This is a genomic window from uncultured Tateyamaria sp. (assembly GCF_947503705.1).
Classification (GTDB): Bacteria; Pseudomonadota; Alphaproteobacteria; order Rhodobacterales; family Rhodobacteraceae; genus Tateyamaria.
Map to the genome: position 1 here is coordinate 1 of NZ_CANNES010000007.1, position 114,384 is coordinate 114,384.

The window sequence follows — 114,384 nt, forward strand, 5'->3', positions numbered from 1 at the left end:
TGGCGCGGTTGACGGGGCTCGAACCCGCGACCCCCGGCGTGACAGGCCGGTACTCTAACCAACTGAGCTACAACCGCCCGCTGCGTTCTGGCGTAATATGGGCGGTCCGAAGGCGCGTCAAGCGGCGTTTTGCGCGAAAGCGCAGGAAATCCGGATTATGGTGTGGCACCATCACCCAAGACGGCCATGACGGGCCGCCAACATCGCGACGACAAGACCCCCTGAGCCAAAGGCCGGTCGAGCGGATGTGATATCCGCCACACCTCTCACTTGTCGGGCAGCGGTATGAATTCGGCGTCGTCCCCGGGTGGCAGCTGGAAGCGGCCGTGGGCCCAGTCTCCGGCCCGCCATGCCTCTTTTGCCGCCTCGATCCGCTCTTTGGACGAGGCCACGAAATTCCACCAGATGTGGCGCGAGCCCTCAAGTGTCGCGCCACCCAGCATCATCAGGCGCGCACCGGCATTGCCTGCGGTCAGCGACATGCGATCGCCCGGGCGGAACACCATCATGCGGCCCGCCTCATAGGTTTCGCCGGCCACGACGATACTACCCTGAACCACGTAGACGCCTCTATCTTCGTGGTTGTCCGGCAAGGGAATACTGGCCCCTGCTTCAAGAACGGCATCGGCATAAAACATCTCTGAGGCCGTGCGAACGGGCGCGCGCTCGCCCCAGGCGTCGCCAAGGATCAAGCGCACTTCCTTGCCCTCGCCTTCCAGGAACGGCAGCGTATCCTTGGGCGCATGCTCGAAGGCGGCCGGATCGTCTTCGGCATCCTTGGGCAAAGCCACCCAGGTTTGAATACCAAACAGATCATGTGGCTTTTGGCGGATCTCTCCATCCGTTCGTTCGGAGTGGGTGATCCCGTGGCCTGCAACCATCCAGTTGACCGCGCCCGGCTCGATCCACTGATCCGTACCCACACTGTCGCGGTGATGAATCTTGCCCTTGTAGAGGTAAGTGACCGTGGCCAGACCGATATGCGGATGGGGACGCACGTCAATGCCCTTGCCGGTCACGAACTCTGCCGGTCCCATCTGATCGAAAAATATGAACGGTCCAACCATCTGGCGCTTGGGCGCAGGCAAGGCGCGGCGCACTTCAAAACCGCCAAGATCACGGGCGCGGGGCACGATTACGGTTTCAATGGCATCTACCGCGTCGCCTTTTGGGCAATCGGGATCAAGGGCGGGATTCCAGCTCATCTCAGGCTCTCCAATATCAAGGTTGGTCCAAAGATAGCTGAATAGGATGCGCACGCAACCGGTAAGAATAGAGGGCTTTGGTGCAAATACGCGCAGAGAAGGCGGAGGGGCAGAGCATGCTCGAAAGTATCAATCAACACTTGCGATTGCGTTCTTTCAAACCGCAAGGCAGCCTTTTGAACTTTGAATGCCGATGCTTTGCGCGGGCCTACGCGAGACATCACTCTCTGTTCAGCCTGCTCAAATCAGCCGTTCAAAAGAAACGACATAGTCATCATAGCCCGCCGCCTTTAGACTTGCCCATACAAACCGGCCTGCGGTTGAAAGGCCGCGAACTTGTTTAAATAGACGTTCTTTTTCTGGCTCTTGATCCAAAAAAACGAATTGCCAACGACACATGATTAAAACGACCTGGTCAAAAGTCATGACGCGTATCGGCGTCATAACCTGCTGTTTTCGTGCGATTACAAACCGCCCTCGGCGTAAAAACGCCCGTTGAACGTGAATAAATGCAAGTGCGCATTCTTGTTATTGCGACGAGCCGTTATTTGCACTAGCCGAAGAATTGGAGACGCAACAAAGGACAAATCCATGACCGACATCAACTGGGATGAACTGTCGCTCGAAGACCTGAAGACCATTCAAAAGAAAGCAACCAAAGCGATCAGCACATTCCAAGCGCGCAAGCGTAAAGAAGCACTGGCCGCTGTCGAAGCCAAAGCCGCTGAAATGGGCTTTGCTCTGGGCGAACTTACTGGAGCCAGCAAAACAAAGGGCAGCAAAGCGCCACCCAAATATTGCCACCCCGACAACCCCGCCATGACGTGGACGGGCCGGGGCCGTCAACCGAATTGGGTGAAGGACGCCGTGGCAAATGGCAAATCAATGGACGACCTGCTGATCGTCAAATAACCCGACAGGCGCAATCGTTCCGACATACTACGTCAGAAACGACACGCGATACCCTTCGCGTTGATCAGCTGGGAATGGATCATCTGCACAGGGCGCAGGTAACATGCCATGTGACAAAGGGCGGCCTCGAACGGGCCGCCCTTTTGCGTATCAGCACGGCCTGCCCACTTTGCCAGATCAGACCGCACCCGAGGGCCCTGCGAAAAACTGTTGAAATAGATTTCAACTGCTGCCACGCTACCCATAGTTGAGCAGTGCCTTGGATTTTCAGGCCACGCTCGCTTGGGGATCACGTCGGGGGAACATCAAAAAGAGCATTTTTCGCTCTGATTTTATCAGACTGCCACATGTCACGACGATGGGCCGGTCGATCAGATTTAAACGATTGGCAAGTTTCATATCTTGCGGTTCCGGGACCATGTTTCACCGGCCCAATGACCGCGAAAGCTTGCAACTCTGGAAAGGACAGTTTGGTGAAAGACATTACACAGGCTTGGCAAGATGCGCGCGCCGCCAAAGATCAGCTTGATCTCTCTGCCTCCGAAACATTCATGGTCTTCGTTATCAATCTGACCATGTCGCGCGATCAGGTGAAAACGCGGCTTGCAGGCGACCTGCAGGCCGCCGTTTCCGTCGAATTGGCGACTATCCCGATTTACCTCTACACCTATTATTCGATCAACCGGACCCAAACAAACGGCCAGGACCTCAAGCCAAGTTCAAAATTTGCCAATAATGCCGGCGGTGCGATTATGTCCGTCGCGGTCGAAGAGATGCTGCACATGTCCTTGTCCAGCAACATCTATTTTGCGCTGACGGGCAAACCGCCGACGCTCTATATGAATGCACCCGGATATTACCCGACAATGCTGCCGCATCATAATCCAGTGGGCCCGCCCGGCCCCGGTGGTCCGACAGATGTGGATACCCACATTCCGCTGCGCGGTTTCAGCTTTGAACAGATGTGGCATTTCCTGCAAATCGAATATCCGATGAAACCGGTAGGCGTCGAGATTGCCGATGTAGACACACTGTTAGGGACATTTGACAAACGGATCAGCGACCTGAGCGAAGACACGATTGATGGTGACGACTATGGCGCATTCCTCAAGGAGTTTGGCTGGCCCTCGGACGAAAACTGGAATTCCATTGGCCAGTTTTATTCCTACATCCGCTGCCTTATCGCGTCCTCATTGATCACTGATGACGACTTTACCAACGGCGCACGTGCCTGCCAGATCCAGGCCTTTAACTATGCGCCGAACAATGTCGACACGATGTATCCGACCGAGAAATTCAGCCGGGCCAAACCCGCCCCCAAGCCGACCGATCCCAAGGACAAACCAGCGCCGGGCACCTTGCCCAATGCCGCCTATGTCGCTGGCTACATGAACGAACCCGACAGCCATTCAGGCGATCATTCGAAGGATTGGGAAGAGGACGAAGAGCTGATTTCCGTCTCGTCCAAACAGGACGCCTTCACCGCACTTGCGACCATCTGCGAACAGGGTGAGGGGTATGGCCTGCCAGAGGCCGCGACCACCGAACCCACGGGCAAAAGCACGGGAAGCCAGCATGACAAGGATGGCGAATGGCGCAACTACACCCCCGAAGACAGCCATTTCTGGAAATTCCTGCGCCTGCAATCGCGGTTCTCGGCCTTTGAGGACAGTGTCGAGCAGTTGCCGATGATGGCGGGGGCCCTGCCCTGGATGAAGGACGAGATCGACAAACTCAAGACACAGGCGGCCACCCAGGAGCAATATGATGCCAGCGGGTTGGTGTCGGGCGGCGTGGTCTATGACTATCCCAACAGCCCGGTCTCGGCGCAATATCCGCAGCCTTATTCCGAGATCAACGATTTCCTCTCGGGGCTGTTCCAATACATGCTGATCCTGTCGGAAACGATCTATCTGGTGCCCTCCAACGGGGCCGAAGAGACCGGCGGCGTTGATCCGCAACATCTGTTCTTCAATCAGGCGCTGCACCGGTCGATGATCTGGGTGATGGACAAATACATCCAGTACATGCGCGAATTGCCGCCCCTGCCCTCAGGCCCCCATGCGGGCAAAACATGCGCGCCCACGTTCGAAAACCTCAGCCTCGGCACCCGCGAACAGGCTTTTGATGCGCTCAAGGTGCTTGGCGACAAGGCCATCGCCGCCGCCCATGTGCTGGACCCTTCGTCAACGCGGGTCAAAGAGCTGGTGGACCGGTCAGTCGATCAGCTGAGCCCGGATGGCAAACACTCCATGAACTTGCCGAACACAGCCGATTACTGGGTGGGCAACCTGCCCCAAACCCACGCCTGAGACGAAAGAGAGACGCGTTATCATGAGCAACGATTGCCAAACCAAAACCGCCGCCAGCAACGCGTGTGGCACCCCAACCACCCGGCCCTTTGAACCCTCGGCCGATTTCAAGCGGGTGCCCGTGCCCGGCGAGGAACTGCACGCCTGCATGGGGCTCAACAACTGCGCAGGCCAAGACCGCTATGGCATGGACGGCGCGCCCGGATTTGCGCCCAACGATTGCGCCGGGCAAGGCTATTGCGCGACCACGCAAATGCACAGCTGTCACACCAACAACAACTGCGCCAATCAGGGTGGGTGCGGGCTTTATGGCTCCGAAAGCGAATTGAACCGCCCCGGTGCAAATGCCTGTCGGTCGATGGGATCCTGCGCGACCCCGATCAACGCTGAGCGGTTCATCACCACAGGCGCCTATCGTGGCACCAGCGTCTGGCACCGTGCGCGCGCCGTTTTCAAGGAAAGCTTTGATCCCAGCAAAGCAACCAAAGGACACACGCCGCAAAGCCCCAAAGACGCGCCGTCAGAGTTTCCCGATGGGCCAACATATGCGTGGATCACCACCATGCCCGAGGGCGAGCAATCGTCTTTTGCGGCCTGCGGGTCCAGCGGGATGTCGGGTGGCGGCAGCTGCGGATGACGCGGGCGAGCGATCTTGCGGCGCTGCCTGAACTGGGCCTGGGCCTTGGGCTGCGCAATGTCCATTTTGAGCATATCCTGAACCATTGGCCCGCAGTCGACTGGTTCGAGGCGATATCCGAAAACTTCATGGACAGTGGCGGCCGCCCCCGCGACGTGCTGCGCCGCGTGGCCAAACGTTACCCAGTGGTGCTGCACGGCGTGTCGCTGTCGATCGGGTCCACCGATCCGCTGGACATGGAATATCTTGCACGCCTCAAGGCCTTGACGGCAGAGGTGTCGCCCGCTTGGGTCAGTGACCATCTGTGCTGGACCGGGGTCATGGGGCTTAACAGCCATGACCTCTTGCCTGTTCCCCTGAACGCCGAAACGCTGGACCACATCGCGGCACGGGTGCACAAGGTGCAGGACTATCTGGGTCGCCCCCTGATCCTCGAAAATCCATCCACTTATGTGAGCTTTCACGCCACCACCATGGACGAGCCTGCATTCCTGCGCGCCTTGGCCGAGCGGACCGGCTGTGGCCTGCTGCTCGATGTCAACAATGTCTATGTGTCTTGCGTCAACGCGGGGACGGACCCCGCCACCTACCTACGCGCCTTTCCGATGGACCGCGTCGTACAGATGCATCTGGCGGGCCATACCGATCTGGGCACGCATATCATCGACAGCCATGACCAGCCGGTCCGGCCCGAGGTGTGGCAGCTTTATGCCCTGGCCTGCGCCATGACCGGCGGGGTGGCCACGCTGTTGGAATGGGACGGCAATATCCCCGACTTTGAGACTTGCCATGCCGAACTGCTGAAATCCAAGGCCTACCGCGACGGCGCCTTTCAGGATCTGGTGGCAGAGCGGAGCACGGCGATCTCGGCCAACGTCTCGAACCCGGTCCAGTTTCTGGTGCCCGGCATTGACGACGTCACGCATCTGGCGGACGGTGCATAGCGGCCCATGACCGAACTGAGCGAAGTCCAGCGCTGGATGCACAGTACGTTGTTGGCACCGGGCAGCGAAAGCCAGGCCCGGGCGGCTGATTTCCTGACGCCCATGGCGCATCTGGATGCGGCACAGGCCCTGTCGATCTACCAGCGCAGCTATGCCTTGCGGCTGGCGGCCTGCATGCGCGAACAGTTTCCAGCCACCTGCCATGCTTTGGGAGCGGCGCTCTTCAATGATTTTGTCGAAACCTACGTCGCCGCTCTGCCCCCAGAAAGCTATACGTTGCACGATCTGGGCCGCCGCTTTGCCGGGTTTCTGGCAGATCAACGCCCCGACAAGGATGCCGCTGAAAAAGAAACCTGGATCGACTTTCTGATCGACTTGGCCCGGTTCGAACGGCAAGTCTATGTCGCTCATGATTGCGACGGGGTGGAAAGCAGCGGCTTGGAAATGGCTGACCTCGCCACGCCTGACAGCGCCCTGGCCGTACAACCCAGCCTGACCGTGGCGGAATACGGCTTCGATGTTTCAAGTTATTTTCATGGCGTGCGCGCGGCCTCCGACCCTCCAATTCCGTCGGAACGCCCCTCATTCGTCGCCGTGCTGCGCGCAAATTACCAGACTACGACTGTGCCGTTATCTCATGCGCATTTCACCTTTTTGCAGGCTTTATGCGCAGGCGAAAACGTGGCCGCGGCGCTCAGCGCAGTTTCACATGCCCTTGGTCAAAGCGACGCGGATGTCAGGCGCGGGTGGGATGCGGGCAGCGCCACACGACAACGCTGGATCGATGCTGGGTTCTTTGTGAAACAGCCACCCGCAGCATAGGCCAAAGACGAGAAAGCCCTCAATGCGGGCTGCCACCCGCATCGAGGTCACACACTCTTCATCCTACTGGATGCTCACCACCGCAAGGATATCGCCAGGCAAACCAGGCAGGGCCGGGTCCGTCGGCGCACAGGGTGCGCCACTGGGGTTATTTGCCGGTTGGCCGCCTTTGCCCACATCCCCGGATTGCCCGTTGATGTATTGCGCCCCGTCAATCGAGGATTCGGACATGCCCGCAAACAAGACGCCAATCGAGGGGCCGCCATTGCCGCCTGCGCCAGCGCCACTCGATCCACTCCAACCGCCGGGACCACCAGCGCCGCCACCGTTGTCATTGCTGCCCGACCCCGGCGAACCGCCAGACCCACCGGGGGCGGCCGCACCCGCGTCACCGCCATCGCCTCCCTTGCCCCCAAGGCCACCGGTAATGATCACATTGGCAAATGTAGGCACGGATTGGTCAGAGACGTTCAGGCCAATCCAGGCGCCGCCCTGTTGGCCGCCACCCGCTTCGGTTGCGCCACAGCCACCGGCAGCCCCTCCGCCACCATGACCGCCATTATATTCGCTGAATGTGTGAGAACAGGCGCTGCCGCCACTGCCGCCACCGCCCGGCCCGCCGCTTTCCCCGGCTGTCCCCGGAGCGCTGACTGACGGCACCCAGGTTGTTCCGCTGACGCCGCCGCGTTTGGACGCGGTGGGCGTGCCGTTCACACCGCAGGTCCCATGCGTGCCACTGCCCCCCGTCGCGCCATATTTGCCCGACGGGCAGCTCAGCACTTTGCAGGCATTGGTGATATGGGTGAAGACGGCCCCGGCACCGCCCAGCGATCCCGACCCGTTGTTCCCCTCGCAATCCGAAGACGGATTGCCTTTGCACGAATAGTGGCATTTTCCATCGTAGTAATCGGTCGTCTCGCCATCACCGCCATCGCCGCCAGTCCACCCGTTACAGGTATTTGCGCCGTTCTGACCGCTGCCATTGCCGCCCGTTACCCCCGCCGTCGAGGCCACGCCATCCGCGCCCGGCGCACCTTGTCCACCCGAAATCGTCAGGTTCTCGAAATGCACAGCCGATTGCGCCGTCATGGATATCGCAACAAACGGTGTCCCGTCCGTACCGCCCGGTTGACTGCCGAGGATGTTGAGGTTCTGGACCGTCGCGCCGGTGGTCGCGTTAAAGAGCATCGCGCGCGCACCTGCCGTCGTGTTGATCTGCGAGCGGTCGCCATCCGACCCGCCGGAGGCCAGACAGCCCCCGATCAGCGAAATGTCGTTGCTCGGAAATGACAGCGTATCGGCGGGCGTGTAAGAGCCATAGGCCACCAGAACGCCGCAGGTTGTTCCATCACCGCTGCATTGATTGAGGCCCGTCTGAATGGTCTTGCAAGCCGTTCCAGCCGATGTGCCACAACTGCCACTATCCGTCCCGGTGCTGGCGACATAGACCGCCTGCCCAAGTGTGGAGGCATCGAGCGCGGGACAGGACCATTCCAGCGTGGTTGCGTCAGCGGCTGTCGCGATTTGGGTGCCGCATTGTGGATTGGGCGCAGCCCCTGCCGCCACCAGCCAGGGCGCGAGGCGGTGCGCCTCGCAGCTGAATTGCGCATCTGTCACGTCCAGTGCACAGCCGCCGTCAGAAACCGCCTCGCGGACAAAGCCCTGATCGAAGTGCGCCCCCCGCATATCCGCACCCGCCAGGTTGGCACAGGACAGGTCGGCAAACCGAAACGTCGCATCGGATACGATCACCCCCGACAGGTTCGCACCGCTCAGGTTCGCGTTGTCGAAGGAGGTCGGAACCCCCTCCAATGCGCCAAAGGACGAGGTGGACAAATCCGACCCGCTCAGGTCGGTGGAGCCAAAGCTGCTGCCTGACACCGAAAGGCCCGCAAGGGTCGCACCGCTGAAATCGGTACCGGTAAAGTTGGCGCCTTCCAGCGTGGTACCGCTGGGAATATCGGCCCCGGCCAACGCGCAATTGATGCAGGCGGCATCCACCGGCACACCTGCCTGAGGGTCTTCGGCTTGGGCCCAGGCGGATACCCCGCCAAGGATCACAGGGACACATGCCAGAAGGACGGCCCGGGTTACACGATCAATCAACATACCAATCTCCTTTTCTCACGTGTTTGTGGATGGGAACGGGGGCAACCACTGGCCGATTGCAGGCACGGTGCGTCCCCCGGGGCCGGTCCCGTCACCGCCGGGGCCGCTTGGCGCGCCGCTGGCATCCGTCACCATGGCGTAGTTCAGGCTGTACATCTGGTGCCACATATCGGCGAAAATACTGGCCGCTGACGCCCCTGTCGTAACGACAAGTGGATTGGTGGTCGGCGCCTTCAGGCCGTATTCGTAAATCGCCAGGCAGTAATCGCCAGGTTGGACGCCTTCGGCCGGGTCCGGTGGCGTCTGATAGAGCACGTAGATATAGGTTTGCTTGAGGTCACCCACTGCGCACATGTCGAGATAGGTGTAATCCCCCGCCCCTTCCAGCGACAGGAATGGCGACAACCCACCATTACTGTCGTGAAACCGCTTTACCGGGTCGCCCGCCACGTTAAAGGCCTGAATGCGCGCCAATGCACCATATGTCACAAAGGTGTCGCTGCCATGGGTGCTTTCCAGCACCAAAACGGTGCCGTCATAGGCGCAGGTCACCGCGACGGGCCGAAACAGCAGGCCCGCGCGCCCGTCCTGCAAGGCCTGACCGGCGAAATCCGTGGCCAGCGGCGCGTCTTCATCTGCGACGCCGGTGGGGGAAATCGGCACAATGCTCAGCTTGCAATTGGCGTCGTTGACGCCGATCGCATGGCCCGACGGGTGAATCGTCAGCGAGGTCGGGAAATAGGTAAACCGCCCATAGCTCGGTTGATCCGCACTGGTGTCGATGGTCACCGGCGAGGTCGACAGATCAATCCTGCGCAGATGATAGCCGCCGCCCTGAACCGTGGGGGTCGCCGCCGTGCGCGGATCAACGAAATAGTCCCCAAGGCCCGGATCATTCGGATCGGGCGTCGGCGTCGGCGGATCGGTATCCGTCATCTCCCAATTGCCATCGGCGTCCATGAGAAACTTGGGCGGATAGGGGTCATAGACCATGCGCGTAGGTCCTGTGAACCCACAGGACGGAAAGGCCGCATCGGTCATCTTGGTGCCCGGGATATTCACGTTCTGCATCGCGTAAAGCTGGCCACCGGTGCCGTTCACACAGTCGGTGATGCCCATCCCGGCGGCCTTCCACGCAAAGCCCAACATGCCATACCGCTGGCTGAGGGTGATGCCGTTCCAGACCGAAATCGCATTCCCGCTGGAGCCAGTATCCGCAACGGCCTCGGTCGCAGTCGGGTTCTGATCCACCGTCTCGTAGCCATAGGCGCCGTCCTGATAAATCAGCTGCGCGGTTTCGGCATAGATCGAGTTTTCGTCCAGCGGGATCGGGTTCTGCACCAAGGCGAGGGTGATCTGGGCCGCGTTGGCCTCGTTATTGTCGAACCAGCCGCTGCTGGCCTGCGCCGCGGTCCACCCGTTTACGTAATAGCTGACCTCGATCTTGATCTGCCCGCCCAAGGTGTTCTTGGGGAACGCCACGGCGAGCATATCGGTATTCAGCGCTGGCACCTCGGCACGGGCCGTCACGGCGGGGCGCTTGCCGCCCTTGTAGCTCATAGTGACAACAAGCTCTGCCGCCTCGGACGGATAGGGATAGGCCCCACCGGCGCGCGGATCGGGTTCCACGGATACGGTAGAGGTGATGGTCGACACGACGCCCACCGGAATGTGCCAGGGCGAGGTCACGACCTCGACGATGGTTTCGGCCAATTCCGCAATGCCCACCGACAGGTTCAGCGCAAAGAGGATCCAGCCGGCAAAAGGAACTTCCTCTGCCACTTCTTCTGCGGCCATCTCCGCTTCGATGAACAGCAACAACTCAAGCGACACCGGATCGAACAGCACCTTGGCGATTTCGATCAGATCCGCCCAGTCGACCTCCTTGTCGGCGATGGTACCGGTAAGCGCCTCATAGAAATAATAGCCCGCCTCGCCAATCGCCTTCCACCAGTCCTTGTTGAGCTGTTTGCGCACCTCGGCCTTGGTCGGGCCATTGGACAGGTCCGATGCCGCACCCGCCAGCATCACAGCAGGGACAACCATGTTCATGATCACCGTGACCGCAGCCCCGAAAATCACGGTCTTGGGATGATCCATGGACCCTGCAAGGCCCAGGCCCGAGCCAAAGAATTTGGCCCCCACCGCACCTTCGGGCATTGTAATGTCAAACGAGACACTCGCCTCGGCAGTGGGGATACCCAGCACCGTCACCACGCCGCTGGTATAACCGATCAACTGGGTGTCGGGATATTCAATCAGGTCGCCCAAACCGGCACGGATGACCTTGATCGTTGTGTCGGGATTGTCCGGCTGCCAAGGCGGATCGAGCTGCGTCAGATCAATGGTGTTCCCTTCAGCGTCATAGAATTGAACGTAGACACCCAGATAGCGCAGGTCGCGATCCGTGAAGGTCAGAGTATAGCTCTTGGCATCCGAATTGATGTCCGACACGGACATCTGCACCCCATCGGTACGCTGGCCATTGGTGACAGCGACGGTCCAGTCGTCACTGGCGGTATCGGCGGCACTGGTCACCGCGACGGTCGCGAGGGGCTGCAACTGCGCGGCAAGGGAGGGTGCCACCGGATCAGGGTGATCGGGGGCATCCGCAGGCACGGTGTTCGTGCCAAACTGGACGTCCCACTTGATGTTTTGCAGCGCCGGTGAGTTCATCGCCACCTGCATCAGTTGTGTCTGCACCGGCCCTGCCTGGGCCTGATAGGCATCGCCCGGGTTCAGGAAAAAGCTGTTGATGCCCGGATAGCTGACCACCGTGCCATCGGGTGCCGTCCCCGTCACCGACGGGTCGGCGGGACGCTCGAACTTCACCAGGGTTGCCCAACCGGCCCCCGGGGTGGTCGACGGACGGCCAAGGGTCCGGATCAGGGTGCCAAGCGCGTTGAAACCTTCGGCGATCACCGCGTTTTGCTGCATCATGTCGGTGATGGCCTTGGCCGCATCGGTGTTGCCGGTGATCAGATTGGGGTGATGAAAGGCCAGCGCCTCGGCGGTCGAGATATAGTCGATCGCAAAGCTGGCCGCCTCACCCGCCGCCGGCGTGACGATGATGGCGGTCAGAAAGGGGATATCGGGGCTGTCCACTTCGCCCGCCACCACGGTTTTGGTCAGTTTCACATGCACGCGCAGCACGTGACCGGCGGGCACGGAAACATCCGCCGCATAGTGGGTCAGACGGTCATCAGACACCTTGGCAAGGCGCGGCAAGGCCTTGCGAGCCTTGGCGCGGGACGCATCGTCGTGGCGGTGCAAAACGTGACGCTTGCCGCGCGCAACCAGCACCGGAACCTCGTGATCCAGCGCATCCGAAAGATCGATGTGAAAGCTTGCACTGGCCGATCCAATATCTTGGGGCATGGTAAAAATCCTTTGGTTTTAATTATTTGAACGCGGCTATCAATTGCCGGGACAAATCGGGTTGGTCAGCGGCACCCAATTGCCGCCTTGATCCAGTTGCGCGCAGCCGCTGCCGGTATAGGCGACGGAACTGGCATCCAATTGCAGGCTGGCACAGTCGAAACTCACGTCACAACTCAGGTACAACCCGGTCAGCGCGCCGGTCGGATTGGACCGGGATCGCGCAATACTTGTCGCCGGTCCGATGGTTGGCACTTCGGTCGAGGCAAGATTGAGAAAGCTCAACTTGCGCAAACCTGACAGTGACGTGGCCACGCTGTTCATGACTGATTTCAGGCTCGGATTGTCCGAAAGATCCGCGCTGAGAAGGTTGGTCTGAATGGCCAGATCAAAACTGTCCAAAGCGTTGCCCGACACATCAAGCACCTGAAGGAAGGTGTTTGCATTAAGCGACACGCTTTGGAGCATGTTGTTTTCCGCCTCCAGCCAGGTGATGCCCGGAATACGCTGCAAATCGAGGCTCGACAGTTTGTTGTCACCGATCTTCAACTCGGCCAACTGGTCAAACTCAAACGAGAACTCCGAGATCTCATTGTCTTCGAGGTTGAGGGATTGCAGGCCGACGAAATCCTCCAACCCGCCCAGATCGGTGATCCCCTTTCCTGCGCAATCCACCGACCGTTGCACAGCCGCCGAAGCAATCGAAATCGAGGTTTGACCATCGGGCAACCCGGACAGGATGCAATCCTCCAGCGCCGGATCGGCAAATTCCACAACCGGGCCCTGATCGCCACAGACAGGTGGTGTCCACATCACCCGCGATGTGTTGCCCGGCGCGCAGCTCTTGGTAGTCCAATTGGGAATTTCCCACTGGTCGCCCGAGCAGATGGCCGTATTGCCGTCCGGGCAAATCACGGGGGTCGTCAATTGCGGCTTGGTCACATTGCCATAGGTCAGGCCGGTTGCGGCCACCGTGCCGCACACCGTGCTGCCACCGCTGGTGCAACAGCCGTCAGGGCCGGGCATGACTGCATTGGCAAAGCTGGCCTGCTGGGTGTCAGCGTCGGCAAAGGTCGATCCACCCAGCTGCGCGCAGGAAAAGATGACCCCGCTGTTATCCGTCCCCTCCCCGGCCGACTTCAGGGTCGCGCCGCGAAAGATGGCGCTTTGCAAGATCGCCCCGCTAAAGGTGACATTTTCCAGAACGGTGTTGGTGAAATCCGCGTTGGGCATCGTGGCCCCGGTAAAGTTCGTACCTTGCAAGGTCACGCCCCCCGACTGCCCGGTCGCATCGCCAAATTTCGCGCCGATCAGGTTCGAAAACTGAAACAGAACACCGTTCAGACCCGCACTTGTGAAATCCACATCCTTGAAAATGGTGCCGGATATGGTGGTCGGATTGCCATCCGAGGCCAACATCGCATGCCGCAGAGACGCGCCCTCGAAATCGGTCGCGCTCAGGTTGCTTTGGGACAACACCGCATAGTCCATCGTGGCGTAGCGCAGCGTCGAGCTGGACAAGTTCACGCTGGTCAGGTCTGCGGCTTGCGTCGGCGCCGTGGTCGGAAGGGCGTCGGTACAATGCTGTGCGCTTGCACTGGTCGTGTCCCCGGCCTGATAGTAAAACCGCACACAATCCAGCGTCGCAAAATCGACCGATGCCCCCACCAGGACGATCCCGTTCGCCGCAGCACCCGTCAGGTCAGAACCTGACAAAACGGCATCGGTGAAATCAACCTCAGTCAGGTTGCTGCCCGTCATATCTATGTTCTGAAATACGGCCCCCGTGAGGATTGCTCCGGTGATATCCTTGCCTTGCAGATTGAAGGTATCAGGGCCCACATTCTGGAAATCCGTATAGGAAAAATCGGACTGGCCCCAGTTGTCCGTGTTGATCGCATTGACGTCGATTGTGGCTTGGGAAAAATCATTGCGGCAACTGTCATCCACCACAAAGCTTTGTGCTGGTCCAAATTCCGCCGCCAGCAGGTTGGTCGACGAAAAATCGGCACAATGGAACGTGGCATATTCGAAATTGGCCGCCTGTATGGCCGCACCGGCAAAAACGGTTTGCGCAAGGGTCGCGCTGTTGAACGAGGTGACGACCTGGCCGTTGCCCTGAACCCAGGGGCCAAGCGTCGCCCCCACGAAACTGGCTCCTGTCAGGTCCTGCCCGGCAAAATTCGCTCCGGTCAGATCAGCGTTGTCAAAAATCCCGTTCACAAGCGACCCCGGCGGATAGGCGCTAAAATTCTCGCCCTCAAGGGTCACATTGGAACAGTCCAGGATGCCGTTTGTCGTTGTGCAATTTTGCGTGGCAAGAACAATCTGCGCACTGGCCACCCATCCAAGAATTGCGAAACTCGAATGCGCAATCGTCAAAAAACCAAATTTCATGGCATACGCCTTGTAAAACAAAATAAATAAAAAGTTTACCCCACGTCAACTTGATCCGAAACACGCTGCGGTTGTCAATATAATTCTACGAAAGCCTAACAGAGGGGCCTGACCCTGGCCCCAAAACGATCCGCTCAGGACCAGAGAACGATCTTGCCGAAAAGGCACCGCCAAGCCGGGCAACCGCCCCGTCGGCCAACGAAATCTGAACGCCAGATTTCGCGCGCATCGCTGCGGGAATTCATTTCCATCTATTTGTTTTCAAATATTTTTCACACATTCCGCCAACCTTCACGGTTTCTAGAAACCGCAAGACACCAACGCACCAAGCGCTGCTGACTGGGCAACAAGGATGCGATAAAAGAAGCACAATGAACCGCTGAAACACCCGACCCAAGGCAACGCCAAGGCAGAGGGCGGCGCGCTTTCAAAATCAAACCATGGGACGAAATATGGTGGGTCGTGAGAGGCTCGAACTCCCGCACTCAGCGTAGCGCCAAAGGCGATGCGCGTAAGTCGGGCCCACCGCAGCGCGGAGCACAGCAAGAAGCGGAAAGGTTGGTGAATGGTGGGTCGTGAGAGGCTCGAACTCCCGACATCTTCGGTGTAAACGAAGCGCTCTACCAACTGAGCTAACGACCCGTTACGCGCTGTCTACTCAATGCTGCGAAGGGCTTCAAGCCCTTTCAAAAGGGGAGCGATGCACAAGGTCATCAGCACCCGGATCCTCATTCGCTCAGACAGGTTTGGACCCCGTCCTCCAGGTGATAAATCACGCCCTGCCCCCCCGGCAATTCGCCAAAGGCACCCGGCTCAAGGCCCAAGGCATGGCAGCGCAACATGCGCGAGGTGATCCCATGGGTAAAGATCACGCTTGGGGTGGTCCGCTCGGCCAAAAAGGCACCGGTGCGCGCGTAAAGGGTATCCAGACCCTCGCCGCCGGGCGCATGATCATACCAGATCAGGCTGTCGTCCAACTCGAACAGATGCGGGGCCTGGCGGGCAATCTCGGTGCGGGATACGCCTGACCATTGGCCCAGTGTGACCTCGGCCAGACGGGCATCAAGAGCCAGCGCGTCGAGGGAGGTCAGGGCAATCTCTGCGGTCTGACGGGCCCGTCCTTGCGGGCTCGACCACAGGTCCCAACCGGTGATGTCGAAGGTCTCCAGCAGACGGCCCTGTGCGGCGGCCTGTGCCGTCCCTAACGGGGTCAGAGGGCTGTCAGCCTCGCCCTGCATACGGCCCGCGCGGTTCCATTCGGTTTCGCCGTGGCGAAGGATCAAGAGAGGAGGATATGTCATGCGCGATCGCTACCGCGTTGTGCTGCGCCTCACAAGACCAGCTTTGCAAAGATCGCTCGGGCGCGATGTCACTCCGGTCGCCCGTCAGACGATTACGCGGTCGTGTCGCACACGGGTGCAGTTGGCTTGGGCGGGCCGCCCTTGATCTGCCAACCCCGGATCGCATCCGCGAGATTGTTGGCCCAGCTCGCATCGCCGCCCGCAGGATAGGCACCGTTCATCAGGTCGCGCAGGGTCACGCCCCGCAGCTGCACATGTGGTTTGGGGCAATTGATCGGCAACAGCCCACGATCCCGCGCAATGCTTTGGAACGCCTCCCAATCGCGCCGCGCCTGTGGGGTGCCAGCTCCACGCGCCCACCCGTCCACATCAAAGCGGGCAAAATCGGCCGCCAACCCAAATTGGTGGAACGACGCCCAGGGTGCCGCGTGGGTCACACGGCGACCGGGCAAACCGCGCCCTTGCGCAAAACGGGCCGCCTGCCGATGCGGGCTGCGAAAGGTCTCGAACATCCTGAAGGGTATAGCGCAGGCCACCAAATCCTGTTGCACGGCCACAACCTTGCGGCGGACCGCAGGATGCAACAGGGCCAGGTCAGAACTGTGCTGCAGATAAGCCGCCGAGGGCGGGCCGTCCGGCACCACAGACAGAATGGGTGAGGCGACCGGGGCCATCACAGACGCCATATCCGGCACGCCTGCCGGATCATCCACGGGGTGATTGCAAATCGCCGTATAGCGGCCGTCGCCGTCGAGAAATTTGGTAAAAGTGCCGCCAACCGCCGCACACAGCCCTTCGGTCGCCGGGATCATATCCGCGTGAACGTGGTGCATGATGGCTTTGGGCATCGCGTGGTCCTCGGGCCTTTCTGGTCTGCGCCATACCAAGACGGCTGCGTATGTTCAGGCCTATGTATGATTTAAAACACAGGCACCAGGCAGCATCCACATCTTGGCATGTAAACCGTGAAGACAATAAGAAACCAATGTGAAGGCAGCGTGAAAACCGACCGTCAGTCACAAATCCGGACAGGCAACTGCCCAATGATCCATAACAGGCGTCCGGCCGACCGCGTTACCAATCGGTGCGGATCAAGGTCGCGCCGAGGCGCTCCTGCCCCCCCGGGTCCTCCATCCCTGCTGTCGGCACAGGCACGGCACCGGGGATATGGGGCAAAAGCGGGGCATAATCACCGCTTTGCTGATCAGCACAATCCGGATTGTCCAGAAACAGCATCGACAAGGCGCGCGCCACTTGCGGGGCCGCCGCAGATGTCCCGCCCAGGGCGATCTGGATGCCCGTCCTTGTGCCCGCCGCCACCACGCCCCAATGCGCCCAGGACCGTTCCGACATGGCCGAGGCCGCGACCTGCGGGCCCGCCGACACAGGCGCGTGCGTGTTGCGCCGTACGCCACCCGCACAGCTATAGCGGGCCGCCTCTGCGCTGGCATGCACATGCCCGGCCACACGCAACGTCAAGGCCCCGGTGGCCATTCCGCTCAGCGTGCCAAAGCGACGGACAAAGGCGCCATCCTCCAAACTGTCGCGGGCGTTGAACGCGCCCGTATCATCCCAAAGGGCGTTGTTCGGATCAATGAAATAGCTTTGACGCGCACCCGTGCCCGCCCCTCCAAAATCCTCGTCCCGCTGAATCCAGAGCTGAAGACCGCCCGCCGTCTTTTGCCCATTGTGTTGGGTAAATTCCGGCAGAGCCCGCGGGCAGTGTGCCGTCAGACGCAACCGCCACACACCAGCCGGAGCGACGGCCACATCATCCTCTGCCTCTGTCGGGGCCAGTGACACCACATGACGCCAGCGGCCACAGCGATATTTCTCAGTAGACAACTGACCAATGGCAAACCCCGCCCGCCGGATCAGGCGATGCGCCCGCGACCGGGGTGCATCCGGCACGTCCGGCATCACAAAGGTGTCGCCTTCCAGGCCAGCAGCCTTTGGGGGCATCAGTTCGATCTTGTAATCAGACGGATCAACGCCCGCCGGATACCAGATCTCAAGATAAGTCGAGGTACGGTCCTGTGGCGGAATGAACCATTTCAACTCGACCGGCCCGTCGGCTGCATCGAACTGCGCCTGATCCACAACACCGTGAATGCTTTGCAAGAACATGTTGCCGCTGGGCATGACAAGGGCTGTGGGATGGATTTGGCGACGGGCCGCGATCATCTCGTCCATCGCCGCTTCCAGAACACCGGTCCCGTCATGGGCACCGCCCGAATGGCCATAGCTGAGGTTGATCACCAGGGGCACCTTGGCACCGGCGGGCGCATGGGCCCGCGCGATCTGGTCCGCTCGATCAAAGATGTAGTGAAGGGCGGACAGCAGAAACATGTCCTTTCCAAAACCCGAAGTTTCCGCGCTGGTCATGGCAGGCAGATCGACGGCGATGATATGCACGCGGTCCTGATCGCCCACATCCGTCCCGGGCGCATTGCCCGCCAGCAGGTCCAGAATATGGGCCCCGTGCGAATGCGCCTTGTCCAGCGGCAGGCGCATGTTCGGGTTGCCATCGCCCGCAAGGCCCGCCGCGCGGTAGACCGCCTCTTCGTCGCCGTCATATTCTGCATAAAGCGCGTCAATCCGGGCCTTGTCGAACTCCTGACCACAAAGCATCGGATAGCCGCCCTTGGTCGCGGACTGCGACCAGCAGTAATCAATACGGGTGCCGTTGCGGCCGGTGCAGGCAAAATTGCGATGGGCAAAGGGGATGCCATCGTCGATGATTGCCACGATCACGATGGGATCAGACGCATCGGCGCAGGGCGCAGGGCCCGGGGCGTCGTGCCAATCCATGTTCAATGTTGCATCGCGAAGGGTCAGATTGGCGCGGGCCTGCCCTGCCCCGAAATTGCGGGCAAAGGCGGTGTTCATACGCGCCACGCGGCCTGCCTCAACCGGCGTCGGATCGACAAAGGCGGCAGGCACGAACCGGGTCTTTGACCCGGCCCACAGCACAGGGCAGGCAAAACCACCCTCGCCCGCCGCCTGCGCCAAGGCAGGCAAATCCACAGGCTCCGAAAACTCAAACACGCAGGACAGGGCCGTGGCCCGACGGTCAAGGCCCGGATGAAGGTACGCCGCCCCGCTGTCATAGACCCAGGTGGCATAGGGGTCGGCATCGGTGCCCGCCTCGGGGGCCTCCGTCATGACCGGCCTGTTACATGCTGGATGTCCTCAAGGGCCTTGCCCCACAGCCAGGCAAATAGGTCGCTCTGTCCGCCCAGGTCCACGGCCTGAACGGCGCCCTTGCCGCCGCGGGCCGGGACCTCTTGCACACCGACCAGAGGTTTGGCGTCCGGGTTGTCAAAGAGCAGCTTGAGGTCGGCCAGTGCAAAGTCGGCGGCCTGCGAATTGGGCGCATTGGGATCGGCCTGAAGTACCGGAAGGGTGCGGGTCGTGCCAATGCCCATCGCCACGATAATTTCGCCCACGGCGCGGCCAATCACGGCCCCAGCCCAATTGTCCATCGGATAATGCACACCGGCCACGGTCCGGTTGACGGCAATGCGGTGGGATTGCGCCAGCACCAGCCTTTGCCGATTGCGCATGTCGGCAGTCTCCAGCCCGGCATGGGTCAGCAAGGTGTTGAGGACAGTGGCGATCGCGACGGCCTGGGTGCCATGCCCGCTGGGCAGACTGCCATGGGAGGGTGACGGGATCAGCGACATGATCCGGCTGTCCAACTCGTCAGGGCGGCGGCAGGCCAACATATGTTTGGCAGGCATCGAACACAGGCCCGACAAGAGCTGGGTCACCAGGATCAGCTCTATCAGATGGGCGGCGCGGCCCGCTGGAATGCCAAGTGCGGTCAAATAGAAATCCGTAAAATAGTCCAGTTGTGACAGCACCTCGCCGGTGCGGTCGCCACGCTGATCGGCATAGGCACGGACAATGGGCAGCTGTGCCGCCAGCGTGTCGGCACTGGCCGGATAGAGATAGCCAAATTCAGCCCCCTGCCAGGACAGCGTCACCTTGACGGGTTTCGAAGTCGGCTTGCCCTTCTTGGGTCGGGAGGCGGCATTGGTCGAGGTATTGAACCCTTGCAGAAACTCCATCTGCAACAGCATGGCGCGCACGTTGGGCGACCACCGCTCCATATGGGCCGTGGCGTTGGGGGCCAGAGGTGTGATCTGATCGGTGGTGACGTCATCGGTGCCCGCGTGGTGCACCAGCGCCATGGCCGCGGATTGCAGGGCACCGCCGACAGGATAAAAAGGCAATCCGCCTCCGTGTCCGCCGTGGCCACCATGCCCTCCATGTCCACCGTGCCCGCCGTGGCCACCATGTCCTCCATGTCCACCGTGGCCACCGTGGCCGCCGTGGCCGCCGTGCCCCCCATGACCGCCGTGACCACCGTGGCCGCCGTGAAATGGACCAAATAGTGACATTGAACTTCCCCTAACTGCGTGTGTGACCCGAGTGAAGGATCAGGAAAATCCCGCGGCGCGCAGGGCCGTCACCATGCGGCGACCCACATCAAAATCTGCGCCCGGGTGTGACCGGCGATATTCATCAAGGCTGAAACTGGGCAACTGGCGCTGCAATTGCTGCGCGGTCGCGTGCATCTCTTCGGTCTGGTCCAGATGGAAATGGGCACACAGTTTGGTGCGCAAGGTCGAGACATGGCGATCATTCAGCGCAAGGGACTTGTCGGCCAGTTCAACGGCGCGGGCATAGTCCTCATTCGACACATGAGCAAAGGAGGCCAGCGAGTTGTAGAGATAGCCAAGCGGATCAATCGGGGACAGGCGATGGGCTTTTTCCACCCGTTCCACAGCCACCGCGCCATTGTCGCGAAAGGCATGCATCACACCGCTGAAAAGCCAGGACATTGCGTCGTTGGGATTGATGTCCAATGCCTTTTCAAACTGCTTTTCCGCCGCAGGCTGCGCATTGTTGAGAGCGCTGTGAATGACACCGTCCACAGCCAGACACAGCGAATTGTCGGGCTCCATGTCCAAGGCGCGCTGGGTGCATTCCGCAGCCAGGCGGGCGTCTTGCTTGGGGTCCGTGCTCCACCCGTTCCAGATGGACATGACATACCAATCACCCAACCAAGCCAGCGGTTCGGCAGCATGGGGGGCGCGGCGAACCGTCTCTTCGATCAACTGGCGGGATTGGGCAAAGCTGGACAGGCGCAATTCATGCATCATACCCACACCCGCCAATAACAGGCGATGATCCTCAAGATCGGCCAGGTTGCGGCCCCGCACATGGCGGACGGTGTCCGAGGCGATCTTGCGCCCGATCCTATGGGTCAACTCTGCGATGGCCACACTCTCGGCAGACAGGAAATCCTTGACCGGCGCGGGAAATGTCTTGGTCCACAGGATGCGCCCGGTCGAGGTGTCGATGAAATCCGCATCCAGCACCGCCTCGGACCCGTTGACACGAAAGGACCCCGACAGGCAGTAATTCGTGCCCAGTTCGGTATGCACCGTCTGAATGTCCACATGGCTGTCCGCCAGGCGGCGGGTGGACATGTGCGAGATGACCGCCATCAGGTTGGAACGCGACAACGAGCGACAGATTTCTTCGGCCACGTAATCGCCCAATGGGACATCCGACGGGCTGCAATTGACCATCCGAAACGGAATGACGGCCACCGTGGGCAGGATGGAGGGCGGCGGCGGCTGGTGACTGGCGCTGTAAAGGCCGAAAAGCTGGCTGGGGTTCTGCCGGATGCTGCGCAACCAGTCATTGTACCCCTCTTCGCGGATGTCCAGACCTTCCAGAAAAGTGGCACTGCCGGGACGGCCCACAAAACGGACCTGCTGCAGGTCCAGCGTGATCTCGGAATGGGTGGTGGTCAGCAGACGGTCAAAATCCGGGCCCATCACGGCCTTGATGTCGGAAATTGCACGGCGCAGGCTTTGGCGGCCACTGTCGAAAGTTGAGGCGCCCCACAACGCATCTTGCAGGAAACTGCGGGTGCGGCGGCCAAACGGGGCAGTCGCCAGAATGGCAAAAAGGGCCTTGTGCTTGGTGCCGGTGATTTCATAACCATCGGCGCCGCTGCGGCGAACAAAGCAAGAGCCAAACAGATTAATCTCAAGTTTGGCCATGGCCGTGCGCATCCCTCACCCCCCAGTGTGTGCCCCACCACATTATGTTGTGAGACGCAAAGGACAAAGTGACTTCACGCTTTATTCACAAGCATTCGGGCACGCGAAACTTCATATTCAATACACCCATCGGCGTAATGCGCCGTCATGTGATCTCGGATCGGGAGTGTTTCAGGTATGAATGTCGGCGGTAATGGTAAACACAACACCCCGAGCCAGTTTGACCCCGGGCCCGTGCGCGACCTGATTGATTTTCATCTGCGTTGGCACGAATTCCGGCCCTTTGCCGTCCAGGCGGCGGCAGTTCAGGGGTTGTCCGACACCCAATCGGAAACGGTCGACTGGTTGATTAAAATGGCGGACCGCATTCGCAAAGAAGACCTGTCGCGCTGATCCCAGAACTCCACCACGCGACACATGGGCTTGCAGCACCCTGTCCCCAGCACGGGTGCCGCAGAATTGAGTGGCAGGCACGACGCGTCTCCCAGTTCGTGCTTGCCACTCAATAACCTCTCAACCGCCTCACGCGGGCGCGTCCACCTCATCCGCCTTGACCGCGAAAAAGATGGTGTAAAGCGTCGGCACGATGATCAGCGTCAGGATCGTCGCAAAGGTCAGCCCGCAGATGATCACAACCGCCAATGAGGCAAAGAACGGATCCCACAACAGCGGCACAACCCCAAGCACAGTGGTGAGCACGCCCAATGACACCGGCCTGACGCGGCTGACGGCGGCATCGACGACGGCCGCCATACGCGCCTTGCCATCCGCGATCTGACTGTCGGTTTCGTCGATCAGAACGATAGCATTCTTGATCAGCATGCCCGTCAAAGACAAAACTCCAAGGATCGCCATGAACTCCAGCGGCGTCGCCGTGCCGGCCAGCCCATAGATCACCCCGATCAGCGCCAAAGGCACCGCCAGCCAGATGATGATGGTCTGTCGCCAGGCGTTAAAGAGGAAGAGCACCACGATGAACATCGCGCCAAAGCCCAAGGGCATGGTCGCGGCCAGACCGGCGTTGGCCTCCTGGCTGCTGCCAAACTCGCCCTTCCACTCCATGCTGTAGCCGGGGGGCAATTCAATGGCCTCGATGGGGCCACGGACCGCGTCAAACAGGTCACCCGACAACACGCCCGGCGCGTTGTCCGCTTGCGCCATAATCGCCAGTTGCCTGTCGATACGACGCAGATTGCCCGCCTCGAACACCACATCAAAACGGTCCACCACCTGACTGATCGGCACATATTCCCCAAGGCCCTGGGCATAGACCTGAATATCGCGCAGGCCCCCAACATCATTTCGGGCCTCGGCAAAGGGCCGCATGATCACCTGACGCAACTCGTCCCCTTCACGGTAAAGGCCGAGGGTCGCGCCCGTCAGATGATTTTGCAGCGCACTAGAAATCTCGCCCTGGGTCAGTCCCAGACGGCGGGCATTTTCCACGTCAATAACAGGGCGGATCACCTGCACCTGCTCGCGCCAGTCATCCTTGACGGCCACTGCGCCCGCGCCATTCAGGATCGCCTTGGCCTGATCCGCCAGCCCCCGCAACACCGCCGGGTCCGAGCCAAAGAAGCGGGCCTCCACCTTGGACCCGCTGCCGGGGCCCAACACGAATTTCCACACCTTGGCGTTGGCATCCGGAAACGCCTCGTTGATATGGGCCTGCAGATCGGTACGCAAATCGTCGATGATGCGGAAATTCTCGACGTCCACCAGGATCTGACCATAGGCCGGGTTCTGGTTCTCGCTCTCATAGATCAGCATGAAACGCAGGTGTCCGGCCCCGACCACCGTGTTGGTGCCGGTCACGCCCTCAAGACCGCGGGCATATTCTGCAATCCGCTGCATGTCAGCCTCGGTGCGCGCAATGTCGGTGCCCTGCGGCAGGTTGTAATCAATCACGAACTGCGCGCGCGTCGAGGACGGGAAAAATCCGGGCGGCACCGCGCTGAAGATTGCGATGGCCGACACGAAAAGCGCCACAACCACGGCAACGGTGACCCAACGGATCCGAATGGCCAGCGCCAGGATCGTCCGATAAAGGGTCAGCACCGCGCCCTCTTTGCTGTCCGTGGTGACCTTGGTGTTCTTCAACAGCACCGAACAGTAATAGGGCGTGAGCCAGATTGCCACGAGCCAGGAAAAGAGCAGCGCAATACCGATTGTCCAGAACAGGCTGCCCGCATATTCACCCGTGTTGTCGGGGGAAAAGCCGATGGGCGAAAAGGCCAGAATGCCCACAAGCGTGCCCCCCAGCAGCGGCCATGTGGTTTGTTTGACCACCGCACGGGCGGCATCCCCCGCATCCTCACCGCGCTGCACGCGCACCAATGTGCCCTCGACGACAACGATGGCATTGTCGACCAGCATGCCCAGGGCAATGATCAGTGCGCCCAGCGAAATACGCTGCATATCAAGGCCGTAAAGGTACATCCCGATCAGCGTCCCCGCGACGGTCACCAACAGGATACCGCCCATCAGAATGCCCGAGCGCAACCCCATAAAAACCAGCAACGTGCCGACCACGATGGCCAGGGCCACACCGACATTGACGACAAAGGCATCCACCGACGCCTTGACCGTCGCCCCCTGATCCGAGATCGACAGGATTTCAATGCCAATCGGGCGAGTATCCTCCAGTGCGGCGATACGGTCATTTACCGCATTGGCCATATTGACCACATTGCCGCCCAGAGTGTTGGACACGCCGATACCGATGGCTGGTTGGCCGTCACGATACAAAAGCGTTGTGGCCGGATCCTTGAACCCCCGGCTCACAGTCGCAATATCACCCAGCCGGAAACTGACGCCCGATTGGGGGTTGGTGATCAACAGCTTTGAAATCGCCTCGACCGAGTCGAAAGCCGCCAGCGGGCGCAGTTCCAGCCGCGTGTCACCTGCCACGACCGAACCTGCCGGGGCAACGAGGTTCTGCGCCTCCAGCAATTGCTGGATTTGCGAGGGGGCGAGACCAAGGGCCGTCAGCCGCGCAGGCGCATACTCGACATAGATCACCTCGCTCCGGACCCCGTTCAGAACCACTTTGGACACACCGTCCACTGTGACCAACTCACGCTGCAAATCCTTGGCATATTCATGCAGCTCGGTCAGGGAGAACCCCTCGCCCACCACCGCATAATACTGCGCATACACGTCGCCAAAATCGTCATAGACCTGGCTCGGCAAGGCATTGGGGGGCAGTTGTGATTGCGCATCCGAAATCTTAGCGCGCATCTGGGTAAAGGTTTGATAAAGCTCGGGATAATCCGGCGTCGAGGCAATGGTGAACTCCACCGTAACCGTGCTGACGCCTGGCGAAGACACGGATCGGACCTCATCCACACCCTGCAATTGCTGCAACGCATTCTCGACCACTTCCGTGACCTCTTCGGCCACTTCTTCGGCGGTGGCACCGGGATAAGGGGTGATGATCTGTGCCTGACGGATGACGAATTCAGGGTCTTCAAAGCGGGGCAAGGCGGTATAGGCGAAATAGCCGCCCCACAGGATCAAAACGGTCGCAACGGCTGAGATCAGCCGCTTTTCCAGGGCGAAACGGGCCAGATCCATGGGCTCAGTTCCCGACTTGGGTGATGGGGCGGATGGTCATACCCTCCAGAATCTGACTGACCCCGGCCGCAATCACGGTGTCGCCCACCGCGACCCCATCGGTAAGGACGACGCTTGAACCACTGGCATCACCCAGGGTCACGGGCTGGGCAGACACCGCACCGGCCTCGTTCACACGCCAGACAAAGGGGCTGCCATCCGGGCCCGCCGCAATGGCCGACAGGGGCGCGCGCAATTGCGCGGCACGGCCCGCCGTCGAGGACACGACATTGGCCGACATGCCCGGCAGGATCACCGCGTTTTCGGGTACCGTGACGGCCACACGACCACGATAAGTCTGGGTGGCACTGTCGGCCTGAACCGAAAACTCGACAAATTCGGCCTCGAACTCCTGACCGGGCAACGCGTCAAAGGTCGCGATATTGCGGATCTGGTCAGTGCCGTTGCGGGTCAGGGCCGTCACATCAGGGCCAGGAATGTCAAAGGCCAGGTGGACCACGTCCAAACCTTGCAAGAGGGCGATGTTCTGCCCCGCCTGCACATTGGTAAAGTTCTCAATGTCCCGACGCGCGATGATGCCGTCAAAGGGGGCGGTCAGGGTCGCGTCGGCCAAACTGTCGGTGGCCACCTTGATCTGAGCATCAATGCCGCGCAAGGCGGCTTCGGCGGCGGCGATATCCTCGGCGCGGGCACCGATCTCACCGATGCGCAACTGCTCTTCCTGCGCACGCAAGTTGGCTTCGGCCACACGGGCATTGGCCTGCGCGGTCTCAAGCTGCGCCCGGGTGCTCACGCCCCGATCCAGCAATTCCTGCGCCCGGTCCAGCGCCTCGCGGGTCTGATCCACCTGAGCCTGAGCGGACTCGACGGCAGCTTCCAGCGCGATGATCTCTTCGGGGCGCGCGCCTGCACGCAGGGCCTCCAGCTGGGCCACAGCCTGATCCCGGCTGCTTTGCAACTGGGCAATCTGGTTCTCGAAATCGCGCGGATCAATCCGGGCCAGCACGTCGCCCGCCTTGACTTCGGCAGCGGCACGGATGGGCAGCTCGATCACCTGACCCGACACTTTGAACGACATCACAACCTCGCGCGAGGGCAGCACGATCGCCGGGTAGGTGCGATTGATGGTCTCGTCGCTGGCGATGATCTGGGCCACCTTGGCAGGGCGGATAACCGTATCCTGGGCGACGGCCGCTGTGGCGATACAGGCCGCAGCCATGGTCAAAAATCCGGTGAATTGTTTGAATATCAAGGCCCTATCCCCGCGTCGCTTGAAACGTGTTAGTGAATGGTAGCAGCTTATACGAGTTATGCGAGGAACAATCTTTGGGCACACCATTTCAGATCCTGATCGGCACGGGGCTGTTGGCGCTCTGCGCCTTGCTACATGTCAGCGCCGTATCGGTGGGCATTCCGCTGATCAAGCGTTTGGCAGGTGTCCTCACGCCCCAAAAGTGGCCGCATATACGGATCGCGGCGCTCTTGTCGCTGGCCCTGATTGTGCTGGTGGTGGGCCACACGGCGCAGATATGGGTCTGGTCGGTGTATTTCATGCATCTCACCGATCTGCCCGACGTCGCCACCAGCTTTTACTTTGCGACGGTGACCTACACGACGCTGGGTTATGGCGATATTGTGCTGGACGCCGACACGCGGATCGTTGGGACATTCTGTGCAATCACCGGTCTTTTGACCTTTGGCATTAGCACCGCATTCCTGATGGGCGTCTTGGTCCGCGTGATGCCGGACGTCTTCCGCGACGATTAAGCCAGAGGGCCGCAAAAGACCGCGTCGGTCAGGCCCACCGCTCAGCGGCTGTATCTCTATTGGAAAAACGGTGGTGCTATGGTGGGTGATAAGAGATTCGAACTCATGACCCAGCGTGGTGCCAAAGGCGACGCGCGTCGGTCAGGCCCACCGCTCAGCGGCTGTATCTCAATTGAAAAAAACGGTGGTGCTATGGTGGGTGATAAGAGATTCGAACTCCTGACATCTTCGATGTGAACGAAGCGCTCTACCACTGAGCTAATCACCCAAAGCCCCGGCGTCCTAGCCAATTGCCGGAACGCGCGCAAGAGGGCTTGATGGCCAAAATTCTTATTCGGCGGCTGCGGGGGCGTCGATCTCGTCCACCGCCTCTTGTTCGGCAGCCACGGGGCTGGCGGGCAGATCGCGGGCCTGGCGGATCTTGGTAATCAGCACCTTGCCTTCGGCCATCTTCTTTTCGCGGTTCACCTTGACCTTGCCCAAAGGCTGAAGGTTCAGTTCGCGACCATCCTGAAGGGCAGCCCCCAGTACATGCAGCATCGCCTCGACCACGGGCTTGGCATCTTTCTTCTTGATGCCCGATTTGGCGACGACAGCGTCGATCAATTCGCGCTTGCGCATCACCGGGCCCGACACGACGGGCTGCGGCGCGTTGACCACAACGGATGTGTCTGGCGTGGCGGCGCTGCTTGCAGTTTTGGCTGCGGCCGCCTTGGCCTTGGATACCGCGCTTCCGGCGGAAGTCGTGGATTTGCTGGTGCTCGTCTTGGTTGTGGTTTTGCGGGTGGTTGCCATGGATGCCTCGGTTTTTGATTGATTTGCGGTTTGATAGCGCAAATGGGTTAAAAAGGCTACGCCAGCGCGGCAAAATGCACGCACAAAGGGTCATTTGGCGCATTTGCGCCACGCCAGACTGGCCCATTTGCGCCCTGCGCGAGCGCAAATCCCGCATCCCACATCCGAACTTGACCGATCAATGTTTCGATTTGTACTTTTTTGGCCTGAACCGAAGAAGGATTGCACAATGAAGATGATTACAGCCTCCGCCCTTTGCCTTGCCCTTTCGGCGGCCCACGTCTCGGCAGGTGCCGTCTCTGACCCCGTGATCGAAGCGCCCGTGATCGTCGAAGAGGCGGCCTCCTCCTCCGCAGGGATTTTGGTGCCTTTGCTGCTCTTGGCCGTGGTTGCAGTTGCCGTGTCCAGCGGGTCGGGCGGAACGATGGATGTCAGCGACGCGCGGCTCAAAACGGATATCGTGCAGGTCGGCACAACCGCGCTCGATCTGCCGCTCTTTCAGTTCAGCTATATCGGCGGGACGCAGACCTATGAAGGCGTAATGGCCCAGGACGTGGTACAGGTCGCGCCAGAGGCGGTCGTGCCCTTCGGCTACGGATATATGGCTGTGGATTACGGCGCGCTCGGGATCGAAATGCGCACCATCGACTGATCAGACCGAGGCACGAAAAAGCCCCGCAGTACGACCTGCGGGGCTTTGTTTTTCTACACGGGCCGACCGGATCAGTGGGCCGTGGCCCCTGCCCCGCCGGTCTGTGCCTGAGCGGCGGCAGCGGTGGCGGCCTCTTCGGCGGCCTCGTCCCATTCGATGGCATCGGGCACGGCGGTCAGCGCATGTTCCAGCACTTCACGCACATGGGTCACCGGGATGATGTCCAGGCCCTCTTTGACGTTGTCAGGGATCTCGGCCAGATCCTTTTCATTCTCTTGCGGAATGAGAACCGTCTTGATCCCGCCGCGCAACGCCGCGAGCAGCTTTTCCTTGAGCCCGCCAATGGGCATCGCATTGCCGCGCAGCGACACCTCGCCCGTCATTGCAATGTCGCGACGCACCGGAATACCCGTCAGCACCGACACGATGGACGTGACCATGGCCAACCCGGCAGAAGGGCCATCCTTGGGCGTTGCCCCGTCAGGAACGTGCACGTGGATGTCCATCTTGTCGAACTTGGGCGGCTTGACGCCAATCTGCGGGCTGATCGACCGGACATAGCTTGAGGCCGCGTCGATGGATTCCTTCATCACGTCGCCCAGCTTGCCGGTGGTCTTCATCCGACCCTTGCCCGGCAGTTTCAGCGCCTCGATGTGCAGCAAATCACCACCCACCGATGTCCAGGCCAGCCCCGTGACAACACCCACCTGATCGGCCTGTTCAGCCAGACCATAGCGGTGCTTTTTCACACCCAGGAATTCGTCAATATTGTCGGCGGTGACACGCACGGTCTCGGCCTCTTTCTTGACGATCTTGGTCAGCGACTTGCGCGCCACCTTGGCAATCTCACGCTCCAGGTTCCGCACGCCCGCCTCGCGAGTGTAGTACCGGATGATCGACGACAGCGCGTCATCGGTCAGCTCGAACTCGGCCTTTTTGAGGCCGTGGTTCTTGACCTGCTTGGCGATGAGGTGCTGCTTGGCAATCTCGCGCTTTTCGTCCTCGGTGTAGCCCGCCAGCGGAATGATCTCCATCCGGTCCAGCAGCGGCCCGGGCATGTTGTAGCTGTTGGACGTGGTCAGGAACATCACGTTGGACAGGTCATACTCGACCTCCAGATAGTGATCGACAAAGGTGCCGTTTTGTTCCGGGTCCAAAACCTCAAGCATCGCCGACGCCGGGTCGCCCCGGAAATCCTGACCCATCTTGTCAATCTCATCCAAGAGGATCAGAGGGTTCGTCGTCTTGGCCTTTTTCAACGCCTGAATGATCTTGCCGGGCATCGACCCGATATAGGTCCGCCGGTGACCGCGAATTTCGGACTCGTCGCGCACACCACCCAGGGAGATGCGAATAAATTCGCGGCCCGTGGCCTTGGCGACCGACTTGCCCAACGACGTCTTGCCCACGCCCGGAGGGCCGACCAAACACATGATCGGGCCTTTCATCTTCTTGCTGCGCTGCTGCACAGCCAGATATTCGACGATGCGTTCCTTGACCTTTTCAAGGCCATAGTGATCGTTGTCGAGGATGCGCTCGGCCCGGCCCAGGTCTTTCTTCACGCGAGATTTCACGCCCCACGGGATCGACAGCATCCAGTCCAGATAGTTGCGCACAACAGTCGCCTCGGCACTCATCGGCGACATGTTCTTGAGCTTTTTCATCTCTGCATCGGCCTTTTCACGGGCCTCTTTGCTCAGCTTGGTGGCCGCGATCTTGGCCTCCAGTTCGGCGACTTCGTTCTTGCCATCCTCGCCATCGCCCAGCTCGTTCTGAATGGCCTTCATCTGCTCATTCAGGTAATATTCGCGCTGGGTTTTCTCCATCTGGGATTTGACGCGGGTCTTGATCTTTTTCTCGACCTGCAAGACTGACATCTCGCCCTGCATCAGGCCATACACCTTTTCCAGACGCTCGCTCACCGCCAGCGTCTCAAGCAGATCTTGCTTTTGGTCCACTTCGATGCCCAGATGCCCGGCCACAAGGTCGGCCAGTTTCGCAGGCTCGGTGGTCTCGCCCACTGCGGCCAACGCCTCTTCGGGGATGTTCTTTTTCACCTTGGAATAACGCTCAAACTCGTCGCCCACCGACCGCAGCAGTGCCTCGGTCGTGGCCACATCGCCTGGCATCTCGGTCAGATACTCGGCCCGCGCTTCAAAGAAGGAGTCGTTTTCCAGATATTCGGTAATGCGCACGCGCGCCTGGCCCTCGACCAACACCTTGACGGTGCCGTCGGGCAGCTTCAGCAGTTGCAGTACATTGGCCAGCACCCCGGCCTTGTAAATGCCTGCGGCATCGGGATCATCTTCAGAGGGGTTTACCTGGCTCGACAGCAGGATCTGCTTGTCATCGGCCATCACTTCTTCGAGGGCGCGGACGGATTTGTCCCGACCCACGAACAGCGGCACGATCATGTGAGGAAATACCACAATATCGCGCAACGGCAGCACCGGGTAGGAGGCGTTTAGAGGCTCTTGCATGCTCTTGTCCTTATCTTTGGCAAAACAGCGTGGTCCCGATTGCGGCAACCCTGTGCTGTCTCCGTGTCTAGGGCTTTGATCTGTGTCTGCGGCCCGTCAGTGTCAAGGTCCAGCATGACCGGGGCCGCGCCGGGGTGCAATGGGACGATGCAAACTGTCCCCAGTTTTTTGGCACAAACTGTCGTGGTCGTAGGCCCCAAAACCGCAATATGGGGCACTTGCGAGCAGGACATGCGGCAATCTGTGCCGCATCGGCACGGTTGATCTGCGGGGCACAGCACTACCTCGCCTGCCAACGATAAGGATTGCGCATGACCACCCTCGCCCTCTTGATCGCCGCCCTGCTCTTTGGCGGTATGACACTGTTTTCATTCGGCTTTGCCGCCGTACTCTTTGCCGTGATCGGCCCCGATCAGGCGCGTTTGGCCATTCGCGGTGCATTTCCGCACTATTACCTGTGGGTCATTGCCACGGCCGTCGTGGCCAGTGCGCTGGCCCTTGCCACCAGCACCATGGCCGCATGGCTGTTGATCGCCATCGCGCTCAGCACCGTTTATGCCCGCCAGATTTTGATGCACCAGATCAACGCAGCCACCGATGCAGGCAACAAAGCCCGATTTAAGGCATTGCACGGGGTCAGCGTCGTGATCCAGCTGTTTCAGATCGGACTAAGCGGTTGGGCACTCGCCCTTCTGGGCAGCTAAGACTCCATCCTTCTGAGCGGCTGGACCCTCGCTTTTTTAGGCAGCCAAGGTCCCGCCCTTCTGGACAGCTATGCTCTCGTCCTTCCGCGCTCTCAGGCCCTGTCCTGTTGCGTAGCCAGAGTATCGCCCTCCAGAGCGGCCCGGACCTCGCCCCCCTCAGGCGGCAAGACTATCGCCCCGATCAACGGTCAGGCCCGGGTCAGACCAGCACCAGAACCGCCAGGACAGAAACGGAAAACCAGACAAATGAGAATACTGCAAACGGCATGAACGTCCCTCCCCAGGGTGTGTGAACTCTTTCTACATATGGCACAGCGGCGACCCGCGCGATGGGGGAATTCCTGACCTTCGGTCTCCGCCCCATCACAACCGCTGGTCAAGGGCATCCGCCCGTTCCACTGCGCGCACCGTCGCTAAATCCGCAATGGCCTGCGCCCGCTGCGCATCAGCCAATGACGCCACCTGCCGGTCAGCGGCAGAAGGCTCTGCCGGGGCCAGGGCCGCCGCCTTGACGACTTCCATCTTGGCGATGGTCGCTGCCGGATCATCCGGCACGGGGCTCGCGTCAATCGAAACCGCCCCGCCAATGGCATAGCGCTGCCCATCCGGCCCCGTCTGGTAGGTATAACTGGGTGATCCCGCATATTGGCCCCCAACGGCGGCATGGGCCTGCTCGTGGCGGCGCACCTCTGCATCACGGGCCTTCAGATCGGCAACCTGATCCTGCTCGGCCTGGCTCAGCCCGCGTGCATCCGTACCCCGCTCAGACCCCGATTGCCCGAGCCGCGGTCCATTCGACGCAGCGGACCGTTCTGCCGGGCGCACCTGATCCACGCGGTTCTCGCGCGCCTCTCGTGTCGCAACATTGGCCTGTGCGGCGACGTGATCGGCAATCTCGCGTTGCCGGGCCAGGATGATTGGCGCCACTTGCGCCCACCCCGCCCCTTGTTCTGTCTGCAATGGGTCCACCGGACCGCCCTTCTGCTATCTCCAGCAGAACGCTACCAGACAACCGGTTAAGGCATCGTTTATATGCGCTACAGCGGCTCGATATCGCCTTGCGCCCGACCAGCATGGAACGCCGCCTGCCAGGCCTCAAAAGTACCAGCCGCAATCGCATCCCGCATCCCCTGCATGATCTCCTGAAAGTAATGCAGGTTGTGCCAGGTCAGCAGCATCCCCGAAATCATCTCTTGCGCGCGGAACACATGGTGCAGATAGGCACGCGAATAATGCGAACACGCCGGGCAGGTGCAATCCTCATCCAGAGGGCGCGGATCATCCGCATGACGGGCGTTCTTGATGTTGACGACGCCGCGACGCGTAAACACCTGCCCCGTCCGCCCCGAGCGTGACGGCAGCACACAATCCATCATGTCGATGCCCCGCGCCACAGCACCCACAATGTCATCGGGCTTGCCCACGCCCATCAGATAGCGGGGTTTGTCCACGGGCAGCTGATCACAGGCGTAGTCCAGACAGCCAAACATGGCCGCCTGACCCTCGCCCACGGCCAGACCGCCCACCGCATAGCCCTCAAATCCAATCGCGCGCAGCGCCTCGGCGCTCTCGGCGCGCAGGTCCTCTTCAAGGCCGCCCTGCTGAATGCCAAAAAGCGCATGGCCGGGCCGGTCCCCAAAGGCGTCACGCGAGCGTTCCGCCCAGCGCATGGACAGGCGCATACTCTCGGCAATGCGGTCCCGGTCGGCGGGCAGCGCGGGGCATTCGTCAAAACACATCACGATATCCGAGCCCAAAAGGCGCTGAATCTCCATCGACCGCTCAGGCGTCAACTCGTGCTTGGACCCGTCAATATGGCTCTTAAAGGTCACGCCCTTCTCGGTCAGCTTGCGCAGATCGGCGAGGCTCATGACCTGAAAGCCGCCGGAATCCGTCAAAATCGGCCGCTCCCAATTCATGAACTTATGCAGCCCCCCAAGGCGATCAATCCGCTCGGCGGTGGGGCGCAGCATCAGATGATAGGTGTTGCCCAAAAGGATATCGGCCCCCGTGGCACGCACACTTTCCGGCATCATCGCCTTGACGGTGGCGGCGGTGCCCACGGGCATGAAGGCAGGGGTTCGAATATCGCCACGGGGCGTATGAATAACGCCCGTGCGGGCCGCGCCATCGGTGGCAGTCAGATCAAAGGAAAAGGTGCTCATAAAGCGATCTCATGCCGGAGCACGGCCAAAATGCCAAGCCCCATCCGCGTCTCCGCTGAATGATGCACAATGACCAAAGCCAGGCCGTCCACAGTGAACGCCGCGTTAATAGCAGTACGGCCATACCGCACGGCTTAACAGACTCAGGAAAACCACCATCACGTTGTAGCCCACCGCCCGCCTTGCTACGGTAACCCTTCAACCAACACCGGGGGACCGCGCGCATGGACAATCTGAATTTCGGCTGGGAAGAATGGGTGAGCCTGCCGGAGCTTGGCCTGCCCGCCCTCAAGGCCAAGGTCGACACCGGCGCACGCACATCCGCGCTACATGCCCACGACATCGAGGTCTTTGGCCCCGCGTCCAAGCCCAAGGTGCGGTTCAACGTGCACCCCATCGCGGGCAAGGATCACGTGTCGATCACATGCTCGGCCCCCATCCTCGACAGGCGCGAGGTCACCTCCTCCAATGGCGAGGCGGAACTGCGCTATGTCATTGAAACCAGGCTCGAAGTGGCAGGGCAATCCTGGCCCATCGAGGTCACGTTGACCGATCGATCTTCCATGACCAGCCGTATGCTCCTGGGCCGTCAGGCGCTCAGCGAACATATCACCATCACTGCGTCGGAAAAACGGCTGCAACCGGACCTCAGCTATGACGTCTACCACTCGTCGGCCATGCGCAAGGTGGCCCCCGCACGGGCGCTGCGGATTGCCGTGCTCAGCCGCGAGGCCAACTATTCCACGAGGCGGCTTGTCGAGGTGGGCGAGGCGCGTGGCCACGCGGTCGAGGTGATCGACACCACGCGGTGTTACATGGCGATCAACGCCATGGCCCCCGAAGTGCACTATGACGGCAAACGGCTGCCCCGCTTTGACGCGGTGATCCCGCGCATTGGGGCCTCCGTCACCGCCTATGGAACCGCCGTGATCCGTCAGTTTGAAACCACGGGCACCTATTGCGTGAACGGCAGCGCGGGGATCACCGCCAGCCGGGATAAGCTGCATGCGCACCAAATCCTGGCCTCCAAGAAAATCGGGATGCCCACGACCGCCTTTGCCGCCTCGCCGCGCGACACGAACAACATTCTGGGGCTGGTGGGCAGCGCGCCGGTCATCGTGAAACTTCTCGAATCCACCCAAGGCAAGGGTGTCGTGCTGGCCGAAACCAAGAAGGCCGCCGAATCCGTGATCGACGCCTTCCGGGGCCTGCGCGCCAACTTTCTGGTGCAGGATTTCGTCAAAGAGGCGGCAGGCGAGGACATCCGCTGCCTGGTGATTGACGGCAAGGTGGTGGCGTCGATGAAACGCACCGGGGCGGATGGCGACTTCCGCTCGAACCTGCACAGGGGCGGCAGCGCCAAATCGGTGCGGATTTCCAAGGAAGAGCGTGAAACCGCCGTGCGCGCCGCGCGTGCCTTTGGGCTGGGCACATCCGGCGTGGACCTTTTGCGCTCCGAGACCGGGCCAAAAGTGCTTGAAGTGAATTCAAGCCCCGGCTTTGAGGGGATCGAAAAAGCGACCGGCAAGGATATTGTCGGCCGCGTCTATGACATGATCGAAGCGCGGGTCAAACCTCAGCCCGCGCGCAAGCGGCGTTAGGACAGGCGCACGCCCTCGGCGGCGGGGGCCGCATCCAGCGTTGCCAGCGCACATAGCAGAGCGGGCATTTCGCGGCCCTCCAGTTCGAGGAACGGCGCAAACAGGCGCGCCGCTTCTGACAGGTCGGTGGCCATCTCGGCCACGCTCACATCCGCCTCAAGCGCGCGGCTTATGGTGACCGCGCCCGGCACTTTGGCAGGGGCGTCGCCGGGCAAGGCAAAGACGGGCGGGCGACGCTTGGACAGCGACCAGGCGCCGGGGGACGTGCCACTGTCGTCGATCTGACCATCCTCGGCCGACCGCTTTTGCTTGAGCGCGCGAAAGATCTGGGGCTTGTGCTTGCGGAACCGGGCCCAAGCGTCCTTGCGGGTCGCATCATCCGCAAAGCGCGGAGCGTGCATGCCGATGGTCACGTCCTCGGGCTTGAACTCCAGAAACAAGGCCGCGTCGCTGTCGGCATGGCGGATTTCCAGCCACAGACGTTTGGGCGCCTTGCGGATGCGGGTCAGATGGGTGATCCGGGGCATGGCGCGGCAGGTCATTACGCCCGTCCCGCCCATCATGTCGATCAAACGCGCACCCAGGTTTTCAACCGCCGTCACCGCCTGGCGGATGGTGGCCCGGTCCGTGGGGCGCATCTCGCGCAGCTTCAGGCTCTGGACATCCCACATGGCCGCCATCAGGCGCAGATCAACGTCAGGACATGCGCGCAGCATCGGGATATTGTTCTCGGATTGGGTCATAATGCGTCTTCCTCTGCTCGGATTGTTGATCAATCTGAAAGGGCATCAAGGCGGCAGTCAGACAGGAATTGGGCAAAATCGTGAATCTGCACAACCGCGACGGGTGCCTCGACCTATGCGGCCAAGTTGCCTTTGCTCCGACGATCTCGCTACACTCAGGGCACGGGCAGATACCGCCCCTTTTTACAAAAGGCCCGATCATGACTGACACAGCGCCCAGCTTTACCCTCGGGATCGAAGAAGAATACCTGATCGTCGACGCCCAGACGCTTGATCTGGTGCCCGCGCCCGAGGGGTTGATGCAATCCTGTGTGGATGCGCTCGGCGAACAGGTCAGCCCCGAGTTTCTGCAATGCCAGATTGAGGTGGGTACCGGCATTTGCGCCACGGTCGCAGATGCGCGTGCCGATCTGGCGCATCTGCGGCGGACGGTTCAGGCCGAATGCAACGCCCATGGGCTGGCCCCCATCGCCGTCTCGACGCACCCGTTTGCCAAATGGCACCAACAGCATTTCACCGACCGCGAACGCTACCGCACCCTCGAAAAGGATCTGGGCGGCGTGGCCCGGCGCATGCTGATCTGCGGAATGCATGTGCATGTGGGGATCGAAGACGAGGACATGCGGATCGACCTGCTCAACCAGTTCACCTATTTCCTGCCGCACCTGCTGGCGCTGTCGACGTCCTCGCCCTTTTGGGAAGGGGACGACACCGGGCTCAAATCCTATCGGCTCACAGTATTCGACAACCTGCCGCGCACCGGCATCCCGCCCCGCTTCAACAGCTTTGGAGAATATGACCGCTCGATCAAGACGATCATCAAGACGGGGATCATTGAGGACGGCAGCAAGATCTGGTGGGATGCGCGCCCTTCCGCCAAGTTCCCCACGCTGGAATCGCGGATCTGCGACGTCTGCCCCCGGATTGACCACAGCGTGGCGCTGGCGGCCCTGACGCAAAGCCTCTTTCACATGCTCTACACCCTGCGGCGCGAAAACAAACGCTGGCGGCAATATGACCGGTTCCTGATCGAGGAAAACCGCTGGCGGGCGCAACGCTACGGGATCAGCGACGGGCTGATCGACTTTGGGGTGGGTGCCGTCAAACCGTTCCCCGAACTGATGGACGAACTGATCGAACTGCTCACGCCCCATGCCGCCGCCCTGGGCTGTCTGGCCGAGTTGCGCAGCGCCAGCACGATCCTCGAGGACGGCACCAGCGCCACACGACAATTGGACACGCTGCAATCGGCCCTCGACAAAGGGGCATCCCGCGAGGACGCGCTGAAAAAGGTGGTGCAATCACTGGTGGAGGATTTCGGCCGAGGGCTTTGACCCACATCCGCCGAAAAAGGACCTGCCAGACCGCACCGCAACCTAAAGGCGAGTGACGCGCACGCCCAACTGCGACGCATTTACGCGCATTGCGCCGGAAGCCCTGAATTATCAGCGCTTTGTCGAAAACCCGCGCGCAGAGACCCTTGTGCAGACCGTCGCAATTGGCTAGCCACTCTACATCCAAAGGTAGTCGTTTCATGCGCGTGCATCATTGTCCTGTTACCAGAGTTGAGCGGCAGGGAGCGCGTCCGGCATGATCAAGAGCTTTCAGAGGGACGCGATAGACCGTCGCAAACTCATGGCGGATGACCAGGCACTGTCACAAATCTCCAAGGATTGGCTGAACACCTCGTTCAAATACAAATACGGCTACAACTTCAGCTGGATGGGGCAACCGGTTCTCAAGTACCCGCAGGACTTGATGATGCTGCAAATGCTGATCCATCGGTTGCGACCCGATGTGGTGATCGAAACGGGGGTCGCCTATGGCGGGGGGCTGCTCTTTCTGGCGTCCGTGCTGAAAATGGCTGTACCCGATGGGCGGGTGATCGGCGTGGAAAAGGGCGTGCTGCCTTCAACCCGGGACGCGGTCGCCACAGGCCCGCTGCATGGCACGATCAAGGTGATCGAAGGGGATTGCGTGGCCGCCGAAACGATTGCCGCGGTGAAATCCGAAATCAGGCCCGGCGACAAGGTTCTGATCTGCCTCGATTCCGACCACTCCAAAGACCATGTGCTGAAAGAGCTGCAGGCCTACGCACCCATGGTCAGCGTGGATTCCTATATTGTTGTCTTCGACACCTTCATCGAACATCTCGACCACCCGATCGAGGACCGGCCTTTTGGCCCGGGCAACTCGCCCATGCAGGCAGTCAGCACCTTTCTGGAACAGACAGAGGATTTCGAGATTGATGGCGCGGTCGATGCCATGCTCCTGGTGTCAGAGGCCCCGTCCGGCTATTTGCGGAGGGTCAAATGATCACGCAGGCAGATTTTGTCGAGCTGACGGACAGCTTTTCCAAGACCCATGGCCTTGTCGACATCCAAGGCTGGCTGCAACCCAATGAACAGCAGACGCTTCATGCCCTGGCGGCCCGCACAGATGGCCAGATCCTTGAGGTCGGGCCATGGATCGGCCGCTCGACGGTCTGCCTCACCCGGGGATTGCTGCTGCGCAAAGACAGGCAACCGGGCGACAAGGTCACCTCGGTCGAGTTGAACCCGGACGAGACATTCTTTCGTCGCAACGACAAGGACGAGGTCGAATTCTGGTGCCCCGGCGACACCGAACCGCGCGGGCACACGACCGCCGAAATCTATGAAACGATTGTTCTGCCCGCGATCACTGCGCCCGGCGGGTTGGTCGGGAAATTGAAACAGACACTGGCCGACCACAATGTGCTGCACCTGAGCAGAATTGTGCCCGGCGATGTCAGTGACGTCCTGCCTATCGACGATTACGGCCTGATCTTTTCAGACATCAGTCACACACCGTTTGAAATCCAAAAAATGGTCTCGGCCTTGAAACCTGTCTTGCGGCCCGGGGTCATTCTGGCCTGCCACGATACAACACCCCCAAACCGCATCGCCCTAGAGGCCGCGCTTAACTATGACTGGACGGCGCTGTGCGGCAGCCTGCATGTCGGTCAAATTGGAGATACAGACACATGATTGAAAGAGATGGACTGCTTTTCAAACGTGATTTCAATCCCGACGAACGGCTTGGCCGCGACACCATGGCCGACCTTATGGTCAACACCCCCATTCCAGCCGACGAGCGGCCGGAAAACGCAGCGCTCTACACCGATCATATGCAGATCGGCAAAATCCTGTTTCTCGATATCCTGTATCGGCAGATCGTCACCGTGCCCGGGGTCATCATGGAATTTGGCTGCCGCTGGGGGCAGAACCTCGCGACATTTGCCAACCTGCGCGCGCTCTACGAGCCGACAAACGGGCTGCGCAAAATCTATGGGTTTGACACGTTTTCCGGCTTTGTGGACGAAGCGCCCGAAGACCTGAACACAGGCTATGCCGTGCCCGGGGCCGTGGCCACAACCGAGGGCTACGAGGATCACCTGCACCAGTTGATGCGGGCAAACGAGCTGACCAAACCGCTCAGCCACAAGGTCAAATATGACATCATCAAAGGCGATGCGCGCGAAACCGTGCCTGCCTTTCTGGCCAAACGGCCGCAAACCATCATCTCGCTCGCCTATCTGGACATGGACCTGTACGACCCGACCAAAGTGGTACTGGAAGAGATCGCGCCTTTCCTGACCAAAGGCAGTATTGTCGTTCTGGACGAACTCAATGACGAGGCGTTTCCCGGCGAAACACTGGCCGTCCGCGACGTCCTTGGCCTGCGCAACATCGCCTTGCGGCGCGTACCTTACCTGACGCATCCCAGCTATTTCGTGGTGGAGTAACGGACATTCGGGTTCATCTGGCAGTCTTTGATCCGCAACCGACGATGACGGTTCTCAAGGAAGAGATCTACATCACGCTGGCCTATTGGCTGGGGCAAATCGGTTGCGATGTATCGGTGGATCGTGGCGCGATTGACCCCGAATGCTTCAATATTCTCGTCGGCTTTCCCTATGTGAATGATGCCGTCATCGACCGGCTGGCAGCGCTTGAGGCGGGCTATGCCGTCTTTGACGTCGAACTGCTCGATGACGGCAAGATCAATTACAAGCCCGAGACGGCGCATTGGTTTCGCCCACCGCTGGATCGACTGTTCCGCAACGCCAAGGCGTTCCTTTCCTATTTCGAACAGTCCGTCCAATTCATGGCACAGGCCTATGACCTGCCCGTCTACAAACTCGCACCAGCCTGTTGCCCGGCTTTGACAACCCACGCCCCACGCGGCGAGGCCGATTGCGACATCGACATCCTCTTTTTCGGGCGGGTCTATGATACACGGGTTCCGGTTCTGAACGATCTGGCAGACCGGTACAGCCTGCGCTTGCTGGATGTCGGCGATGTCACGACCTCTTATTTCAGAAACGACCTCGCCGCCCGATCACGGATCATCCTGCATCTCGGGCATCGGGCGCCCTTCCAGCACATCGGCATGATGCGGCTTTTGTCGATGGCCCATATCGGGGCCTTCTCCCTCTCCGAAGAACGGGCAGAGATTGAACCGGCCCTGCGCCCCCTCAGCGCCTGGTGGGACGCGGAAAAGATGCCGCTGGTGGACTGTGTGGCCCATTGGCTGGCGCATCCGGCAGCACGGCGGGAACAGGCCCTGATCGCGCAAAACGCAGTCAAGGCACAGGCCGATCAACGCGGGCTGTCGCAGTTCTGGCAGGCGCATTGTGCCCCCTGAGGCGGTCATGGCCTTCGCGGTCCGGGATGAAGACGACATCCTGGATCTCAAGCTGCGCCACCACCTCGACTGCGGCTTCAGCCACTTCCACATCATCAACCACGGCTCCAACGACGGCTGCGCCGACATTCTGGCCAGATATGTCGATCTCAACTGCGTCTCGCTGATCCAGAAGCACCGCGATGCCCCCGCCAGCAACAGCTGGATTGCCGAATTGATGGATGCCGCCCGGGCGCGCAATCCCTCTGCCTACCTGACGATCTGCGATACGGATGAATTCATCTTTCCCCAAAAACCCCTGGCGGATGTGATGGACGGCGAGACGACCTATGCCCTGCCCCGCAAAAACTGTTTCCCCGATCACGAAAGCCTAAGCTGGACGGGGCAAGACCTGTTTTCCGTCTTTCGCAACATGGTGGACCAGGGCCATGACACGACCCCCTTCCGCCTGCGCATCCAACGGGGCGAGCCCTTGGGCGACGTCTTTGACAGCATTGATTTCCCGATATTCTTTCAGGATCTCAGCGCGGCACCAAAACTCTTTTTCCCGCTGGAAAAGGTCGAGGAGCTTCGGGCAGGTGCCCATCACGTCGCGGCCTGGGCGCAGGCAGGGCGAAACACGCTGGTGGCCGAAGAGGCCCTGACCATCCGGCACTTCCCCCTGCGCAGCCTGGCAGGGCTGCGGCGCCGCACGCTGTCCTATCTGAAGTATTTCAAGGACAATCCCGACCTGCCCAACGGATGGGGTTGGCAAAACAGATATATCATCCACCTGGGCGCATTCGGGCAGCTCCAGAACGAATGGAACCGCCACATCCTGCCCGCAGACCTCGGCATGCTGGCCGATGGGCCCTCTCGCATCACACGGATCAAGAGCTGACGACGATCCCGACACAGCCCCGCCTCTCCGCAATACGGTTTCACCCGGCGATTGCCCGACGACCCTTTACCCCTCCGGGCACAATGCCTATATAAAATAGTCAGGAACATCCCGAGGCGCATCATGAACCAGTCCAACAACATGCTCGAAGGCACACCGCTGATTGCGCCTTCTTCCACGGATCACCCGTTGCACGAGGCGGTCGTCGAGGCGTGCCGCTCGGTCTATGATCCGGAAATCCCTGTGAATATCTTCGAGCTGGGATTGATCTACACCATCGACATCTCACCCGAAAACGAGGTCAAGATCATCATGACGCTGACCGCCCCCGGCTGCCCCGTTGCCGGCGAAATGCCCGGCTGGGTTGCGGATGCGGTCGAACCCCTGCCCGGTGTGAAACAGGTCGATGTCGAACTGACATGGGAGCCGCCCTGGGGCATGGAAATGATGTCCGACGAGGCGCGGCTCGAACTGGGCTTCATGTAGGCCAAACGCAAACCACCACGGCAACACCCGGCCCGGAACGCAGCCCAGACAGGCACGTCCCGGACCAAAAAGCACGGCTCACAACCGGCGCAGCACCCACATCAGAGCACGGCGACGACGCTGGCGGCGCTTGCAAATCTGCGCCTCCTCTTTCATTTTTGCAAAAAGGGCCTGTTCGCGCGCATACTGACTGCGCATTTCCAAAGGAATATAAGGGCTTTCCATAGGGTATCCTTTCGTTGATGACCCCAATCTGGCATCGCGGCACACGGATTGTCAGACCCGAATTTCGGACCTATGCTTGCAGATATGCAAATCACCGATTGGACAGATTTCGGGCTCTTTGCCGCCGTGGCCCGCGCGGGCTCTCTGGCGGGGGCCGCGCGCGAAACCGGGCTCAGCCAGGCGACGCTTTCACGGCGGATGACGGCGCTGGAGCAGCGGACAGGGCGCAGGCTCTTTGTGCACGGGGCCAGCGGCTATGCGCCCACCGCCGAAGGTCGGGCCCTGCTCGAACGAGCCAAAAAGATGGAGGCGGCCGCGCGCGACATCGCCCACTGGTCCGCCGCGCAATCCGGGCCGCCACGGGTCCGGATATCGGCAGGCACCTGGACCAGCGATTATCTCGCGCGCGCCCTGCCCGCCTTCTGGTCAAAAACAGACGCCTGGACGCCCGAATTCATCAGCTGCAACCGCGACATGGATATCGAGCGGCGCGAGGTGGACATCGGCGTGCGCAACCGCAGGCCGACACATCCCTGGCTGGCGGGCCGGCGCACCGGCACGGTCGAACACGCGGCCTTTGCAACCTCCCCGGACGTCACCGGCTGGATCGGGCCCAGCGATGACACCGCCACGCTGCCCTCCGAGGCGTGGACAATCACCCATCACGGGGACGAGATGGTGGCCGTGTCCAACGATCCCGCCATCCGCATGGCGCTGGCGCGGGGGGGCGCGGGCCGGGTTGTGCTGCCCACGTTTGCGGGCGACGCGGCCCCCGATCTGATCCGCGTGTCGGGCATCATCGATGCGCTCACCTCCGAGGAATGGCTGGTCTGCCACCAGGACACCCGGCACGATCCAGCCATCCGCGCCGCCCTCGATGCGGTCGGCACCTTCCTGTCACAGCCGCGCCCTGCCCCCTTGCAGGACGACAGCCAAAGCCTTACCTTTACAGTCGGATAACCCGAAGGGCACCGCCATGTTTTCGATCCCCGGCAAGCAAGCCGTCAGCATCACAGACCGCGCCGCGGCCCATATCGCCAAACTGATGGCCAAGGACGGGCATCAAGGGTTGCGCATCGGCGTCAAAAAAGGCGGCTGCGCAGGCATGGAATACACCATGGAATATGTGGACGAGGCGGACCCGAACGACGAAACCGTCGAACAGGACGGCGCGCGGGTGATGATCGCGCCCATGGCGCAGATGTTCCTCTTTGGCACCGAGATTGATTATGAAACCTCGCTGCTGGAATCGGGGTTCAAGTTCAACAATCCCAATGTCACCGATGCCTGCGGCTGCGGCGAGTCCATCAGTTTCAAGGACGTGGACGCACTGACTGCGGAACAGAACGCCAGCTAAATGGCCGTGTCAGAGGAAGAGATCGCGCACGCACTCGACCTCTTTGCCGATCTTGGTGATCTCACAACACGCAAGATGTTTGGCGGGCTGGCGATCTATCATCGCGGCACCATCTTTGCCTTGCTGATGTCGGATGGGCGCACGTTGATCAAGGGCCAGGGCGACATGCAGGCGCGGCTCGACGCCATGGGCCTGACCCGCTGGACCTATACGCGGCCCGGGAAATCGCCCACCGCCATGCCCTATTGGGAATTGCCCGACAGCGCGCTTGATGACGCGGAAGAGGCCACCGAACTGGCACGCGCCGCCCTCGCCCACCTCTGATCCGAACCGTCAACCGCTCAGGCGGCGACGCCCAATTGCTCCAGCACCCAATCGTTCGGCACGACATCAATCGTCAGATTGACACGCTGCGTGGTGCCGTGATGCAGCACGCTGTGCGGATCATTCAGCTTCATATACCAGCACTCGCCCGGCTGCATCTGCACCGGCTCACCGTTCAGGACGAAATCCACGTCATCGGTGGGCGTGATGGGGATGGTCAGCCGCACAACGCTGTCCGGCACATCCAGACCAAGGGTAGGATCAGTATGTTCCTTCACCTCCGCCCCGGCTTCAAGCCGCAGCAACCGGGTCAGCGTGACCACGGTATGGGCGCGGAACTCTTCGATGATCGACTTGATATAGGGAATATCGCTCAGATCACCGATGTCCTTTGACGGGGCGCGCGACGCGCCGGTATGCGCGCTCATGTCGGGCGGCACGGTCAGCATGACAACCGAATAATACAGGAACGGCTTGGCCATATCCTTGGACAATTCGTCCAACATGCGCTGCGCGTCATATTGCAGTGGTAGTTTTATGCGGTCGGCTGCCTGCGTCATTGAAATCCCCTGAACCTATGCGCGAATCCTATCGGCGGCGGGGGCCATGCGTCAAGCAATCGCAAACTGTTCCGCTGCGCCGAGAGGCAAAGCTTTCCAAAGAGTTATCGCCGCCGCTCAAACCTTAACGCCGATCTTTTGTGAACAGTGGGTTAACGCCCCTTGGGGCGCGAAAACGTACAGTTTGCGAGCCGAACTGCTCAATTGTGAAAAACAGGCGAGAATCCATCCGCCGTGACCCGCACAAAACGTGCATATTGGCGGCGAGTCTGTACGTTTTAACAAATGTTAACCGCCGCACGCTGCCTTAACCGATGCGTTCGGTTCTTTGGTTCAGCTTCGATTTTGCAGATGCACATAGGTCTGGCGAAACCGCTCCGACAGGTGATCGCCCGCCAGCATCACGGGCGCGCCGGGCGGGGCCACATTGGTGTCATAGGTCGGGTTGAAAAACAGTGGGACAGAGATGCGTTCGGCAAACCCACCCACAACACGGTGGGGCGTGGCCTTGACCCGGCCTTCAGTCCAAAACTCCAGCATCTCCCCGAAATTAATGATAAATTCCCCGGGCGGCGCACTGACCGGGATCCACCCACCACCGCGCTTGCGCACCTCCAGCCCGGGCGAGCCATCGGTGGCCAGCAAGGTCAGACAACCATAGTCGGTATGGGTCGCAATCCCGAAATCCTTGGCCCCCGCCCAATCGGGGCGCGCGGGATAAAAGTTGCCGCGCAAAAGCGCCATGGGCGTGTCAAACGCGCCTTCAAAGTGATCCGCATCCATTTCCAGCGCCCGCGCAATCGCGCGCAGCAGGCCCTTCGAAATGCTCAAGGTATCGTCGTAATACACTGATATTAAACGCTTAAATTCCGTATCTTCCGGCCAAAGGTTCGGCGCATAAAACGTCTTTTCCGCCAATGGATGCCCCTCGGGCAATTGAAACCCGACGTCGAAAAACTGCTTGTAATCGGGGTTTGCATCCGGATCGACCTGCTCTGATCCCGGCGCGCCCCAGCCGCGGTTCGACCCGGTCTGTGCCATGTCCAGATCGCGCTTGGCCGCCTCCTCCAGATGGAAGAAAGCGCGATAGATTTCAATGACTTGCTCTACCCGCGCGGCATCCAGAACGGTGTTGTGAACGGTGGCAAATCCCACCCCTGTCGCCGCCTCGGCCAAAGCCTCCAACGACGCGGCATCGCCCGCCGCCAATTTCGCCGCATCCAATCGTGGGATCATACCCGCCTCCATCGCTCTTGTGCGCAGCACTAGCCGAGGTCCCGCCGCGATGCTAGGACCAAGCGAACAGGAATTCAAAGGGGACAGCACATGGCGCGCAAACTGGCCGCAGGCAATTGGAAAATGAACGGTGATCTGGCGCTGGTGGACGGCCTTGCCACGCTGGCGGGAAACCAATCAACGGATGCCCCCCAAATCGTCATTTGCCCGCCTCACACCTTACTCGCTCAGGCGGCAAAAGCCTGTGAAAACAGCGCAGTAGAAATCGGAGGTCAGGATTGCCGTGCCGAAGCCAAAGGCGCCTACACCGGCGATATCGCGGCCAGCATGATCGCCGAAACGGGTGCCACCCACGTGATCGTCGGCCACTCCGAACGCCGCGATGGGCACCATGAAACCAACCCCGATATCCGCGCCAAAGCCCAAGCCGCCTGGGCCGCAGGCCTCACCGCGATCCTGTGTATTGGCGAAAGCGAGGCTGAGCGCGAAGGTTCTGACACCCTCACCATCATCGCGGACCAACTCCAGGCCTCCCTACCGGACAATGCGACGGCGGAGAACACAGTGATCGCCTATGAACCCATCTGGGCCATCGGCACCGGCAAGGTGCCCACGCTTGCGCAAATCATCGAAACCCATGACATGCTGCGCGCCGAACTGACGGCCCGGCTGGGCGACGAGGGGGCAAAGATCACGCTGCTCTACGGCGGCTCGGTCAAGCCCACCAACGCAGCCGAAATCTTCCAGGCCGAGAACGTCAACGGCGCGCTTGTCGGAGGAGCATCGCTCAAGCCTACAGACTTCCAACCGATCATCGACGCACTGGCCGCGTCCTAACCCCTTCTTTTCTTTAGAAATACTCCGGGGGGTCTGGGGGGCTGCCCCCCCAGACACCGCACGCCGCAGGCGCTAACGGATGATAATCTCCGGCCCCATCATCAGCGTCGGCAGCCAGGTCGAAATCGCCGGGATATAGGTCACCATCAGCAAGAAGACGAACAGCACGGCCGTGAACGGCAGCGCCGCCTTCACGACCCGCATCATGGGCATATTCGCCACGCCAGAGGTCACGAACAGGTTCAAACCGACGGGCGGCGTAATCATCCCAATCTCCATGTTCACCACCATGATGATGCCCAGATGGATGGGGTCGATACCCAGCTCAATGGCGATGGGAAAGACCAGCGGGGCCACGATGACCAAGAGGCCCGACGGCTCCATAAACTGACCACCGATCAACAGAATGACGTTAACGATGATCAGGAACACGATGGGGCCAAAGCCTGCGTCCAACATCGCGCCCGCGATCTGTTGTGGGATCTGCTCGTCTGTCAAAACATGCTTGAGGATCAAGGCGTTGGCGATGATGAACATCAGCGTCACGGTCAGCTTGCCGGCCTCAAAGAACGCGTTCTTGGTATCGCGGTGAATCAGCGCCAGAGGCATTCGGGCAAAGTCGCTTGCGATGGCAACAGGGCTCAACGGCAGGCCGCGCATCATACGTTCGGCCACGGCGACACCGGCCGCGGCGGCAAAGCCGATCAGCGTCGCAATCGTCAAGGTCAGGGCACCGCCTGACACAAGCCACAGAATGATGCCAAAGAACAGGCCAACCATCAGCGTGATGCCAGTAAAGTTCCCCGCCTTGGGCGCGTTGTGGGCAAAGACGCCCATGTCACGATAGATAAAGCTGGCAATGAGGAAGGAATAGACCGCAGCAACGGCAGCCGCCTCGGTCGGCGTAAAGATACCGCCGTAGATCCCACCTAAGATAATGATAATCAGGAACAATCCGCCCGAGGCAGCCCCGGCGGAGGCCGCAACCTCACCCCAGCCCTGCCACTCGCCCTTGGGCAGGTTGCGGATCTTGGCGATGGCATAGATCGTGATCATCAGCATAGAGCCGGCCAGCAATCCGGGGATCACCCCAGCCAGAAACATCCGCCCCACAGACACGTCCGTGGCAGAGGCGTAGACGACCATCACGATCGACGGGGGAATCAAGATACCCAATGTGCCCGCGTTGGCGATGACACCGGCGGCAAAGTCTTTGGAATAGCCCACCTGCCGCATACCTGCGATCACGATGGAGCCGATGGCGACAACCGTGGCGGGCGATGATCCTGAAAGGGCCGCAAACATCATACAGGCGAACACTCCCGCAATCGCCAGGCCGCCCGGGAAATGGCCCACAACGGCAATGGAAAAGCGGATGATGCGTTTGGCCACGCCGCCCGTCGACATGAAAGTAGAGGCCAAAACAAAGAACGGGATAGCAAGCAGGGTGTAGTGCCCCGCCATCGCCTGGAACAGGGTCTGGGCAATCGAAGCGAGCGACGTGTCGCTCAGCACCAGAAGGAACACGATGGACGACATGCCCAGGCTCACAGCAATCGGCACACCGATCAGCATCAAGCCGACGACCATGATGAAAAGAATTGCAACTTCCATGACTTAGCGGCCTTCGTTCATGTGTTTCACGGCTTCGACTTCGTCTTCGGCCTCGTGGCTGACGATCAGGCTCTCGGCTTCGCCCCGGATCAGACGCATAGTGACTTGCGCAAAACGGAAGAACAGCAAGGCCATGCCAAAGGGCAGGATCGCATAGGGAATAAAGCGGGGGATTTTCTCGTAATCCTCGCCCTCGTTCATGATGGGCTGGATCCAGCGAAGCCATTCCGGAAAGGGAATATCGATAGTCTCGTACCAGCCGCGATAAGACGAGCGGCGCATTTCCTCGAACCCGGTCGGGAACCACTTGCCTGTGGTCTGCGGCAGGTTCGCAAAGTTCGCCCAATAGTCCCACGCGCCCTTGAGCAGCAGAAAGGCATAGGCCAGACAGACCGCCGCCGCAATCAGCGCCAAGACCCGGCGCACAGGCGGGGAAAACAGATTGATGATGGCGTCCACGCCCAGATGCGCGGTGACCTTGACCGCATAGCTGACCCCAAAGAGGACGAGCCAGGCAAACAGAAATGTCACCGCCTCAAGGCCCCAGATCAGGCCAGTGTTATAGCCGTATCGCAGCACCACGTTGATGAAGGTGATGATCGTCATACCTGCCAGCAGCAGGGCGATCATAGTCTCTTCGATCTCGTTGACGATGCGGCCCAGCGTCGTTGTGGGCTTTGCGGGATGCGCCATGGCAGGCACCTTTCAGAAATGCGGGAAGGCAGGGCGTCGCAGCCCAAGTGGACCCCACCCCGGATTGCGCCAGGATGGGGTCTTTATTCAGATCAATGACTTAGAGACCGGCGTTGATCGCCTGCGCTGCGTCGATGTTCTCTTGACCGACATCATCTTTGAACTGGTCCCAAACGGGGCTCATCACTTCGACCCATTCCGCGCGCTGCTCGGGCGTCAGCTGACGTACAACACCGCCTGCGGCAACGATGGCCGCTTTGGCCTCTTCGTTCACGCGTGTGGATTCAGAGTTCCGGGCTGTGGTCACTTCTTCCAGGATGGTGGCCAGCTGGTCGCGCGTGCCGTCTTCGAGGCTGTCCCAGAAATCGGTCGACGTCACCACGAGATAGTCGATGATGCCGTGGTTGGTTTCGGTCACTCCGTCCTGCACTTCAAAGAACTTTTGGCCGTAGATGTTGGACCAAGTGTTTTCTTGACCGTCCACAACGCCGGTCTGCAGGGCGCCGTACACTTCCGAGAAGGCCATGGGCTGAGGCGAGCCGCCGATGGCCGCCATTTGTGCCTTAAGAACGTCAGAGTTCTGCACCCGGAACTTAAGGCCATTGGCATCCGAAGGCGAATTCAGCGGCGTGTTGGCCGACATCTGCTTCATACCATTGTGCCAGAACGCGAGGCCCAGCAAGCCACGACGGACCATGCTTTCCTTCATCGCCTGACCGGTTTCCGAGGTTTGGAATGCGTCAACGGCTTCGATGTTCTTGAACATGAAAGGCAAGTCAAACAGGCGGAAGGTTTTGGTGAACTGCTCGAACTTCGACAGCGAAGGGGCAGCCAGTTGGACGTCGCCTTGCAGCAGCGCTTCCAAAACCTGGTCATCGTTATAGAGCGTCGACTGCGGGAACACTTCCATGCAGGCGGTGCCGTTCATTTCGTCGTTCACGCGCTGTTGCAGCAGTGAGGCGGCGATGCCCTTGGGGTGCTTGTCGGTGTTGGTCACGTGGCTGAACTTGATGACAAGCTCGCCCGCGTCACATGCGGCGGACACAGCGCCCGCGCTGACAGTCAGAGCCAGTGCCGTTGCGGCAGCGGTCAAAAGTTTCATGGTGTCTCCTCCCAGAGATATAAAATGAGGTGCGCCAACCGGTGAAGGCAGCGTCGAACGCATCAAATCGAAGGGACGGGATCATCCCAAGCATTTTGTTCAATTGGTGTTCTGAAAGGGTTAATCTTCTTAAAAACAGGCACTTACACATCATTGCTACAAAAATATGCAACCCCGAAATTTGCAGCAGTGCGAAAACCCGCACAGTCTAAAACCAGCCTGTGCGGAAATCCGCACAAATTAACGCCGATAGTCCTCGGCCCGAATCCCATAGCGGGTCAGCTTGTCGTAAAAGGTCTTGCGCGGCAGCTTCAGCGCCTTGGCGGCATCACTGGCATGCCCGTTCTGGCGGCCCAAGGCAGCAATGAGCAGCGACCGCTCCACCCGCGCCAATTGCTCGGCCAGCCCCAGGTCGGCCTCGCGCACCGCCTCATCCGGCATGCCCAGAACAAAGCGCATCGCGGCACTCATCAGCGAGCGTGCATTTCCGGGCCAATCCTGCGCCATCAGCGCGGCCATGTGATCGGGTGCAAGCTCGGGCACAGCAAGCCCTGCCTGCTCAGCCGCTTGTTCGACGTAGTGCCGAAAAAGCACCGGAATATCCTCGGGCCGCTCGCTGAGCGATGGGATACGCACGGGCATCACCTCCAGTCGGTAATATAGGTCCGGGTTCAGCGCGCCCTGCTCTACCGCCGCGCCCAGATCCCGCGTGCTGCCCGCGATCAATCGGGGATCACTGCTGGCCTCCAACGCCTCCAACAACGCCAATTGGCTCGCCGCAGGCAGGCCTGCGATCTCGTCCAGAAACAGGCTGCCACCCTTTGCCGCTTCCAGCGCCTCGGCCAGTGCTGCGACCCCAAGGTCTGCCGCTGCCCGCTTAACAAAGGGCGCTTTTGAGCGCAGCGAAGACAGGTGAATAACCTCGGCCACTTTGGAAATGCCGGTGCCCGGCGCGCCGGTAACGAGCACTTCGGTCTCGAGCGGGGCAACCCGGCGAACCCGGGCGCGCAACCCGTTGGCCTGATCGGAGATGCCAAAAAGCATGCGGGCCGCCGGGTCGCCACTTTCAACCAAGGCTCTCAAACGTCGGTTCTCCAAAACCAGCCCGCGTGATTTCAGAGCCCGTTCAATAACCGCCAGCAAGTCATTGCGCGCACAGGGTTTTTCCAAAAAACCAAACGCTCCCTCGCGCATAGCGCGTACCGCCATGGGGATGTCCCCTTCGCCTGTCAGCAAGATCACCGGTAAGTCCGGATCGACCTTGCGCGCATGGGCCAAGAGGTGAAATCCGTCGCGCCCTGGCATGCGAATATCCGACAGGATGACGCCTGCGAAGTCCTCGGCAATGTGATCCCTGGCCACGACAAAGGATGCCACTGCAATCGGCTCAAGGTCCGCCAATTCCAGCGTTTGCGCCAGTGCGTCGCGCACCGCCGCATCATCGTCCACCACCAACACTTGCGTTGTCATTCCGCCGCCTCTGCCAAATCTGCCCAACGGCGCAGCTCAACCGTAAAGAGCGCACCGCGCTCACGGTTGCTGCCCCGGATCTCCCCACCAAAGCTTTGCACGATGCCGTAGGAAATCGACAATCCCAGCCCCATCCCTTCGGCCCGCCCCACCTCCTTGGTGGAATAGAATGGGTCGAAAACCTTATCCGGCACGTCGATGCCGGGACCTGTATCACTGAAATGCACTTTTACATCGTCGCCTTGCGCGATTTCCAGACGCAGCTCGCGCATCTCGCTTTCGCTCATTGCATCCAGCGCGTTGGACATCAGGTTGACGAACACCTGACCCAGCCGCACCTCGCCACCGCGCACCCAAAGGTTCGCGGACGGGCGGTCATAGATCAGCGTCACCTCATCCCGTTTGATCCGGGGGCTCAGCAACTCAACCGCGCTGTCCAGCACGGCCACCAGATCGACTCGCACCGCTGGCTCGCTTTCCTGCCGTGAAAAGGCGCGTAAGTTTTTGATGATACGGCCCATGCGCCGCGCCATGTCGGCAATGCGGCCCAGATTGTCGCGCGCCCGGTCCGGTTTTTCGCGCTCCAGAAAGGCAACGGCGTTTTCGGCGTAGTTCTGGATCGCCATCAGCGGCTGGTTCAACTCGTGGCTCAGCCCAGCACTCATTTGCCCCAACGCGCTCAGCTTGCCCGCCTGCACCAGATCGGCCTGCGCACGCGCCAGGGCGGCTTGGGCCTCTTCGCGCTCTTCCGCCTCCTGGCGCAGTTGCGCGTTGGTTTGAGACAAGGCCGCGGTCCGTTCGGCAACCCGTGCCTCAAGCAAGGCATTGGCCTGCGCCAGCGTCCGCCGCCGTTCAGTGGCCAGAAAGAGCAACGCCCCAAAGGCCAGGCACAGCCCGGCCAGCGCCGCCGCCTGCAAGGCCGCCAGCCGCCGCGCAGGGGCCACGTCCACCAGTGCCTCGCCCGTCATCCCGATCACGGGCAGCTGCCGCGTGATATGCAGCGCATTTTCCGGCAGATACGGCCCCCAGCCCAACTGCCACACCTCGTGTCGCCCAATCCAATAGCTGTCAAAGGGCAAGGCCAGACCCTGTGGCGGCACCAGCCCCGCCGCATCATCCGAGCGGGTCCAAAACACGATTTCAGAGCGGTTCGTGATAAACACCTGGTCAGAGGCATCGGTAAAGAACACAGCCGGGTTCGACCCAACCCAATCCCATTCAATGCTGGCCAGATCGGCAGAGACGACAATGGCCCCTTGCACATCTGCGTTCCGGTCAAACACCGGCGCGGCATAGGCAAAGACGCGCGCGCCCGACTGCGTTTCGCCATTGCCCCAGCCAAGCGCGCCCTGCATGGCCCGCTGCACCAACGGCCCGATATCGACCCCGTTGGTCCCGCCTCGCGCCCCTGCCATCACAAGGCCCTCGGCATTGGTCAACAGGATGTCCTGTGCGGCCGTCTTATCCGCAATCTCCAGGAAAAGCGCCTCGGCTGCTGCCACATCCTCACCGGCCAGAACGGCCCCGATCTGTGGGTGATCCGCGACCAGCACCGCCAACTCGCGGTAGCGTTGCAACTGCCCCGTCAGCCGGTCACTGGCCAGCGCCAGATCGGACGCGCCCTGACGTGCCAACTGGTCCAGGGCCTGGAAATAGCCATAGCGCCAGACACCGCCCGCCACAGCAGCGACCGCGGCCAGAAAGGCCAGCACAATCGCCAAACGTCTGATGACACCATCGCTCATGGGATCAGCTTATCGCGGCCACGCGGCGCTTGACCAGACTTGCCAAGCGCTCCCTCTCCTGAGACACCAGCAGTCATGCTGATCCAATCGCCCCACGACCCCGCCTTTGTCCAGGATCCCTATCCGGTATACGACCGCGTCCGCTCCGGCGGGCCCGTGCTCTTTTGGCAGGACTACGGCATGATGGCCGCCTTTGATCACGCCACGGTGCACGCGCTCTTGCGCGATAGGCGGTTGGGTCGTGCCGTGCCCGCGTCGAAAAAGCGGCCCGTGCCTGACCATCTGACGGCCTTCAATGCGGTCGAACGACATTCCCTGCTGGAATTGGAGGCACCCGAGCACACCCGCTTGCGCCGCCTTGTCCTGCACGCCTTTACCTCGCGACGGATCGCTGGCCTGGCGGGCGACATTCGCGACATCTGCGCCGATCTGCTTAGCACATTGCCCAAAGGCGATTTCGACCTGATCCCGGCCTATTGCCAACACGTGCCGGTCCGCGTCATCGCGCGGCTTTTGGGCGTGCCAGAGGAAATGGGGCCAAACCTGCTGCGCTGGTCGAGCGCAATGGTCGCCATGTATCAGGCCGGGCGTACGCGCCAGATCGAGGACGCGGCAAACAGTGCTGCCGCCGAGTTCACCAGCTTTCTCACCGCCTATATCGAAGAGCGGCGCAACGACCCGCGCGACGACCTGATCACCGAACTGATCGCCGCCAAAGAAGACGGCGCGCGGCTCACCCGCGACGAGATGATCGGCACCTGCATCCTGTTGCTCAATGCAGGGCACGAGGCGACCGTGCATTCCCTGGGCAACGCGGTGAAATGCCTGATTGAAACCGGCACGACGAGTGCTCTGGCCCCCGGTCACATCGCGAATACGGTGGAGGAACTTCTCCGCTTCGACCCGCCGCTGCATATGTTCACGCGCTACGCCTATGAAGCCGTCGAGGTGGGCGGTCACACCCTAAACCCCGGAGATGAAATCGCCCTCATGCTAGGGGCCACAGGACGCGACCCGGATGTCTTCAACGATCCGCATCGCTTCGACCCAACGCGGCCCAAACCCAACCATGTGGCCTTTGGCGGTGGGTTGCATTTCTGCGTCGGCGCGCCGCTTGCCCGGCTGGAGATGGAGATTGCCCTGCCGGCCCTCTTCCAACACGCGCCCAACCTCAGGATCGTTGAAACGCCGTATTACGCCGACAGCTACCATTTCCACAAACTCGACCGCTTGATGGTAAACCGACCGTGACGCGGGGGGGTGGGTCAAGGCGGGCCAAAGCCCCCCGCCGTCAGGCGGCTTGGTCTTGACGCCGACGCTGTACACACAGATCCGCAAACAGGCCTGTTCAAGACGCAAAGCGTGTTAAAGATCACTTAGCACTTTGCCAAAACCGGGCAACAATCGCCGCCGCCAAATCAAAGCGTCGCCTCACAGATTTCAGATTAAAGAATGCGCGGCAGCGCTCCTTTGAGTCACGTCCCTAACGGCAGCATTGTGGTCGACTTGATCTCTTCCATCGACAGCAACGCGGTCACATTGTGCACCCGTACTTCTGAGATCAGCGCCTGATAAAACGCGTCATAGGCCCGCGCGTTCTGCACCCGCACCTTCAGGATGTAGTCGATATCGCCTGCCAAACGGTGCGCTTCCTGCACTTCGGGACGATCCTGAAGCGCTTGTAAAAACGCCGCTTGCCAACTTGCCTCATGCTCCGTTGTGCGGATCAGGACAAAGAAACAGGCCTCGAACCCCAGCGCATCTGCGTCCAGTACAACCGTCTGTTGGCCAATGACGCCAGCCTCGCGCAATTTCCGAATCCGGTTCCATACAGGCGTCTTGGACGAGCCCACAGCACGGGCAATGTCGTCCAACGATTGGCTTGCATCGCGCTGCATCTCGGCCAGAATTTTGCGATCCACCTCATCAATGCGAACAGCCATTCCACATATCTCCAGTTTGCCAAACAGATGTTCCGGCCTTGCACCAAGACAGAACAATCATCCTTATCTACGCCGCGCGGTGGCAACAAACCAGAACAATATTCTATATTGAAGCTAAGAAACAGCGACCCGAGGGGCCTAGCCATGAACCACTTTCCGATCTTTCTGAACACCTCCGGGCGCCGGATCGTTCTGTCGGGCGGCGGCGATGCCGCCTTGGCCAAGTTGCGGCTCTTGCTCAAGACAACCGCCAACGTCACCGTTTTTTCGCCAGACGCAGACGACCAGATCAAGGCATGGGCCGAGGCACGCAAACTGACTCTGATCAACCGCGCCATGGAACCCGGCGACACGCTCTGCGCCGCCCTTTTCTATGCCGCCGACGAGGAAGCGACCGAAGACAAACGCACCGCCGCCATCGCACATGCTGACGGCGCACTGGTCAATATCGTGGACAACCTCGCTGACAGCCAGTTCATCACGCCCGCAATCGTCGACCGCGACCCTGTCACCATCGCCATCGGTACCGAAGGGGCGGCGCCCGTGCTGGCCCGCGCAATCAAGGCCGACCTGGAAGAAAAACTGCCCACGGGCCTTGGCACCCTCGCCGCCATTGGCAAAGCCTTCCGCAAGGCCGCAGACGCCCTGCCCTTTGGCCGCCCCCGCCGCGATTTCTGGCGCGATTATTACTTCAATGCAGGCCCCAAGGCGATTGCAAGCGGGATCGAGGCGGTTCAACCGGCCCTCGACACGCTTCTGGCCGATCATCTGATGAAAGACACCCGTAAAGGCCACGTTGCCTTTGTCGGCGCAGGACCCGGCGACCCGGAACTGTTGACACTCAAGGCACGCAAGGCAATCGATGAGGCCGACGTCGTCATCTATGATCGCCTGATCAGCCCCGAAATCCTGGAACTCGCCCGCCGCGAGGCCACCATGATCGATGTGGGCAAAGAAGCATTTGGCCCTTCCACGCCGCAAGAAACAATCAACGCCCTGATCGTTGAACATGGGGCCAAGGGCGCGCAGGTCGTGCGTCTGAAATCCGGCGACGCCACCGTATTTGGTCGCCTCGACGAGGAAATCGACGCGGTGACCGCCGCAGGTCTCGACTGGCACATCGTGCCCGGCATCACCTCGGCCTCCGCTGCCGTCGCCTCAATTGGGCAATCCCTGACCAAACGGGGCCGCAACACGTCGGTCCGCTTCCTGACCGGCCACGACATGAAAGGTTTTGCAGATCACGATTGGAGGGCACTGGCCAATCCGGGCGAAGTTGCCGCGGTCTATATGGGCAAGAAATCTGCCCGCTTTATCCAGGGTCGGTTGCTGATGCACGGCATCGATCCTGCCACCCCCGTGACCGTGATCGAAGATGCCAGCCGCGCCGAGCAACGTGTGCTCTCCACCACGGTGGCTGAGATGGAGCCAACAATTTCCCAGGCCGGGCTGAACGGCCCTGCCCTGACCTTCATCGGTTTGGCCCCGCGCAGTGCCATGGCCGCAATTCCCGAAATCCCCATGCCCGTCCAAGCACAGGAGGCCCGATAATGCCCAAGACGTTCACCCCCAAAGTTGTGACCGCCAACCACCTGCTTGCAGGTGACGTCATCTACCAAACCGCGACCGGATGGACCCGGAAGCTGGAAGAGGCCGAAGTATTGACGGATGAGGCCGATGCCGACTTGCGCCTAATTGAGGCCAGTCAACAGGTCGACGTGGTTGTGGGCGCCTATCTGGCGGATGTCGCCGTGGACAACGATATCCCACAACCCGTTCATTTCCGAGAAGAATTCCGGGCCACCGGCCCTTCGAACTACGCCCATGGCAAGCAAGTGGAGCTGCAATAATGTACAGCTATTCTGAATTCGATAGCGCCTTTCTGGCCCGACGCAACGCGCAATTCCGACAGCAGGTCGAACGCCGCATTGCGGGCAACCTGACCGAGGATGAATTCAAGCCCCTGCGCCTGATGAACGGTCTGTATCTGCAGCTGCACGCCTACATGCTGCGGGTCGCCATCCCCTATGGCACCTTGAACAGCGCCAAAATGCACAAGCTCGCCGACATCGCAGAGCGGTGGGACAAAGGCTATGGCCACTTCACCACGCGCCAGAACATCCAGTACAACTGGCCCGCGCTCAAGGACGTCCCGGACATGCTCGACGCGCTGGCCGAGGTGGGCATGCATGCCATCCAGACCTCCGGCAACACGATCCGCAACGTGACGGCCGACCATTTTGCCGGCGCCGCAGCAGACGAGATTGCCGACCCCCGCCCCGTGGCGGAATTGCTGCGCCAATGGTCCACGGATCACCCCGAATTCCAGTTCATGCCGCGCAAGTTCAAGATCGCGATCACCGGCTCTCCCAATGACCGCGCCGTGACCAAGGCGCATGACATTGGCCTGCGGATGCTGGAGCGTGACGGCGCACGCGGCTTTGAGGTTATTGTTGGTGGCGGCCTGGGCCGCACCCCCATGATCGGCAAGGTTGTCAATGACTTCCTGCCCGAAGCTGACCTTCTGCCTTACCTGGAGGCAATCGTGTCGGTCTGGAACCAGGTCGGTCGCCGCGACAACAAATACAAGGCGCGGATCAAGATCACAGTACACGAACACGGGATCGACGAAATTAGGCGTTTGGTCGAGGATCGCTTTGTCGAGACGCGCAAAACATTCTCCGGCGTGGATCAACAAATGCTGCGCGAGATCGAGACGCATTTTGCGGCACCGAGCTTTAAAGCCGCCTCCGAAGCGCCCTTCAAAAACGCCTATCACGGCGACCCCGTGTTCCGAAGCTGGGCCGATACCAACCTTACCGCACACCGCGCCGCGGGTTATAAAATCGTGTCCATCTCTTTGAAGAAACACGGCGAAACGCCCGGCGATGCGTCGGCTGCGCAGATGCGGCTGATGGCGGATCTGGCGCGTGACTATGGCCATGACGAGTTGCGGATCAGCCACGAGCAGAACGTGATCCTGCCACATGTGCACGTCTCGGACTTGCCCGCGCTGCATGCGCGCCTGAAAGAGGCAGAACTGGCCACCGCCAATATCGGCCTGATCAGCGACATCATCGCCTGCCCCGGTATGGATTATTGCGCGCTGGCCACCGCACGCTCGATCCCCGTCGCTCAGCAGATCGCAACCCGGTTCGAAGACCTCAAGCTGGAGCACGACATCGGACAGCTCAAGATCAAGATCTCGGGCTGCATCAACGCCTGCGGCCACCACCATGTGGGCCATATCGGAATTCTCGGCCTCGACCGTGCCGGCGTTGAGAATTACCAGATTACGCTGGGCGGCGATCACACTGAAACGGCCAAGGTGGGTGATCGCGCAGGCCCCGGCTTTGGCGCAGAAGAGGTCGTTCCAGCCATTGAGCGGATCATCGACGCCTATCTCGACCTACGCACCGGCCCGGACGAAGCATTCATCGAAACCTACAAACGCACAGGCATGGCGCCCTTCAAATCCGCGCTCTATCCGGAAACCAAAGCCGTCGCAGCAGAGTAACATCCATGCTTCTTCTCTTTGAAAATACTCAAAAAACGACAAAGCCTCCCGACCAAACGTCCCTGGTCGGGGCGCTGAATGCGCAATTGACGCATCACGGGGCCACGGACGTGTTGCGCGCAGCGATTGAGACGATCCCCGACCTCGCGCTGGTCTCCAGCTTTGGGGCGGAATCGGTTGTGCTCTTACACCTGGCAGCCATGGTGAAACGGGACATTCCGGTGATCTTCATTGACACCAAGATGTTGTTTACCGAAACGCTGATCTACCAGCAGGATGTGGCTGAACGTTTGCGCTTGAAAAACGTGACGGTGATCCGGGCCAACGATATCGCCACCGATGACCCAGACGGCACGCTGCATCGCCACGACACCGATGCCTGTTGCGCTTTGCGCAAGACAGCGCCGTTGCAGGCGGCCTTGAAACCTCATGCAGGCTGGATCACGGGGCGCAAACGCTATCAATCCGGCCAGCGTGCGCATTTGGAGTTCTTTGAGGCGGAGGCCGAAACAGGCCGGATCAAGGTGAACCCCTTGGCTCGCTGGGCACCGCAGGATGTGGCCGAATACATGGCCGAAAACCGTCTGCCTCGCCATCCGCTGGTGGCCCAAGGCTATGCCAGTATCGGCTGCGCGCCCTGCACTTCACCAGTGGCCGTAGGCGAGGACCCCCGCGCGGGTCGCTGGCGCGATACAGACAAAGACGAATGCGGCATCCATTTTGTGAATGGCAAGATGGTCCGAACAGGAGCAAACACATGACAATTCTCGTGACAGACCAAGGCTTTGGACCTGACAACTGGGATCGCGGCTATACCCCCTTGGGAGAGGCGGCCAATGATGCCATGGCCCTCGACGTGCCCAGCGATGCCGATCCTGACACCATCCCGCTCAATGCGCAGATCATCCGCGTCGACTTTCCCAGCTTTGCAGACGGACGCGGCTTTACCATCGCCAGGATGCTGCGATTGCGCGGCTATCAGGGGCGTCTGCGCGCCCAAGGGCACGTGATCTCCGACCAATACGCCATGGCACGGCGTTCGGGCTTTGATGAGGTGGAAATCAGCCAGGCTCTGGCCGCCCGCCAGCCCGAGGATCAGTGGGTGTTTCGCGCCGACTGGCAGGATCACGACTATCAGGCCCGAGTGCGCGGTGCCTCGAACCACTGATCGAGATCAAGGCGCACACGCATGCGTCACTCTATCCCGTAACCAACAAATCCCTTTCTTAATGGAGCAGTGCAGGTGTAAACCTGCGCTGACACTGACATGACCGAGCAAAGCCCCGTGAACCAAGCGACTGCCCAAAAAGCCACACCCACACTGCCCGACGCCCAAACTGTGACAGAGATCGAGCATTACACCGATCGCCTGTTCCGCTTCCGCTGCACGCGGCCTGCGTCACTGCGGTTTCGGTCGGGCGAGTTCGTGATGATCGGCCTGATGGGCGATCCGCACCCTGAAACCGGCAAGGTCAAACCGATCATGCGGGCCTATTCCATCGCCTCGCCCAGCTGGGACGAGGAACTGGAGTTCTATTCGATCAAGGTACAGGACGGCCCGCTGACCTCGAAATTGCAACATATCCAGCCCGGGGACGAAATCATCCTGCGCCCCAAGCCCGTTGGCACTCTGGTCCATGACGCGCTTTTGCCTGGCAAGCGTATCTGGTTTTTTGCCACCGGCACCGGCTTTGCCCCCTTTGCCAGCCTCCTGCGCGAACCGCAGACCTATGAAGATTATGACGAGATCATCATCACCCACACCTGCCGCGAAGTCGGCGAGCTGACGTATGGGGCCAAGCTGATCGAAGATCTGAAATCCGATGAGCTTCTCAATGAGGTGATCGGCGAGGGCTTCTGGAAAAAGATCAAATACTATCCCACGACCACCCGCGAGCAGAGCCCCAAGATGGGCCGGATTACCGACCTGATGAAATCAGGCGAGGCCTTTGCCGATCTGGGGGTGGAGCCGCTGAACCCCGACATTGACCGGGCAATGATCTGCGGCAACCTGGCGTTCAACCTCGAACTCAAGGCGATGTTCGAGGAATACGGGCTGGAGGAAGGCGCGAATTCAAAACCGGCCCATTACGTTGTGGAAAAGGCATTTTTGGACTGACGCTGCATTCATCCCCGTGGGGCGGTGTTTACCCCGCCATCCGAAATCAGACAGCCGACACGGTGGCAGGTTTCAGCACGGTGCCTGCCACGGTAATCCGATGCATCAGCCGCGCGTGGCCTGCGTAATCGGCCGTTGCATAGTGCTGCACCAACCGGTTGTCCCACAGCACGACCATGCCCGGCGCCCACATGACACGACAGGTCAGGATGGGCTGGGTGCAAAACCGATACAGGTATTCCAAGAGCGGCGCGCTCTCTGAGACACTCCACCCGTCAAACTGGGTGGTAAAGTCGCCATTGACATAAAGGGCCTTCGCCCCGGTTTCAGGATGCCGAATGATGACCGGATGGCGCACCGTGCCGTGATAGGCGCTGGGGTCCTGGTTCATCTCAAGCGCGCTGTCTGCAAAGCTCGCGTCACTGTGGCAGGCCCAAAGCCCGCCCAGCATTGTCCGCAACCCGTCCGACAGCTGCGCACAGGCGGCCACTTGCGACGCGAAATGCGTATCCCCGCCATAGGGCGGCACGGTCTGCGCCGACAGGATGGAAATGGCCGCAGGCACCGGATCATAGGAATGATCGCTGTGCCACGTTCCGCCGATTACTGCCGTCTGATCCGGTCGCGTGCGCACTTCGGCTATATGGGGATATCCCTCAACCGGGGTAAAGAAACGGTTCACATCGATCTCGCCAAAGGCGCGGGCCAAGGCGGTATGCGCCTCTGGGCTCAAGTGTTGATCCGGCACGGCAATCACCCCATAGGCAAAAAGGGCCGCCTTTACCGTGCTCAGACTTGTATCACTCAAGTCGGTTAACGTCCCGCCCATCAGGCGCGCACCGCAATGACCTGAAAGCTTGGAGATGGTCCAATCCGCCATGGCGATACCTTGCATAAAGTGTCCTTCGCAACAGACACACGGCGTGTCGACCTGGCAAGAAAAAACCGCGCCCGAGGGTGTCCCGGACGCGGCTCTTTTTGGTCAAAGGGAGTGGATCAGAGGCCCATCGCCTCCTTCACCTGATCCAACAGACCTTGCAGCAATTCGGGGTTGTTCTGCGCTTGCTCCAGACCGCCTTTCAGCGTGGTCTTTTGCAGCGGTCCCATGTCAGAGCCGTCGATCATCTCGGCCACCTTGTCAAAGTCGAAACCGTCTACGGTCAGCAAATCCGCAATACCTGTGGTCTCTTCTGCCGCAGCAACAGGGGCTTCGGCCACGGGTGCTTCCGGCGCTTCGGTAACGGCTTCGGCCGCATCTTCAACGGCATCTGTCGCGGCCTCGGTGGTGTCTGTCACCGCTTCGGCTGTGGCGTCTGCCGCCTCCGTTGCGGTTTCGGTGGTCGCCTCAACAGCCTCGGCGGCAGTTTCAGTCGTGGTCTCAGCCATTTCAGCCGCAGCTTCGGTTGTGGCGTCCACAGCGTCGGTTGCAGCTTCTGTCGTGGCCTCAGCCGCCTCTGTCGCTGTTTCCGTGGTCGCCTCTGCAGCGTCAGTTGCAACATCCGCAGTCGCATCGGCGGCACCGCTTACGGCGTCCGTCGCAGCGTCAACCACGTTGCCTGCCGTATCTGCCACACCGTCAACCGCATCGGTTGCCGCCTCGGTGGCGGCATCTGTCACAGCTGCGCCAGTGTCCAGCGCACCCTCGACAGCATCCGTGACGCCATCAATGGCAGCGTCTGCCGCGTCAGTGGCTGCGTCCACAGCACCGTCAACCGCATCACCTGCAGCTTCGGTCGTGGCTTCGACGGCCTCTGTCACGCCGTCGACAGCCGCGTCAACGGCGTCAGCCACTGTACCCTCTGTTGCGTCCACGGCGTCACCCACCGCGTCGCCTGCCGCTTCCAACGCTTCGGGGGCATTGATGGTCTCTGCGGCTTCTTCGATGGCCTCTTGGGGGGTCTGCCCGGAATACAGCAAATACGCGCCACCCGCGATCACAGCCGCCACGACAATCCAAATAAGGTTTTTCATTTCCCTCTCCTACTCATTCGTTAAACACGCACGCACACCGCACGGCTTTGGTCCTGCGCTGTCAGATGCGCGCGCCAAAGGAAAGGTGCAAGGGGGAAAATCCACGTTTTCGGCGCAGGCCAGCCGATTTGCGCCTTGAAGAAGCGCGGGGCAAAGGCTAGGTTTTGGCCTCGAATTTGTGCCAATTCTCAAAGCCAACTATCTAAGGAAAACCACCATCGCTCGAAGACCACACAACGCGCCGCCCCAACGTGACACTGGCCCGCGCGTCAACGATAAAATTCGTGCCCCCGAGATTCGCCTGATTGGTGCCGACGGCGAGAACGTCGGTGTTGTAAGCCCTGCCCGCGCCATGGTGATGGCCGAGGATGCCGGGCTGGACCTCGTCGAAATTTCGCCCAATGCCAATCCGCCCGTCTGTAAGATCATGGATTTCGGCAAGTTCAAATACGAGACCCAAAAGCGCGAGGCCGAGGCCCGCAAAAAGCAAAAGATCATCGAGATCAAAGAGGTCAAGTTCCGCCCCAACACAGACACCAATGACTATGACGTCAAGATGCGCAACGTATTCAAGTTCCTTGAAAACGGCGACAAGGTGAAGGTGACGCTGCGGTTCCGGGGCCGCGAGATGGCGCACCAGAACCTCGGGAGAGAATTGCTGGAACGGGTGGCCGAAGACACCAAAGAGCATGGAAAGATCGAAAACTTCCCCAAGATGGAAGGCCGCCAGATGGTTATGCTGATTGGTCCATTGCCGAACAAGTAACGGCCGACGAGCAAAAGAACAAAAGGCGTTGCATGTGCAGCGCCTTTTTTGTCGTGATCTCTAGGGCAACAATACTCCCGCTTTTGCGGCTAAAGAACGCAGCGAAAAAATGCGTGTACTCGCCTGAACGAGCCGACATGTCTGACGATCTAGCGCAAGCTCTTGGGCACAGGGTTTCGTCACCTGCGCACCCGATTTCAAAGCTTTAATCTGCCGCGCGTAAGAGTGGGCAACAAAGCTCCCACCCATAATCTCATCGGGCAACACCGGCGCATGTGCGTCAACATATGCTACAAGCGCGTGCTCCAGATCAGTAAGACATGCCAAGACCGGCCCACTGATCGGCGCATCGCAGTAATCGGCGGCGATAGCTATGCACTGTACATGAAAACGAGAGTAGTAAGGCTCTTCCACCTGTTCTATCGCCTTCTGGCAGGCCAGCGCATCCAACCGCGGATAGGGCTCTTGCGCCTGTGCAGCCAGGCCCAAACACAAAAAGGCCACGCAAAGCGCGCAGCCTTTTCGAAGATCATAGGACAAGATCACGCCGCAGCCGCAACTGCCCGCTTGGTCATCACCCCGCACAGATGCGCGCGGTAGGCGCCCGTGCCGTGCAGATCCGAAATCATGTCGTCGCCTGACAAGCTCAGCCCATCCAGCGCGTCAGGCGCGAAATTGGCCGACAAAGCCGCCTCTGCCTCCGCCCAGCGGAATACACCGTCATTGGACGCACCCGTGATCGCCACCCGCACGCCATCAGCATATTTGGCAACAAACACGCCCACCAGCGCAAAGCGCGAGGCAGGCTGTACGAATTTCTGGTAGTTCGCTTTCTCCGGTACGGGAAAACGGACCTCGGTGATGATCTCACCTTCCTCCAGCGCCGTAGTGAACATGCCCTGAAAATAATCGTCCGCCGCGATCTGCCGGGTGTTGGTCACAATCGTTGCGCCCGACCCGAGGGCCGCCGCCGGATAGCAGGCAGAAGGGTCATTGTTTGCCAGCGACCCGCCGATGGTGCCGCGATTGCGCACCGCCGGGTCGCCAATATGCGCCGCTGTCGCTGCCAGTGCCGGATAAGCACCACCCTCGGCCGCGACCGTTGCGTGGTTCGTCGCCCCACCGATGCATAGCGCACCATCATCGCCGGCACAGATGCCCTGCATCTCGGCAATCCCCTTGAGGCTGACCAAGACAGTCGGGCTCGCCAGACGTTGTTTCAGCGTCGGGATAAGTGTTTGACCACCACCCAGGGCTTGCGCCTCGTCGGCACCGAGTGCTGCAACCGCGTCAGCCACCGTGCCAGGCTTTTCAAAATCGAAATTATACATTCTTTTGTCCTTTCATCCGACAAGAGCACCTGCTTCGTGCTTCTTCTCTTGAAAAATACTCCGGGGGTCCGGGGGCTGGCCCCCGGTTCCGCATTCTCAGGTTATTGCATCGCCGCCCAAACGCGGTCCGGTGACAGCGGCATGTCGATATGGGTGACGTCCTTGCCCGCCGAACGCAGGGCATCAACCACCGCATTCACGACCGCAGGAGGTGATCCAATGGCCCCCGCCTCGCCACAGCCCTTCACACCCAGCGGGTTATGGGTGCACGGCGTCTGACAGGAATGGTCCACATCAAACATCGGAAGATCATCGGCACGCGGCATCGCGTAATCCATATAAGATCCGCTCAGCAACTGACCGTTGTCGTCATAGGCACAGTTTTCCAACAGCGCCTGACCGATCCCTTGGGCCAAGCCACCATGGACCTGACCGGTCACAATCATCGGGTTGATGATGTTGCCAAAGTCATCGGCGGCGGCAAAGCTTTCGATAGTGACCTTGCCGGTGTCGGGATCCACTTCAACTTCACAGGCATAAGCCCCGGAAGGATAGGTGAAATTCGACGGATCGTAGAACGCCGTTTCTTCCAGGCCCGGCTCAATATCCTCAAGCGGATAATTGTGAGGAACGTAAGCCGCCAGGGTCACATCGCCCCAGGCCACCGACTTGTCAGTGCCCGCGACAGAGAACGCACCATCCTTCAACTCGATGTCACTCTCGGACGCCTCCAACAGGTGCGAGGCGATCTTTTTGGCCTTGTTGATGATCTTTTCGGTCGCCCGCACCATGGCAGAGCCCCCAACAGCGATGGAGCGTGACCCATAGGTCCCCATGCCCATCGGCACTTTGGAGGTGTCGCCATGCACGATCTCGACCATGTTTTCGTCGATGCCGATCATCTCGGCCACGACCTGGGCAAAAGACGTCTCATGGCCTTGACCGTGAGAATGCGAACCGGTCATTACAACCAGACCGCCAGTGGCATTCACCCGCACTGTCGCGCTTTCATAAAGGCCCGCGCGCGCGCCCAACTGCCCTACAAGGTTCGACGGCGCGATGCCACAAGCCTCAATATAACAGTTCACGCCAACACCGCGCAGCTTGCCGTTGGCCTCGGACGCCTTGCGCCGCGCCTCGAACCCGGAAAGGTCGATCATCTCTTCGAGCTTGTCCATCGTTGCGTGATAGTCACCGGTGTCGTATTCGACCGCCACAGGCGTGGCATAGGGGAATTCGGTGATGAAGTTCTGGCGGCGCAAAGCGATGGGATCAACGCCCAGCTCACGCGCGGCCTTGTCCACCACCCGCTCCAACTGGAATGTCGCCTCCGGCCGGCCTGCGCCGCGATAGGCATCCACGGGCACCGTGTTGGTAAACACCGCTTTGACGTTCACATAGATCAGCGGGGTCTTGTAGTTGCCAGCCATCAGCGTGCCGTGCAGCCATGTGGGCACTGACGGCGCAAAGGTCGACAGGTAGGCCCCCATATTCGCATGGGTGTCGGTGCGCAGCGCGGTAAAGTTGTTGTCCGTGTCCAGCGCCAGTTCGATCTTGGTCACGTGGTCGCGACCATGGGCGTCCGACATGAACGCCTCGGTCCGCGACGAGGTCCATTTGACAGGGCGGTTACAGGCCTTGGCTGCAAAGGTCACAAACGCCTCTTCCTGATAGTGGAAGATTTTCGTGCCGAAACCTCCGCCCACATCCGGGGCCACAACGCGCAATTTGTGCTCGGGGATCCCCAACACGAATGCGCCCATGAGCAGGCGGATAACGTGGGGGTTCTGCGAAGTCGTGAACAGCGTATGCTCGTCCGTGCCGCGGGAATAGTCGCCCACGGCAACGCGGGGCTCCATCGGGTTTGCAACCAGACGGTTGTTGACCAGTTCGAGCGACGTGACGTGTGCGGCCTCTTCAAAGGCCTTGTTCACCGCGTCCTTGTTTTCCTCAACAAAGCCCCAGTCATAGCACAGGTTGCTAGTCAGATCGTCATGGACTTTGGGCGCGCCATCGGCCAGCGCGGCCTTCATATCAACCACGGCGGGCAGCTCGGCAATATCCACATTGATCGTCTCGGCGGCGTCGCGGGCCTGCTCAAGCGTTTCGGCCACAACGGCAGCGATGGGTTCGCCCACATGGCGCACTTTGCCTTGGGCCAGCACCGGGTGCGCAGGCTCTTGCATGACTTCACCATGCTTGTCGGTGACCTGCCAACCGCAAGGGATTGAACCGACACCCTCGAAATCCGCGCCAGTGAACACTTTGACCACACCGGGCATGGCCTCGGCAGCGCTGGTGTCTACCGCATTGAGCGTCCCGTGGGCCACGTCCGAGCGCAGGAAAAACACATGTGCCTGCCCGTGAATGTCGATGTCGTCCGTATAGTTGCCGACCCCTGTCAGAAACCTTACGTCCTCGCGCCGCTTGCTGCTGGCGCCGATGCCTCCGTCTTTTGGCATGTCATTCCTCCCTGAAATCTGTGTGCCCCTGCGGGCCGCTCATTCGTTTTGTTCTTGATGCTCTAGTCTGCGTCCCAATAGCCCTGAAGAAGGTCACGTGTGGCAAAGCGCTGCTTTTCGGTGCCCGACCCGTGAATGACCATCACGCCCCGCCGTTTGGAGTTCGACGAACTGGTTGGCGCAACACACAAGATGACCACATCCTGATCGCCAGGTTCAAAGTCCCAACCAAAAGTGGTCCAGCCACCGACCTTGACGCTATGCGCGCCAAAGGTGTTCTTGTAGCGGTTCATCACCCGCTCGGCCTTGGCCATGCAGGCGGGCTTGTCGTTGATCAAACCCAGATCAACCGTGGAATAGCCTTCGGCCATTGCGGGGCCCGTCAGGATCAACGCACCAAAGGCACCGATCAAGGCTTTTTTCACCGCGCGCATCATTCGGCTGCGATCGCGCCCACGTCCTGCCCAGAGGCCGCCATGATCGCTTTGATAATATTGTGGTATCCGGTGCAGCGGCAGATGTTGCCTTCGAGGTATTCGCGCACCTCGGTCTCGGATGGTTTCGGGTTGTCCTTGAGCAGGGCCGCCGCCGACATCACCATACCCGGTGTGCAGAACCCGCATTGCAGACCGTGGTGGTCCTGAAACGCCTGCTGGATCACGTTGAGAGAGCCATCAGCATTTGCCTGCCCCTCGATCGTCGCCACTTCCGCGCCGTCGGCTTCTGCCGCCAGCATGGTGCAGGATTTAACCGCGACACCGTCCACATGCACAACGCAGGCCCCGCATTGCGATGTGTCGCAGCCCACATGCGTTCCCGTCAATTTCAGCTGATCGCGCAGGAACGACGACAACAATGTACGCCCTTCCACTTCGCCAGACGCAGCCTTCCCGTTCACAGTCATTGAGACCTGTGCCATGGCATCCTCCCTTTTGGCATTCCAGTTGGCACGAGTTAAACACGGGTCCGGCGACTTGAGAACACTTAATTTCGGCGGCTTTGGGGATTTCGCAAGATCGTGCAACGCTTTAATCTGCGTCGCGCTTGCTCGGGTCACGATGCGCGGGGTCGTGGGCGGGTCGGGATTTCCTTGAGAAGGCCACCGACTCCCATGGCCGAAATGCTGGCTTGTGTCAGGCGCTGGCCACAGATGATCCGCTCCATCACCCAGTCGGCGCCGTTGAGAGCGGGAGAGCGCGCGCAGCCCGGCAATCCGATGACGGGCTTGTCCCCCAACCAGCCGCAGAACAGCAGATTTCCCGGATCAACAGGCATTCCATAGGCGGTGACCGTCCCGCCCGCTGCGCGAAGCGCCTCTGGCCCCACATCACGCGGATCAGAGGTGGCAGAAGCCGTCAGGACAAAGATCACCTCGCCCGGGGCCTCCTTCAGCGCTTGGGCCAAGGGGTCAATGATGTGGTCAACCGCGACCCGCGGGCTGAGGGTCAGGCCCATCCGGTCCAACCGGCCGGTCAGCGCTGCGCGCCCCTTGTCGGACGGCACATCGCCCGCCACCACTGTTTCGATCAGCGTGGCCAAGCCGTAAACCGGGGCCGCGATGCGCAACGCGCCCTGCCCGGCCGCACAGGCATCTGCCAAGGCGGCCCCCGGCACGCCATAGGCGATGATCTTGATCGTGGCGATCATGGTGCGTTCCTCGACCCTGTGAAAGGCGGGGACAGTAGCGATGGTAATCATCGGATCGACCGCGTTCAGCGCATGCACAGCGTTTGTATCCATCTGCAAAACGCCCGGACCCGTCGCATATAGGTTCACACGGCCCGCCCCGGCGGCGGCGATGCGCAGGCCCTGTGCTTCGGGGTCGGGCACCAAGGCCTGGGCCAGCGCTGTCGCGGCGGCGTTTTCCTCGACATCGCCCGGGTCCAGTTGAGCGACTGTAATCATGTCAAGTCCGGCGGCGCGTAAAGCGTCGATATGGCCCGCTTCCAGCACCGTGCCCTTGGCAATTTTGCCACTACTGCCTGTCATCGAATGGGCCAGCGTCGCGCCCAAAGCGCCCGCCACCGGGACGGGGCCAAACCTCATGGAGCTTTCCGCAAGGTCTGGACCATCTGGGCAAGGATCGACACGGCAATCTCTGCCGGGCTCGCCGCCCCGATGTCGAGGCCCACGGGCCCGTTGATCCGGGCGATGTCGTCGTCGGTGAACCCTGCCTCGGCCAATCGTTCCACCCGTTTGGCATGGGTCCGCTTTGATCCCAGCGCCCCGATATAAAAGGCCTTGGATTTCAGGGCCATATGTAGCGCCGGGTCATCCAGTTTCGGATCATGGGTCAACAGGACAAGGGCGGTGCGGGCATCAAGACCCACAGCGTCCAGCGCCTCGTCGGGCCAGTCGTTGATCAAACGTTCACCGGGAAAGCGCGCCTCGGAGCCGAATGCACCGCGCGGGTCGATGATCACCGGATCATAGCCTGCGAGCCGCGCCATCGGCACCAGCGCTTGCGCGATATGCACGGCGCCCACGATGGCCAGCCTGAGCGGTGGGTTGTGAATGGCCACGAATGTCCGGCCATCGGGGTCCACGCCCGTGCGATCACCGGCAAAACGGGCGGCATGGCCATTGGCATCCAGCCGCCGAGTCCAGTCTTCCAAATCAACCACATAAGCCGTCTGTTGGCGTGTGGTGCGGGCGACCACCAGCGCCTCAAGCAAGTCCACGGGCATGGCCGCACCGACAGGTTCGACGAGAATGCGGATTGTCCCGCCACAGGCCAGGCCGACCGCAAAGGCGTCGCCGTCACTCACCCCATATTCCAACAGACGGGGCTTGCCGTCCTCCAGCGCCTCCATCGCCTCGACCACAACCGCGCCCTCGACACATCCGCCCGAGACCGAGCCCATCATCTCGCCCGTCCCCGATACAACGAGTTGTGCGCCGGCCCGACGCGGTGCGCTGCCCCACGTTTCCACAACGGTGGCCAAAGCCGCGCCGACGCCGTCGCGGTGCCAGGCAAGGGCCTGTTCAGGTGCGTTTTCGGTGCTCATAACAAGTGCCTCCGCCAAGCTGACCCGGTGCGGCACACCTGCAAAAGTTGCGCCTGGATCCGGCCAAAGCGTAATCCTCTCAGAACGGGAATGACAAGCCCGGCGACAAGCGCATGGATGCACAGGCCTATTCGCCCCGCTTATGCTTGCACCCGATGCCCCCGCACCCTAAATCTGGATTAACTTTAGCCGGAGACTCCATCCATGCCTATGCAAGCCCAAGAGATCGAAGACCTGATCCGCGAGAGCTTCCCCGACGCACAGATCACGATCACGGACCTGCGGGGCGACGGAAACCACTATGCCGCCGAAGTCATTGACACTTCCTTTGCGGGCATGAACCGGGTCCAACAGCACCGGGCCGTGACCAAAGCGCTCAAGGGCAAGATGGACGGGAGCCACGGCGAACTGCACGCGCTTGCCCTGACGACAAAGGCCCCCTGACCCATGGGCGTACTGGAGCTGCTCACCCGCCCCTTTCGGCGCACCGCCCGCAGGCCATTGGCCGCGCGGCGGCCCGGGCGGGACGAGATGAGACAGGTCCGCACCGTGCCTTTGGGGATGGAAGCAACCGACCTAGGGCTGGTCGACAGAGTGGCCCGCCAGAACGATGCGCTGGAACGGTCAACGCCTGTGGGCAAACGGCGCGCAGACAGCTTTGCCGCACGCGCCAGCACCGACATTGACCCCATGCCCGAAGACGAAACCTATGCCGCGCGCTACCACCGCGCCTATCAAAAGAAAGACATCTGACATGACCGATGCAAGCACCCAGATCACCGAAACCATCAATTCCAATGACGTCGTTCTCTACATGAAAGGCACCAAGTCGATGCCGCAATGCGGCTTTTCCAGCCGTGTGGCAGGTGTGCTCAATTACATGGGCGTAGAATTTGCCGACGTGAACGTGCTGGCGGATGAAGACATCCGCACTGGGATCAAGGAATTCTCGGATTGGCCCACCATCCCCCAGCTTTATGTCAAAGGCGAGTTTGTGGGCGGCTGTGACATCATCACCGAGATGACGCTGTCGGGCGAGTTGGACACACTCTTTGACGAAAACGGCGTGACCTATGACAAGGATGCCGCCGAAAAGATCCGCGAAGCCAACGGTTAATGCCAAGCGGCGGGCGCACCAATAGGTGCGCCTTACGGGGATGATTGCATCCTTGGGAAAACCAGACCAACAGACCGTGCTGCCCCGTAAGGCGTAGGTGTCCTACGCCATTCGACGCTCTAACCTGCCTTTTCCTCGACATCCGCGGCGAGCGCTTCGGCCCGTGCCGCCAATTCAGCCAGCGTTTCGTGCACCGCGCGGGGCACGACGGGCACCTCGATCCGCTCTGGCTCGGGCGCGCCCATGGTGCGCAGGCCTTCCAATTCGGCCTCGCGTTCTTCCAATTGCGCCTGCACCTCGGCCACCTTGTCCTCAAAGCTTGCCGTCTTGTCGGCCAGCATCAGACCCGCCATCAGCAGCATCCGCGCCTCGGGCATCCGCCCCACCTGGTCCGACAGCACTTGGGCCTCGTCATCCAGCATCTTGGCGGCGGTGTGCAGATAATGCTCCTCGCCCTCCTGACAGGCGACGGAAAACTGGCGGCCACCGATGGATATTGTTACTTCAGGCATCTGAGTTCTCCCCCTCTGCCGCGTCCACTTGATCCAAGAGCGGCGTCAGCGCGCCGATAATGCTGCTGGCTTCGGCCACATCCGCGGCCCGGGCCGCGCGCAAGGCCTCAAGCTCGGCCATCATCGCCTTGTTGATCAAATGGGGCTCGCCCACGCCTTCTTCATTTGCGGTACGCAGGGCGGCGTTGGACTGACGCAACTGGTCATTGGCCTTGCGCAGCCGCTGCAACTCTAGATCAAGGTCCGTCATCCGGGCCTCCGCCACACTGGCGCTTGCCTTGGCGTCAGCTACCGCAGCCTCATACCGCTCTTTCAGAGCGCGCAACCGTTCAGTCAGTTGTGCATTGGCCAGCTTTTCATCCTCAAGCGCGCTTTCAAGGGCTGCGCTGTCGGCGCCACCGCTCTGCGCCAGCCCGCCGACGCCGGTCGCGATCCGGTCCATCGCGGCGGTGATCCGCCTTTGAAGCTCGTCGATGTCGCTCATGCCCTTGCCCCTCCGCGTGCGCAATCTTGTGCGTGGATGTCGCCCGCGCCGCCAAGGCGGACGAATCGCATTCCCACTATGATTGAACGCAAGTCTAGCCAAAGGATTTCCAAAATGCGCCCCCCTTTGCGATCAACCACTTGGCGGGCGGCGTTGAAGTGCCGAGATCAGAGCGCATCGTCGCCCCTGTCCAGATCACCTTGATCTTTGGGCCTTGCCTGATATTGAGCCTCAAATCGTTTTGCCCAAAGGACGCACCCACGTGGATCTGACAGCCCTTCGTACCGCCCATCCTGACCACTGGTCCAAGGCCACCGCCATTCGAGCATTGACGCTGGACGCGGTCGCGGCGGCCAATTCCGGCCATTCCGGTATGCCCATGGGCATGGCGGACGTGGCAACCGTGCTTTTTGAAAAGCATCTGAAATTTGACGCCTCCGCCCCCAACTGGCCTGACCGCGACCGGTTCATCCTGTCGGCGGGCCATGGCTCCATGCTGCTCTATTCCCTGCTGCACCTGACAGGTTACGAGGACATGACCCTGGAGCAGATCAAGAACTTCCGCCAATGGGGCGCGATTACGGCCGGTCATCCCGAATATGGCCACGCGGGCGGGATTGAGACAACCACCGGCCCTCTGGGTCAGGGCATCGCCAATTCGGTCGGATTTGCCATGGCCGAAGAAATCCTGCGCGCCCAATACGGCAAGAAGATCGTTGATCACTATACCTATGTCATCGCAGGCGATGGCTGCCTCATGGAAGGGGTCAGCCAAGAGGCGATTACACTGGCGGGCCGTCATCAGCTCGGCAAGCTGATCGTGTTCTGGGACAACAACAACATCACCATCGATGGCCCCGTGACCCTGTCGGATACCACCGATCAGCCGCAGCGTTTCAAATCCGCAGGCTGGGCGGTGATCGAGATCGACGGCCACGACCCTGACGCCATTGACGCCGCCATCACCAAGGCCAAGAGCCAGGGCAAGCCAACGATGATCGCTTGCAAGACCCACATCGCGCTGGGTCACGCGGCACAGGACACGTCCAAAGGCCACGGCGCTTTGACCGATGCCGACCAGATGGCCGCCGCCAAGGAAGCCTACGGTTGGACCACAGGGCCCTTCGATGTGCCTAATGACGTGAAATCGGCATGGGAGGCCATCGGCGCCCGCGGCGCCTCCGAGCGGGAGGCGTGGGAAGCCCGCTTTGCCTCCGTTTCCGGCAACAAGCAGAACAACTTCAACCGGGCCATGGCCCGAGACGTGCCCAAAAAGCTCAGCGCCACCGTCAAGGCGTTCAAGAAACAGATGTCCGAAGCGGCCCCCAAGCTGGCAACACGGGCAGCGTCCGAAAAGGCGCTTGAGGTCTTGAACCCGGTCATGCCCGAAACCGTGGGCGGGTCGGCGGACCTGACCGGCTCCAACAACACCAAGACCTCTGATCTGGGTGTCTTTGACATCGACAATCGTGGCGGGCGCTATGTCTATTGGGGCGTGCGCGAGCATGGGATGGCCGCGGCCATGAACGGCATGGCCCTGCACGGCGGCATTCGCCCCTATGGCGGCACGTTCATGTGTTTCACCGATTATGCGCGCCCCGCGATGCGGCTCGCGGCACTGATGAAAATCCCCACGACCTTTGTCATGACCCACGACAGCATAGGTCTGGGCGAAGACGGCCCGACCCACCAGCCGGTCGAGCATCTGGCAATCAGCCGCGCCACCCCCAACACGCATGTGTACCGTCCCGCCGACGCGGTGGAGACGGCAGAGGCCTGGGAACTGGCGCTGTCGTCAAAAGAGACGCCCTCGGTCCTGTCGCTGACCCGTCAGGGGCTGCCCACCGTGCGGACGGAACATAAGCTCAAGAACCTGACGGCCCAAGGGGCTTATGTGCTGGCCGAAGCCGAAGGCAAGCGTCAGGCGCTGCTGATGGCCACAGGCTCTGAAGTATCAATTGCGCTGGCCGCCCGCGACATCCTGCAAGAGGCCGGGATCGGCACACGCGTTGTGTCCATGCCCTGCTGGGAGTTGTTCGAGGAACAGGACGAGGCTTACCGCCGCCGCGTGCTGCCTGCGGGTCCCGTCCGGGTTGCGGTCGAGGCAGGCATCCGCTTTGGCTGGGATCGTTGGCTTTATGGCGAACGGGGCCGCCGCGAAAAAGGTGCCTTTGTCGGCATGCACGACTTTGGGGCCTCTGCGCCAGCCAATGTGCTGTTCGAGAAATACGAGATCACACCCGAGGCGATCGTCGCCAAGGTCAAAGAGATGCTTTAAACCAGCTCTGGCGCGGTCTCTGCCCAGGGATCGCGCCAATGCGCCAGACCGAGCGCCGCAATATCCTGCGCGCCCAGGGGTTTGTCGCCCGGCACGATGATCGGCCCCAGCGCCGTCTCAAGGCGCAAGGGTCTGCTGCGCCGCCCTCCAACGTCCAAGGTGGGACGCAACGCACCATCCCAACCACCAAGTGTACGATCCATCGCCGGTCTTGCGGGCGTGCTGCCTTGCGCGGGGTCAAAAACCTGCGCGACGCCGACACCGTCAAGCAACCCCTTTTTGCCCCGGTAGGCATGCGGGAACCCTACCGCATCGCTGACCATTCCTTCGATGTTCACGCCGGACCACTCCAACCCTTTGAAGGGATGTCGCTGTTTTGCGGCGGATTGCGGATGCCACTGCGGCAGCATGCCCATAAGCGAAAACGCGTCGTGCAGTTGCGCCGTCTCGCCCCGCTTCACATAAGACGTGCGCATCAGCATCGAATTGTAGAGACACCAGAAACCGGCGCGCGCTTGCGGCTCCTTGCCCGTTTCGGGTTTGAACAGTTTCAGGAATTTGCCGCCCTGCGGGTTCTGCCCATCATCGCCATTGGCCTTGATCAAGCCCGGGCGGTGATCGTTCAAGAGCCAGTTGCCGACGATAAACAGGTCGCGCGAGGCGACCTGATCCACCGAGATGACGCCATGTACCCCGTAAAATCGGTTATTGAAGACGCGCCAGTTCTGCGCGCCCTTTTCAGGCTCAACAGCGTTGTCACGGATAAAGGAAAAGTGGTTGTCATAGATCGCCACATCGCGATTGCGGGCCACCTCTGGCCCATCAGCACCATAGGCGATGTGGTCTGGACCGGGGCGCATATCCAGACGGATCGCATTAAAGGCGTGGCGAATGTCACAGCCGCGCACGACGATCTGCCCTTGCACGTCAAAGCTGCCCAGAAAGGCCCCGTTGAAATAGCTCGCGTCAAAGCTCTTGGATTGCCCTTTGACCTCGGCCCAACTGACCACCCCGCGCCACATGTGGAAATCAGGGTCTTGCACCCAACTGCACCCTTCAATCGTCATGTGATGCGTCGGGCGGTCGGGCCGTTGACGGGCATAGATGAAAAAACGCCCACCCACCGCGTGGCAGTCACGCACTGTGACATGACGGACCGAACGCATATATATCGCAGTAGGCCAGGCATTTTCAAAATTCAGCCCATCCAGCACAATATGATCCACAAAGAACATCCGGATCACCGCGAAATCGCCGTCCAGCGGCTTCATCCCACCATGACGACCATCGTCGCGGTGGCGCCCCCCGTCGAGCATCGCAATGCCGTCTTTGGGGCCGCGAATGATGATGGGCTGTTCTGCGGTGCCGGACACGGTGATTGTGACCGGTTGGTGATATTCCCCCGGCATCAATTCGATCACGTCACCGGGGCGGGCGCGGTTGATCGCCGTTTGCAGATCAAAGGCCCAGACCGTTTCAAAAGCCTGTGCCTCTGCATCCCCGACAACTTCGATCACCCTGCGCTGGTAAGGACGGGTCGTGGGGGCGGCGTAATGTGTTGTCATTGCAAAAACCTTGGACCAATCGCCCAAAGCCTAGCGGCAACCATGGGATGAAATCCACAGTTTTTGCCGCCCTGCCTTTTTGTGCGCACCGCCCCTGTCAGACCGCCTTGGGTGCGACTGCGCGCCAGACTGGCGTGATAACCCTTTCGCCCAGAGGGATCAGAACAAAGCCCAAGGCCAGCCCGAGGATGCCGTCAATCGTGGCTTTGGTCGCCCATTCCACAAAGCCCGATCCGTTGCCCACAGCTTTGCCAATGCCGTAAACCACGTCTTCGGGCCAATGCCAGCCGGTTTCGGCCAACCCATGCAGGATAATCGAGCCACCAACCCAAAGCATGGCGGCGGTGCCGATGATGGTCAGCAGTTTGAGAAATCCGGGCATGACCTTGACGATGCCACGACCCAAGGCGCGAGTGGGGCTCAACCGGCCATTGGCGGCCATCGCCATGCCCACATCGTCTGCCTTCACGATGATCGCGACCGACCCATAGACGGCCACGGTGATCATGATGGCCACGGCAGCCAGTGTTGCGGCCTCCATCCAGATATTGCTTTCCGGGATGGCAGCCAGCGAGATCGTCATGATCTCAGCCGAGAGGATAAAGTCGGTCTTGATCGCCCCTTGGGCCTTCTGCTCTTCAAGATGTGCGGGGTCTTCAATGGTGTCGGCTTTGCCCTCGTAATCCTCGTGACCGTGGCCCCAGCCCAGCACATGCGCCACTTTTTCAGCGCCCTCAAAGCACAAATAGGCGCCGCCCAACATCAACAGGATGGGGATTGCCCAAGGGGCGAATGAGGCCAGCAAGAGACCCACCGGCAGAAGATAGAGCAGCTTGTTCTTGAACGAGCCTTTGGCAATGCGCCAGATGATTGGCAATTCACGTTCGGCGGCAAAGCCTTGAACATATTTCGGCGTAACCGCAGCATCGTCGATCACCGCACCCGCCGCCTTGGACCCCGCCTTGGCCGCCTGCCCGATCACGTCATCGACTGACGCAGCCGCCACTTTGGCGATTCCCGCGACGTCATCCAACAGGGCCAATAATCCACTCATCACGCATTCTCCGTTTGGTCATCTAACGTTAGCGCATAACATCGGTTCCGCCACCTGCAAACTGTTAGCGCGAACTGAGGACGCATTGCCACGTTTATCGCTAACACGCTGATTTTCTGCGGTAATCAGGCTTTCCCGGTTGGGCCACCCCGGCTATCACCGCATTCAACAGTACACAATGCGTTGCAGATGGGACCAAGAGCATGACGATCAGAGTTGGTATCAACGGGTTTGGACGCATCGGGCGGTGCACGCTGTCACATATCGCAACCTCGCTGCGCAACGACATTGATGTGGTCGCGGTAAATGCTACGGGCCCGCTGGAGACGGCGGCACATTTGATGAAATACGACTCGATCCACGGTCGGTTTCCAAATGAGATCAAGGTTAGCAATGACACGATGGACCTGGGCCGTGGCCCGATCCGCATGATGTCGACCTATGACATGAACGAGCTGGACTGGGACGGCGTCGATGTGGTTCTGGAATGCACCGGCAAGTTTAACGATGGCACCAAAGCCGCTGTCCACCTTGAACGGGGTGCGAAAAAGGTGCTGTTGTCCGCGCCGGGCAAGAACGTGGACAAAACCATCGTCTTTGGCGTGAATGACGACCTGCTGGCCGCGAACGACCGGATGATTTCCAACGGGTCTTGCACCACGAACTGCCTGGCCCCTCTGGCCAAGGTGCTGAGCGAAACAGTGGGGATCGAGCATGGCATCATGACCACGATCCACAGCTACACAGGTGATCAACCGACCCTGGACCGTCGCCACGATGACCTCTACCGCGCGCGCGCAGCCGCCATGGCGATGATCCCCACCTCGACCGGGGCGGCCAAAGCCCTGGGCGAAGTACTGCCGGAACTGGCGGGTAAGTTGGACGGCACGGCGATGCGGGTGCCCACGCCGAACGTCTCTGCCGTGGACCTCACATTCGAGGCCAGCCGCGATGTCACCGCAGAAGAAGTCAACGCGGCCGTCGAAGAGGCCGCACGCGGCCCCATTGGTCGGGTCTTGGCCTATGACGCAGAACAGAAAGTTTCGGTTGATTTCAACCACACCGAATTCTCGTCGATCTTTGCCCCCGACCAGACCAAAGTGGTGGGCAAACGGCTGGTCCGTGTGCTGGCGTGGTACGACAACGAATGGGCATTCTCTGTCCGCATGGCGGATGTCGCGGCGGCCATGGGGCGGCTCGTCTAAAACCGGCCAAAGACTTGCAAGCATAAGGTGGGGCTGTCACAACGGCCCTGCCCTTTTTTGTTCAAGCACGGGATCTGATGACAAATCGCAGCGCTTTCATTCTTGGCCTGATCCTTGTGATCGCAATAACGGTCGATGTGAGGCTCTACGGCTCTGACCACGTGATCTTTCTGGGGAAAAAACTCACTGAATTGTTGGAATGGCTCGCCTTCTGGCGCTGATGTCGCAGGGTTGCAGCGGTTGACACCTCCGCCAAAATCGAGTTGTTAGCGTTAACAGCAATGGGCGGTCACAAGGTGACGCCCCTGTCGTCGTTTTGAGCGACAGTCCAACACCAGATGTGAGGGATATCATGGCCATCAAAGTCGCGATTAATGGATTTGGCCGGATCGGCCGCAATGTGCTGCGCGCCATCATCGAAAGCGGTCGCACCGATATCGAAGTCGTCGCCATCAACGATCTCGGCCCGGTCGAGACTAACGCGCACCTGCTGCAATACGATTCCGTTCATGGGCGTTTTCCGGTGCAAGTGACCACGACCGCTGACAGCATCGACGTGGGCCGTGGGCCTATGCAAGTGACCGCGATACGCAACCCTGCGGACCTGCCTTGGGCCGATGTGGATATCGTGCTGGAATGTACAGGTATCTTTACTTCGAAAGAGGCGTGCCAGGCGCATCTTGAAAATGGTTCTAGCCGCGTTCTGATCTCTGCCCCAGGCAAGAACGCCGACAAAACAATCGTCTACGGTGTAAACCATGACCAGTTGACAGCTGAGGATGTCATCGTCTCGAACGCGTCCTGCACAACCAACTGTCTGACGCCCGTGGCCAAGGTTCTGCATGATCAGTTCGGGATCAAACGCGGCTTCATGACCACGGTGCACAGCTATACCGGCGACCAGCCGACCCTCGACACGATGCACAGCGACCTCTACCGCGCGCGTGCGGCAGCCCTGTCGATGATCCCAACCTCGACAGGTGCGGCCAAGGCCGTGGGGCTTGTGATGCCCGAACTGAATGGCAAGCTGGACGGTGTGGCCATCCGCGTGCCGACGCCAAACGTGTCCTGCGTCGACCTGACGGTCGAACTGAATGGTGACATTACAGTCGAGCAGATCAATGCCGCGATGAGTTCGGCCGCCGCCTCTGGCCCGCTCAAGGGTATTTTGGGTGTGACAGATGCGAAACTGGTCAGCATGGACTTCAACCATGATCCGCATTCTTCGATCTTTGCCACAGACCAGACCAAGGTCATGGACGGCAATCTGGTGCGTATCCTGACCTGGTATGACAACGAATGGGGCTTTTCCAACCGGATGGCAGATACGGCCGTTGAGATGGGCAAGTACCTTTAACGTCAGACAAACTGGAACGAACAAAAGGGAGCGTTTGAGACGCTCCCTTTTGCGTTAGGCAGGATCCGTAAGACGCTTTACCCGAATACTTTTTTGATTTCGCTGTTGACCAGCGGTGTGACGAATTTACTGATGTCACCGCCCAAGCGCGCTATTTCCTTGACCAGTTTGGACGCGATGGCCTGATGTTCGGCCTCTGCCATCAGGAACACGGTTTCGATGGTGTCGTCCAACTGCCGATTCATTCCCACCATCTGGAACTCGTATTCAAAGTCCGCAACAGCGCGCAGACCGCGAAAGATCAGGTTCGCTCCTACATCGCGGGCGCAATCGATCAACAGATTCTCGAACGGATGCACCACAATCTCGGTGCCCGTTTGTTCTGATAGCTTGGCGCATTCCGCCTCAATCATCGCAACGCGTTGTTCCAACGAAAACAGCGGACCTTTGTCGCGGTTGATTGCCACGCCGATAACCAAACGGTCCACCATGGGGCTGGCGCGCCTGATGATGTCGATATGACCCAGCGTGATGGGATCGAATGTGCCAGGGTATAGGCCAATGCGCATGGGCGGCTCCGTCTTTAGTCGTCGCGCCAATGCAGCACTTCAAACCGTGAATTGCAAGCAGGCTTAGTGGCCCATGATCATGCCCTGCAAGGCATCCTTTTCCATGGCCAACTGTGAAAGCCGTGCCTTAACAACGTCGCCCAAGGTGATGAGACCAATGAGTTTTCCACCTTCGACCACTGGCATGTGACGAAACCGACCATCCGTCATCTGCTGCAACACACCATCCGCGCTATCCTCGCGGGTGCAGGTCACCAGCTTTTTTGTCATGAAGGCCTCGACAGGCTGTGACAGGATCGCGCCACCCTGCTTGGCCAGCACGCGAACGATATCCCTTTCTGACAGGATTCCGTCAGCGGATTGCCCATCCGATGACACCACGACCGTCCCGATTTTGCGTTCTGCCAAGATCGCCGCCGCCTCAGACACCAAAGCGCCCGGAGATACGGTAACCACTGCGTCACTCGATTTTGACTTGAGAATCTGGTGGACCAGCATGGGGGGCTCCTTCGACTAACACTGTATCGCTCTAGCGTCGGCCCGTGACGGCCCATCTGTCAAGTGTATGCTTTGCGGAGGCATGTTGAGAAGCGAAGGCATGCTGAGCGAAACAAGGGACATGGAAAATCTTCATCTATCACCTTCACTATACCCCTCAACGCACTGTAATATATTTATTTTTTGTATTTTTGTTGGGATCATATCTGCTCCAGCCGTGCGACTTCGGCGCGGATCCCTTGGCTGAGCAAGTCTGCAAATCGGGTCAGTGTATTGTGGTTTCGGTCGGCGGCATGGCGGATGAGATAAAAGCTGCGCTTGAGCGAAAACGTGTTTTGCAGCACGCGGCGCACCTCTGGTGCGGCTGAAAGGGCAAAATCATGCACGACACCGACGCCACCGCCTTGCCGCAAAAGATTTAGCTGGACCGACACCGAATTTGACGCAAGCGCGATCCGCTGCACCCCGGCATCGGCCAGATAATCCAATTCACGATCAAAAATCATATCGGCAATATACCCGACGATCCGATGCCGCCGCAGATCAGAAATTTGTGAAAGCTCTGGAGCCGTCGCTAGATATCCCTCACTGGCGGCGAAATGCAGTTGATAGTCGGTGATCCGCTGCACCGTCAGACGCCCGGCGGTGGGCGCACTGACCCCGATCGCCATGTCCGCCTCGCGCCGCGACAGGTTGAACACCCGAGGTAAAGCGACGATCTGAATGTCCAGTCCGGGATGCTGGTCGGTGAGTGCTGCACAGACCTGGGGTAAAAGGTAATTGGCGCAGCCATCTGGTGCACCCAATCGGATCTGACCAGTGAGGGCCACCGATTGGGGCCCCTCTGTTGTGGCGGCTCGGCGAGCGGAGACGCCCTCCGCTGCCGCACGAATCGCATCTTCAACTGCTTCAGCCTTGATCATCAGGCGCTGGCCCGCATCGGTCATGGCATAGCCCTGCGGGGACTTCAGAAACAGTGAGACGCCCAATTGCGCCTCTAGCCGCGCGATACGGCGGCCCAGTGTCGCCGCGTCCAAGCGGACTGTGGCACTTGCGCCAGAGAGCGTTTCGGCGCGCGCCACGGCCAGAAAGAGCCTCAGGTCATCCCAATGTGTTTGCAAAGTTGATCACCTCTGTTTGCAAAGTCAAATTTGCCTTTGCAAAGCCACAAGCATCTGTTTGCAAAGTTTCTCAGCATGTCATCTTGCGTTTTTGCAAAATGATTTTGTCCAAATGCCTCTTTTACACCGTATTTTGCAAGACTATCCTGCGCCAAATGACGGTGCGCGCGGAATGACCCGAGCGCGTCGTTTCGTTGCACGTAAAGCGCGATGCCACATGCGACACACCAATAGGCCGCGCGGCTAAAGGAGACGACAATGCAAGAGCTCAGCCACTACATCAACGGTGCCCATGTCAAAGGCACCTCTGGCCGATTTGCCGACGTGATGAACCCCGCCACGGGCGAAGTTCAAGCGCGTGTTCCGCTGGCAAGCGCAGACGAGCTGGACCAGGCCGTTCAAATCGCTGCCGCTGCACAGCCCGCCTGGGCCGCCGTGAACCCACAACGCCGCGCCCGCGTGATGATGAAATTTGTCGATCTGCTGAACCGCGACATGGACAAACTTGCCGAAGCCCTGAGCCGCGAACATGGCAAGACCCTGCCCGATGCGGCAGGCGATGTGCAGCGTGGCCTGGAAGTAGTGGAATACTGCATCGGCGCGCCGCACCTGTTGAAAGGCGAGTACACCGACAGCGCCGGCCCCGGCATCGACATGTATTCCATGCGCCAGGCTCTTGGCGTCACCGCAGGCATCACGCCCTTCAACTTCCCCGCTATGATCCCGATGTGGATGTTTGCGCCCGCCATCGCTTGCGGCAACGCGTTTATCCTCAAGCCTTCGGAACGCGACCCATCCGTACCTCTGATACTGGCCGAACTTATGGAAGAAGCGGGCCTGCCCAAAGGCATCCTGCAAGTCGTGAACGGCGATAAAGAGGCCGTCGACGCGATCCTGCATCACGATGTGATACAATCCATCGGCTTTGTCGGATCGACGCCCATCGCCGAATACATCTATGGCACCGGCTGTGCGAACGGCAAACGCGTGCAGTGTTTTGGCGGCGCGAAGAACCACATGATCATCATGCCCGATGCCGACCTAGATCAGGCCGCTGATGCCTTGATCGGCGCCGGATACGGGGCCGCGGGCGAACGCTGCATGGCGATTTCCGTCGCTGTCCCCGTAGGCGACGAGACAGCCGACAAGCTGATTGAAAAGCTGGTACCGCGCATCGAAAAGCTGAAAGTCGGGCCCTACACCTCGGGCAATGACGTGGATTACGGGCCCGTCGTGACGGCGGCGGCCAAGTCCAATATCGAACGGCTCGTCCAGACCGGCATCGACCAGGGTGCGAAGCTTGTGGTCGATGGGCGAGACTTCAAGTTGCAGGGCTATGAGGACGGATTCTTTGTCGGGCCGCACCTTTTTGATCACGCGACCAAGGACATGGACATCTATACCCAGGAAATTTTTGGCCCGGTTCTGACGCAAGTGCGCGCCCAAACCTACGAAGAAGCGATTGGCCTGGCCATGGACCACGAATACGGCAACGGCACCGCGATCTTTACCCGCGACGGCGACACCGCGCGTGACTTTGCCAACCGGATCAACATCGGCATGGTGGGCATCAACGTGCCGATCCCCGTGCCACTGGCCTATCATACCTTTGGCGGTTGGAAGAAATCAGTCTTTGGCGACCTGAACCAGCACGGACCAGATGCGTTCAAGTTCTACACGCGGACCAAAACAGTGACTGCGCGCTGGCCCTCTGGCATCAAAGAAGGCGGCGAATTTTCGATCCCCGTGATGGAATAATGCCTGTAAGTTTCAACATTCTGGCGGAGCGCGGCCTTGTCGTGGTCCGCTATGATGGTTTTGCGGCGATCAGTGATACGCTGGGCGCTTCCAAGGCCTATGTGGCGCACCCGGACTATGCGCCGGGCCAAAAACAGCTGGTCGATTTGTCGTCTATCACAGGCTACGAAAAGGACTACGCTCGTTTCATGATGATGCAGGCGGCCAAAGCGGGCCGCTTTGCCCAGTCGGGGGCGCAAACCCTTGTGGTCTATGTCGCCGCAACGCCGATTGCGCAGGAGATGGCGACGCTGTTCGTCAAAAGCTGGGATGATGTGCACGCGGTCGTGCCGTTGATTCAGTATTCGCAGGCGGACGCTCTGGCCATGCTTGGTGAACCTGAAACGTCCATCCGTGACCTTTTGCGATCCGTGGATGGATCCGCACTGCACTAGGGTTTACCCCGACAAGAAACGAGCCGCGTCCTTGATTTGTAGCGGCGCAAGGCATCAAACCTTGAGCGCTTTTGATCACTGAAATCAATGGTCTTTGAATTCGACGGCGGGCCGTTGGTTGCCTGCATCTCCCCTCCAAACCCCGTATTCTGAAACAACGCTCCTGCATTGTCTTCACTGGGCAACAACCGCACTGAGCTGACCGATTCGTTGAGCAGCTGCATCGCCTTGGCATCAGCACAATCGCCGGGCCGCAAATTCGGATAGCCACCGCTGAAATTCGTGTCGCGAGGCAGAATCCAAGTCCCCTCGATCACCTTGCAGGACGACACTTTGTCGTTGAAGCCAATGTCCTTAAAATGGCGGCGGTCTTTGTGAGATTCCGCATTTGGTCGGGGCGGTCCGTGGGCCCATAATTGTCATCTTTGTATCGTTCAATCGTTCTCATGGGCATTCAAATCTCCAAGTGTAAAAAGGCGGCAACTATGAGTGGATGCAGTGCGCTGAACCTAGGCATGCACACCTGAAACGATAGTTTAGGGATATCCTGACCTGTACTTTGAGGGGGCGACAGGGTTGCATTTCGCGCCCGCGCGGCGCAATAATTTAACGACCGTTCATTTAAGCCGGGAGGGGACGATGGACTTTGCGTTGACCGAAGAGCAGATCGCAATTTTCGATATGGCTCATAGTTTTGGCCAGACCGAGATCGCACCCTTTGCTCGCGATTGGGAAGCCGCTGGCACTATCCCGAAAGAGCTGTGGCCCAAGGTTGGCGAGTTGGGTTTTGCCTCGCTTTATGTATCTGAGGATGCGGGTGGTGCAGGCCTGTCGCGGCTGGACGCCACGCTGGTGTTCGAGGCGCTGTCGATGGCCTGCCCCTCTGTTGCGGCGTTCCTATCGATTCACAATATGTGCGCCAAGATGCTCTACAGCTTTGCCTCAGACGACCTGAAGGCGCGGATCATGCCTGATGTTCTGAGTATGAACACCGTGCTCAGCTATTGCCTGACCGAACCCGGCTCAGGCTCTGACGCGGCGGCCTTACGCACCCGGGCGGACCGCGCGAACGAAGGATACACCCTGAACGGGACCAAGGCATTTATCTCGGGCGGTGGATATTCAGATGCTTATGTCTGCATGGTCCGCACCGGGGCGGATGGCCCCAAAGGTGTCTCCACCGTCTATGTCGAGGACGGCACCGACGGGCTGTCCTTTGGCGGATTGGAGGATAAAATGGGCTGGCGCAGCCAACCCACGGCTCAAGTTCAGTTTGACAATTGCAACATTCCGAGCGGAAATCTTGTGGGCGAAGAGGGTCAGGGTTTCACATATGCGATGAAAGGCCTTGATGGCGGCCGTTTGAACATCGCTGCCTGTTCGCTGGGTGCGGCCCAGACCGCCATCAACGCGACGCTGGCCTATATGGGCGAGCGCAAGGCCTTTGGCCAACCGATCGACCAGTTCCAGGGGCTGCAATGGCGGCTGGCCGATATGGAGATCGAATTGCAAGCCGCCCGCACCTTCCTGCGCCAGGCCGCGTGGAAGCTGGACAACGGCGCACCGGATGCGACGAAGTTCTGCGCCATGGCCAAGAAATTCGTGACCGAGGCCGGGTCACGCGTCGTCGACCAATGCCTGCAACTGCACGGCGGGTATGGGTATCTGGCGGATTACGGCATCGAAAAGCTGGTGCGCGATTTGCGCGTTCACCAGATCCTTGAGGGTACAAACGAAATCATGCGGGTGATCGTGGCCCGAGATATGCTAAAGAACCGATGACCGACATTTCCATCCGCATCACCGGGCGCGCGGGCCGGATCACCTTGCAACGGCCTCAGGCGCTGAACGCGATGACCTACGAGATGTGCCTGGCGATTGAGGCGGCTTTGGACGCGTGGCGCTCAGATCCTGCCGTGACGCTTGTTGTACTGGACGCCGCGGGGGATCGCGCCTTTTGTTCAGGCGGCGATATTGCCGAGTTGTATGCAACGGGAACGAAAGGCAATTACGCCTATGGCCAAAAGTTCTGGGCCGACGAATACCGTCTGAACCACAAGATTTTTCACTATCCCAAACCGGTTGTCAGCTTCCTACAAGGTTTCACCATGGGGGGTGGCGTCGGCATCGGTTGCCACGGCTCGCACCGGGTGGTCGGCGACAGCAGCCAGATCGCGATGCCGGAATGCGGCATTGGTCTGGTGCCGGATGTAGGAGGTACGTTGATGCTGGCCCTCGCCCCCGGACGGTTGGGCGAATATCTGGGCACCACGGCGGCGCGAATGAATGCAAGCGACGCGATTTTCGCGGGTTTTGCCGACCATTATATCCCCGAAGCAACCTGGCCTGCGCTGATCGCACAGCTTGAAGCAACGGGCGATCCCGGCGTGGTTGAACGTGCGGCCACCGCCCCTGCCCCTGCCCCTGGCCCGCTTGAGGCCGCAATGCCCGACATCGACCGGCATTTTCATGGCGCAGGCTTGGGCGACATCCTGACCACATTGCGCGCTGAGAACAGCGATTTTGCACGTGACACGCTAAAAAAGATGGGACGCAACAGCCCGTTGTCCATGGCCTGCGCCATCGAGACGCTACACAGATTGCGGGGCCCGTCCATCAACCTGGAAAAAGCGCTGGACCTTGAATACCGCTTTACCGCCCGCGCGATGGAGCATGGTGATTTCCTCGAAGGCATCCGTGCTGCTATCATCGATAAGGATCGAGCACCGCATTGGCAATTTTCAGATGCTGTTGTGCCCGCCGCGGCAGTCAGCAAGATGTTGATGCCATTGGGGAAAATGGCGCTGAGATTAGGAGAGACGGGGATGAAGATCGGATTTATCGGGCTGGGGAACATGGGCGCGCCAATGGCCACCAACCTGGCCAAAGCGGGACATAGCGTGACCGGTTATGACGTCGCTGGCACCACCGCTGAGGGCGTGACTATGGCCCCCGATGCCGTCACCGCTGCCGCCGGTCAGGATGTGGTGATCACGATGCTACCCAATGGCGCAATCTTGCGTGCTGTCGCGGCCGAAGTGATCCCCGCCATGGGTACCGGCGCAACTCTGATCGACTGTTCCACCGTGGACGTGGACAGCGCCCGTGCCGTGGCAACCGACGCTAAAGCAGCCGGATTGCTGAGCGTCGATGCCCCCGTCTCTGGCGGGATTGGGGGGGCGGCTGCGGGCACGCTGACCTTCATGGCGGGTGGCTCCGACGCGGCATTTGCAGCAGCGAAGCCCCTTTTTGACATTATGGGACAAAAGGCCGTGCATTGTGGCGAGGCGGGCGCAGGCCAAGCGGCTAAGATCTGCAACAACATGATCCTGGGCGCGACAATGATTGCCACTTGCGAAGCCTTTGCTTTGGCTGACAAATTGGGCCTCGACAGGCAAAAGATGTTCGACGTGGCCAGCACCTCATCTGGCTATAGCTGGTCGATGAATGCTTACTGCCCGGCTCCGGGCGTCGGCCCCGACAGCCCCGCCGACAATGGCTATGCGCCGGGTTTTGCGGCCGAGCTGATGCTCAAGGATCTCGGGCTCAGCCAACAGGCCGCAGAAGCCGTGGATGCGGACACGCCGATGGGCGCACGTGCGCTCGAACTCTATCGTCAGTTTGTCGAAGACGAAGACGGAAAAGGCAAGGATTTCAGTGCTATGCTGCCACGGTTCAGCCGACGTGGGCGCAGCTAAGCCGCCTATTTCCCTTGGGTGATCAGGATCAAGACGACGAACATCGAAGGCACCACGAAGAGCATCGGCACGATGAATGCGGCATAGCCCCACGTCAGAATCGCCAGAAACCACAGCGTGAATATGGTGAACAGAAAGTAGTAGATGTTGTCCTTGTCGCCATACATCACCTCGCGCAGCATGCGGCCCAGGACGGGTATCCGCAAAACGATCCGCTCAAACAGCGAGGGGTAAGTGGTGATCGACATGGTGCTCTCCGCATTGGCTTGAGCACATGTAATATGGTCGCGCCCCATTGGGATGCGACATACTGTACAAAAACGCTCGGATTTCAGGATGTGCCTTATTCGGCGGCCACCTTACGCGCACTCAACATGGATTTCAGGTAGTGCCCCGTGTGGCTTGCGGCCACTTCGGCAACCTGTTCAGGCGTACCCGTCGCCACAACCTGCCCCCCGCCATCGCCACCTTCAGGGCCAATGTCTATGATGTGGTCCGCGGTCTTTACCACGTCCAGATTGTGTTCGATCACGATGACCGAATTGCCCTGATCCACTAGTTCATGCAGCACTTCCAATAGCTTACGTACATCTTCAAAGTGCAAACCAGTGGTCGGCTCATCCAAGATATAGAGCGTGCGACCCGTCGAACGCTTTGAAAGCTCCTTTGACAGTTTGACGCGCTGCGCCTCACCGCCAGATAGGGTTGTCGCCTGCTGGCCCACCTTGATATAGCCGAGGCCCACCCGCATCAGGGCGTCCATCTTTTCGCGAATGCTCGGCACCGCCTGAAAAAAGGTTTGCGCGTCCTCGACTGTCATATCCAGCACATCGGCGATGCTTTTGCCCTTGAACTTAATCTCAAGCGTCTCGCGGTTGTACCGGGCCCCTTTGCAGGTCTCGCACTCGACATAGACATCCGGCAAAAAGTGCATCTCGATCTTGATCACGCCATCGCCCTGGCAGGCCTCACAGCGCCCGCCCTTGACGTTAAAGCTGAAGCGGCCCGGCTTGTAACCCCTTGCTTTTGCTTCGGGCAGACCGGCGAACCAATCACGAATGGGCGTGAACGCACCTGTATATGTCGCGGGGTTCGACCGTGGCGTGCGCCCGATGGGGCGTTGGTCAATGTCGATGACCTTGTCGAGGTGCTCAAGCCCCTTGATCGTCTCGCAGGGGGCGGGCGTTTGCCGGGCACCGTTCAGGCGCATTGAGGCTGTTTTGAACAGCGTCTCGATCGTCAGAGTGGACTTGCCCCCACCTGACACACCCGTGACACAGACAAACTTGCCCAGCGGAAAATCAACCGTCACGTTTTGCAGGTTGTTTCCCGTTGCCTTGACGACTTTGATCGCCTTTTTCTTGCCCTTGCGCCGGGTGGACGGCACTGCAATCTCTCGTGCACCGGTCAGGTATTGCCCGGTCAGCGAGGCGGGATCATTGGCCACATGATCCGGCGTGCCATGGCTGACCACTTGACCGCCATGCACCCCGGCACCCGGGCCGATGTCAAAGACGTAGTCCGCCTCGCGGATCGCTTCCTCATCATGTTCGACCACGATGACGGTGTTCCCCTGATCGCGCAGGTTCTTCAGGGTGCCAAGCAGGCGATCGTTGTCGCGCTGGTGCAGTCCGATAGAGGGCTCGTCGAGCACATAGAGAACGCCGGTCAGGCCTGAGCCGATCTGGCTGGCCAGACGGATGCGCTGGCTCTCGCCTCCACTTAATGTTCCACTTGAACGTGACAGCGTAAGGTATTCCAAACCAACATTATTTAGAAACCCCAGACGTTCGCGAATCTCCTTAAGAATGGCGCGTGCGATTTCGTTCTTTTGCACCGAAAGATGCTCTGGCACGGTGTTGCACCAGTCAAACGCTTCGCGGATCGACATCTCAACGACCTGGCCTGCATGGAGGCCAGCGATCTTGACCGCCAGAGCCTCCGGACGAAGACGATAGCCCCCGCAAGAGCCACAGGGGCGGTTGTTCTGGTACCGCTCAAACTCTTCGCGAATCCAGTTCGAATCTGTCTCGCGATAGCGGCGTTCCATGTTGGGGATCACGCCCTCAAACACACGCGTGACCTGATACACGCGCCCGCCTTCATCATAGCGAAACGGGATTTCCTCATCACCAGAACCGCGCAAGAACACCTCCTTGACCTTTTCCGGCAGGTCCTTCCATTTGGTGTTCTTGTCAAATTCGTAATGCTTGGCGATGGCCTCGATAGTTTGCAGGAAATAAGGTGATTTTCCCTTGCGCCATGGGGCCAGTGCGCCATCGTAAATCTTGAGGTTCTGGTCAGGCACGACGAGGCGCTCGTCGAAAAACAGCTCTTGCCCCAACCCGTCACAGGTCGGGCAAGCCCCGAACGGCGCATTGAAGGAAAACAGACGTGGCTCGATCTCAGGAATGGTGAAGCCACTGACGGGACAGGCGAATTTTTCGGAGAACGTGAAGCGTTCCGGGTCTTCTCCTTCGGGCGCTGCGGTTTCCAGCACGGCAATTCCGTCGGCCAGGTCCAGTGCGGTACGAAGGCTGTCGGCCAACCGCGTTTCCAACCCCTCACGGACCACGATCCGGTCAACCACTACGTCAATGTCATGGCGAAATTTCTTGTCCAGCGTCGGCGCATCGTCCAACTCGTAAAAGGCGCCATCGACCTTGACCCGTTGAAAGCCCTGTTTGCGCAACTCGATGAATTCCTTGCGATATTCACCTTTGCGGTCGCGGATAATCGGCGCCAGCAGATAGGCGCGCGTACCTTCCTCCATCGTCATGATCCGGTCGACCATGTCCTGCACCTGTTGCGCCTCAATGGGCTTTCCGGTCGCGGGCGAATACGGCGTGCCAGCGCGCGCATATAGCAGGCGCATATAGTCATAAATCTCTGTCACTGTGCCGACGGTAGAGCGAGGGTTCTTCGACGTTGTCTTTTGTTCAATCGAGATGGCGGGTGACAGGCCAGAGATGTGGTCCACATCCGGCTTTTGCATCATGTCCAGGAATTGGCGGGCATAGGCACTGAGCGATTCGACATACCGACGCTGCCCTTCGGCATAGATCGTGTCGAAGGCCAGCGACGACTTGCCCGACCCTGAAAGCCCCGTGATCACAACCAGTTGGTCGCGCGGGATATCCACATCAATGGATTTCAGGTTATGCTCGCGCGCGCCGCGCACCTCGATATTCTTAAGCTCGGCCATGTGGCAGTCCCCAACCGTTAACGTTTCTTACATAGGCCAGTGCGCCAGAACAGCCAATGAAAAAGAGAGAACATGTCGTGAACATGCCTTTTCCTGCCATGCGGTGTCAGGAGGCCCTGCGCGCGGCCATCCATGCATGTACGCCAAAGCCGCAGGCAAAAACGGCAATCGCTGTCCAGACCAAACCCGGATAGCCCGCAATGCCCAGCACGGCAAGCAAGACAGGCGTGCCCAGCGTGTTGCCCAAATTGCCGGTTTGCGCGACCGCGCCATAGGCCTGCGCCTGATGTGTCGCGGTGTGGTTCAGTTGCGGCACAGCCGCAAAGCTCGCCCCTTGCACCAGCCCCAAAGCCCCGGCCAGCGCAATACAGGCCACCGGATCGCCGGGCTTGATCATCAACCAGATCAGCGCTGCGATACACAAGGCAAAGCCCCCCTGCACCACCCAAACCGCCGACATATAGCGCAAGGCAAAGACGCCTAGCGTCATGGAGGTCACAATCGACATGAGCGGCATGGCCCCCAGCACCCAGGCCCGCCAGTCAGGCGCGATATAGGGCGGCAAAACCGTCAGAATTGCCAGGAAGCAGAAGGTATAGAACAGCCACCCCGCCCCCGGCGCTGCGATCCGCGGCGAACGGTAGATGGCGATGTGGTCGTTCCAAATCCCGCGGAGCGACAATTGACCCGGCACCTCTTCGGCCAGCGGGTATAGCCAGGCGCCCAGGATAATCGCGAAAACCGCCATCCAGATCGCATGTGCGATGAACAGCGCCGGTATGCCGTAGGCGTCAACCAAAGGCAGACCCAAGGCCACCAGCAGCGTAAAGGCCACGCCAAAGAAGGTGCCCCAAAGCGTCAGGGTAAAGCCGCGATGCCGCTCAGCGCTGAGCTGGGCAATCAGGGTAGGTGTGGCGACAACAATGGCCAGATGCGACATTCCCTCGATCACGCGGGTCAGCAGCATCCAGGGCAACGGTGGTAACAGGGCCTGCACCAGCGACACCCCCGCCCCAATCCACAGCGCCCAGAGCAATGCACGGCGATAGCGGATGCGTGCGACCACCAAACCAGCCACGACACCGAAAAGGATGCCGACCAGCCCGACCAGTGACACGATGAACCCCAGGGCCGTGCCCGCATCCGGATAAACCGCCGAAAGCCGGTCAAAAATGACCGAGACCTTGCCATATTGCCCGGCGGCGCCCAGCCCTGCACCCCAAAGGCACAGGATCAGTGGAAAGGAAGTGCGAGTGACCATGCGGTTGCTTCCCACGGGCCGCGCGCCTGTGCAAGGGTGGTTAGCCTGCGCCGTTGCGCACCACCATGCGCGTCAATTGTCCTTGCTCTTGATAGATCAGCACCCAGACATAGATGCTGCCGTATTGAGCAATGGTATTCATGACAAAGGGAAAGCCGCCGGAGGCACGGCAAAGGGTGCCAAGGCGGGCCCGCATCTCTTTGTTGCCAAAGACAGGGTCAGGCCTGTCGCCGCTGTGGCCCAGATTGAAACGGTGCACATTGGCGCGGTCTTGTTGCAGGATGGCGCAAGTGTTGCCCAAGGGTGCGCCGCTGGAATTGACCAGATCAACATCAGCGATCAAGGCGTAATATTCGACAAAGAGGTTTTCCGCCGCCGCAGGTGCCTGCCACATCCACAAACCGCAAATTGCGGCGGCCCACGTTCTCAAAAATGCCTTCATCGAACCCTCCAAAACAAAAAAGATGGACGCAGCGTAGCGTCCATCTTGTGTTCAGAGCAGTGAAAAGAGCCGTTCTTTACATATGGATCACGCGGTCATAGGCGTCGAGCACGCTTTCATGCATCATTTCCGACAAGGTCGGGTGCGGGAACACCGCATGCATCAGGTCTTCTTCGGTCGTCTCAAGCGCTTGGCCGACAACATAGCCTTGGATCAGCTCGGTCACTTCGGCTCCGATCATGTGCGCGCCGAGCAACTCACCAGTCTTGGCGTCGAAGACGGTTTTGATCATCCCCTCAGGCTCGCCCAGGGCAATCGCCTTGCCGTTGCCGATGAAGGGGAATTTCCCGACTTTAACGGTGTGCCCGGCTTCTTTCGCCTTGGCCTCTGTCAGGCCAACGCTTGCGACCTGTGGATGGCAATAGGTACAGCCCGCAATCGAGTTCGGCTTGATCGGGTGCACGTCGTTTTTGCCCGCGATCAGTTCGGCAACCATGACGCCCTCGTGGCTGGCCTTGTGGGCAAGCCAGGGTGCACCCGCAATGTCGCCGATCGCATAAAGACCATCAACGCCGGTGCGGCAGTACTCGTCCGTCACCACATGTGTTCGGTCGATTTTGACACCCAGTTTTTCGAGGCCGAGGTTCTCTGTATTGCCGACGATGCCCACGGCGGAAATGACGGTGTCAAATTCCTGCTTTTCGACTTTGCCGCCCACTTCGATATGCGCGGTCACTTTGCCCTTGGCACGATCAAGCTGTTTGACCATCGCCTTTTGCATGATCTTCATGCCTTGCTTTTCAAAAGCCTTCTTGGCAAAGGCACTGATTTCGGCGTCTTCAACCGGCAGCACGCGGTCCATGACCTCGACGACCGTCGTGTCAGCGCCCAACGTATTGTAAAAACTTGCAAACTCGATGCCGATCGCGCCGGAGCCAATGACCAGCAGTTTCTTGGGCATACGCTTGGGCGTCAGCGCCGCGCGGTAGGTCCAGACCAGATCACCATCGGCCTCAAGTCCGGGCAATTCGCGGGCACGTGCGCCGGTGGCAAGGATGATGGACTTGGCCGTCAATTCCTCGGTGCCCTTGTCGGTTTTGACCGACACTTTGCCTTTGGCGGGGATCGTCCCCTCGCCCATCACTACGGTGATCTTGTTCTTTTTCATCAGGTGGCCGATGCCGCCCGACAATTGCCCCGCCACCGCGCGGGACCGCTTCACAACAGCGTCCAGGTCATAGTCGATCCCATCCGCCTTGAGGCCGAACTCCTTAGCACGGTGCATCAGGTGAAACACTTCGGAGGAGCGCAGCATCGCCTTGGTCGGGATACAGCCCCAGTTGAGGCAGATGCCGCCGAGGTTCTCGCGCTCGACCACCGCCACGCTCAGGCCCAACTGTGCCGCGCGGATCGCGGCCACATAGCCACCGGGGCCGGACCCAATCACCACTACATCAAAAGATTTCGCTGCCATTTCAGAGCCCTCGCGGATTGCTGTATCAAAACTAGTTTACCGTTAAACTATTTTGAACAAGTTCTCAACGATAGGCTGGCGCGACAAATCGACTAACGGCCAAGGCCGCGGCTTCTTGCTGCCTAAAAGGTTGAAATCAGGCGGCTTTGGCAGCCGTCTCAAGGCTGCGTACGACGCTGCCATAGCCACCGGCATCCAGATGCGCCTGTTCGGCCTGTGTGGTCTTGCGCCCTAGGGTCGCGTTGCGGTGCGGAAAGCGGCCAAATTGGCGTATCACTTCGCGGTGCGCACGGGCATGCAGTAGCGATTGTTGATTATACAGACGCTCGTGTATCAGACGCACGGCGCGCTCTTGATCGCACAAGTTCTCGGAATGCTCCAGTGGCAGGTAAAGGAAGCTGCGCAGGTTTTCGTCAAGCCGTTTGTCCCATCCCTTGGCAATCGCGGATTTGGCCGCGGCAAGTGCCGCGCGGTCCGTCGCAAAAGCGCGCGGATCATCACGGAACATGTTGCGCGGAAACTGGTCGGTCAGGATCACATAAGCCATGACACCGTTCGGATAGGTCAGCCATAGGGCAAACTTGCCCTCGCTCGCCTGGGTCCAAGCATCAAGGAAACGGTCCCGTATGGCCTGGTCAAAGTCCGGGTCAGAGGTGAACCACTGCTCCGGCGTGCACTCATCAAAACAAAAACTCAGTATCTCGTCCGGACCAACCATGGTGTTTTCTCCTGCTCCCATGCGGCGTTACGTAATCGTTACAGCCGTTTTGTGAACACGCACAATCACGAAATGCGACAGGTGCGACATATTACGCGGTGCGTGTGTCCGGATCTTCTTCCTGATCGGCTTCAATTGCGTATTCCTGCGCATATTCCATGGACAAAGGCGTGGTAGACGCCTGCGACATGACCACGTAGGCCCCGGTTTCATCGACTGGCACCGACCGGCGCTGTGTTGCGCGGTAGCCTGCATAACCGACCAGCAGCACAAAAAGAGCCGCCGTGAACATGTAGAAACCGGACGGGCCCACATTCTCCATCAAGGCGCCGACAACGAGCGGGCCAAACACTGCGCCCAGTCCGTTGATGAACACCAGCCCACCGGAGGCAGCGGCCATGTCATCATGTTCCAGAAAATCGTTCGTGTGTGCGATCAGCAGCGAATAAAGAGGGTTCGACATCCCCCCCACGATAAAGGCAGACCCCAGCAGCATCGTGAAATTGGCCCCGAAAAGCATTCCCATGACAGAGCCGATGGCTCCGATGGCCGACACGATAATGATCAACACGCGGCGGTCCATCCGGTCCGATATCCAACCGATCGGGTATTGCAGCAGGACCGCCCCGACAAAGAACGTCGCCACAAATGTCGAAATTTGCGCAATGCTCAACCCCGCCTGCGCCCCATAGACCGACGCCATGCCAAATTGCGCGGAAAAGACACCGCCGAGGATCAACATGCCAAAGCAGCCCAACGGCGAGAACCCCGCCAATTGGCGCAAGGTCATCGGTTTCGTCGTCTCAAAGGCTGGCGTCGGACTAATCGACAGCAAGATCGGCGTGATCGCAATCGACACCAGCACAGATGGAATGACAAAAAGGACAAAACCCGATGGATCGGCAGTCAAAAGCAGTGCCTGGCTCATCACGATGCCCAGCGTCTGGACGATCATGTATAGCGACAGCGCCTTGCCCCGGTTCGAATTGTCCGCCGCTTCGTTCAGCCAGCTTTCCGCCGTCACATAAACGGCCGAAAAACAAAATCCGATCAACACGCGCCCCGCCGACCAGACCCAAGGGTCGGCAAAGGTCGGATAGAGGATCATCACAGCCGAGATGAGCGACGCCAGCGCCGCAAAGACCCGCACATGCCCCACCCGCCGGATCATCCCCGGTGCCATGCGACTGCCCCCCAGGAACCCCGCGAAATAAGCCGACATGACAATGGACATCTCGAAGGTCGAAAACCCCTCGATTTCGCCGCGAATGCCAAGCAACGTGCCCTGCATCCCGTTGCCCACCATCAAAAGACACATCCCCAAAAGCAGCGCCCATGCGCTTGTCAGTACCTGAACCATGATATGTGCCTTTTGTCGGGTGTGTGATTGCGGGTTGCCACAGGACCGTCAACAGGGTCGCAAGCAGTTGCGACGCGCTATGTCGGTTTTGCGGATTTCTGCGACGGCAGCAAAAGCGACGCGTCGCCGTAAGAGAAAAAGCGGTATTCCTGTTCCACCGCATGGGCGTAGATGCGCCGCACCCGATTTTGTCCCATCAGCGCCGACACCAGCATCATCAGCGTGGATTTCGGCAGATGGAAATTGGTCATCAGCCCGTCCGTCACCTGAAAATCAAAGCCAGGATAGATAAAAATATCCGTATCCCCTTCCCAAGGGGCGATGCCACCATCCCTGGCCATGGTCTCGATCAGCCGCAAGGCTGTCGTGCCCACCGGAATGACCCGTGCACCGCGCGCCCTGGCATCCGCGATATCTTGCGCGGCCTTTGCGCTGACCTGTCCCCATTCGGCGTGCATCTTGTGGGTGGTCACATCATCCACCTTGACCGGCAGGAACGTCCCCGCCCCCACATGCAACGTCACATGAGTGAACTGCACACCACGCGCCGCGAGGGCTTCCAAAAGAGCCTTGTCAAAATGCAAGGATGCGGTGGGCGCGGCCACGGCTCCGCTGTTCTTGGCCCAAACGGTTTGGTAATCTGTCTTATCGCGCGCATCGGCGGGCCGTTTCGCCGCAATGTAGGGTGGCAAGGGCATCGCCCCTGCCTCGGCCAAGGCCGCATCAAAATCGTCTCCGCTCAGGTTGAAGTGCAGATGGCCCTGCCCGTCTTCGACCCCTTGCAGCGTCGCGCTGAGCCTGTCCGAAAACACGACGACTTCACCGGGTTTGAGCTTTTTCAACGGTTTGATCAGGGCGGACCAGGTGCCATCCGCGCGCGGTTCAAGCAAGGTCGCCTCTATTTTGGCCCGGGTTGGCCCTTGGCCGCTGTCGCGCGTCCGGTGGCCAAAGAGCCGCGCAGGGATCACGCGCGTGTCGTTAAGAACCAAAAGGTCGCCGGGCTGCAGCCACTCGGTCAGGTCCGTGACCACATGGTCATGGATTGCATCGCCCTGCGCCACCAACAGGCGCGCAGAAGACCGGGGGCTGGCAGGCCGTGTCGCAATGAGCCGTTCGGGCAGGTCAAAATCAAAGTCGGTCAGTTTCATGCCGTGCCCATAGCGATCGCGTCAGCGTTCATCAATCCGTTGTTGGCGTTCCTCCGACCTTTGTTCGGTACCGATTTCTGGCGTCGGCGCAGGGGCAAAGGCCTCTGGTGCGATAGGCGCAGTCGCGTCACCCTCCACGTCGGGCAGTTCGGGGGCCGGGGCGCGGAAAATCTCGCGAAAAAAGCTGGGGGTCAGGGCAGACAAGGGGTTCACGCTCACCCTTGGATCCGAGGCCGCGCCGCGCAGCCGGTAGTTGAAGCCGATCAGCCCCTCGCCCTTGCGGGTAAAGATACTGCCTATCCCGTTCAGCAGATAGATCGGAGAGATCACGCCGCGCATATCCAGAACCGAACGGGTCACATCATAGGTCCCATCCATCGACAGCCCCATGGACGGGCCGACCGCGCTGGCCTGAGTCAGCGTCATGGTGGACGGTGTCAGGCGAAAGCTGGCCTCGACTTCGCGGAAATGAATACCGCTGCCGCCCATCTGTTCGAGAAGCCCGACAATGCTGAGGGCATTGAGCAGCGCAGCGATGGCGGGCGCGTCTTGAATCCGCGTTTCAGTAATGTTGAGCGTGCCGTCAAAAGACGCCGATCCAACGGGCAACAAGGTCAGTGACAAGGACCCGCCCCGCGCCTGTTTCAACAACCCGGCAGAGGCCGCTACGCCGCCTGCATCATCCGAGGTGATGCGAATGGCGCTGCGTCCGTTTTGGGGAAGCACCTGACCGCGCACTGGCGTGCCGCCATTGACCCGCGCAGTGAACGCGCCATCAAGGCCGCGCGCCATGTTGAAATCTCCCTTGAGGTCGGTCAGCGTGATGCTGTCGGTGATGACCAACCTGTCCAATGCCAGGTCCAAAGGGCCGCCGCCCTGCCCGTCGCCGCCCTGGCTGGACGTGCCGCCAAAATCCGCCTCGCGCAGATCAAGCGTGCCTGCCCGCACCACCACTTGCGGCGGCGCGCCTGCACCGCGCCCGACAAGGTCGACCGGCCCGTTCATCCAACCGCCCACACGCACATTGTCGAAACGTGCCCGCTCCAGCCCGCCGTCCTCGCGCAGCGCGACCGAGCCCGTCGCCTGCAATCCGGGCGCATCCAGCACGAGGCGGTCCACGCGTGGTGCATCGCCCAACACACCCTCAACCGTCAGCACGCCGGGCACGCCCGCCCCTTTGCGCCAACCCAATGGGGCGGCTACCAACGTCAAACCACGCAGATTTGTGTTAAGCGCGAACCGCGGCGGTGCGCCGCCCACAGGCAACTCGATCTGAATATCACCATTGCCTTGTCCGGTGACCATGCCTGCGGGCAAGCCGATATTGAATGCGTCAATCGTCCGCTCCGACAGCTCAAGCGCGCCTGTGACACGGCCCCCTTGTGGTGTTTCGCCGATCGGTTGCGACCACGTCGCGTCGAATGGAACCCCATCCAGCGTGCCAGGGCCACCCACCTGCACACCCTCATTGTCAGCCGTCACGTCCAGGCGGCTCGCTGCCAACCTGCGGCCTTCAAGCAGCGTCGTGCTGACCACATCTCGCGCGATGCCTGTGGCATTGAACTCCAGGTCCCGCGTTTTGACTCCGGTCTTGAGCGGGATCGCCAGATTGCCCGCCATTGCAAGACGGCCATCAGCCAGTGCGGGGTCGAGACCGGCCTTGTCCATCACGCTGAGCGGCGGCAGATCAAGCAGTGACAGCGCAGCCGTCACTGTGCCCGTCGCCTCGATGCGCACAACCGAAGGTGCCCCGTCGCGCACGGACACGTCCGGAATGATGAACGAAGACCCGCCGACTTCGACAATCCCACCCTGAGGTGCGATGACTTGCCCATCATCGACCGTCACCACAAAACGGTTGTCGAGCAAGCTGGCCGAGCCCCGTGCGCCGGTGATCGGCGGCAGGCTGGGCACATAGCGCACATGCGCGTCCTCGTAGGAAAAGCTGACATAGGCGCTGGTTCTGGTGTCAGGCGTATCGCGCAGCACCACGTCCAGGCCACGCAATTGCCCGCCCAGCAGGTTTTTACTCAGCCAGTCCCGCGTCTGGGGCACAAAACGCGCGGGCCACAGCGCAAGAAGGCGATCCGGCAACAGGCCGTCCATTTGAGCGTCAAACCCGTAACTCCACCCATTGGGCCCAGCACTGAGCGTTCCCTGAGCCAAAAGCGATTGCCCCTGGTCACGAAACAGCGCCTGCCCGACATCCAGCCGAAAGGGGTCAAGCGTCAGCCGAAAATCCATTTCGGCCGCGTTGATGGCAATAGGTGCTTCGTAAAAGTCATCGGGATTGGCTGTCAGCGTACTGCTGCGAAACTGGCCGATCAGATCTTGCAATTGGCCCGTCTCTGTCACGCCGAGAAACGCCTGTCCGTCGATCTGACCGGTGATCCAGGCACTGTCGACAGACAGCTCGTCAAAGGTCAGCACCGCGTCATCCGGGTCATAGCTGAAATAGCTGCGGGCCGCGTTGAAAGGCACGGGCCGTGTCGCGTCGTTGGGCTGGATCACGCCTGCGCCAATGGTCAGCGTGGCATTGAGCGGCTCGAGTGTTCCGGCAGCATTGACCCCACCGCGCATCGCGCCCGAGATCGGGGCGCGCAGCACGTCAAGCCAGGCAAAGGGCGGGGCGAGTGCTGCTATGTCGCCCGCGGCCACATCTTGCACGATTACCCCGAACTCGGCCTCTGCTGCGCCGATCTGGCTGTTGTAATTGGCCTCAAGCGTGGCGACGCCCTGCCCCCCGCTCAGCAGCGCCAGATCAGAGGTCAGTCGTAGCGCGTCGCCGTCGCGGTTCATGCGAATGCGTGCGCCGTCCACCGTCCAGGCCCGGGCCGATCGCACATCCTCGATCTGAAGCGTCAGGGCTTGTACGCTGGCTTGTTTGAGTTCCGACAACGCCGGCAAGGACAGCACCGTATCGATACGTTCGATCAACTGGGCAAAACTTGCGGCCTGTTGCGTGGGCGCGGTCAGGTCCAGCCCGCCTGACAACACGACCGAGCCATCACCAAGGCGGCGCAACTTGGCCACCACGCCGGTCACTGCGATATCTGCTGGCTGCGCCTGTCCCCGCAATAGCGCGTCCAAGGACAGGCCCGCGCGCACCTCGGCGAAACTGGCGATCTCGGCCCCGGTTCCCGTGACAAGGCGCACGTTGCTCATGCGCATGCGGGGTTTGATGCCATCGGTGACAATGAAATCGAGGCTGTCAAAGCGCAGTTGGGCCGCCCCCAGCGCCTGGGCCGCACGCGCCTCTATCCGGTCGCGCAGCCATTCGGGCGCGGCAATCGGACGACCAATCGCGAGATAGGCCACAAGCACCATCGTACCCACGAGCGTCATAGACACCAACAGGCTGCCCCACCCGAGGCGACGCCACAGGGATTTGCGCCGGGGTTTTGGCGACGAAGTTATGGGATCTGCGCTGCTCATGGCTTTATTCTTGTTCCTTCAGCCCTATCATGCCAGTCACATCTTTCCCAACCCCTGACAAAAGGCCGATGATCATGCTTGAACTTGCCAGCCCAGCCCCCGATTTCACGCTGCCTGCCGCAGACGGGACCGAAGTCACGCTGTCCGCGCTCAAAGGCAGCCCCGTGGTCTTGTTCTTTTACCCCCGCGACGATACGCCCGGCTGCACCAAGGAAAGCATCGCCTTTTCCGAAGGGTTGGCGGAGTTCGAAGCCGCCGGAGCGAAGGTGTTCGGTGTATCCAAGGACAGCGTCGCGAGCCACGCCAAATTCGCCAACAAACGTGATCTGACCGTGCCGCTGTTGTCGGATGAGCATGGCAGCGTCTGCGAGGATTACGGCGTGTGGAAGGAAAAGAATATGTATGGCAAGAAATATATGGGTATCGAACGGACGACCTACCTGATCGACGCCAATGGTGACGTGGCCATGGTCTGGCCCAAAGTCAAAGTGCCCGGCCATGCGGAAGCGGTTTTGGCCGCTGTCCAAGCACTTTGATGCAGCCTTTGGCGCAGATGGCCGAGGCGGTGCTGCGCACGGCTGACGGGCGGGAAAAGACCGCCCTGTCACGCGGATTTGCCGCACAATGGCAAGCCGCGCGGACCGCTGGTGAAACGCCCGAGGTGGGTTTTGCCAATCCACCCATCCACCCTGCCCGGCCGGATGCGCCCGAACTGCTCAGCCCTCGTGATGTGCCACGCCGCAAGCCCGGCAGCCCGCAAGGGCGTATCGCGCTATTGCACGCGGTGGCCCATATCGAGCTGAACGCTGTGGACCTGCATTGGGACATCATCGCACGCTTTTCTCACGTGCCGATGCCCATGGGCTTTTATGACGATTGGGTCAAAGCGGCAGACGAAGAATCAAAACATTTCAACCTGATGTGCGACTGCCTTGAAGCACTGGGTAGCCATTACGGTGCCCTGCCTGCCCATGCGGGCATGTGGCGCGCCGCCGAGGATACCGCTGATGACCTCATGGGGCGACTGGCCGTTGTGCCCATGGTTCTTGAGGCCCGGGGCCTCGATGTCACCCCCGGCATGATCGAACTATTTCGCAAAGCCAAAGTTGACGATGCTGTTGTAGCCCTCGAAATCATATATGGCGAAGAGGTCGCGCATGTCGCCTATGGCTCGAAATGGTTTCACTTTTTGTGCGGGCGCGAAAACCTTGATCCCAAAGAGGCATTTCACGGGCTGGTCCAGAAATATTTCCATGGCCCGCTTAAACCCCCGTTTAATGAAGAAAAAAGGGCCGAAGCGGGCCTGCCACCTGATTTTTACTGGCCTCTGGCCGTAGCAGACTGATCCGTATGGAATCTATGGGCGGTTTTCCGCCAATTTGACACATTTACGCGCTGTTCTCAGCCATATTCCGGCGCAAGGCTTGCCCCGAAATGCACGTTTGCTTATGCACAGGCCTCAAGGCGCCGTGTGTGGGGATATGAGCGTCGGTTTTGGGATGGGACAAGGACGAGACTGTGCGAACACGCCTCGGCATCAAATGGCACGGACTTTTGGAGAAGTATTTCCCCGAGCGTCGCGTTTTTCTGAAATCAGACAATGATACCCGTTTCATCCGGCTCAAACCCGGCACGCAACTTGTGGCTTTTGCGGGCAGCTCTTTTGTCATCGCCTGGGCGATTGTAGCGACGGCCATCCTGTTGATGGACAGCATTGGCTCGGGAAATTTTCGCGAGCAGGCCAAGCGTGATCAAGCCACCTATAAGGAAAGATTGAACGAACTTTCGGCCCAACGCGACAACCGGGCGACCGAGGCGCTGGCCGCGCAGGAACGGTTCAACGCGGCCCTGGCGCAGATCTCAGTCATGCAAAGCGAATTGCTCGCCTCCGAGACGCGCCGCCGCGAATTGGAAACGGGGATCGAAGTGATCCAGCGCACTCTGCGTGGCACCATGAAGGAACGTGAAGTTGCCAAGGCCCAATTGGCCAGCCTGAAAGATGAAATGGAAAGCAATGGCGGTGTCACTGGCGTGGCCACTGCGGCCGCCAACGCCCCGATCGGCTTTGTCGCCGAGGCGCTCGCCCGGACCGCCGCAGAGCGGGACCAGGTGATTGAGGATGCTCAAGACGCGCTGATCGCGGCCGACCAGATGGCCACCGAGATCGCGCTGATGCAGGAACAGAACGACCAGATTTTCCGCCAGCTCGAAGAAGCGATGAGCGTCTCTGTGGCACCGCTCGACAAGATGTTCCGCGCAGCAGGCATGCCCACAGACCGGATTATTGAACAGGTGCGCAGAGGTTATAACGGTCAGGGTGGTCCTTTGACGCCGCTGTCCTTTTCCACACGCGGTGAAGAGCCAAGCCCAGACACGCTGCGCGCCAACCGGCTGCTGAACCAGATGGATCAGCTGAACCTCTACCGCATCGCGGCGCAAAAGGCGCCTTTTGCAACCCCCGTGAAATCGGCGTTCCGCTTTACCTCGCCCTTTGGCCCACGCCGTGACCCCAAGACTGGGGGACGGCGCATGCACAACGGCGTTGATTTCGCCGCAAAATCGGGCACTCCACTTTATGCCACCGCCGACGGTGTGGTCACCCATTCGGGCTGGCAGTCGGGCTATGGCCGCCTCGTCAAGATCCAACACGAATTCGGAATCGAAACCCGCTATGCACACCTGTCCCGACTTAACGTTAAAGTTGGTCAAAGGGTCTCGCGCGGGGACCGGATCGGTGATATGGGAGCCTCTGGACGGGTGACCGGTGTGCATCTGCACTACGAAGTCCGCGTCGGCGGCAAAGCCGTAAACCCCATGATCTACATCAAGGCAGCAAACGATGTTTTCTAAAAGCAAAATCAACGAACCTGGTCCCAGTGCGGACAGCCCTAGCCCGGCAACGCCTGCGGCCCCTGCCCCTGCGGCCCCCAAAGCATCCGAGTTCAAGGCCAGCGCGCCCAAGGCAAAGCCGCCTGCCTCGCTGCTGTCTGCGGACCTGCATGTCACAGGCAACATGAAGACCACCGGCGATATTCAGGTCGAAGGGACAGTCGAAGGCGACATTCGCGCCCACCTGCTGACCATCGGCGAAAGCGCCACCATCAAAGGTGAAGTGATTGCAGACGATGTGGTCATCAATGGCCGAATCGTTGGTCGCGTCCGGGGCCTCAAGGTGCGTCTGACCTCTACGGCGCGCGTCGAGGGTGACATCATCCACAAGACAATCGCAATCGAGAGCGGTGCCCATTTCGAAGGCTCCGTCCAGCGCCAGGACGATCCTCTGAATGCCGGTGGCAGCAAGCCCAAACCTAACCCCGCAGCGCACCAACCTGCGCCCGCGCCGGCACCTGCTGCCAAAGGCTGATACAAGGTCAACCGTACAGACTTCAAAAAAGGGCGGCGCAATTTCCTTGCGCCGCCCTTTTCATTTGAAAACTGTCTGCAACCTTAGTCGGTCACAGTCACCTGCATCATCGCATCGGGTTGGCCGATGACAGCGCCGTTGCCACCCCGACCCAATTTGATCGCATCGACCACATCCATACCCGACGTTACTTCGCCCACCACGGTGTATAGGCCGTTCAAATGCGGCTTGGGTTCGAACATGATGAAGAACTGGCTGTTGGCCGAGTCCAATTCACTGCTACGCGCCATGCCGACAATGCCCCGCTCAAAGCTCCGGTCAGAAATTTCGGCAGGCAGATTGTCGTATTTCGACCCGCCCGTGCCGACCATTCGACCGTTATAGGCATTGATATTGGCGTGCTGCACGTCGCCGGTCTGGGCCATGAAACCGTCCATCACCCGATGAAAGGCGACACCGTCATAGGCCCCTTCAGCGGCAAGGGTCGTAATCCGCTCGGCGTGGCCCGGGGCGATGTCCTCATAGAGGTCGATGGCAATGACACCATTGGCCCCCTCGCCCGCCACGGTGATCTCGATCCCTGCGGCCAGGGCCGGCCCTGCGGCCAGGGCCAAGGCCGCACACACCAGCTTATGCATCTGCGGCGACCTTGACGCTAATCATCCGGTCCGGGCTCGCTGGCGGCTCGCCGCGCACGATGGCATCCACATGCTCCATCCCTTCGATCACGCGGCCATAGACAGTGTATTGCCCGTTGAGGAAGTTGTTGTCGGAGAAGTTGATAAAGAACTGGCTGTTGGCGCTGTCGGGGTTGGCCGAACGCGCGGCGCCCAAAGTACCACGATCATGGGGCAGCTTGGAAAATTCCGCCGGTACGTTCGGCTTGTCCGAGCCGCCGGTGCCCGCCATGCGAATGTTGAAACCGTCTTCCATATCGCCATGCTGCACATCGCCGGTTTGCGCCATGAAGCCGTCGATGACCCGGTGGAACGCCACATTGTCATATTCACCCGCGCGCGCGAGTTCCTTCATCCGCTCGGTGTGCTTGGGAGCCACGTCCTTGTACAGCTCGATCGTGACAGTGCCACCTTTGAGTTCCATCAGGATCGTATTCTCGGGGTCTTTGATGTCGGCCATATGTCGTACTCTCTGATTTGTGTTTGGGCACTTACCTATGCCGAGTGCGGCGAAGGGACAAGCCATCCATCCTGCCAAAGGCGCGCATATGCCGTTGACCACGCGGGCGAATGCCGCGATGCATGTGCCGACCTCGGACAAAAGGAGCACAATATGGGCTGGAAAACGCTGGACGATATGGACCTTGCAGGCAAACGCGTGCTGACCCGCGTGGACATCAATGTTCCGATGGAAGCTGGCCGCGTCACCGATGCCACCCGGATTGAGCGGATCGCACCCACCATTGCCGATATTCGCGCCAAGGGCGGCAGCCCGGTCCTGCTGGCCCATTTCGGCCGTCCCAAGGGCGCGCCGAACCCGGCTATGTCGCTGCGCCCGCTGGCCTCTGTGCTGTCGGACATCTTTGATTGCCCCGTCACCTTTGTGGAACGACCCTCGCGGAAGTGGATTGATGCGCAGCCTGCGGATGCCGTGATACTGGTGGAAAACACCCGCTTTACACCGATGGAAGAGGCAAATGACCCGCAAATGGCGCAATTCCTCGCCTCACTGGGCGATGTATATTGCAACGACGCGTTTTCCGCAGCGCACCGGGCCCATGCCTCGACCACGGGGGTTGCGCATCTTCTGCCCAATTGTGCGGGCCGCTTGATGCAGGCTGAACTGAGTGCGCTTGAGGCAGCACTTGCCACGCCCAAGCGTCCAGTGGGGGCTGTGGTTGGCGGGGCCAAAGTGTCGACCAAGCTTGATCTATTGGAGAACCTGGTCAAGAAAATCGACGTGCTTGTGATTGGCGGCGGCATGGCCAATACATTCCTTGCCGCACAAGGGGCCGATCTGGGCGCGTCGCTGCAAGAGGCGGACCTGCACGACACTGCCGGCGATATCCTGGCCGCCGCCGATGCAGCAGGCTGCCGCGTGATTTTGCCCAGCGACGGGCGCGTGGCCCGAGAATTTGCTGCCGGTGCCGCCCATGAGATTGTTGCGCTGGACGCAAGTACCGTGCTGGCAGGCGATCAGATGGTGCTGGATGCAGGCGATGCCGCTGCCGCCGAGATCGCAGAGGCCTTTGGCACCCTGAAAACGCTGATCTGGAACGGGCCACTTGGCGCCTTTGAAATCGCTCCTTTCGACACCGCGACGGTCGCAGCAGCCAAGGCGGCGGCTGCCCTGACCCGGTCTGGTGGCCTGATCACGGTTGCTGGGGGCGGTGATACCGTCGCGGCGCTCAATCAGGCAGGGGTGGCCGATGAGTTCACCTATATCTCGACTGCTGGTGGCGCGTTTCTGGAATGGATGGAGGGCAAGGAATTGCCCGGCGTGGCCGCCCTTACCCAATAACACCGGTTGGATGCAGCACCCTGCATCCCCATATGGGTCCAAACACAATTGCACCAATGGGGAAACGACATGGCATCCTGGACACTGATCACCGGCGCATCCGAAGGGTTGGGCGTGGAATTTGCGCGCATCGCGGCCCGCGAAGGCCGCAACCTGATCCTCACTGCCCGGTCCAAGGACAAACTTGAAACGCTCGCAGCCGAGCTGCGCAGTGCCAGCGTAGACGTGGCTGTGATCCCGGCCGATCTGTCGGATCTGGCCGAGGCCGACAGGCTTTGGTCCGAGGCGACAGACGGGCGCGAGATCGACGTTTTGGTCAACAATGCCGGGCTGGGCGGGCATGACGCGTTTGCACTTGGCCAAGGGTGGGAACGCGAACTGGCCTCGATCAACGTCAATATGCTGTCTTTGACCCGGCTGATGAAACTGGCCATCCCCCATATGCAGAACCTGCCCAAGGGCCGTATCCTCAACGTGGCCTCGGTCGCGGGCTTCACGCCCGGGCCGAACATGGCGGTCTATCACGCCACCAAGGCCTACGTGCTGTCGCTCTCAGAGGCTGTGGCCGAGGAATTGCGCGGATCAAATGTGACGATCACGGCCTTGTGCCCGGGTGCTACCGCCACGCAATTCTTTGACGCGGCTGACATGGACGGCGTGCGCCTTTTGAAACTGGGCAAGCCTATGTCGGCCCATACCGTGGCCGAGCTTGGTTGGCTTGAGGCACGGGTGGGCAAACGGATCGTGGTGCCGGGACTGATGAACAAGGTCTTTGCGTTCTTGCCGCGTATCTCGCCACGTGGGTTGACCACGCGGATCGCCGCGCAAGCGATGGGCAAACACTGACCCCCTTGAACAAAGGGGATTCACAGCGCGAATCACCTGTGTCATACTCGCCTTGTCCGCCCGCAAAGAGGCGGCATGAGGCACAAAACAGATGAACCGCACCACCCGTCCCGCTTTGGGCATGCTTGTCTTTTTCGCCGTGGCTTTCGCCCTGGGCGTCTATTTCACTTTTGCCGCCGTGCAGGGGGATTATGGCCTGTTTCGCCGCGCCGAAATTGACGCCGAAGCCCGCGATCTCGCCGTGCAACTGGCCGCGGTTCAGGCTCAGGTAAACGAGATGGAAAATCTGACCAAACGGCTATCTGATGACTTCCTTGATTTGGACCTCTTGGATGAGCAGGCCCGGTCGATCCTGGGCATGCTGCGCGCCGACGAAATCGTCATCCGCTGAAAATTCATTATTTCCAATATGTTGAATGCCACCTTCCCTTGCGGCACAATGACACTCGCCTGATCGCTCCGAATCCTATAAAGAATAGTTTAACGCTAAACTATTCCTGACCGGAGGAGGTCCGCCCCCATGGCCGCGCGCAAAGCCACATCAAAACCCGCTGCAGCAAAACCCAACGTGTCTGCGGAAGAACTGACAGCCTATTACAAAGACATGCTGTTGATCCGCCGGTTTGAGGAAAAGGCAGGCCAGTTGTATGGCATGGGCCTGATCGGCGGTTTCTGCCACCTCTACATTGGGCAAGAGGCGGTTGTTGTGGGCTTGGAAGCTGCAGCCAAAGAAGGCGACAAGCGCATCACATCCTACCGCGACCACGGCCATATGTTGGCCTGCGGCATGGACCCCAACGGCGTCATGGCCGAATTGACCGGGCGCGAAGGCGGCTATTCCAAGGGGAAAGGCGGCTCGATGCACATGTTCTCCAAGGAAAAGCATTTTTACGGCGGCCACGGCATTGTTGCTGCACAAGTGCCTCTGGGGGCCGGTCTGGCCTTTGCCGACAAGTACAAAGGCAATGACAACGTCACCTTCACCTATTTCGGGGATGGCGCGGCGAACCAAGGCCAGGTTTATGAGGCTTATAACATGGCCGAGCTGTGGAACCTTCCTTGCGTCTTTGTGATCGAGAACAACCAGTACGCAATGGGAACATCGACCAAACGCTCCACCCACTCGCCCAGCTATTGGGAACGTGGTGCCGCCTATGGCATCAAGGGGGAAGAAGTGGACGGCATGGATGTGCTGGCCGTAAAGGCTGCGGGCGAAAAGGCTGTCGAGGTCTGCCGCGCGGGCAAAGGGCCCTATATTCTGGAAATCAAAACATACCGCTATCGCGGCCACTCCATGTCCGACCCGGCCAAGTATCGGACCCGCGAAGAGGTCCAGAAAATGCGGGACGAGCGTGACCCGATCGAGGCGGTCCGCTCCATGCTGCTGACCGGCAAACACGCGACCGAAGATGACCTGAAAGCCATCGACAAAGAGATCAAGGAAGTCGTCAACGCCAGCGCCGAGTTCGCCAAAGAGAGCCCTGAGCCGGCCCTCGACGAGCTTTGGACAGATATTTACGCGTAAGGGAGGTCCTATTCGTGAAACAAGATGAAGACCGCAAGAAAGACTTGGAAGCCGCGATCGCAAAGCTCACACAAGTTTTGGAAAGCGTCAAAAAAGGCGACGAGAGCATGGAGGCTGAAGCTTTGTTACTCGCAGACAGCTATAGTGCGTCTAAGAAACTGCATCTTGCGTATAGTGAACTCCGGGCAGAAGTTGCGATGCTTCGGCCGGAAGTTAAGCGTCTTAAGCAAATCCTGAAGAATAGAGATTGAGATCATGGCAACCGAAATTCTGATGCCCGCCCTGTCGCCCACGATGGAAGAAGGCACCTTGGCCAAATGGCTGGTCAAAGAGGGCGATACCGTATCGTCCGGCGACATCATGGCCGAGATTGAGACCGACAAGGCCACGATGGAATTTGAAGCCGTCGATGAAGGCATCATCGGCAAGATTCTGATCGCGGAAGGCACCGAAGGCGTCAAAGTGAACACCGCCATCGCCGTATTGCTGGAAGAGGGCGAAGACGCCTCCGCCGTGCCAACCAGTGCGCCGGTCGAAGCACCTGCCCCGTCGGAATCACCGGTTGAGGTCGCCGGTGGCGAAATTCCTTGGCCGTTGAAGCCGGCTGAAGTGGCCATCGCCGCCACGCTTGAGCCGGACTGGCCCGAAGGCACGGCGATGAAACAGCAAACCGTGCGCGAGGCCTTGCGCGACGGCATGGCCGAAGAAATGCGCCGTGATGATACCGTGTTCTTGATGGGTGAAGAAGTCGCCGAATACCAAGGTGCCTACAAGATTTCCCAAGGGATGCTGGACGAGTTCGGCGACAAGCGCGTCATCGACACGCCCATCACCGAACACGGCTTTGCCGGGATCGGGGTCGGTGCGGCCTTTGGCGGTCTGCGCCCCATCGTCGAATTCATGACCTTCAACTTCGCCATGCAGGCCATCGACCACATCATCAACTCGGCGGCCAAGACGCTCTATATGTCGGGCGGCCAAATGGGCGCGCCCATGGTCTTCCGTGGCCCCAATGGTGCGGCAGCCCGCGTCGGGGCTCAGCACAGCCAGGATTATGCCGCATGGTACATGCAGGTGCCTGGCCTCAAGGTGGTGATGCCTTATTCGGCCTCGGACGCCAAAGGGTTGATGAAAACCGCGATCCGCGACGACAACCCCGTCATCTTCCTCGAAAATGAGATTCTCTACGGCAAGACGTTCGACGTGCCGGATCTGGAAGACTATACGGTTCCATTTGGCAAGGCGCGCATCTGGCGAGAGGGAACAGATGTCACCATCGTCTCCTTCGGCATCGGCATGACCTATGCTCTGGAAGCCGCGGATAAACTGGCCGAAGACGGCATATCGGCCGAGGTAATCGACCTTCGGACCCTGCGCCCAATGGACACCGCCAGCATCATCAACTCGGTGATGAAAACGAACCGCTGTGTCACTGTCGAAGAGGGTTGGCCCCAAGGTTCGGTTGGCAGCTATATCAGTTCGGTCATCATGCAAGAGGCGTTCGACTACCTCGACGCGCCCGTGATCACCTGCACCGGCAAGGACGTGCCCATGCCCTATGCCGCCAACCTTGAAAAACACGCGCTCATCACGACCGACGAAGTGGTCGCCGCCGTGAAACAAGTCACTTACCGCTAAGGAGCCCGGACATGCCTACAGAAATTCTCATGCCCGCGCTTTCCCCCACGATGGAGGAAGGCACGCTCGCGAAATGGTTGGTCAAGGAGGGGGATACGGTTTCGTCCGGTGACCTTCTGGCCGAAATTGAAACCGACAAGGCCACGATGGAATTCGAGGCCGTGGACGAAGGTGTCGTTGGCAAGATCCTGGTGGCCGAAGGCACTGAAGGGGTCAAGGTCAACACCGCCATCGCGGTATTGCTCGAAGACGGCGAAAGCGCCGATGATATCGGCTCTGCGCCCGCACCAGCTCCAGCCGCGCCCGCCGCAGCGCCAGCGGCCGAGGCACCAACCCCCACAGCGGCTGCGGCCCCTGCCCCGGCCGCCCCTCAAAGCTCGGACGGCACACGCATTTTCGCAACGCCACTGGCACGCCGGATCGCCGCCCAAAAGGGCATCGACTTGGGCGCCATCAAAGGTTCCGGTCCGCACGGTCGCATCGTCAAAGCAGACGTGGAGAAAGCCGAAGCGGCACCTGCACCCAAAGCCGAAGCTGCCGCAGCGCCTACAGCCGCAGCGGCCGCTCCGACAGGCCCGTCCAGCGACGCCATCACCAATATGTACGAGGGTCGGGACTATGAGATCGTCAAGCTGGATGGCATGCGCAAAACCATCGCCGCACGCCTCACCGAGGCCAAGCAGACCGTCCCACATTTCTACCTTCGTCGCGACATCCAACTGGATGCACTGCTGGAGTTCCGAGGCACGCTGAACGCCCAGTTGGCGGATCGTGGCGTGAAACTGTCGGTCAATGACTTCATAATAAAGGCCTGCGCCATCGCCCTGCAACAGGTGCCTGACGCTAACGCCGTCTGGGCGGGCGACAAAGTGCTGAAACTCACCCCATCGGACGTGGCCGTGGCTGTTGCGATCGAAGGCGGGCTCTTCACCCCCGTACTGCAAGACGCGCATCAGAAATCGCTGTCGGCCTTGTCCGCAGAGATGAAAGACCTCGCAGGCCGCGCCCGCGATCGCAAGCTCGCGCCCCACGAATATCAGGGCGGCAGCTTTGCGATCTCAAACCTCGGCATGTTCGGAATCGACAACTTTGATGCGGTGATCAATCCACCACATGGGGCGATCCTGGCCGTTGGTGCCGGCGTCAAAAAGCCCATCGTCGGCAAGGATGGTGAACTGAGCGTGGCAACTGTGATGTCCGTCACGCTGTCTGTTGATCACCGGGTGATTGACGGCGCGCTAGGGGCGAACCTGCTCAACGCGATCAAGGACAATTTGGAAAACCCACTGTCCATGCTGGCCTAAAACCAGGTACACAAATGCAAAAAAGCCGGGGCAAACGCCCCGGCTTTTTCATTCGTATTCAGTGAATTACTGATCTTTGCCCAACATGTGGTTCATCGACACCGATGGTTGCGAACAACCCGCCTCGCCCACAATGCGCGCCGGTATACCGGCCACTGTCTTACAGGGCGGCACTTCTTCCAAAACGACTGAACCGGCGGCAATCCGGCTGCAATCGCCGATCTTGATGTTGCCAAGCACTTTGGCCCCCGCCCCGATCAACACGCCATTGCCGATTTTGGGATGGCGATCTTCTTCTTCCTTGCCGGTTCCGCCCAGCGTTACCGAATGCAGCATTGACACGTTGTCACCCACCACAGCGGTCTCACCAATGACGATAGAATGCGCGTGATCGATCATGATGCCTTTGCCGATGCGGGCGGCGGGATGAATATCCACGCCAAAGATCTCTGACACACGCATCTGAAAGAAATAGGCCAGATCGGTATGCCTGTCGGCCCATAGGAAATGGGCCACTCGGTAAGCCTGCATCGCCTGATAGCCTTTGAAGTACAGAATTGGCTGAACCAACCGGTGGCAGGCAGGGTCACGCTCATACACCGCCACCAAGTCGGCACGTGCTGCCTCAACCAGTTCGGGCGACTTCGCATAAGCCTCTTCAACAATCTCACGGACCACAACCATCGACATCTCGTTCGAGGCCAGCTTAGCCGCAATGCGATACGACAACGCCTTTTCGATGGATTTGTGATGCAGGATACAGGCGTGAACAAACCCGCCAATCAACGGCTCGTCGCTGACGGCCTGCCGTGCTTCGTCGGAAATCTGATCCCAAACAGGGTCAATCGAGGCGATATTTGTTCTGAATTCAGCCATGGAATGTCCTTTCAGGCCCGTCATACCCTACATAAGACTTTTTCGCCAAACGCAAACCTGTGATGAAGACTATCGCGAGATCGAATGAGTATCCCGGATCGCCTGCAAAACACTGATCAAGGCGCCTGCAAAGGCCCCCTCACAGATTGCAGGCTCCCGAGCCATCCCCGCGTGACGCGCGGCAGAAGCCAGCGTTCCATCGCCAAACTCAGGATGCATACCTGCCATTTGAGCCCGAAATTCGTCCGCTATCCGTGCGGCGGTCAACAACCCCTGCGCACAGTCATCGCGCTGTGCCACAGGCACTTGCAACACGGCCCGCCCAGCGCAAAGCAGGTCAACAGCCAGAACCGGACGCATCAAACCGACAGACTGATCATGCGATATGGCCCAGGACCAAACCGTGCTGAATTCTGCGCAACGCCTACCTCGAAAACACCGCTCAGCCCATCCGACGTCCTATCCGCAGCCACATAGGTCCAAGCCGCAGCTGATACCACATCCTCACGTACCACCGCGCCAGATTGGACAACGCGGATGGTGTAGGATTCGCCCTCTTCGCCCAAGGGCACGTCGGGCAGGTCCCAATCGTCACCATCAATCCGCGTGCGGCGAATCCAGTCGAACTGCAAATCACCACTATCTTCGGCATAGCGCAAATGCACCGGCGAATAGGGCCGCAATCCGTTGCCGTCAAAGGCATGAACGAACTCTTCATAAGACGGATCATCAAAAGCGCGGCGTGCCGGGCCCACACGGAACG

General features: G+C 60.1%; 108 protein-coding genes, 3 tRNA genes and 2 pseudogenes (1 of these 113 only partly in view). 53 read left to right on the plus strand and 60 right to left on the minus strand.

The genetic code is table 11. The features are described from left to right. The 3 genes from Q1A44_RS15135 to Q1A44_RS15145 form a co-directional block, all read right to left on the minus strand. Positions 1–77, minus strand: a tRNA-Asp gene (locus Q1A44_RS15135). A gap of 189 nt (positions 78–266) precedes the next feature. Then, the gene (locus tag Q1A44_RS15140) at positions 267–1,205 is read right to left on the minus strand and encodes a pirin family protein (protein WP_299626930.1); all 939 of its coding nucleotides are present in this window, start codon (positions 1,203–1,205) and stop codon (positions 267–269) included. 240 nt (positions 1,206–1,445) lie between these two features. Continuing rightward, a complete protein-coding gene (locus Q1A44_RS15145; protein ID WP_299626933.1) occupies positions 1,446–1,631 on the minus strand; it encodes a hypothetical protein in 186 nt (61 codons plus the stop codon). Positions 1,632–1,796: 165 nt separating this feature from the next. Between Q1A44_RS15145 and Q1A44_RS15150 the strand changes: the two genes are divergently transcribed. The 5 genes from Q1A44_RS15150 to Q1A44_RS15170 all read left to right on the plus strand — a co-directional run bounded on the left by Q1A44_RS15150 (position 1,797) and on the right by Q1A44_RS15170 (position 6,832). Next, positions 1,797–2,117, plus strand: coding sequence for an H-NS histone family protein (locus Q1A44_RS15150; RefSeq protein WP_299626936.1), 321 nt, complete (start codon positions 1,797–1,799; stop codon positions 2,115–2,117). A gap of 473 nt (positions 2,118–2,590) precedes the next feature. Further along, the gene (locus Q1A44_RS15155) at positions 2,591–4,429 is read left to right on the plus strand and encodes a ferritin-like domain-containing protein (RefSeq protein WP_299626939.1); all 1,839 of its coding nucleotides are present in this window, start codon (positions 2,591–2,593) and stop codon (positions 4,427–4,429) included. Between the two features lie 22 nt (positions 4,430–4,451). Beyond that, positions 4,452–5,066, plus strand: coding sequence for a hypothetical protein (locus tag Q1A44_RS15160; RefSeq protein WP_299626942.1), 615 nt, complete (start codon positions 4,452–4,454; stop codon positions 5,064–5,066). Then, positions 5,063–6,010: a DUF692 domain-containing protein gene (locus Q1A44_RS15165; RefSeq protein ID WP_299626945.1), complete on the plus strand. Its 948-nt coding sequence runs from the start codon at positions 5,063–5,065 to the stop codon at positions 6,008–6,010. Before Q1A44_RS15160 ends, Q1A44_RS15165 begins: the two co-directional genes overlap by 4 nt. Positions 6,011–6,016: 6 nt before the next feature. Beyond that, positions 6,017–6,832 (plus strand): DNA-binding domain-containing protein, encoded by an 816-nt coding sequence (locus tag Q1A44_RS15170; protein ID WP_299626948.1) that lies wholly within the window; start codon positions 6,017–6,019, stop codon positions 6,830–6,832. Between the two features lie 63 nt (positions 6,833–6,895). Here the strand turns inward: Q1A44_RS15170 and Q1A44_RS15175 are convergent, their stop codons facing one another. The 8 genes from Q1A44_RS15175 to Q1A44_RS15210 all read right to left on the minus strand — a co-directional run bounded on the left by Q1A44_RS15175 (position 6,896) and on the right by Q1A44_RS15210 (position 20,255). After that, complete coding sequence (locus tag Q1A44_RS15175; RefSeq protein WP_299626951.1) at positions 6,896–8,941, minus strand: pentapeptide repeat-containing protein; 2,046 nt, start codon at positions 8,939–8,941, stop codon at positions 6,896–6,898. 15 nt (positions 8,942–8,956) lie between these two features. Further along, the gene (locus Q1A44_RS15180) at positions 8,957–12,319 is read right to left on the minus strand and encodes a hypothetical protein (protein WP_299626954.1); all 3,363 of its coding nucleotides are present in this window, start codon (positions 12,317–12,319) and stop codon (positions 8,957–8,959) included. Positions 12,320–12,358: 39 nt separating this feature from the next. Beyond that, positions 12,359–14,716 (minus strand): pentapeptide repeat-containing protein, encoded by a 2,358-nt coding sequence (locus Q1A44_RS15185; RefSeq protein ID WP_299626957.1) that lies wholly within the window; start codon positions 14,714–14,716, stop codon positions 12,359–12,361. A gap of 566 nt (positions 14,717–15,282) precedes the next feature. Next, positions 15,283–15,358 (minus strand) — tRNA-Val (locus Q1A44_RS15190). A gap of 86 nt (positions 15,359–15,444) precedes the next feature. Beyond that, a complete protein-coding gene (locus Q1A44_RS15195; protein WP_299626960.1) occupies positions 15,445–16,017 on the minus strand; it encodes a histidine phosphatase family protein in 573 nt (190 codons plus the stop codon). Positions 16,018–16,109: 92 nt separating this feature from the next. Next, on the minus strand, positions 16,110–16,865 hold the full coding sequence (locus Q1A44_RS15200; RefSeq protein WP_299626963.1) for a M15 family metallopeptidase: 756 nt from the start codon (positions 16,863–16,865) through the stop codon (positions 16,110–16,112). 226 nt (positions 16,866–17,091) lie between these two features. Continuing rightward, positions 17,092–19,182, minus strand: coding sequence for a hypothetical protein (locus Q1A44_RS15205; protein ID WP_299626966.1), 2,091 nt, complete (start codon positions 19,180–19,182; stop codon positions 17,092–17,094). After that, the gene (locus tag Q1A44_RS15210) at positions 19,179–20,255 is read right to left on the minus strand and encodes a phosphatase PAP2 family protein (protein ID WP_299626969.1); all 1,077 of its coding nucleotides are present in this window, start codon (positions 20,253–20,255) and stop codon (positions 19,179–19,181) included. The genes Q1A44_RS15205 and Q1A44_RS15210 overlap by 4 nt, the downstream gene beginning before the upstream one ends. An 18-nt stretch (positions 20,256–20,273) precedes the next feature. Here Q1A44_RS15210 and Q1A44_RS15215 point away from each other — a divergent pair, with 18 nt between their 5' ends. Further along, positions 20,274–20,417, plus strand: coding sequence for a hypothetical protein (locus tag Q1A44_RS15215; protein ID WP_299626972.1), 144 nt, complete (start codon positions 20,274–20,276; stop codon positions 20,415–20,417). A 45-nt stretch (positions 20,418–20,462) separates the two neighbouring features. On the opposite strand, the gene Q1A44_RS15220 is transcribed toward Q1A44_RS15215, so the two are convergent. Continuing rightward, on the minus strand, positions 20,463–22,100 hold the full coding sequence (locus Q1A44_RS15220; RefSeq protein ID WP_299626975.1) for a hypothetical protein: 1,638 nt from the start codon (positions 22,098–22,100) through the stop codon (positions 20,463–20,465). 234 nt (positions 22,101–22,334) lie between these two features. On the opposite strand from Q1A44_RS15220, the gene Q1A44_RS15225 reads away from it, so the two are divergent. After that, positions 22,335–22,493: a hypothetical protein gene (locus tag Q1A44_RS15225; RefSeq protein ID WP_299626978.1), complete on the plus strand. Its 159-nt coding sequence runs from the start codon at positions 22,335–22,337 to the stop codon at positions 22,491–22,493. A 129-nt stretch (positions 22,494–22,622) separates the two neighbouring features. Here Q1A44_RS15225 and Q1A44_RS15230 read toward each other — a convergent pair whose 3' ends face one another. Then, positions 22,623–25,676: an efflux RND transporter permease subunit gene (locus tag Q1A44_RS15230; RefSeq protein WP_299626981.1), complete on the minus strand. Its 3,054-nt coding sequence runs from the start codon at positions 25,674–25,676 to the stop codon at positions 22,623–22,625. Positions 25,677–25,680: 4 nt separating this feature from the next. After that, entirely contained in the window at positions 25,681–26,928 is a 1,248-nt protein-coding gene (locus Q1A44_RS15235; RefSeq protein ID WP_299626984.1) for an efflux RND transporter periplasmic adaptor subunit, read from the minus strand. Between the two features lie 74 nt (positions 26,929–27,002). On the opposite strand from Q1A44_RS15235, the gene Q1A44_RS15240 reads away from it, so the two are divergent. Continuing rightward, a complete protein-coding gene (locus Q1A44_RS15240) occupies positions 27,003–27,443 on the plus strand; it encodes a potassium channel family protein (RefSeq protein WP_299626987.1) in 441 nt (146 codons plus the stop codon). Between the two features lie 193 nt (positions 27,444–27,636). On the opposite strand, the gene Q1A44_RS15245 is transcribed toward Q1A44_RS15240, so the two are convergent. Continuing rightward, positions 27,637–27,711: transfer RNA gene (locus tag Q1A44_RS15245), tRNA-Val, on the minus strand. A 62-nt stretch (positions 27,712–27,773) separates the two neighbouring features. Then, the gene (locus tag Q1A44_RS15250) at positions 27,774–28,238 is read right to left on the minus strand and encodes an HU family DNA-binding protein (RefSeq protein ID WP_299626990.1); all 465 of its coding nucleotides are present in this window, start codon (positions 28,236–28,238) and stop codon (positions 27,774–27,776) included. Positions 28,239–28,467: 229 nt separating this feature from the next. Between Q1A44_RS15250 and Q1A44_RS21895 the strand changes: the two genes are divergently transcribed. Further along, positions 28,468–28,890, plus strand: a complete 423-nt coding sequence (locus tag Q1A44_RS21895) for a tail fiber domain-containing protein (protein ID WP_366942608.1) — start codon at positions 28,468–28,470, stop codon at positions 28,888–28,890. A 71-nt stretch (positions 28,891–28,961) separates the two neighbouring features. Here the strand turns inward: Q1A44_RS21895 and lon are convergent, their stop codons facing one another. Next, entirely contained in the window at positions 28,962–31,370 is a 2,409-nt protein-coding gene (gene lon, locus Q1A44_RS15265; RefSeq protein ID WP_299626993.1) for an endopeptidase La, read from the minus strand. Positions 31,371–31,681: 311 nt separating this feature from the next. Here lon and Q1A44_RS15270 point away from each other — a divergent pair, with 311 nt between their 5' ends. Next, positions 31,682–32,074, plus strand: a complete 393-nt coding sequence (locus Q1A44_RS15270; RefSeq protein WP_299626996.1) for a DUF4149 domain-containing protein — start codon at positions 31,682–31,684, stop codon at positions 32,072–32,074. A 363-nt stretch (positions 32,075–32,437) separates the two neighbouring features. Here Q1A44_RS15270 and Q1A44_RS15275 read toward each other — a convergent pair whose 3' ends face one another. Both Q1A44_RS15275 and tgt read right to left on the minus strand, forming a co-directional pair. Then, positions 32,438–33,001 carry a putative metalloprotease CJM1_0395 family protein gene (locus Q1A44_RS15275; RefSeq protein WP_299626999.1) on the minus strand — a complete coding sequence of 188 codons (564 nt, stop codon included), beginning with the start codon at positions 32,999–33,001 and terminating at the stop codon, positions 32,438–32,440. Between the two features lie 110 nt (positions 33,002–33,111). Then, the gene (tgt, locus tag Q1A44_RS15280; protein WP_299627002.1) at positions 33,112–34,239 is read right to left on the minus strand and encodes a tRNA guanosine(34) transglycosylase Tgt; all 1,128 of its coding nucleotides are present in this window, start codon (positions 34,237–34,239) and stop codon (positions 33,112–33,114) included. Between the two features lie 224 nt (positions 34,240–34,463). Between tgt and rimK the strand changes: the two genes are divergently transcribed. After that, positions 34,464–35,840: a 30S ribosomal protein S6--L-glutamate ligase gene (gene rimK, locus Q1A44_RS15285; protein ID WP_299627005.1), complete on the plus strand. Its 1,377-nt coding sequence runs from the start codon at positions 34,464–34,466 to the stop codon at positions 35,838–35,840. Here the strand turns inward: rimK and Q1A44_RS15290 are convergent. Continuing rightward, positions 35,837–36,583, minus strand: coding sequence for a hypothetical protein (locus tag Q1A44_RS15290; protein WP_299627008.1), 747 nt, complete (start codon positions 36,581–36,583; stop codon positions 35,837–35,839). The two genes, rimK and Q1A44_RS15290, sit on opposite strands and share 4 nt — an antisense overlap. A gap of 200 nt (positions 36,584–36,783) precedes the next feature. On the opposite strand from Q1A44_RS15290, the gene Q1A44_RS15295 reads away from it, so the two are divergent. From Q1A44_RS15295 to Q1A44_RS15325, 7 genes are all read left to right on the plus strand, one after another. Further along, positions 36,784–37,917 carry a carboxylate-amine ligase gene (locus Q1A44_RS15295; RefSeq protein WP_299627011.1) on the plus strand — a complete coding sequence of 378 codons (1,134 nt, stop codon included), beginning with the start codon at positions 36,784–36,786 and terminating at the stop codon, positions 37,915–37,917. A gap of 256 nt (positions 37,918–38,173) precedes the next feature. Beyond that, complete coding sequence (locus Q1A44_RS15300) at positions 38,174–38,899, plus strand: CmcI family methyltransferase (RefSeq protein WP_299627014.1); 726 nt, start codon at positions 38,174–38,176, stop codon at positions 38,897–38,899. Continuing rightward, on the plus strand, positions 38,896–39,591 hold the full coding sequence (locus Q1A44_RS15305; protein WP_299627017.1) for a class I SAM-dependent methyltransferase: 696 nt from the start codon (positions 38,896–38,898) through the stop codon (positions 39,589–39,591). The genes Q1A44_RS15300 and Q1A44_RS15305 overlap by 4 nt, the downstream gene beginning before the upstream one ends. Continuing rightward, positions 39,588–40,349: a class I SAM-dependent methyltransferase gene (locus Q1A44_RS15310; RefSeq protein ID WP_299627020.1), complete on the plus strand. Its 762-nt coding sequence runs from the start codon at positions 39,588–39,590 to the stop codon at positions 40,347–40,349. The genes Q1A44_RS15305 and Q1A44_RS15310 overlap by 4 nt, the downstream gene beginning before the upstream one ends. A 44-nt stretch (positions 40,350–40,393) precedes the next feature. After that, complete coding sequence (locus Q1A44_RS15315; protein WP_299627023.1) at positions 40,394–41,251, plus strand: hypothetical protein; 858 nt, start codon at positions 40,394–40,396, stop codon at positions 41,249–41,251. Positions 41,252–41,258: 7 nt separating this feature from the next. Then, positions 41,259–42,131, plus strand: a complete 873-nt coding sequence (locus Q1A44_RS15320) for a glycosyltransferase family 2 protein (protein ID WP_299627026.1) — start codon at positions 41,259–41,261, stop codon at positions 42,129–42,131. A 123-nt stretch (positions 42,132–42,254) separates the two neighbouring features. Next, complete coding sequence (locus Q1A44_RS15325) at positions 42,255–42,617, plus strand: SUF system Fe-S cluster assembly protein (protein WP_299627029.1); 363 nt, start codon at positions 42,255–42,257, stop codon at positions 42,615–42,617. A gap of 78 nt (positions 42,618–42,695) precedes the next feature. Here Q1A44_RS15325 and Q1A44_RS15330 read toward each other — a convergent pair whose 3' ends face one another. Next, a complete protein-coding gene (locus Q1A44_RS15330; protein WP_299627032.1) occupies positions 42,696–42,842 on the minus strand; it encodes a hypothetical protein in 147 nt (48 codons plus the stop codon). Between the two features lie 84 nt (positions 42,843–42,926). Here Q1A44_RS15330 and Q1A44_RS15335 point away from each other — a divergent pair, with 84 nt between their 5' ends. The 3 genes from Q1A44_RS15335 to Q1A44_RS15345 are packed head-to-tail and all read left to right on the plus strand — an operon-like array spanning position 42,927 to position 44,523. Further along, entirely contained in the window at positions 42,927–43,802 is an 876-nt protein-coding gene (locus Q1A44_RS15335; protein ID WP_299627035.1) for a LysR family transcriptional regulator, read from the plus strand. Positions 43,803–43,818: 16 nt separating this feature from the next. Continuing rightward, positions 43,819–44,199, plus strand: a complete 381-nt coding sequence (locus Q1A44_RS15340) for an iron-sulfur cluster assembly accessory protein (protein ID WP_299627038.1) — start codon at positions 43,819–43,821, stop codon at positions 44,197–44,199. Further along, positions 44,200–44,523 carry a TfoX/Sxy family protein gene (locus tag Q1A44_RS15345; protein ID WP_299627041.1) on the plus strand — a complete coding sequence of 108 codons (324 nt, stop codon included), beginning with the start codon at positions 44,200–44,202 and terminating at the stop codon, positions 44,521–44,523. A gap of 17 nt (positions 44,524–44,540) precedes the next feature. Here the strand turns inward: Q1A44_RS15345 and Q1A44_RS15350 are convergent, their stop codons facing one another. Next, positions 44,541–45,083, minus strand: coding sequence for an aspartyl/asparaginyl beta-hydroxylase domain-containing protein (locus tag Q1A44_RS15350; protein WP_299627044.1), 543 nt, complete (start codon positions 45,081–45,083; stop codon positions 44,541–44,543). Positions 45,084–45,416: 333 nt separating this feature from the next. After that, positions 45,417–46,319 (minus strand): 2-oxoglutarate and iron-dependent oxygenase domain-containing protein, encoded by a 903-nt coding sequence (locus Q1A44_RS15355; RefSeq protein WP_299627047.1) that lies wholly within the window; start codon positions 46,317–46,319, stop codon positions 45,417–45,419. 90 nt (positions 46,320–46,409) lie between these two features. Between Q1A44_RS15355 and tpiA the strand changes: the two genes are divergently transcribed. After that, positions 46,410–47,156, plus strand: coding sequence for a triose-phosphate isomerase (gene tpiA / locus Q1A44_RS15360; protein ID WP_299627050.1), 747 nt, complete (start codon positions 46,410–46,412; stop codon positions 47,154–47,156). Positions 47,157–47,228: 72 nt separating this feature from the next. Here the strand turns inward: tpiA and Q1A44_RS15365 are convergent, their stop codons facing one another. From Q1A44_RS15365 to Q1A44_RS15385, 5 genes are all read right to left on the minus strand, one after another. After that, complete coding sequence (locus tag Q1A44_RS15365) at positions 47,229–48,770, minus strand: TRAP transporter large permease (RefSeq protein ID WP_299627053.1); 1,542 nt, start codon at positions 48,768–48,770, stop codon at positions 47,229–47,231. A gap of 3 nt (positions 48,771–48,773) precedes the next feature. Then, the gene (locus Q1A44_RS15370) at positions 48,774–49,463 is read right to left on the minus strand and encodes a TRAP transporter small permease (protein WP_299627055.1); all 690 of its coding nucleotides are present in this window, start codon (positions 49,461–49,463) and stop codon (positions 48,774–48,776) included. A 100-nt stretch (positions 49,464–49,563) separates the two neighbouring features. Then, positions 49,564–50,565: a DctP family TRAP transporter solute-binding subunit gene (locus Q1A44_RS15375; RefSeq protein WP_299627057.1), complete on the minus strand. Its 1,002-nt coding sequence runs from the start codon at positions 50,563–50,565 to the stop codon at positions 49,564–49,566. Between the two features lie 240 nt (positions 50,566–50,805). Beyond that, positions 50,806–52,035 (minus strand): sigma-54 dependent transcriptional regulator, encoded by a 1,230-nt coding sequence (locus Q1A44_RS15380; protein ID WP_299627059.1) that lies wholly within the window; start codon positions 52,033–52,035, stop codon positions 50,806–50,808. Then, on the minus strand, positions 52,032–53,780 hold the full coding sequence (locus Q1A44_RS15385) for an ATP-binding protein (protein WP_299627061.1): 1,749 nt from the start codon (positions 53,778–53,780) through the stop codon (positions 52,032–52,034). Before Q1A44_RS15385 ends, Q1A44_RS15380 begins: the two co-directional genes overlap by 4 nt. A 75-nt stretch (positions 53,781–53,855) precedes the next feature. Between Q1A44_RS15385 and Q1A44_RS15390 the strand changes: the two genes are divergently transcribed. Then, on the plus strand, positions 53,856–55,031 hold the full coding sequence (locus Q1A44_RS15390) for a cytochrome P450 (protein ID WP_299627063.1): 1,176 nt from the start codon (positions 53,856–53,858) through the stop codon (positions 55,029–55,031). Between the two features lie 224 nt (positions 55,032–55,255). Here the strand turns inward: Q1A44_RS15390 and Q1A44_RS15395 are convergent, their stop codons facing one another. Beyond that, positions 55,256–55,723 carry an Lrp/AsnC family transcriptional regulator gene (locus tag Q1A44_RS15395; RefSeq protein WP_299627065.1) on the minus strand — a complete coding sequence of 156 codons (468 nt, stop codon included), beginning with the start codon at positions 55,721–55,723 and terminating at the stop codon, positions 55,256–55,258. A gap of 144 nt (positions 55,724–55,867) precedes the next feature. On the opposite strand from Q1A44_RS15395, the gene cysG reads away from it, so the two are divergent. The 6 genes from cysG to Q1A44_RS15425 all read left to right on the plus strand — a co-directional run bounded on the left by cysG (position 55,868) and on the right by Q1A44_RS15425 (position 61,359). After that, positions 55,868–57,274, plus strand: coding sequence for a siroheme synthase CysG (gene cysG / locus Q1A44_RS15400; protein ID WP_299627067.1), 1,407 nt, complete (start codon positions 55,868–55,870; stop codon positions 57,272–57,274). Next, positions 57,274–57,573 (plus strand): DUF2849 domain-containing protein, encoded by a 300-nt coding sequence (locus Q1A44_RS15405; RefSeq protein WP_299627069.1) that lies wholly within the window; start codon positions 57,274–57,276, stop codon positions 57,571–57,573. Before cysG ends, Q1A44_RS15405 begins: the two co-directional genes overlap by 1 nt. Next, positions 57,573–59,240, plus strand: coding sequence for a nitrite/sulfite reductase (locus Q1A44_RS15410; protein WP_299627071.1), 1,668 nt, complete (start codon positions 57,573–57,575; stop codon positions 59,238–59,240). Before Q1A44_RS15405 ends, Q1A44_RS15410 begins: the two co-directional genes overlap by 1 nt. A 5-nt stretch (positions 59,241–59,245) precedes the next feature. Further along, positions 59,246–60,001 carry a phosphoadenylyl-sulfate reductase gene (locus tag Q1A44_RS15415; RefSeq protein WP_299627073.1) on the plus strand — a complete coding sequence of 252 codons (756 nt, stop codon included), beginning with the start codon at positions 59,246–59,248 and terminating at the stop codon, positions 59,999–60,001. Then, positions 59,998–60,408 (plus strand): DUF934 domain-containing protein, encoded by a 411-nt coding sequence (locus Q1A44_RS15420; RefSeq protein WP_299627075.1) that lies wholly within the window; start codon positions 59,998–60,000, stop codon positions 60,406–60,408. The genes Q1A44_RS15415 and Q1A44_RS15420 overlap by 4 nt, the downstream gene beginning before the upstream one ends. 99 nt (positions 60,409–60,507) lie before the next feature. Beyond that, positions 60,508–61,359 (plus strand): ferredoxin--NADP reductase, encoded by an 852-nt coding sequence (locus tag Q1A44_RS15425; protein WP_299627077.1) that lies wholly within the window; start codon positions 60,508–60,510, stop codon positions 61,357–61,359. Between the two features lie 46 nt (positions 61,360–61,405). On the opposite strand, the gene Q1A44_RS15430 is transcribed toward Q1A44_RS15425, so the two are convergent. Together Q1A44_RS15430 and Q1A44_RS15435 are read right to left on the minus strand one after the other, a co-directional pair. Further along, positions 61,406–62,254 carry a TauD/TfdA family dioxygenase gene (locus Q1A44_RS15430; RefSeq protein ID WP_299627079.1) on the minus strand — a complete coding sequence of 283 codons (849 nt, stop codon included), beginning with the start codon at positions 62,252–62,254 and terminating at the stop codon, positions 61,406–61,408. Between the two features lie 101 nt (positions 62,255–62,355). Next, complete coding sequence (locus Q1A44_RS15435) at positions 62,356–63,330, minus strand: hypothetical protein (protein WP_299627081.1); 975 nt, start codon at positions 63,328–63,330, stop codon at positions 62,356–62,358. A 217-nt stretch (positions 63,331–63,547) separates the two neighbouring features. On the opposite strand from Q1A44_RS15435, the gene infC reads away from it, so the two are divergent. Beyond that, on the plus strand, positions 63,548–64,096 hold the full coding sequence (infC, locus tag Q1A44_RS15440; RefSeq protein WP_366942609.1) for a translation initiation factor IF-3: 549 nt from the start codon (positions 63,548–63,550) through the stop codon (positions 64,094–64,096). Positions 64,097–64,156: 60 nt separating this feature from the next. Here infC and Q1A44_RS15445 read toward each other — a convergent pair whose 3' ends face one another. From Q1A44_RS15445 to Q1A44_RS15475, 7 genes are all read right to left on the minus strand, one after another. Further along, entirely contained in the window at positions 64,157–64,636 is a 480-nt protein-coding gene (locus tag Q1A44_RS15445) for a hypothetical protein (protein WP_299627085.1), read from the minus strand. A gap of 2 nt (positions 64,637–64,638) precedes the next feature. Then, complete coding sequence (locus tag Q1A44_RS15450) at positions 64,639–65,427, minus strand: xanthine dehydrogenase family protein subunit M (RefSeq protein ID WP_299627087.1); 789 nt, start codon at positions 65,425–65,427, stop codon at positions 64,639–64,641. A 101-nt stretch (positions 65,428–65,528) separates the two neighbouring features. Continuing rightward, positions 65,529–67,889 (minus strand): xanthine dehydrogenase family protein molybdopterin-binding subunit, encoded by a 2,361-nt coding sequence (locus tag Q1A44_RS15455; protein WP_299627089.1) that lies wholly within the window; start codon positions 67,887–67,889, stop codon positions 65,529–65,531. A 62-nt stretch (positions 67,890–67,951) separates the two neighbouring features. Then, complete coding sequence (locus Q1A44_RS15460; protein ID WP_299627091.1) at positions 67,952–68,314, minus strand: hypothetical protein; 363 nt, start codon at positions 68,312–68,314, stop codon at positions 67,952–67,954. A gap of 8 nt (positions 68,315–68,322) precedes the next feature. Next, positions 68,323–68,808, minus strand: a complete 486-nt coding sequence (locus Q1A44_RS15465; RefSeq protein WP_299627093.1) for a (2Fe-2S)-binding protein — start codon at positions 68,806–68,808, stop codon at positions 68,323–68,325. Positions 68,809–68,942: 134 nt separating this feature from the next. Then, entirely contained in the window at positions 68,943–69,935 is a 993-nt protein-coding gene (locus tag Q1A44_RS15470) for a molybdopterin-binding protein (protein ID WP_299627095.1), read from the minus strand. Next, the gene (locus tag Q1A44_RS15475) at positions 69,932–70,897 is read right to left on the minus strand and encodes an XdhC family protein (protein ID WP_299627097.1); all 966 of its coding nucleotides are present in this window, start codon (positions 70,895–70,897) and stop codon (positions 69,932–69,934) included. The genes Q1A44_RS15470 and Q1A44_RS15475 overlap by 4 nt, the downstream gene beginning before the upstream one ends. Positions 70,898–71,101: 204 nt before the next feature. Between Q1A44_RS15475 and Q1A44_RS15480 the strand changes: the two genes are divergently transcribed. From Q1A44_RS15480 to grxD, 3 genes are read left to right on the plus strand one after another with little or no spacing between them, the layout of a single operon-like run. Next, positions 71,102–71,341, plus strand: a complete 240-nt coding sequence (locus Q1A44_RS15480) for a BolA/IbaG family iron-sulfur metabolism protein (protein WP_299627099.1) — start codon at positions 71,102–71,104, stop codon at positions 71,339–71,341. A 3-nt stretch (positions 71,342–71,344) separates the two neighbouring features. After that, a complete protein-coding gene (locus Q1A44_RS15485) occupies positions 71,345–71,650 on the plus strand; it encodes a hypothetical protein (protein ID WP_299627101.1) in 306 nt (101 codons plus the stop codon). A gap of 1 nt (position 71,651) precedes the next feature. After that, positions 71,652–72,014, plus strand: coding sequence for a Grx4 family monothiol glutaredoxin (gene grxD / locus Q1A44_RS15490; protein WP_299627103.1), 363 nt, complete (start codon positions 71,652–71,654; stop codon positions 72,012–72,014). A gap of 119 nt (positions 72,015–72,133) precedes the next feature. Here the strand turns inward: grxD and Q1A44_RS15495 are convergent, their stop codons facing one another. Together Q1A44_RS15495 and Q1A44_RS15500 are read right to left on the minus strand one after the other, a co-directional pair. Next, positions 72,134–72,526: a cell division protein ZapA gene (locus tag Q1A44_RS15495; protein ID WP_299627105.1), complete on the minus strand. Its 393-nt coding sequence runs from the start codon at positions 72,524–72,526 to the stop codon at positions 72,134–72,136. After that, a complete protein-coding gene (locus tag Q1A44_RS15500; RefSeq protein ID WP_299627107.1) occupies positions 72,519–73,010 on the minus strand; it encodes a hypothetical protein in 492 nt (163 codons plus the stop codon). Before Q1A44_RS15500 ends, Q1A44_RS15495 begins: the two co-directional genes overlap by 8 nt. Positions 73,011–73,272: 262 nt before the next feature. On the opposite strand from Q1A44_RS15500, the gene tkt reads away from it, so the two are divergent. Next, a complete protein-coding gene (tkt, locus tag Q1A44_RS15505) occupies positions 73,273–75,288 on the plus strand; it encodes a transketolase (protein ID WP_299627109.1) in 2,016 nt (671 codons plus the stop codon). Here the strand turns inward: tkt and Q1A44_RS15510 are convergent. Together Q1A44_RS15510 and Q1A44_RS15515 are read right to left on the minus strand one after the other, a co-directional pair. Further along, complete coding sequence (locus Q1A44_RS15510; RefSeq protein ID WP_299627110.1) at positions 75,285–76,853, minus strand: right-handed parallel beta-helix repeat-containing protein; 1,569 nt, start codon at positions 76,851–76,853, stop codon at positions 75,285–75,287. The two genes, tkt and Q1A44_RS15510, sit on opposite strands and share 4 nt — an antisense overlap. A gap of 97 nt (positions 76,854–76,950) precedes the next feature. Beyond that, on the minus strand, positions 76,951–77,907 hold the full coding sequence (locus Q1A44_RS15515) for a DUF808 domain-containing protein (protein ID WP_299627112.1): 957 nt from the start codon (positions 77,905–77,907) through the stop codon (positions 76,951–76,953). A gap of 203 nt (positions 77,908–78,110) precedes the next feature. Here Q1A44_RS15515 and gap (Q1A44_RS15520) point away from each other — a divergent pair, with 203 nt between their 5' ends. From gap (Q1A44_RS15520) to gap (Q1A44_RS15530), 3 genes are all read left to right on the plus strand, one after another. Then, entirely contained in the window at positions 78,111–79,112 is a 1,002-nt protein-coding gene (gene gap, locus Q1A44_RS15520) for a type I glyceraldehyde-3-phosphate dehydrogenase (protein WP_299627114.1), read from the plus strand. A 77-nt stretch (positions 79,113–79,189) separates the two neighbouring features. Continuing rightward, positions 79,190–79,333 carry a hypothetical protein gene (locus Q1A44_RS15525; protein WP_299627116.1) on the plus strand — a complete coding sequence of 48 codons (144 nt, stop codon included), beginning with the start codon at positions 79,190–79,192 and terminating at the stop codon, positions 79,331–79,333. A 131-nt stretch (positions 79,334–79,464) separates the two neighbouring features. Then, positions 79,465–80,469: a type I glyceraldehyde-3-phosphate dehydrogenase gene (gap, locus tag Q1A44_RS15530; RefSeq protein WP_299627118.1), complete on the plus strand. Its 1,005-nt coding sequence runs from the start codon at positions 79,465–79,467 to the stop codon at positions 80,467–80,469. A 77-nt stretch (positions 80,470–80,546) separates the two neighbouring features. Here the strand turns inward: gap (Q1A44_RS15530) and coaD are convergent, their stop codons facing one another. From coaD to Q1A44_RS15545, 3 genes are all read right to left on the minus strand, one after another. Further along, the gene (gene coaD, locus Q1A44_RS15535) at positions 80,547–81,038 is read right to left on the minus strand and encodes a pantetheine-phosphate adenylyltransferase (protein WP_299627120.1); all 492 of its coding nucleotides are present in this window, start codon (positions 81,036–81,038) and stop codon (positions 80,547–80,549) included. A gap of 63 nt (positions 81,039–81,101) precedes the next feature. Next, positions 81,102–81,536 carry a CBS domain-containing protein gene (locus tag Q1A44_RS15540; RefSeq protein ID WP_299627122.1) on the minus strand — a complete coding sequence of 145 codons (435 nt, stop codon included), beginning with the start codon at positions 81,534–81,536 and terminating at the stop codon, positions 81,102–81,104. Positions 81,537–81,736: 200 nt separating this feature from the next. Beyond that, a complete protein-coding gene (locus Q1A44_RS15545; RefSeq protein ID WP_299627124.1) occupies positions 81,737–82,657 on the minus strand; it encodes a LysR family transcriptional regulator in 921 nt (306 codons plus the stop codon). A 258-nt stretch (positions 82,658–82,915) separates the two neighbouring features. Here Q1A44_RS15545 and Q1A44_RS15550 point away from each other — a divergent pair, with 258 nt between their 5' ends. Both Q1A44_RS15550 and Q1A44_RS15555 read left to right on the plus strand, forming a co-directional pair. Further along, positions 82,916–84,415, plus strand: a complete 1,500-nt coding sequence (locus tag Q1A44_RS15550) for a CoA-acylating methylmalonate-semialdehyde dehydrogenase (RefSeq protein ID WP_299627126.1) — start codon at positions 82,916–82,918, stop codon at positions 84,413–84,415. Next, a complete protein-coding gene (locus Q1A44_RS15555) occupies positions 84,415–84,849 on the plus strand; it encodes a hypothetical protein (RefSeq protein WP_299627128.1) in 435 nt (144 codons plus the stop codon). Before Q1A44_RS15550 ends, Q1A44_RS15555 begins: the two co-directional genes overlap by 1 nt. Here Q1A44_RS15555 and Q1A44_RS15560 read toward each other — a convergent pair. Then, a pseudogene (locus Q1A44_RS15560) lies at positions 84,846–85,220 on the minus strand (beta/gamma crystallin-related protein); the annotation flags it as partial. The gene Q1A44_RS15555 and the pseudogene Q1A44_RS15560 sit on opposite strands and share 4 nt — an antisense overlap. Positions 85,221–85,488: 268 nt before the next feature. On the opposite strand from Q1A44_RS15560, the gene Q1A44_RS15565 reads away from it, so the two are divergent. From Q1A44_RS15565 to mmsB, 3 genes and pseudogenes are all read left to right on the plus strand, one after another. Then, positions 85,489–86,631, plus strand: coding sequence for an acyl-CoA dehydrogenase family protein (locus Q1A44_RS15565; protein WP_299627130.1), 1,143 nt, complete (start codon positions 85,489–85,491; stop codon positions 86,629–86,631). Then, positions 86,628–87,611, plus strand: a pseudogene (locus Q1A44_RS21900) (enoyl-CoA hydratase/isomerase family protein); the annotation flags it as partial. The gene Q1A44_RS15565 and the pseudogene Q1A44_RS21900, both read left to right, overlap by 4 nt. A 63-nt stretch (positions 87,612–87,674) precedes the next feature. Continuing rightward, complete coding sequence (gene mmsB, locus Q1A44_RS21905) at positions 87,675–88,547, plus strand: 3-hydroxyisobutyrate dehydrogenase (protein ID WP_366942610.1); 873 nt, start codon at positions 87,675–87,677, stop codon at positions 88,545–88,547. A 5-nt stretch (positions 88,548–88,552) separates the two neighbouring features. On the opposite strand, the gene Q1A44_RS15575 is transcribed toward mmsB, so the two are convergent. The 9 genes from Q1A44_RS15575 to Q1A44_RS15615 all read right to left on the minus strand — a co-directional run bounded on the left by Q1A44_RS15575 (position 88,553) and on the right by Q1A44_RS15615 (position 101,590). Beyond that, positions 88,553–88,795: a hypothetical protein gene (locus Q1A44_RS15575; RefSeq protein ID WP_299627134.1), complete on the minus strand. Its 243-nt coding sequence runs from the start codon at positions 88,793–88,795 to the stop codon at positions 88,553–88,555. 95 nt (positions 88,796–88,890) lie between these two features. Then, positions 88,891–91,752 (minus strand): excinuclease ABC subunit UvrA, encoded by a 2,862-nt coding sequence (gene uvrA, locus Q1A44_RS15580; protein WP_299627136.1) that lies wholly within the window; start codon positions 91,750–91,752, stop codon positions 88,891–88,893. A 106-nt stretch (positions 91,753–91,858) separates the two neighbouring features. Beyond that, a complete protein-coding gene (locus Q1A44_RS15585; RefSeq protein WP_299627137.1) occupies positions 91,859–93,013 on the minus strand; it encodes an MFS transporter in 1,155 nt (384 codons plus the stop codon). Between the two features lie 40 nt (positions 93,014–93,053). Further along, entirely contained in the window at positions 93,054–93,407 is a 354-nt protein-coding gene (locus Q1A44_RS15590) for a hypothetical protein (RefSeq protein ID WP_299627139.1), read from the minus strand. Between the two features lie 124 nt (positions 93,408–93,531). After that, on the minus strand, positions 93,532–94,929 hold the full coding sequence (gene lpdA, locus Q1A44_RS15595; protein ID WP_299627141.1) for a dihydrolipoyl dehydrogenase: 1,398 nt from the start codon (positions 94,927–94,929) through the stop codon (positions 93,532–93,534). A gap of 136 nt (positions 94,930–95,065) precedes the next feature. Next, positions 95,066–95,647 carry a DUF924 family protein gene (locus tag Q1A44_RS15600; RefSeq protein ID WP_299627370.1) on the minus strand — a complete coding sequence of 194 codons (582 nt, stop codon included), beginning with the start codon at positions 95,645–95,647 and terminating at the stop codon, positions 95,066–95,068. A gap of 91 nt (positions 95,648–95,738) precedes the next feature. Next, a complete protein-coding gene (locus tag Q1A44_RS15605; RefSeq protein ID WP_299627143.1) occupies positions 95,739–97,007 on the minus strand; it encodes an MFS transporter in 1,269 nt (422 codons plus the stop codon). Between the two features lie 77 nt (positions 97,008–97,084). After that, positions 97,085–98,155 carry a tRNA preQ1(34) S-adenosylmethionine ribosyltransferase-isomerase QueA gene (queA, locus tag Q1A44_RS15610; protein WP_299627145.1) on the minus strand — a complete coding sequence of 357 codons (1,071 nt, stop codon included), beginning with the start codon at positions 98,153–98,155 and terminating at the stop codon, positions 97,085–97,087. Between the two features lie 21 nt (positions 98,156–98,176). After that, a complete protein-coding gene (locus tag Q1A44_RS15615) occupies positions 98,177–101,590 on the minus strand; it encodes a DUF3971 domain-containing protein (protein WP_299627147.1) in 3,414 nt (1,137 codons plus the stop codon). Between the two features lie 74 nt (positions 101,591–101,664). Here Q1A44_RS15615 and Q1A44_RS15620 point away from each other — a divergent pair, with 74 nt between their 5' ends. The 4 genes from Q1A44_RS15620 to Q1A44_RS15635 all read left to right on the plus strand — a co-directional run bounded on the left by Q1A44_RS15620 (position 101,665) and on the right by Q1A44_RS15635 (position 104,954). Next, positions 101,665–102,126, plus strand: coding sequence for a peroxiredoxin (locus Q1A44_RS15620; RefSeq protein WP_299627149.1), 462 nt, complete (start codon positions 101,665–101,667; stop codon positions 102,124–102,126). Continuing rightward, positions 102,126–102,935, plus strand: coding sequence for a ferritin-like domain-containing protein (locus Q1A44_RS15625; RefSeq protein WP_299627151.1), 810 nt, complete (start codon positions 102,126–102,128; stop codon positions 102,933–102,935). Before Q1A44_RS15620 ends, Q1A44_RS15625 begins: the two co-directional genes overlap by 1 nt. 173 nt (positions 102,936–103,108) lie before the next feature. Further along, positions 103,109–104,440 (plus strand): M23 family metallopeptidase, encoded by a 1,332-nt coding sequence (locus Q1A44_RS15630; RefSeq protein ID WP_299627153.1) that lies wholly within the window; start codon positions 103,109–103,111, stop codon positions 104,438–104,440. Beyond that, positions 104,430–104,954 carry a polymer-forming cytoskeletal protein gene (locus Q1A44_RS15635; RefSeq protein ID WP_299627155.1) on the plus strand — a complete coding sequence of 175 codons (525 nt, stop codon included), beginning with the start codon at positions 104,430–104,432 and terminating at the stop codon, positions 104,952–104,954. The genes Q1A44_RS15630 and Q1A44_RS15635 overlap by 11 nt, the downstream gene beginning before the upstream one ends. A gap of 83 nt (positions 104,955–105,037) precedes the next feature. Here the strand turns inward: Q1A44_RS15635 and Q1A44_RS15640 are convergent, their stop codons facing one another. Both Q1A44_RS15640 and Q1A44_RS15645 read right to left on the minus strand, forming a co-directional pair. Beyond that, a complete protein-coding gene (locus Q1A44_RS15640) occupies positions 105,038–105,592 on the minus strand; it encodes a peptidylprolyl isomerase (protein ID WP_299627157.1) in 555 nt (184 codons plus the stop codon). Then, entirely contained in the window at positions 105,585–106,091 is a 507-nt protein-coding gene (locus Q1A44_RS15645; RefSeq protein ID WP_299627159.1) for a peptidylprolyl isomerase, read from the minus strand. Before Q1A44_RS15645 ends, Q1A44_RS15640 begins: the two co-directional genes overlap by 8 nt. Before the next feature lie 153 nt (positions 106,092–106,244). On the opposite strand from Q1A44_RS15645, the gene Q1A44_RS15650 reads away from it, so the two are divergent. From Q1A44_RS15650 to Q1A44_RS15680, 7 genes are all read left to right on the plus strand, one after another. Then, positions 106,245–107,432 (plus strand): phosphoglycerate kinase, encoded by a 1,188-nt coding sequence (locus tag Q1A44_RS15650; RefSeq protein ID WP_299627161.1) that lies wholly within the window; start codon positions 106,245–106,247, stop codon positions 107,430–107,432. Between the two features lie 69 nt (positions 107,433–107,501). After that, a complete protein-coding gene (locus Q1A44_RS15655; protein ID WP_299627163.1) occupies positions 107,502–108,278 on the plus strand; it encodes an SDR family oxidoreductase in 777 nt (258 codons plus the stop codon). 91 nt (positions 108,279–108,369) lie between these two features. Further along, entirely contained in the window at positions 108,370–108,669 is a 300-nt protein-coding gene (locus Q1A44_RS15660; RefSeq protein ID WP_299627165.1) for a septum formation initiator family protein, read from the plus strand. Between the two features lie 129 nt (positions 108,670–108,798). Then, positions 108,799–109,803 carry a pyruvate dehydrogenase (acetyl-transferring) E1 component subunit alpha gene (gene pdhA, locus Q1A44_RS15665; protein ID WP_299627167.1) on the plus strand — a complete coding sequence of 335 codons (1,005 nt, stop codon included), beginning with the start codon at positions 108,799–108,801 and terminating at the stop codon, positions 109,801–109,803. A 14-nt stretch (positions 109,804–109,817) separates the two neighbouring features. After that, positions 109,818–110,054, plus strand: a complete 237-nt coding sequence (locus Q1A44_RS15670; protein ID WP_299627169.1) for a hypothetical protein — start codon at positions 109,818–109,820, stop codon at positions 110,052–110,054. 4 nt (positions 110,055–110,058) lie between these two features. Further along, positions 110,059–111,441: a pyruvate dehydrogenase complex E1 component subunit beta gene (locus Q1A44_RS15675; RefSeq protein WP_299627171.1), complete on the plus strand. Its 1,383-nt coding sequence runs from the start codon at positions 110,059–110,061 to the stop codon at positions 111,439–111,441. A gap of 11 nt (positions 111,442–111,452) precedes the next feature. Then, on the plus strand, positions 111,453–112,745 hold the full coding sequence (locus Q1A44_RS15680; RefSeq protein WP_299627173.1) for a pyruvate dehydrogenase complex dihydrolipoamide acetyltransferase: 1,293 nt from the start codon (positions 111,453–111,455) through the stop codon (positions 112,743–112,745). A 66-nt stretch (positions 112,746–112,811) separates the two neighbouring features. On the opposite strand, the gene cysE is transcribed toward Q1A44_RS15680, so the two are convergent. The 3 genes from cysE to Q1A44_RS15695 form a co-directional block, all read right to left on the minus strand. Then, positions 112,812–113,621, minus strand: a complete 810-nt coding sequence (gene cysE, locus Q1A44_RS15685) for a serine O-acetyltransferase (protein WP_299627175.1) — start codon at positions 113,619–113,621, stop codon at positions 112,812–112,814. A 69-nt stretch (positions 113,622–113,690) separates the two neighbouring features. Continuing rightward, the gene (locus Q1A44_RS15690; RefSeq protein ID WP_299627177.1) at positions 113,691–113,981 is read right to left on the minus strand and encodes a hypothetical protein; all 291 of its coding nucleotides are present in this window, start codon (positions 113,979–113,981) and stop codon (positions 113,691–113,693) included. After that, positions 113,981–114,384, minus strand: partial view of a glycoside hydrolase/phage tail family protein gene (locus Q1A44_RS15695; protein ID WP_299627179.1) — the end only. 3,520 nt of this gene lie beyond the right edge of the window; only the last 404 of its 3,924 coding nucleotides appear in the window; its start codon lies off the right edge, out of view; its stop codon occupies positions 113,981–113,983. Before Q1A44_RS15695 ends, Q1A44_RS15690 begins: the two co-directional genes overlap by 1 nt.

Bases quoted from the DNA above. Each gene is read 5' to 3' on its own strand.
- Q1A44_RS15140 (WP_299626930.1), bottom strand. From the start codon at position 1,205: ATGAGCTGGAATCCCGCCCTTGATCCCGATTGCCCAAAAGGCGACGCG.
- Q1A44_RS15145 (WP_299626933.1), bottom strand. From the start codon at position 1,631: ATGACTTTTGACCAGGTCGTTTTAATCATGTGTCGTTGGCAATTCGTT.
- Q1A44_RS15150 (WP_299626936.1), top strand. From the start codon at position 1,797: ATGACCGACATCAACTGGGATGAACTGTCGCTCGAAGACCTGAAGACC.
- Q1A44_RS15160 (WP_299626942.1), top strand. From the start codon at position 4,452: ATGAGCAACGATTGCCAAACCAAAACCGCCGCCAGCAACGCGTGTGGC.
- Q1A44_RS15165 (WP_299626945.1), top strand. From the start codon at position 5,063: ATGACGCGGGCGAGCGATCTTGCGGCGCTGCCTGAACTGGGCCTGGGC.
- Q1A44_RS15170 (WP_299626948.1), top strand. From the start codon at position 6,017: ATGACCGAACTGAGCGAAGTCCAGCGCTGGATGCACAGTACGTTGTTG.
- Q1A44_RS15175 (WP_299626951.1), bottom strand. From the start codon at position 8,941: ATGTTGATTGATCGTGTAACCCGGGCCGTCCTTCTGGCATGTGTCCCT.
- Q1A44_RS15180 (WP_299626954.1), bottom strand. From the start codon at position 12,319: ATGCCCCAAGATATTGGATCGGCCAGTGCAAGCTTTCACATCGATCTT.
- Q1A44_RS15185 (WP_299626957.1), bottom strand. From the start codon at position 14,716: ATGAAATTTGGTTTTTTGACGATTGCGCATTCGAGTTTCGCAATTCTT.
- Q1A44_RS15195 (WP_299626960.1), bottom strand. From the start codon at position 16,017: ATGACATATCCTCCTCTCTTGATCCTTCGCCACGGCGAAACCGAATGG.
- Q1A44_RS15200 (WP_299626963.1), bottom strand. From the start codon at position 16,865: ATGCCCAAAGCCATCATGCACCACGTTCACGCGGATATGATCCCGGCG.
- Q1A44_RS15205 (WP_299626966.1), bottom strand. From the start codon at position 19,182: ATGACGGAGGCCCCCGAGGCGGGCACCGATGCCGACCCCTATGCCACC.
- Q1A44_RS15220 (WP_299626975.1), bottom strand. From the start codon at position 22,100: ATGGCCAAACTTGAGATTAATCTGTTTGGCTCTTGCTTTGTTCGCCGC.
- Q1A44_RS15230 (WP_299626981.1), bottom strand. From the start codon at position 25,676: ATGGATCTGGCCCGTTTCGCCCTGGAAAAGCGGCTGATCTCAGCCGTT.
- Q1A44_RS15250 (WP_299626990.1), bottom strand. From the start codon at position 28,238: ATGGCAACCACCCGCAAAACCACAACCAAGACGAGCACCAGCAAATCC.
- Q1A44_RS21895 (WP_366942608.1), top strand. From the start codon at position 28,468: ATGAAGATGATTACAGCCTCCGCCCTTTGCCTTGCCCTTTCGGCGGCC.
- lon (WP_299626993.1), bottom strand. From the start codon at position 31,370: ATGCAAGAGCCTCTAAACGCCTCCTACCCGGTGCTGCCGTTGCGCGAT.
- Q1A44_RS15270 (WP_299626996.1), top strand. From the start codon at position 31,682: ATGACCACCCTCGCCCTCTTGATCGCCGCCCTGCTCTTTGGCGGTATG.
- tgt (WP_299627002.1), bottom strand. From the start codon at position 34,239: ATGAGCACCTTTTCCTTTGATCTGACTGCCACCGATGGCGCGGCCCGC.
- rimK (WP_299627005.1), top strand. From the start codon at position 34,464: ATGGACAATCTGAATTTCGGCTGGGAAGAATGGGTGAGCCTGCCGGAG.
- Q1A44_RS15290 (WP_299627008.1), bottom strand. From the start codon at position 36,583: ATGACCCAATCCGAGAACAATATCCCGATGCTGCGCGCATGTCCTGAC.
- Q1A44_RS15295 (WP_299627011.1), top strand. From the start codon at position 36,784: ATGACTGACACAGCGCCCAGCTTTACCCTCGGGATCGAAGAAGAATAC.
- Q1A44_RS15300 (WP_299627014.1), top strand. From the start codon at position 38,174: ATGATCAAGAGCTTTCAGAGGGACGCGATAGACCGTCGCAAACTCATG.
- Q1A44_RS15305 (WP_299627017.1), top strand. From the start codon at position 38,896: ATGATCACGCAGGCAGATTTTGTCGAGCTGACGGACAGCTTTTCCAAG.
- Q1A44_RS15310 (WP_299627020.1), top strand. From the start codon at position 39,588: ATGATTGAAAGAGATGGACTGCTTTTCAAACGTGATTTCAATCCCGAC.
- Q1A44_RS15315 (WP_299627023.1), top strand. From the start codon at position 40,394: ATGACGGTTCTCAAGGAAGAGATCTACATCACGCTGGCCTATTGGCTG.
- Q1A44_RS15320 (WP_299627026.1), top strand. From the start codon at position 41,259: ATGGCCTTCGCGGTCCGGGATGAAGACGACATCCTGGATCTCAAGCTG.
- Q1A44_RS15325 (WP_299627029.1), top strand. From the start codon at position 42,255: ATGAACCAGTCCAACAACATGCTCGAAGGCACACCGCTGATTGCGCCT.
- Q1A44_RS15330 (WP_299627032.1), bottom strand. From the start codon at position 42,842: ATGGAAAGCCCTTATATTCCTTTGGAAATGCGCAGTCAGTATGCGCGC.
- Q1A44_RS15335 (WP_299627035.1), top strand. From the start codon at position 42,927: ATGCAAATCACCGATTGGACAGATTTCGGGCTCTTTGCCGCCGTGGCC.
- Q1A44_RS15340 (WP_299627038.1), top strand. From the start codon at position 43,819: ATGTTTTCGATCCCCGGCAAGCAAGCCGTCAGCATCACAGACCGCGCC.
- Q1A44_RS15345 (WP_299627041.1), top strand. From the start codon at position 44,200: ATGGCCGTGTCAGAGGAAGAGATCGCGCACGCACTCGACCTCTTTGCC.
- Q1A44_RS15350 (WP_299627044.1), bottom strand. From the start codon at position 45,083: ATGACGCAGGCAGCCGACCGCATAAAACTACCACTGCAATATGACGCG.
- Q1A44_RS15355 (WP_299627047.1), bottom strand. From the start codon at position 46,319: ATGATCCCACGATTGGATGCGGCGAAATTGGCGGCGGGCGATGCCGCG.
- tpiA (WP_299627050.1), top strand. From the start codon at position 46,410: ATGGCGCGCAAACTGGCCGCAGGCAATTGGAAAATGAACGGTGATCTG.
- Q1A44_RS15365 (WP_299627053.1), bottom strand. From the start codon at position 48,770: ATGGAAGTTGCAATTCTTTTCATCATGGTCGTCGGCTTGATGCTGATC.
- Q1A44_RS15370 (WP_299627055.1), bottom strand. From the start codon at position 49,463: ATGGCGCATCCCGCAAAGCCCACAACGACGCTGGGCCGCATCGTCAAC.
- Q1A44_RS15375 (WP_299627057.1), bottom strand. From the start codon at position 50,565: ATGAAACTTTTGACCGCTGCCGCAACGGCACTGGCTCTGACTGTCAGC.
- Q1A44_RS15380 (WP_299627059.1), bottom strand. From the start codon at position 52,035: ATGACAACGCAAGTGTTGGTGGTGGACGATGATGCGGCGGTGCGCGAC.
- Q1A44_RS15385 (WP_299627061.1), bottom strand. From the start codon at position 53,780: ATGAGCGATGGTGTCATCAGACGTTTGGCGATTGTGCTGGCCTTTCTG.
- Q1A44_RS15390 (WP_299627063.1), top strand. From the start codon at position 53,856: ATGCTGATCCAATCGCCCCACGACCCCGCCTTTGTCCAGGATCCCTAT.
- Q1A44_RS15395 (WP_299627065.1), bottom strand. From the start codon at position 55,723: ATGGCTGTTCGCATTGATGAGGTGGATCGCAAAATTCTGGCCGAGATG.
- cysG (WP_299627067.1), top strand. From the start codon at position 55,868: ATGAACCACTTTCCGATCTTTCTGAACACCTCCGGGCGCCGGATCGTT.
- Q1A44_RS15405 (WP_299627069.1), top strand. From the start codon at position 57,274: ATGCCCAAGACGTTCACCCCCAAAGTTGTGACCGCCAACCACCTGCTT.
- Q1A44_RS15410 (WP_299627071.1), top strand. From the start codon at position 57,573: ATGTACAGCTATTCTGAATTCGATAGCGCCTTTCTGGCCCGACGCAAC.
- Q1A44_RS15415 (WP_299627073.1), top strand. From the start codon at position 59,246: ATGCTTCTTCTCTTTGAAAATACTCAAAAAACGACAAAGCCTCCCGAC.
- Q1A44_RS15420 (WP_299627075.1), top strand. From the start codon at position 59,998: ATGACAATTCTCGTGACAGACCAAGGCTTTGGACCTGACAACTGGGAT.
- Q1A44_RS15425 (WP_299627077.1), top strand. From the start codon at position 60,508: ATGACCGAGCAAAGCCCCGTGAACCAAGCGACTGCCCAAAAAGCCACA.
- Q1A44_RS15430 (WP_299627079.1), bottom strand. From the start codon at position 62,254: ATGCAAGGTATCGCCATGGCGGATTGGACCATCTCCAAGCTTTCAGGT.
- Q1A44_RS15435 (WP_299627081.1), bottom strand. From the start codon at position 63,330: ATGAAAAACCTTATTTGGATTGTCGTGGCGGCTGTGATCGCGGGTGGC.
- Q1A44_RS15450 (WP_299627087.1), bottom strand. From the start codon at position 65,427: ATGTATAATTTCGATTTTGAAAAGCCTGGCACGGTGGCTGACGCGGTT.
- Q1A44_RS15455 (WP_299627089.1), bottom strand. From the start codon at position 67,889: ATGCCAAAAGACGGAGGCATCGGCGCCAGCAGCAAGCGGCGCGAGGAC.
- Q1A44_RS15465 (WP_299627093.1), bottom strand. From the start codon at position 68,808: ATGGCACAGGTCTCAATGACTGTGAACGGGAAGGCTGCGTCTGGCGAA.
- Q1A44_RS15470 (WP_299627095.1), bottom strand. From the start codon at position 69,935: ATGAGGTTTGGCCCCGTCCCGGTGGCGGGCGCTTTGGGCGCGACGCTG.
- Q1A44_RS15475 (WP_299627097.1), bottom strand. From the start codon at position 70,897: ATGAGCACCGAAAACGCACCTGAACAGGCCCTTGCCTGGCACCGCGAC.
- Q1A44_RS15480 (WP_299627099.1), top strand. From the start codon at position 71,102: ATGCCTATGCAAGCCCAAGAGATCGAAGACCTGATCCGCGAGAGCTTC.
- Q1A44_RS15485 (WP_299627101.1), top strand. From the start codon at position 71,345: ATGGGCGTACTGGAGCTGCTCACCCGCCCCTTTCGGCGCACCGCCCGC.
- grxD (WP_299627103.1), top strand. From the start codon at position 71,652: ATGACCGATGCAAGCACCCAGATCACCGAAACCATCAATTCCAATGAC.
- Q1A44_RS15495 (WP_299627105.1), bottom strand. From the start codon at position 72,526: ATGCCTGAAGTAACAATATCCATCGGTGGCCGCCAGTTTTCCGTCGCC.
- Q1A44_RS15500 (WP_299627107.1), bottom strand. From the start codon at position 73,010: ATGAGCGACATCGACGAGCTTCAAAGGCGGATCACCGCCGCGATGGAC.
- Q1A44_RS15510 (WP_299627110.1), bottom strand. From the start codon at position 76,853: ATGACAACACATTACGCCGCCCCCACGACCCGTCCTTACCAGCGCAGG.
- Q1A44_RS15515 (WP_299627112.1), bottom strand. From the start codon at position 77,907: ATGAGTGGATTATTGGCCCTGTTGGATGACGTCGCGGGAATCGCCAAA.
- gap (WP_299627114.1), top strand. From the start codon at position 78,111: ATGACGATCAGAGTTGGTATCAACGGGTTTGGACGCATCGGGCGGTGC.
- Q1A44_RS15525 (WP_299627116.1), top strand. From the start codon at position 79,190: ATGACAAATCGCAGCGCTTTCATTCTTGGCCTGATCCTTGTGATCGCA.
- gap (WP_299627118.1), top strand. From the start codon at position 79,465: ATGGCCATCAAAGTCGCGATTAATGGATTTGGCCGGATCGGCCGCAAT.
- coaD (WP_299627120.1), bottom strand. From the start codon at position 81,038: ATGCGCATTGGCCTATACCCTGGCACATTCGATCCCATCACGCTGGGT.
- Q1A44_RS15540 (WP_299627122.1), bottom strand. From the start codon at position 81,536: ATGCTGGTCCACCAGATTCTCAAGTCAAAATCGAGTGACGCAGTGGTT.
- Q1A44_RS15550 (WP_299627126.1), top strand. From the start codon at position 82,916: ATGCAAGAGCTCAGCCACTACATCAACGGTGCCCATGTCAAAGGCACC.
- Q1A44_RS15555 (WP_299627128.1), top strand. From the start codon at position 84,415: ATGCCTGTAAGTTTCAACATTCTGGCGGAGCGCGGCCTTGTCGTGGTC.
- Q1A44_RS15565 (WP_299627130.1), top strand. From the start codon at position 85,489: ATGGACTTTGCGTTGACCGAAGAGCAGATCGCAATTTTCGATATGGCT.
- mmsB (WP_366942610.1), top strand. From the start codon at position 87,675: ATGAAGATCGGATTTATCGGGCTGGGGAACATGGGCGCGCCAATGGCC.
- Q1A44_RS15575 (WP_299627134.1), bottom strand. From the start codon at position 88,795: ATGTCGATCACCACTTACCCCTCGCTGTTTGAGCGGATCGTTTTGCGG.
- uvrA (WP_299627136.1), bottom strand. From the start codon at position 91,752: ATGGCCGAGCTTAAGAATATCGAGGTGCGCGGCGCGCGCGAGCATAAC.
- Q1A44_RS15585 (WP_299627137.1), bottom strand. From the start codon at position 93,013: ATGGTCACTCGCACTTCCTTTCCACTGATCCTGTGCCTTTGGGGTGCA.
- Q1A44_RS15590 (WP_299627139.1), bottom strand. From the start codon at position 93,407: ATGTGGCAGGCACCTGCGGCGGCGGAAAACCTCTTTGTCGAATATTAC.
- lpdA (WP_299627141.1), bottom strand. From the start codon at position 94,929: ATGGCAGCGAAATCTTTTGATGTAGTGGTGATTGGGTCCGGCCCCGGT.
- Q1A44_RS15600 (WP_299627370.1), bottom strand. From the start codon at position 95,647: ATGGTTGGTCCGGACGAGATACTGAGTTTTTGTTTTGATGAGTGCACG.
- Q1A44_RS15605 (WP_299627143.1), bottom strand. From the start codon at position 97,007: ATGGTTCAGGTACTGACAAGCGCATGGGCGCTGCTTTTGGGGATGTGT.
- queA (WP_299627145.1), bottom strand. From the start codon at position 98,155: ATGAAACTGACCGACTTTGATTTTGACCTGCCCGAACGGCTCATTGCG.
- Q1A44_RS15615 (WP_299627147.1), bottom strand. From the start codon at position 101,590: ATGAGCAGCGCAGATCCCATAACTTCGTCGCCAAAACCCCGGCGCAAA.
- Q1A44_RS15620 (WP_299627149.1), top strand. From the start codon at position 101,665: ATGCTTGAACTTGCCAGCCCAGCCCCCGATTTCACGCTGCCTGCCGCA.
- Q1A44_RS15625 (WP_299627151.1), top strand. From the start codon at position 102,126: ATGCAGCCTTTGGCGCAGATGGCCGAGGCGGTGCTGCGCACGGCTGAC.
- Q1A44_RS15635 (WP_299627155.1), top strand. From the start codon at position 104,430: ATGTTTTCTAAAAGCAAAATCAACGAACCTGGTCCCAGTGCGGACAGC.
- Q1A44_RS15640 (WP_299627157.1), bottom strand. From the start codon at position 105,592: ATGCATAAGCTGGTGTGTGCGGCCTTGGCCCTGGCCGCAGGGCCGGCC.
- Q1A44_RS15645 (WP_299627159.1), bottom strand. From the start codon at position 106,091: ATGGCCGACATCAAAGACCCCGAGAATACGATCCTGATGGAACTCAAA.
- Q1A44_RS15650 (WP_299627161.1), top strand. From the start codon at position 106,245: ATGGGCTGGAAAACGCTGGACGATATGGACCTTGCAGGCAAACGCGTG.
- Q1A44_RS15655 (WP_299627163.1), top strand. From the start codon at position 107,502: ATGGCATCCTGGACACTGATCACCGGCGCATCCGAAGGGTTGGGCGTG.
- Q1A44_RS15660 (WP_299627165.1), top strand. From the start codon at position 108,370: ATGAACCGCACCACCCGTCCCGCTTTGGGCATGCTTGTCTTTTTCGCC.
- pdhA (WP_299627167.1), top strand. From the start codon at position 108,799: ATGGCCGCGCGCAAAGCCACATCAAAACCCGCTGCAGCAAAACCCAAC.
- Q1A44_RS15675 (WP_299627171.1), top strand. From the start codon at position 110,059: ATGGCAACCGAAATTCTGATGCCCGCCCTGTCGCCCACGATGGAAGAA.
- Q1A44_RS15680 (WP_299627173.1), top strand. From the start codon at position 111,453: ATGCCTACAGAAATTCTCATGCCCGCGCTTTCCCCCACGATGGAGGAA.
- cysE (WP_299627175.1), bottom strand. From the start codon at position 113,621: ATGGCTGAATTCAGAACAAATATCGCCTCGATTGACCCTGTTTGGGAT.
- Q1A44_RS15690 (WP_299627177.1), bottom strand. From the start codon at position 113,981: ATGCGTCCGGTTCTGGCTGTTGACCTGCTTTGCGCTGGGCGGGCCGTG.